Source organism: Fulvivirga sediminis, assembly GCF_016757215.1.
Classification (GTDB): Bacteria; Bacteroidota; Bacteroidia; order Cytophagales; family Cyclobacteriaceae; genus Fulvivirga; species Fulvivirga sediminis.
Map to the genome: position 1 here is coordinate 57672 of NZ_JAESIY010000003.1, position 115343 is coordinate 173014.

The window sequence follows — 115343 nt, forward strand, 5'->3', positions numbered from 1 at the left end:
GTTTATCACAGAATTTAATCAAAAGACTTACTTTGGCCCCAAGTTATGGAGTAAATGATTAACCATACCTCTATTAAAAGCATTAATAGATAGAACCTTATTGAAAATTTAAAAATTATTGAGCTAAAAAAATGATTGAAGAATTTAAAAATTTAAACTCAGAAGAAGCAGAGTTGATGTACAAGGCGCCATTGTTAGTATCTATATTGATAGCAGGCGCTGATGAGGAGATAGATAAAGCTGAGCTAAATGAAGCGGTTAGTCTTTCTAAATTAAAAAAGATACATGCCAGGGAAGAATTGGAGGAGTATTACAACGTGGTAGGCAGCGATTTTGAAGAGAAGGTGCAGAAGTTAATCCATCAATACCCGGAAAAAGCTGAGGATAGAAATAAAGAAATCATTAGTGAGTTAGAAAAAATCAATAATATTTTACCTAAGCTAGAGAGAAAGTTTGCGCTAGAGTTTTATGAAAGTATCAAAGATATGGCCAAGAAGATAGCCGAATCATCTGGTGGTATTTTAGGGTATATGGCTGTGGGGTATGAAGAGTCTAAGCTTATAAAGCTGCCTATGATCAAGGATCCATCGCAATATTAATCTATGGCAGGAGATAGAACGCTGATAGGCAGCGCCGTAGTTCCCATCCGCTTTGTGTTTTTTATGTGGCTGGTGTTTTCTGTGGAGTTTATGTTGGGGGTTCCGCTGAGTAATTTTGGTCTTCAACCCCGCACTATGATGGGGTTGATAGGTATATTCTCCGCTCCGCTACTGCACGGTGGTATAGTACACATTTTATCAAACACCTTTCCTATGTTGTTTTTAGGTATGGTGCTTTTTTACTCCTACCATCGTATTGCTAACAAAGTGTTTTTGAGATGCTATTTCTTTACTAACATACTGGTTTGGATTTTTGCCAGACCAGCAAATCATATAGGAGCCAGCGGACTGGTGTACGGACTGGCTTCTTTTCTGATCTTTTACGGTTTTTTTAGAAAGGATTTTAAATCTCTTTTTATATCACTTATAGTGCTGGTGCTATATGGATCTATATTTTATGGTGTGCTGCCATTAAATAACTATATATCCTGGGAGTCTCACCTGGCAGGGGCTGTGGTAGGCTTTTTTACCGCAAGGCAATATAAAAAAGTAAAGGTATAAAAAAAGCAGCTTCAATAAAGAAGCTGCTTTTTTTATGATTTTAAATCAGCGGATTAAGGCTGAACTTTTACAGCGATTGTGATTTTACCAGAGTAAGTACCTTCTATAGATTTAACTTTAATCAGTCCTTTATGACCATAGTCATCAACAAATGCTATTACATCATTGACAGATAATTCATTTATCGTTTGAGGGCTTGACGTGGAAACATTTAAGTTATTTAGGTCCGAAGAAACAGAAGGCGAATCAAAATCAACGCTATTTGCATCTGCAAAATAGAAGCGATTCAATTCTGTTTGATCAACTCCAGTAAGTGTTGAAATTGCTACAAGTGCGGTTTCAGGATTATCATCATGATCGAATAATGCAGGATAAGATGACGTAGACGCCAAACTTGAGAGCCCAGTTTTACCATAGTAATAGCCGAAATCCCAGAAGGCAGTATATTCAGTATCCTTTAATGCATATTTTTTTCCATCAAATACTGACATAAAAGTTTCTGATGTACCATCGTCTAATGGAGCGGCTAGTATTGTTGTAGAATACTCTTTTAATTGAGCCTGAGAATTAGTTCCCCCATAATTAAGCGTTAATTTAGCAGGTCCTACTACTTTTCTTTGATCTATATCTCTATAGTCACCGCGTCCGCTAGTAGCCCAGAAAGTGTAAACTACAGTACCCGTTCCGCTAGGAGGTACAGGTAAAGTGAACTCGTATGTAAATTCGTTACTTTCCTTACCTGTAACATCTATTGATCCATCACCTTTTGTATTTAAATCTTCAATATACTTTTTAAGCTCGAAAGGTTCGTCACCTTGTCCATTTACATTGCTAAGAATGTACAATCTTCTCATATTACCATCTGTAGAGGTAAAATGAACTCTTACTTTTTGGTCAGCAGCAGTAGCACTAACCTCTGCAGATTTATCTACATCTCCACCGCCTTCTTCAGCTTCTACCAATATAGTTTCTGCATCAATAGGGTCTACAGGAGTAATTTCATCGTTGTCGTCACAGCTTGTCATCATTACAGACGAGCCCATGCACGCAAAAAATAGTAGTTGATAAAGTCTCTTTTTCATATACTTTGTTTTAGTTAAAAATTGATTCACCAAAAGTACGCATAAACCGTACCAGATGTTATAATTATTTTATAATAAATCTGACATGAGGTTGATTTAAAAGTTGTTGAAATAAATAAAATTATTGTGGAATATCAGAAACACATCTTTAGCATTTAGCGGTTTATTTTGATTATACTATTTTTGTCGAAAATAATAAATATACCCGCATGGCATTAACAGCTGAAGGCATCCTTTCAGACCTTAAGAATAAAAAATATTCACCTGTTTATTTCTTTCAGGGTGAGGAGACTTATTATATAGACCTGCTTACAGATTATATAGAAGATAATGTGCTAACCGATACGGAGAAGGGGTTCAACCAGATTATTCTTTATGGGCGAGATGTGCAGATGAACGAAGTGCTCACTAACGCGCGCCGCTTCCCTATGATGGCCGAGCGCCAGGTGGTAATAGTGAAAGAGGCTCAGAATATATCAGATATTAATAAAGAATCTGGACAAAAACTGCTAATAGATTACATCAAAAATCCGGTGGGGTCTACTATTTTGGTGTTTGCCCATAAGAATAAAGCACTCGATAAGAGGAAAAGTCTGGGCAAACTCATAGAAAAACATGCTGTAGCCCTCACTACCAAAAAGCTATACGATAACCAGGTGCCTGCCTGGGTAGAAAAATATCTGAAATCTAAAGGCTTTAGTGCTACGCCCAAGGCTATACAAATGCTCTCGGACTCTATAGGTACTGATCTGGAAAGGTTAGCTAATGAGGTAGATAAAATCCTTATCAACTATAAAGAGAAGGTAGAGATTAATGAAAGTATAGTGCAGAAGTATGTAGGCATTAGTAAAGATTATAATGTATTCGAACTACAAAAGGCATTGATCGCTAAAGATGTGGTAAAGGCCAATCAGATTATCAACTACTTTGAGGCTAATGATAAGAAAAATCCTATTATACCTATTATAGCGGTGCTTTTTTCTTTCTACAGTAAGTTGCTCATGGTGGTGGGCTCTAAAGACAGGTCTGAGCGGCACTTGGCCTCTGTGCTCAAGGTGAACCCGTATTTTGTGAAAGACTATTTGCTAGCCGCCAGAAATTATTCGCCAGTGCAAGTCATCAACAATATTCACTATATAAAAGATGCCGATTTAAAATCAAAAGGAGTAGGTAATGCTTCTGCTTCTGATGGGCAGCTCTTAAAAGAATTGGTATTTAAACTTTTACACTGATGTAATGTTTAACCCTTTTTATCTAAAAATATTAAGGGTGTAAATAACTTTTTCTTTTCTATTCGTTAATTAAGTCAGAGTTACAGATTCTATAGAACATATATGCTATATAAATACAGTTTCGGTTTAATTTTGCTGCTATTGCTATCATTTTCTGGGCAGGCGCAAAATTCTTTATACCAAAAAGAAGAAAACGCTCTTTATAGAAAAGGCTTGGAGCTTTTAGATAAGTCTAACTATACGGCGGCCAGAGAGGTTTTTGAAGAATACATTGAGCAGTCAGATAATGATATTAAAAAAGCCAATGCAGAATACTACATTGCTTTTTGCGCTTTAAACCTCTACAACCCTGATGGAGAAAAGCTTATTTCTGATTTTATTCAAGAGAATGAACATAATCCGAGAGCGTCATCGGCCTATTATGATTTAGGTAATTTTTATTTTAGCCAGGGGAGTCATAAAAAGGCTATTGAATACCTGTCTAAGGTGAAACTGTCAGATCTATCATTAAAAGAGCGTGACGAGACACGCTTTAAATTAGGGTATTCTCACTTTGCCAGACAGGAGTTTGATGATGCACTTCGCTACTTTAACGCCATTAAAAATGGTGATAACCCTTATTCTGCAGCCTCCAGCTATTATGCAGGGTTTGTAGAATATGAAAAAGGAGACTATAACGAAGCCGTTACAGATTTAAGAAGAGCAGAAAAGAATGATTCTTATAAAGCCGTAGTGCCTGGTATGATTGCCAAGGTGTATTATAAGCAAAAAAAATATGAAGAGCTTATTCAATATAGTAGCAAGGTGCTGGCTAGTAGTAACGTTTCACAAACGGACTTCTATTTGCTAACAGCTGATGCTTATTTTAACCTCGAAAAATATGATAAGGCCTCAGAGTTTTATGATAAGTATACTGATAAGCTCAGAAATCCGCCAATAGATGTGAGATATAGGATAGGGTATGCTAATTATAGATTAGGGAACAATGAAGTGGCTATTACTAACTTAAAGCAATCAGCCTCAGAAAAGGATAGCATTGGTATTTATTCATCTTACTATTTAGGGATTTTATACTTAAAAGAAGGTAATAAGCTCTATGCGCTTACTGCTTTTGACAATACTCGTAAAAATCAGATTAACAAACAGCTTAGAGAGGAGGGAGCCTATCAGTACGGAAAGGTTAATTATGACCTTGAACGATCAGAGGAGGCTATTCATGCCTTTGAAGATTTTATACAAACGTACCCTAATAGTAAGCATTATGATGAGGTAAACGATTTGTTGTCAGCTTCTTATCTTAACTCTAATAATTACAACCTTGCCATTGACCATATTGAAAAAATGAATTTCATGAATGAGTCATTGAAAAAGGTATATCAAAAGGCTACCTTTTTTAAAGGGGCGGAGCTGTTTAATCAGGGAGATTATCCACAGGCGGTAAGTTATTTTGAGAAGTCGTTAAGGTATCCGCTTAATCAGGAGTTTAAAGCACAGGCTAACCTTTGGATGGCTGAGGCCTATTCTGTAGGTCAAAAATATGAAGAAGCTATACCTTATTACAGAGCCATTATTAATGATAGCTATGGGAAGAACTCTCAGTACGGATTGAAAGCTCGCTACGGATTAGGCTATGCTTATTATAATACTAAGAAATATAACGAGGCCTTACAGCAATTTAGCGCTTATGTAAATGTGCTGGAAAATAGCACTGATAAACAGTATTATGATGATGCCTTGCTTCGTGTAGCAGATTGTTATTATGTATCCAAGCGCTATAAAGATGCTCTTACTTACTATCAGCGGGCGGTGCGTTATAATAAGGCAGATAATGACTATGCGCACTTACAGGCAGGTATAGTGATGGGCCTTATGGATAATGTAGAAGGAGCCAAAGAGGAGTATGATTATGTGATTAAGAACTACCCACAGTCTAGGTATTATGATGATGCTATGTTTGAAAAAGGACAGCTGAGTTTTCAGAAAGGACAGTACAAAGAGGCCGTGCAGGATTTCACTAACCTAATAGCAAAGAAGCCTTCAAGTCCATTGGTACCTTATGCTTATATGAGAAGAGCTTCATCTAACTATAACTTGCAAGAATATGATAAGTCGATAGATGATTATGAGACTATTTTAGAGAAATATGTGTCTCATTCAGTGGCAAAGGAAGTGCTGCTTCCTTTGCAAGATGTACTCAATATGCAGAGTAGGGCCAGCGAATTTGATAAGTACCTGGCACTTTACAAGAGAGCCAATCCTGAAACCAAAGGGCTTGAAAATGTAGAATATGAAACAGCCAGAAACCAGTATTTTAATCAGGGGTATAAAAGAGCCATTGAGCTTTTTAGCGAATATGTAAAAAATTATCCTGATAATGCCAATGCAGTGGAGGCCAAATACTATATCGCTGAGTCTTACTACAGACTTAATGATTACGAAACGGCCTTGCAGGTATATAATAAGCTACTTTCTGATGGTGAATTTAATCAGATGAGCAGGGTAGTAGACCGTGTTGCGGAGATAGAATACAAGAGTGGCAGGTATGAAAATGCTGTTTATTTCTACTATAAACTGGTGGCTACAGCCAACACTAAAAAGGAACAGTATTACGGCTGGGCCGGACTCATGGAGTCTTACTATAACATGGGGGAATACGATTCTACCAGGCACTATGCTAACGTTATTTTGGAGCGAGGCAATGTAAATATCAGCTCTCAAAATAAAGCCTCTTTATACCTTGGTAAAGCTGCTTATGCTAAAGGAGACATAGAAACGGCTAAAGATGAGTTTATCAATACTCTCAACACTGCTAAAGATGGTAATGGAGCAGAGGCCCAATACCTCTTAGCTAAAATCTTTTATGAGACTAAAAACTATCAGCAATCTATAGAATCACTAATAGATCTTAACCAGAATTTTACAGCATATCAGGTTTGGGTGGGTAAGTCTTTCTTACTGTTAGCCGATAATTATATAGCGCTGAAAGATTATTTCCAGGCTAAGGGTACTTTAAATTCTATCATAGATAACTTTCCATTAGAAAGTGTTAAAGATCAGGCACGTGAAAAACTGAAGAAAGTAAAAGAGTTAGATGCTGAGGAAAAATCAAAATCCACAGAGCAAGCAGATAGTCTTACTATTGATATGAAAGATGTTGACAATCAGTAAAAAAAGGAATTCAAAAGCTAAAGTAGAGCAAGATCAAATGAATAAGATTCTTATATACGTTATTCTGTTTTTATGTCCTGTAGCATCAGTGTTTGCTCAGGATGGCTGGGGAGAAGAAGATGGCGAGATCGAAGATGTAGAAATTGAAATCGTAAAAGATTTACAAATCACCCTGCCTGCGGCTAACCGAAACTTTGAAAAAATACCGCCAGTGAGTAGCCCCGAGCAGCCTGCTAATCTGGAGTACTTTTTTAACAATATCAATTTTTCATTGCCAGATGTAGATGTGAAAATGCGTCCGTTACGCATTAAGTCGGAGCGATTAAACAAGCTCTATGGTAATTATGTAAAGGCTGGCTTTGGTAATTATGTTACGCCTTACTTAGAAGGTTATTTTAATAATAAGCGAAGCAAGCAATATAGTTACGGAGCACATTTCAACTATCTGAACTCCAAAAAAGGACCGGTTGACGGAGATAATTCAGGCTCAGGCAAGTTGGATATGGATGTTTTTGGTAAATATTTCACTAAAAATGCCACTTTTAGCGGAGAAGCTGGTTTCGATAGGAGAAAATATCATTTCTACGGTTATCCTGATGGGATAGAACTAGATACAGATACGCTTGATCAGCATTTTAATGATTTTTACCTTCAGGCGCAGGTAGAAAGCGCTAATGAGAAATCGCCTTTTCATTACACCTTTGGCGGTCGTTTCGATAGGTTGGGCGATAACTACGATGCAGTAGAAACCGAAGGTCAACTTTTTCTAAAAAGTAAATACGATTTAAGTGATGAGACTTTCATTAAGCTAGGAGCTTCTTTATCATCTTCTGGCCGTAAAGATGAGTTCATAGATAAACAAAGCCGCACATTGGTGAAGTTTAACCCTACGGTTGGCTTTAACCTGGAAGGTTTTAAAATAGAAGCTGGTTTTAATCTGGCCTATGAAAACGATAGCCTGGGAGATGGAAACACCATGCATTTTTATCCCATGGCCAAAGCCAGCTATCCTTTCACTGATGATATAATTGTATATGCTGGTATAAGAGGAGATATGGAGAAAAATACACTTCGCTCTATGTCGCAAATGAATCCATATCTGAATGCTAATGTTCCCATCTATCATTCCAATAAAGATTTCGACTTGTTCGGAGGGTTTAAAGGAAAGCTGGGTACAGCCATAGCCTTTGAGGCAGGTTTAAGTATAGCCAACTACAAGAATATGTACTTCTTTGTAAATGATTCTACAGACCAATCTAAATTTGATATTCTGTATGATGAAGGAAACACAGCAGTGGTTAATATTTTTGGTCAGATAGGCATTAATTCGTCAGAGAAACTAAGAGTAGCTGTTAGAGCTGATTATTGGGGATATGGAACCGATGGTATAGAAGAAGCATGGCATAAACCTAACTACAAGCTTTCTACGCTAGCCACCTATAATTTGTACGACAAATTCTTGTTTAATGCGGAGCTATATGCTTTCGGAGGTATTAAGGGAAGAAAAACCAATGGCGATGCCGTAAACCTTAGCCCCGCTCTGGATTTTAATCTTAAAACGGAGTATTTGGTTTCTGATCAGGTTTCAGTATTCCTTCAGTTTAATAACATATTTGGTAAGGAATACGAGCTATATTATAATTATCCGGCAAGATCTTTGCAATTCATGGCAGGATTAACCTATAATTTTTAAAAAAGACACAGACCTTAAAGAAAAAGGCCTCTTAGTAATAAGAGGTGAAAAGCATAAAATAAATTCTATTACGCAGATTAATTAAAATGAATAAGAATAGATATAACTCTTTGAGATTAAGTTCTTATTGTAGATAAAAGATTAAGTTTTGATATATTTAGCGTGAATTATGAGCAATTTCACAGTAAAAGGTTACAATTATTGAAAAATTATATATTGTAACCCTTAAGGTGTAATTTGTCACAGTCAAAAATTCAACTATTTTTGTGCGTATTTTTTAATAGAGAGCAAACTTAAAGATTCAACCAATGGCAAAGAAGAAAAAAGATGAAATAGACGAGAATGATGAATTGCATCAGGAAAATGATAATATAAATGACGCTGATGATAACTTTGGTTTGCCCGATGTAGAGTTTGAACCCCTCGATAGGTCAAAAGAAGATGATCCTTATCAGGAAGAAGAAGAGTTTCAGGAAGGAAAGGCACTTCAGGGAGAAGAAGAGTTTCAAGAAGAAGAGACAAATACTTATCAAGAGGAGAGCGAATACATTGAAGAGAAAGAAACAGTGTATTACGAGCCAGAGGCCAACGAGGAAGAGTCTTGGGAGAAAGAAGAGGAGAGTGCTTACGAACCCGGTAGTTATACTCCACCACACCAGGAGAGTTCTGTAGTGCCTAAAATATTAGGTGTGTTGGCAGTAGTTTTAGTGGCCGCAATTGCTGTTTGGTACTTCATGTTTTATCAACCACAGAAAGAGGCTGAAGAGGCAAGAATAGCTCACCAACAAGCTCAGCAAGCCATTAATGCTAAGGCAGAGCAGGAAAAAGCTGAAAAGGAAAGGTTAGCTCAAGAGCAGGCTGAAAGAGAAGCCGCAGCAGCAAAGGCCGCAGAAGATGCTAAACCTAAAATTGGAACTATAGAGACAATTTCATCAAGAACAGGACGTTATTATGTGGTAATTGCCAGTGCCTTAGATGGCGATTTGGCAATGGATCATGCTAAAAAATTAAGTAAACAAGGTCTGAACGCCACTATAATTGAGCCTTTCGGGAAAAGTAAATTTCACCGTATAGCTATCGAAAGCAAAAACGACTGGACAGAAGCTCAAAATGAAGCTAATGATCTGAAAGCTGAATATGGTGATGGCGTTTGGGTAATTAGATATTAATATGATTTTTGCACAAATTACTACAAGTCCTGATACTACCGCCAATATAGCATCAGGACCAGAATCCGTATCTGTACTAGACCTTCTCTTTCAGGGAGGGTTTATGATGGTGCCGATTTTACTATTGTCTATTATGGCGGTTTATATTTTTGTAGAAAGAATACTTACCATAACTAAAGCCGAAAAGACCCCTGATGGCTTTATGTCTAAAATTAGAGATTTGGTAGAGAAAGGTGACATCACCGCTGCCAAGATCTACTGTAAAGAATATGATTCACCTACTGGTCGTATGATTGAAAAAGGATTATCCCGAATAGGTAGTCCGTTGAAGAACATAGAGGTGAGCATAGAAAATGTAGGTAAGATAGAACTCTTTAAGCTGGAAAAGAACCTTTCTCTGATGGCTACTATTTCAGGATCAGCCCCTATGCTCGGGTTTTTAGGTACTGTAATAGGTATGATTCAGGCTTTTATAGCTATTGCTCAGGAAGAAGGTTCTGTAAGTCCTAAGTTGCTCTCAGAAGGTATTTACACAGCTATGGTTACTACAGCCGCGGGTCTTTTTGTAGGTATTTTAGCCTATTTGGGATATAACTATCTTGTGGCTAAAGTGCAAAAGGTAGTGCATAAGATGGAATATAATTCCGTTGATTTCATAGACCTATTGCAAGAACCTCGTTAACTAAAGCATTATGGCTCTTAAATCGAAACATCAGGTAGAACCCATGTTCAGTATGTCATCTATGACAGATATAATATTTCTTCTGCTCATATTTTTCATGCTTACATCATCATTTATCACTCCTTCTGGTTTGCCGGTAAATTTACCTTCAAGCAAGGCAGCTAATGTGGAGATGCAAAAGGTTTCTATTACTATTACTAAGGACTTGGATTATTTTGTCAATGATAAAAAAGTAAGTCAAAGTATGGTAGAAGTGGAACTAAAAAGACAGTTAGTGGGTAATGAAGGCGTAGTGGTTTTACATATTGACGAAACGGTTCCAACTAAAAATCTTGTAGAAGTGGCAGGTATAGCCACAGCTTTGAAGGCTAAGGTGTCCATCGCAACAAGACCAAATTAAAAAGCATATGGAAGCAGGAGAGGATAATAAAAATAAACGAGCAGGGCTTATAGTAGCGGCATTGTCACATGCAGTGGTGCTATTGATTTGTCTGTTTATTTTGGCATGGAAAGCACCCGATCCACCGCTTCCTGAATATGGTATTATGGTTAATTTTGGTACTAGCGAGGTGGGCTCAGGAGATGTACAGCCTACTCAGCCCGTAAGTACCTCCGAGGAAATTGAAGAGTCTGCCCCCGAGCCTACACCTGAAACTGCTGAAGAGGTAGTGGAGGAAGTGAGTGAATCTGAGCCGGTAGAAACCATTGAGCCGGAAACGGCAGAGCCGGTTAGTGCTACTCCAGTAACTCCAGAGCCTAGCCCAGATGTACAGCCTGTAGAAAAAGAGACCCCTAAGAAGCCGGAGGTAAAGAAAGAGGAAAAAAAGGAAGAGCCTAAAAAAGAGACTACCCCAAAACCCGTAACCAAACCAGCCAATGGTGCTGATGGTAAAGACGGAGATAATAAAACACCTCAAGATGCTAACCAGGGTAATAGTAATAATAAAGACGGTGATCAAGGTAAGGAAGAAGGCTCTTTAGATTCCAGAGCTCTGGTAGGTAGTACGTGGAATGGAGGCGGATCATCATTATCTATGACGGGCTGGATGTGGGATTTTATACCTAAACCTACTGATAAGTCTGATGAAAATGGAAGAATAGTTTTTCAAGTGAAAATAGATGACCGCGGAGAAATTCTTCAAGTAAAAACACTGGAAAGAAGCGTGAGCCCGGCGGTAGAAAAAATCTATAAGGCCGAAGTAGAGAAACTTACTTTTAGTAAAACGGCAGATAATACTAATACTGCTCCAGTATCAACAGGTACTATCACATTCAACATTAAGTCTAAGTAAGGCTTTAAAACTCTGCTTTTATTTGTGACATTTGTCAATCGATTATCAATTGATATATGTCATCGCTATTAACACCATTCAATACATACCAGGAGGTGCTGGATTACTTATACGTCCAGCTGCCTATGTTTCAAAAGGTTGGGGCTTCGGCCTATAAAAAGGACCTTGATAATACCCTCAAGCTATTAGCAGCTCTGGGTAATCCGGAAAAGAAATTCAAAACCATACACGTAGCAGGCACTAACGGAAAAGGGAGCTCTTCGCATTATTTGTCTGCCATATTACAGACAGCTGGTTATAAAACCGGGCTTTATACCTCTCCTCATTTAAAAAATTTCACTGAGAGAATAAAGCTCAATGGAGTTGAAATGCCTGAAAGTGAGGTGTTAGATTTTATGAATAGAGCTGTACCCTTATTGGCAGAAATAAAGCCTTCTTTCTTTGAGTTTACCGTAGCCATGGCCTTTGATTATTTTGCCCGGCAGGAAGTGGATATTGCGGTAATAGAAGTAGGAATGGGAGGTAGGCTAGATTCCACCAATGTTATACGGCCAGAGGCATCTTTAATAACCAATATAAGCTTTGATCACCAGCAATGGCTGGGAAGCACTTTGGCAGAGATAGCGACTGAGAAGGCCGGAATTATTAAGAAAGAAACCCCTGTGGTTATAAGTGAAAAGCAAGAATCAATAGCTCAGGTGTTTGCAGATAAAGCTGCTTTGTTGAACGCTCCTCTTTTTATGGCAACAGAGCATTACTCTGCTTCTTTTGACGGTGATGATGTAATGGTGCAGGCTCTTGGTGAGGTTTCAGTAATTCATAAATTCCATTTGCCTCAGGCCGGCTTGTACCAAACTAAAAATATTCCTGGGGTTCTTACTGTGATTGATGCTTTAAAAAGAAAAGGTTTTTCTATTTCTGATGATCAGGTAAAGGTAGGTATAGAACAAATGAAAGCGCTTACCGGCTTAAAGGGCAGGTGGCAGATTTTAAGCCAAGATCCTTTGATTATTTGCGATGTAGGGCATAACGAAGCAGGTGTAAGTTTTATAGTAGATCAACTTAGTCGTCAGCAATATGATAAGTTGCATATTGTATGGGGAACTGTTAATGATAAAGACATTTCTAAGGTGCTTGAATTATTACCTAAAGAGGCCAATTATTATTTTTGTAAAGCCGACATACCAAGAGCTCTCGATGCAGATAAACTAGCGCAACAGGCGGCTAAGCAAGGCTTGATAGGTCAGATAATACCTGAGGTAAGAGCCACAATAATTGAAGCCAGAAGAAATGCAGCTAAAAATGACCTGATTTTTATAGGAGGGAGTACCTTTGTAGTAGCAGAAATAGATAATTTATAATGGCAAGAGGTAAATTGGCCCGTTTTGCAGCTAATGCAGAAAGAAAGAATGTTATAGAACCAGGAAAACCTATTCTTGATGAGATCAAAGGGCATTGGCATGAGCGGTATTTTGAAAATGAAAATGATATAACTCTGGAGCTGGCATGTGGTAGGGGAGAGTACACCATAGGTCTATCTCGATTGTTTCCTGAAAAGAATTTTATAGGTATAGATTTAAAAGGAGATAGAATTTGGAAAGGGAGTGGGATAGCTTTAGAGGAAGGCCTTGATAATGTTGGTTTTTTGAGAGTTCATATTTTGGAATTAGAAAAGTATTTTGAGCCACAAGAGGTATCAGATATCTGGATCACTTTTCCAGATCCGAGACCAAGAGATAGGGATGAAAAAAGAAGGATTACTCACGGTCGCTATCTTGATATTTACAAAGGCATACTGAAGCACAACGGAAATGTTTTCTTTAAAACAGATAATACGGGCTTGTTTGAATATACACTGGAGGTGCTGAAAGAGCGAAATGACATTAAAGATCTAGTGTATACTTTTGATCTATATCACTCGGATCTGAAGGAAGAATGTTATGATATCCGAACCAGGTATGAGAAGAAATTTAGCGAGGAAGGTCATGACATTAAGTACCTTCGTTTTAAGTTTAGCCAGTAATCTAAAAAATACAGTGAAAGGATTTTTATAAACTAATGGTTTGTGTTATTGAGAAACCATTACTATTCCTTAACTTTGCATTACTCACAAGGTCGACATGTTTTTTAAACCTAACATTAAAAACAATACCGAGTGAAGCCTTCTTTCTAGGCCAGGCCTCATCCGTTTTACGGACCTCGCTTTTATAGCAGGTTAACAGTGGAAGGCCGAAATTGTAGGGCAGCTCAAATCCTGTCTTATCGGGGGTTTAAATAAACCACGATCCTTGTGAGTTTTTTTATTTTCTTACTGATGATTTTCTAATTATCAGATCTGTTTTTAGAACTACAGTCTCGGGTTCTACTATTTCACCTTCTTTTGCTTCAATTTCTTTTATTAATAATTTGGCGGCCTCTTGTCCCATTTTAAAACCTGGCTGATCTACCGTAGTGAGAGCGGGTTCAGTGAGAGAAGTGAAACGCCAGTTGCTAAAGCCTACTACACCGATGTCCTCGGGTATTTTTAGGCCTTTTTCTTTGATAACCAACATAGCTCCCACAGCAGCGATGTCGTTATTAGCAAAGATGGCATCTGGAGGTAAGCTTAGACTAAGTAGTTGCTCTGTAAGTTCTTTGGCTACTTTTTCATCTTTAGCCTCTTTTTCTTCAAGTATCAGCGTTTCATCTATTTTTAATCCATGATCCGTTAGCGCTTTCTTATACCCATCCATTCTTTCTTTAGACAGAATTAAACTTGAAGGTCCCGAAATATGGGCGATCCTTTTATAGCCCTGATCAATGAGGTGTTTAGTGCTTTGGTATCCGGCATCAAAATCATCAATAATCACCTGGCTACAGTTGATAGCTTTACAGATTCTATCATAAAATACCATAGGAATGCCACGGTTAACCAAAGATTGAAAGTGATCATAGTTCTCAGTTTCTCGAGATACAGATACCAGAATACCATCAACTCTATTATTGAAAAGTGCCTTAGTATCCATCACTTCTCTCTCATAAGATTCATTGCTTTGAGAGACTATTACGCTATAGCCAGCTGCATAGGCTACATCTTCGATACCATTAATTACCGTAGAAAAGAAAAAATGAACTAGCTCTGGTATAATCACACCAATAGTATTAGATTTTTTCTGTCTTAAGCTTAAAGCAATTGAATTAGGTTGATAATTTAACTCTTCGGCTAATTCAGTTACGGCCTTTTTTGTTTCAGGGCTGATGTCAGGGTGGTCTTTGAGTGCTCTGGAAACAGTGGATGCACTTACCCCTAGTTGTTTGGCTATGTCTTTTATCGTTACCTGAGAACCTTTCATAAATATTATAGATGGACTTATTAGGCTTTAAATATAGTTAAAAGATAGCTCTTTTCTTTTTTATGTAGCTTTTGTTATCAATCGGGATTTGAACTGTTAAAATAATACAATTTTATTAATCAGTTAGAAGTAAGTATGTTATAAGAGTATTATGAGAGTAATGCATCAATTGTAAATTGGCGCAAACGTTTGCGAATACGTTTACGTAAATTTTTATGCTTTAGTGGCTTGGAATGAGCTACTAATAGCGTATTTTTTCTAGAAATTAGAAGCGGATAAACTTCTTGTTTACAGAATATGAGTAATGAAAAATCTTGACGTGTAGTATAATGCAAACGTTTGAAGTAACCTTTGTAATATCTGAAAGCGTAAGATCTAGCCGTAGATTTCATATTCTTAGAATTATTATATAACAGATCAAACACTTATGAAACAAAAACTACTATTGTATTTCTTTGCCTTTATAGTCAGTATGTCAGCTTACGCACAGCAGACTATAACAGGAAAAGTAACAGATGATGAGGATGGAGGTGAACTTCCAGGGGTTAATATCTTAGAAAAGGGCACAGCCAATGGTACGGTAACAGATATTAGTGGAAATTTCACATTGAAGGTAAGCGAAAATGCCACCTTAATTCTCTCATATGTTGGCTATGCTACTCAGGAGGTATCTGTAAATGGAAGAACCAACCTGGAAATCAAAATGTCTACGGATGTAACTGAACTTACAGAAGTAGTAGTGGTAGGTTACGGAACGCAGAAGAAAGAAGATGCTACCGGTGCGGTGGCAGCGGTAAGTTCTAAAGATTTTAATAAAGGCGTAATGGCCTCTCCGCAAGACTTAATTAAAGGGCGGATTTCTGGTGTTCAGATTACTAACGCTGGAGGTGCTCCTGGTTCACAATCTACAATAAGAATAAGAGGCGGATCTTCTTTAACAGCTAGTAATGATCCTTTAATTGTAGTGGACGGAGTACCTCTCTCTAATGAGGATATTTCTGGAGTGAGAAATCCCTTGAGTTTAATAAACCCAAATGATATCGCCTCAGTATCTGTATTGAAAGATGCCTCTGCCACCGCTATATATGGAGCCAGAGCATCTAATGGAGTTCTTATTATTACTACAAAGAGAGGTAGAGAAGGTAGAGGTATGAATATTAATTATTCAGGAAATGTATCTCTCTATACTATACCAAAAACCATTGATGTATATTCAGGTGATGAGTATAGAGCTTTGGTACAGTCACGTGTAGAATCTGGTAGAACACCTGCCAGTGCCCTTGACTTGCTTGGAGATGCTAACACTGACTGGCAGGATGAGATTTTTGACACAGCCATAGGTACTGAGCATAATGTATCCGTTACGGGGGCTGCTAAAAATCTGCCATACAGAGCTTCAGTAGGCTATACTAATCAAGATGGTATACTTAAAACTACGAATTTTGAACGTACCACAGTTTCTGTAGGCGTAGATCCCTCTTTACTAGATGATCATCTAAAGGTTAATCTGAACTTAAAAGGAGCGCTGACAAAAAATAGATTTGCTGAAGAAGGTGCCATTGGCTCTGCAATTACTTTTGATCCAAGTCAATCTCCCTATGATCCTACTTCACAGTATGGTGGTTATTTTTACTGGAGATCACCAGAAGACGGAAGTAGAATAGCTTTAGCACCTTCTAACCCATTAGCACTAATTGAGCAAAGAAATGACCAGGCTGATGTAAATAGGTATATATTGAACGGGCAAGTGGAGTACAAATTTCACTTTTTGCCTGAACTAAGCGCCCATGTAAATGTAGCCTTAGATAAATCTGATACTGATGGAGGTGTAACTATACCGGAAACCGCCAGTTTTGATGTAAATCAAACATTAGGAGATGGAAGGAGAAGCTCTTACACAGGAGAAACTAAGAATGAGTTACTAGAATACTATATGAAGTATAAGAAAGAATTACCTTCTATTAGCAGTAATATTGAAGTTTTAGGTGGTTACTCATGGCAACATTTCTATAGAGAGAGCTCTAATTTTGCTAAGGCTTATTTAGATGAAACGGTAAAAGATTCGCTAAGAATAGATAAGTCGGAGAATTTTTTGATTTCTTTCTACGGTCGATTGAACTATACTTTTAAAGATAAGTATCTGTTTACAGCTACAGTAAGGAGAGATGGTTCTTCAAGATTTGCTAAGGACAATCAGTTTGGTACATTTATCTCTGGAGCTTTGGCCTGGAAAATAAAAGAGGAGTCTTTCCTTAAAGATGTAGATGTGCTTTCGGATCTTAAGCTAAGAATAGGCTACGGAGAGACGGGCCAGGAGAATGTCGGGCCTTCTTATCCGGCTATTCCTACCGTAACTATTAGTAACGGTTTAGCGAGATACCAATTTGGTAATACTTTCTATAATACCATTAGGTATAATGGATATGATGCTAATTTGAAATGGGAAGAAACGGTGACCTACAATGCAGGTATTGATTTTGGTTTTCTGGATGGAAGGATAAGTGGTAGCCTGGACTATTACTTTAGAAAAACGAATGATTTACTTAATGAAATTCCTATTCCTATAGGCACCAACTTTACCAATGAGATCCTTACCAATGTGGGCAATCTTGAAAATCAGGGATTCGAGCTAGGTTTAAATGCGGTTGTTATCAACAAAGAACCTTTTCGTTGGGATTTTGGCTTTAACTTGACTCGAAACGTGAATAAAATCACCAAGCTTATCTCAGTAGATGATCCTAATTATATAGGAGATTTCACCGGAGGTATTGGAGGTGCAAAGGGTAATAATATCCAAATACATAGAGAAGGGCAGCCTGCCAGTTCTTTCTTTGTTTATGAGCAGGTATATGATAATCAAGGTAAGCCTATTGAGGGAGCCTATGTAGATCAGAATGAAGATGGAGTGATTAATGATAAAGACAGAATCATTAGGGAAAACCCTGCTCCCAAGGTATATATGGGCTTTTCTTCTAACTTTTCTTACAAAAAATTCACTTTAGGCTTTAATGCCCGAATGAACCTGGGGAACTATGTATATAATAATATAGCTTCTCAGTATGCTACTTATACTAATATCTACAGCACTCAAGGCTTTTTAAACAACGTTTCTCCAGAAGTGACTAGGTCCGGGTTTAATCAACCTCGATACTTTTCCAGCTTTTATATAGAAAATGCCTCTTTCTTTAGAATGGACAATGTGACATTAGGTTATGATGTGGGTAGAGTAGTTTCGGATAAAATAAGAATGAACCTGAACTTCACAGTTCAAAACGTTTTTGTTATCACAGATTACGAAGGTCTCGATCCTGAAATTTCTAATGGTATTGATAATAACATTTACCCAAGGCCCAGAACCTTCCTGTTGGGGGTAAATATTAATTTTCAAAAATGATAACTGAGCTAAAAATGAAAAAGATATATATTACTATAATAGCTATCTGTGCAATGCTGGCAAGCGCCTGTACAGATGATTTGAATGTTTCTCCCATTGATCCGGATGTTCAAACACCAGGTAACGTTTTAACTGACCTTGAAGGTTATAAGCAGCTGCTGGCTAAGTTGTATGGTGGCTTGGCGTTAACAGGTCAAATAGGGCCGGCCAGTCCAGACAGTCAAGGTGACATAGTAGGAATAGATGAAGGGTTTTCTTCTTATCTAAGAGGATACTTTCTGCATCAGGAAATGACTACAGATGAAGCTGTGATAGGTTGGAATGACCAAACCATTAAAGATTTTCATGACCTTGATTATGGTGCTAGTGACCTTTTCGTTAGAGGGATGTATTCAAGGATATTTTATCAAATCACGTTGGCTAATCAGTTTTTAAGAGAAACAGCTGATGTTGGAAATCTGCCTGAAGCTGACCAGCAGCAGATAGTAGCCTTTAGAGCAGAAGCCCGATTTTTAAGAGCACTTAGTTATTGGCATGCCATGGATATGTTTTATGAAGTTCCTTTTGTTACAGAAGAAAATAAAATTGGCGCTTTTTTGCCTGAACAGGCTACAAGTGAAGAGGTTTTCAAATATATAGAATCAGAGCTTTTGGCCATAAATGATGACCTGGCTGACCCAAGGCAAAATGAATATGCCAGGGCAGACAAGGCTGCAGCATGGGCCCTTTTAGCTAAATTGTACTTGAATGCGAACCTTTATATTGGTGAAGGTAGGTATACGGAATGTATAACCTATTGTAACAAAATAATAAATGCAGGCTATTCGCTTGATCCTGATTACTCTCATATGTTTTTGGCTGATAATGAGAATTCACCTGAGTTTATATTTCAGATTGCCTTTGACGGTGCCAATACCCAGTCTTACGGAGGTACAACCTTTATAATACGTGGTGCGGTAGGTGGTTCTATGTCTGCAGCGAATTTTGGAATAGAAGGAGGCTGGAGCGGTATGAGAACTACCAGTGGTTTGGTGAATAAATTTGATGATATCACTGGCAATACTGATTCCAGAGCTATGTTTTATACAAATGGGCAGTCATTAGAAATTAATAAGATATCTGAATTTACTGACGGATATGCCATCACTAAGTTTAAAAATGTAACTAGTACGGGCGCGCAAGGTTCTAATGCTCAATTTACAGATACTGATTTTCCTGTATTTAGATTAGCTGATATTTACCTTACTTATGCTGAGGCGGTATTAAGAGGGGGTACCGGAGGTAGTGCTGCCACGGCTCTGCAATATATGAATGACTTAAGAGAAAGAGCTTATGGTGATGCTTCAGGTAATATTAGTCAAGGTGAACTCAATTTAGATTATATTATAGACGAAAGGGCCAGAGAGTTATATTGGGAATGCCATAGACGTACTGATCTGGTTCGGTTTGGTCTTTTAACCACAGACAATTACTTATGGCCATGGAAAGGTGGTATAAAATCAGGAAAATCGGTAGATGGCAAGTATAACTATTTTCCTTTGCCTTCATCAGATGTGGCAGCTAACCCTAATTTAAAACAGCCTTTTAATTATTAATTGAAAAGATCAAGACATGAAAAAAATCATATATATACTTTCAATAGTTTTTATAGGCATTTTAATGGCCTGTGAGGATGATGCTGAAAAAGTAGTGATCTCCTCAGATCCTGTAAAACCTGTGGTCTTATCGCCAGAGGATGAATCTTTAATATTTACCCGAGAGGATAGTGCTAAGTTTGCTTTTAAATGGTCTAAAGCAGAGTTAGGGTATAACGCAGTTGTAGAATATGGCATACAAGTATCGCTTGATGAAGATTTTGCTAAAAAAGAATTGATTTTATCAACTACAGAGGTTACAGAAGGAGAGGTGCTAGAGACTGCTTTAAATAATACTTTACATAAATTAGGTGCGGAGGATGATGTGCCTGTTAGTGTATATACACGCGTTTTTGCGAGCATAAGTGAATATGCAGATTCGGTTTTTTCTGCTTCCAAGGTTTATACTGTAACACCTTATGCCACAGTTTTTCCTCCTATTTACATGATAGGAGGGGCCTTGAAGGGCTGGGACCTAAACTTAGCGGTAGAAGTGCCTGCTACTAACAATGGTAAAGCATACCATGTAATAGCAGAATTTAAAAATGGAGAAACTTTTAGGTTTTTCACTCAACCAGATTGGGGTGCAGACCAATATAAATGGGCCTATTTTGATGGAGGCACTGTAGCTGGAAATTTCGAAGCAGCAATGGATGATGATGATAATTTTAGATTTATCGGAACCTCCGGTTATTATATAATAAAAGTGAATTTAAATGATAAAACCATTAGCATGGAGGAAGCTGATGAGCCTACCTTGTATGGTATTGGCGAAGCTTTACAAGGATGGGTGTTAGAATCGGCTGTTCAATTAACTTGGGTAAAAGATAGCCTCTTCCAAGTGACTACTACCATGAATGCAGATAAAGCTTTTAGGTTTTTCGATAAGGCAGATTGGAGTACAGGAAAATATAACTACCTCTATTTCGAGGATGGAGAAGTAGATCCCTTGTTAGAAAATGCTGCTGATGGAGATTCCAACCTGTTATTTGTAGGTAGCACAGGTTCATATGAAATGACAGTGGATTTGAAAGCCCGTACCGTGGGAATAAAATAGTCTTTCTTATATGCCAGAGGTTGTGTCAGAAGTCTCTCTTGATACAACCTCTTTTTTAATCACCTCTTACTAATCACCTTATGATTTCTATTACTCATTGTAGAACAAGGATTTGCTATGCCTTTTGCGCAATATTTATTTTCTATAAAGCATCAGCTCAGGTTACTACTTCACCTGCCATTCCAATAGCTAGCCAACCGGTGACGATAACAGTGGATGTTTCAGCTACAGGACTGGAAGGGTATGCAAATGATGTCTGGATCTGGGCCTGGATAGAACAGGGGGCAGCTGATCTGAATGCTCCTACTAATATTAACCCTGCTACGTCCGCTCAAGACGCAGCCAAGATGATTCGCTCTCAATCAGACCCGGATATTTATACCATTACTTTGACCCCAACAGAGTTTTTTGGCGTGTCAGAAGACCAAATAGAAGAAATTGGCCTTCTATTAAAAGGGAGAGATTGGAGTAATGGGCAAACTCCTGATTATTCTTTTACAGTGAGTCAGGCCGGGTTTTCTGTGTCATTTGTTCACCCTAGTCGGTTTCCTATATTTCTAAATCAAGGTCAGACCTTATCCATAGAAGGTGCCGCTTCAGAATTGGCAGAACTGTCTTTATGGTTAAACGGAAGTCAACTGTCCAGCAATAACGGAACCTCTATCAATTATGAACTAACTGCTGGTAGCCCAGGTCAATATCAAATACAGTTGATTGGTAATAATGGAGAAGAAGAAAAGAAGCAGGATTTCTCATTCTTAGTAAGACAATCTACTATTCAGGCAGAGCTCCCTGCTTTTATCATTCCAGGTATTAATTATGATCAAAATGATGCTTCAGTAGCTACTTTGTGCTTACAGGCTCCCAATAAGGAGTCTGTCTATATTATAGGCGATTTTAATGATTGGGAGCCCAATCCTGACTATCAAATGTATCAAGATGGAGATTATTTCTGGCTGCAGGTATCAGGTCTCAATGCAGGACAGGAGTATGCTTTTCAGTATTTAGTTGATGAGACCATCCAAATAGCAGACCCTTATGCTGATAAAATATTAGATCCGCAAAATGACCCTTATATCTCAGAAGAAACCTACCCTGGCCTTAAAGCGTATCCCGAATCCAATTTGGCCAATGGCATTGTAGCAGTGATGGAAACAGGGCAGCTAGCCTATAGCTGGGAGGTGACGGATTTTGAAAAGCCTGCTAATGAAGATTTAGTTATTTATGAATTACTCATACGTGATTTTGATGAAAGACATGACTATCAAGGAATTTTAAATCATTTAGATTATCTAAAAGGTCTTGGAATTAATGCTATTGAACTGATGCCCATAATGGAGATTGATGGTAATTTAAGCTGGGGGTATAATCCTTTCTTTTTCTTCGCGCCAGATAAATACTATGGGTCTAAAAACGAATTGAAACATTTTGTTGACGAGTGTCATAAAAATGGAATAGCGGTTATACTTGATATGGTGCTCAACCATACTCATGAAAAAAATCCACTAGCTGCCTTGTATTGGGATGACCAAAACTATCGCCCGGCAGCAGATAATCCATGGCTTAACCAGGAGGCGACTCATCCATTTAATGTTTTTTACGACTTTAATCACGAATCAGACTATACAAAGGCCTTTGTGGATACGGTGAATCATTATTGGATAAATGAATACAAGATTGATGGCTACCGCTTTGATCTTACTAAAGGATTTACACAGAACTATAATACTGATGTAGACGAATGGAGCAGCTACGATCAATCGAGAATAGATATACTGACCAGAATGACTGATGCTATTTGGGAAAGTGATCCTTCTACCTATGTGATTTTTGAGCATTTGGCTGAAAATAGTGAAGAGACTGTATTAGCGGATTATGGCATTATGCTATGGGGAAATATGAATTATAATTATTCCCAAAATACAATGGGATACGCGGACGGTTCAGGTATCAGCTGGGCATACTATGGAACCAGAAATTGGAAAGACTCTAACTTGATTTCCTATATGGAAAGTCATGACGAGGAAAGAGTGATGTTTAAAAACAAGCAATACGGCAACACTACTGCAGATTATACCACTCGAGAATTATCAGAGGCCATTGATAGAACTGTTGCGGCGGCAGCTTTTTATTACCTTATTCCGGGACCTAAGATGCTGTGGCAGTTTGGTGAACTAGGGTATGATATAAGTATTGATGAGAATGGCAGAACAGGAGAGAAGCCATTACCTTGGTCGGAAGCTCCCAATGGCCTTGACTATGATGTCGATCCTATGAGGATTGAGCTATATGAGGCTTTTTCAGAATTGATTTCTCTTAAAAATGATTATGGTATATTCAGAACTTCTCAGGTTGATTTTATGAATGATAACACGCTCCAAAAAGAACTTTTGCTAACCAATGAGACTGATACGGATGCTCCTGCTTCTGCAGCTGAAATGGATGTATATGTTATGGGTAACTTCGGGTTATCATCCGCAGCTATCCGCGGACATTTTACGCATACTGGCAGCTGGTATGATTACTTTTCCGGCCAGGAGTTGGTAGTAAAAAGTGCTGATCAAAGTGTTAATCTGTCTGCCGGTGAGTTTAGAATTTATACTGACTATAGAATTAGTGAGGAGCCAATTACGTCTTTAAATCCTTTTCATGATAACCGGATAAAAGTGTTTCCTAATCCTGTAACGCAATATCTGGAAGTTCAAAACCAAGCTGTTGACTATGACTATTCCATAGTTGACATTAATGGGAGAGAGGTGCTGAAGGGGCATTCTAATCCCGGTAATTTACGGTTGAGTGTACAAGGTATTCCATCTGGATGGTATTTGCTAAAAATTACAGGCCAATCGAGTACAAAGACCATGAGGTTTATAAAACAATAAACATATAAAAGTCGTCTTTAAAGGCGACTTTTATTTTTGATCTAAGGGTAGTTTCTTTAAATTAAATCAATGAAGCATAACTATCTATATAAAAGTGTCTGTTACCTTCTTCTTTTAAATTTACTGCTAGCTTGTAGTAAGCCAAGGCAGGAATATGAAAGAAATAAGGATTTTGATTTTTATGAATCAGCACTGTTTAAAGATGTGCAGCTGTCTGGTATTTTTAATGACTCTAAAACTTTTGTAGACTGTGTAGCGGATGAGCCACTAGACATATTAGCCTCAAAGTATAAGAAGGCAGTATCTAATGATACATTTGATCTTTCCCAATTTGTTCATCAGCACTTTAAGCAACCCCAAGCAGGGGCTGTAAGCTATCAATCAGATACGGCCAAAAGCATGGATGCTCATATTAATGAATTGTGGCCTATTCTTACACGCCAACCTGATAGCACACAAGAAAACTCATCATTAATACCCCTTCCAAATGCCTACGTAGTCCCCGGAGGGCGGTTCAGAGAAGTATATTACTGGGATAGCTATTTTACTATGGAAGGATTGGTGCGCAGTTCGGAGCATGATTTGGCCAAAGCCATGGTAGACAATTTTTCTTTTTTAATTGATAGCATTGGTTTCATTCCTAATGGAAATAGAGATTATTATTTAGGCAGGTCTCAGCCGCCATTTTATGCTTTAATGGTGGATCTGATAGCTGATAATAATCCAGGATTGTGGAGACATTACTTGCCTTATTTAATCAAAGAATATGATTTCTGGATGAAGGGAGTAGAAAGCATTTCTGATAGTAATAAAGTAACTAAACGAGTGGTGATGCTTGATGATTCAACCACTTTGAATCGCTATTGGGATCATTATACCTCTCCCAGACCCGAATCTTACAAGGAAGATTATGAGCTGATACAGGAGAATAACCTTGATTCGGCTAAAGCTTACCGACATTTGAGGGCTGGGGCAGAGTCTGGATGGGATTATAGCAGCCGGTGGTTGGCAGATGATCGGCAGCTAAGCACTATTCATACCACTGACATTATTCCTGTAGATCTTAATGCTTTGCTCTACCATTTAGAAATGACCATAGCTAAGGCCTATGATCAATCAGGAAGGGAGGAGAATGCCAAAGCTTTCCGCCTTAAGGCAGCAGCCAGAAAGCGAGCTATTAATGCATATTTATGGAATGAGCAGATCGGATTTTACATGGATTTTGATTATATCAAGGGCAAGTCTACCCGAGTGAAATCAATGGCATCAGCTTATCCTTTGTTTTTTAACATAGCCAATACATATCAAGCAGAATCAGTAACAGCTATTTTGCTAAAGGATTTTTTAAAAGCAGGAGGATTTGTTACAACGCTAAACAATACCGGTCAGCAGTGGGATGCCCCCAACGGCTGGGCTCCGTTACAATGGATTGCCGTGAAGGGTTTGATTAACTATGATTTTGATAAAGAAGCCATCGATGCTGCAGAGAAATGGCTCACCAGAAACAGACAGGTGTATAAAGCTACGGGTAAAATGATGGAGAAGTATAATGTGGAGGATACTACCTTGCAGACCGGAGGAGGTGAATATGCCCTTCAGGATGGCTTCGGATGGACTAACGGAGTAGTGCTAGCACTAGAAAGTTTACTTGTAGAGCAAGAAGCAGAGTAATAATAGGAGATTTTGTGATGTTGTTATATAAACGTTTCTTTGTTTTTTAAATTACGATTATGCCACTTGTTGCCTCTGAGTACAAACCTCCATTTTATCTGAAAAATCCTCATTTAGCTACGGTGATACCCAGCACATTTCGTAAGATTAAGGGCGTGCAATATCAACGAGAGAGGATAACTACTTCAGATGATGATTTTCTTGATTTGGATTGGTTGAAAAAAGGCTCGGATCAGTTAATCATAATATCTCATGGCCTAGAGGGAAGTGCTACCAGGCCTTATGTGATGGGCATGGCCAAGTATTTTTTTCAAAATGGATGGGATGCCTTAGGCTGGAACTGTAGAAGTTGTAGTGGCGAAATGAATAAAAAAGCTCGCTTTTACCACCATGGTGCTACTGAAGATTTACAAGAGGTGATTCAATATGCCAGAGAAACTTATGGTTATAGAAAAATAGCCTTGGTAGGCTTTAGTATGGGTGGTAGTTTAACCTTGAAATATGTTGGCGAAATGGCGAATCATATATTTCCCGAAATTAAAGCAGCCGTAGCTTTTTCCGTTCCTGTAGACTTAGCTTCTAGTGTAAATAAATTGGCTGAAAAGAGTAATGATTTTTATAGGAAGAGATTCTTGAAAAAGCTTGAAGAAAAAATAAAGATAAAGTCGGCCAATTTCCCTGAACTTATCAAATATCAGGATTTTGAGGATATAAAATACTTTCCTGATTTTGATAACCTCTATACTGCTCCGCTTCACGGGTTTAAAGATGCCGCTGATTTCTATCATCAAGCTAGTGCATCAGAATATATGTATAAAAGTAAGGTACCTATTTTAATAGTTAATGCAAAAAACGACCCCTTCTTGGGAGATGGTTGCTTCCCTTATGCTGATTGCGAAAAGGCTGAGCAGGTATATCTTGAAACACCGCAGTATGGCGGGCATGTGGGCTTTTCACTGGCAGGGTCTGAGTTTAATTACATGGAAAAAAGAACCCTGAAGTTTGTGAATGAAATGAGCTAAGAGTTGAGGTCAGTAATAGCTAGTTGAATGTCTTTCATTTTTTGCTCTCGTTCAAAATCAAAAATTCTTTCTTCTGCCGTTACATGATTAAATAGAATTAGTGATTTCGTGTATAGGTTCATAGCTTTTTGGTCTTGGCCTATTATCCTTTTAATTTCGGCTGCCTCATAGGCTACTTCTGCCAAAATATTGTATTCTACAAGCTTTAGATCCGATGTTTCCATCAGTTTGTTGATGAGTCCTTCATTATCTAAATGCTCTACATCTTCTAACCTAAGGCCAGATTCACCCACTATGTGTTCGTCTAAAACACGAAGCGCATCATGGTGCTTACCTTCGCTTTTTAATCCCAGTACTTTAGCTATTAGTAGATGTAGCTTCTGGATTTCTTTTAATATGTAGTCTTTTCTAATCATTTTAGAGAAGTTTTTTTACTCGGCCTACGCTTCCATCCTCTAACCTTACTTTGATGCCATGAGGATGATGACTTGACTTTGTAAGTAAATCTTTTACTACTCCTTCAGTGAGGTGCCCCGTTCTTTGGTCTTCTTTTAGCACTATGGCTACCTCTATGCCAGGCTTTATATTCTTGCGTTCTGTTCCATCCATAATCAAATGTATAAAATAAACCTCGTTGAAAAGATATGAAATGGAATTAGTTTATTCAATTAGCTAAAATATACTGTCAATATTCTTATCATTAAAGGTATGAAATACTCTATTCGATATTTTTTGTTTTCGATGACGCTGATTCTGTCATGCTCAACTCCTAAGGAAAAAGAAGAGAAGGTAGATGCTTCAGAGCCATTGCCCTTACAACAAACATTGTTAGGGGAGTGGAGAAATTTGACATTGGAAGTAACCATATCAGATGCAGACAGTGATTCCTATCTTCATGTGCCGGAAGGGAAATGGGAAGAAGTGTTTCAGGTTAAACCAGTCCGTACCACCTTTAATAGCGATAGTACCTATACTTCAGAGTATAGAAGCTTAGAAGATTCGGTAATTATGGTGAATACTGGTATATGGTATATTGAAGATGATAGCCTCGTCTACATTAATAGAGGTCAAAAATTTAAATATCAGGTTCTCTTAGAAGATGATGAAGCTATATTTAAAGGATATGTCGATTGGGATGGAGACGGAGAAGTAGATGATTTTTATAACGGAAAACAAAAAAAGCAATAATCAATCATGTTGAAATTTTTCAAAGCCATCATTTTTATTATGCTGATGGTACTGCTCGTATTCGGAGTCTCGTATTTATGGAAAGCCTTACCAATTATAAGTGGTTACGGGGCTAAAAATTTATGTAGTTGCGTTTATGTTGCAAACCGATTGCCTGAGTCAGTAATAGATAAGGAGTTAGGGAATTTTCCTTTTACATTAGGCTCTTTTGAGGTAGATACTTCTGATTCGTCTGCATATGGTAGTGTGTGGGGCTTTGCCAAAATAAAGGCCATATACAGAAAAGGAATAGGCTGTACACTTGTCTCTGAGATTTCGGAGGAAGAAGTAAGAGGACAAGATATTCATGTCCCAAAACATAAGGTTTTACAAGATAGTGTGCTTTGGCCTTTGGGTAACGCGGCGGTTTATAAAGATTCAAGTATGGATTTGAAAGCTGTGAATCAGGTTTTAGATGAGGCCTTTGAAGAAACAGATCCTGAAAAACCAAAAAATACCAGGGCGCTGGTAGTAGTGCATCATGGTAAGATTGTAGCAGAGAAATATGCTTCTGGCTTTCAGATCAATACACCACAGTTGGGCTGGTCTATGACGAAAAGTGTTACAAATGCATTAGTGGGCTTATTAGTTAAAGATGGAAAGTTAAATATTCATGATCCTGCACCTTTAGCCAGTTGGGCGGGGAGTGATCCTCGTAGAAAAATTACTCTTGATCATTTATTGCGGATGAGCAGTGGGCTAGAGTGGGAAGAGGTATATACAGGCCCCAGCACCGCTACTAATATGCTCTTTAGCAAAGGGAATATGGGGGAATATGCATCTTCTTTTCCTCTGGTAAAGCAGCCTGATGAAGAATGGTATTATAGTAGCGGAACCTCTAATATCATTTCTATGATAGTGAGAGATGCTACAGGAAAAGATTATTATAATTTTGTTCATAATCGCCTTTTGAATAAGATAGGTATGACTAGCGCGGTTATCGAGCCAGATGCTTCCGGTACATTTGTGGGCTCATCATATATGTATGCGACTCCTCGAGATTGGGCTAAGTTTGGCCTTCTATATTTGAATGATGGAGTATGGGGAGAAGAGCGGATTTTACCTGATGGCTGGGTAGAATATTCATCTACCGTAACTCCAACGGCCAAAGAAGGAAACTATGGAGCTCACTTCTGGACTAATGCCGACCCTGAAGGAAGACCAGGTGAGCGATATTATCCAAGTGCTCCTACTGATATGTATAGCATGAATGGTTTTGAAGGTCAACGAGTATTTATATTACCATCTCAAGATATGGTAATAGTGAGAATGGGACAAAATAAGAGGGGAAACTTTGATTTTGATGCGCTCTTAAAAGGGGTTTTAGCAGCTATAAATGAGTAACTAACATATTGCAAAGCATATAATAAAAGAGGGGATCAAACTATCAGTTTGATCCCCTCTTTTATTTTTAATTGATCCTCAATACTTAGGTACAGAAGGATCTATTTCGTCAGACCAGGCTAAAATTCCACCTTTAAGGTTGTACAAATTATCTAAGCCATATTTGTTTTCCCAAAATCTTATGGCTTGTCCGCTGCGGGCTCCGCTACGGCAGTGTACCACCACTTTCTTATCACGAGCTATTTTATCTCCAGCCTCAGGCTGGTCATTTCTGGGTATTAACTCCCCATTAATATTAGCTACTTCAAATTCATGAGGTTCTCTTACGTCAAGAAGTTGAAAATCTTCTCCTGAGTCCATCATTTCTTTAAGTTCCTGAACCGTTATCTCTTTCATTGCTTTTCTTTTTTATTACTTACAATGCTGTATACAGCTATTGTGTTTATCTTATAAGTGAAATTATCCTTTTTATATTATAAAAGCATAATTTTTCATCTAAAACCTTTTGATTACCAGATCAGAGACTGTATCTCCAATGGAAAGGGAAGAGGTAGCTGCCGGAGAAGGAGCGTTACATACGTTAACGGCATGCTCATTTTCCAGAATGAGAAAATCATCTATTAGACCTCCATCTTTGTCGCAGGCCTGAGCACGAACACCCGCACCACCTGGAATAAGATCATCTTCTTCAATTTCTGGCATAAGCTTTTGCAGTGCTTTAGTAAAGGCCGCTTTAGAAAAAGATCTGTACATCTCTCCAAAACCAGTTTTCCAGTATTTTTTAGCCACTTTTTGGAAGCCAGGCCAGAGTAGCGACTCTGAAAGCTCCTTCAAGCTAATATCTTTTTTAGTATATCCTTCGCGGCTGAAGGCTAGTACAGCATTAGGGCCGGCCTCTACTCCGCCTTTTATCATTCGGGTAAAGTGCACTCCTAGGAATGGAAAATTAGGATCAGGAACAGGGTAAATTAAATTCTTAACTAAATGTTGCTTGTTCGGGTTGAGCTCATAATACTCTCCTCTAAAAGGTATTATACGTACATTTAACTTTTGCTGAGTAAATTCGGCCACTTTATCAGAATAAAGGCCCGCACAGTTTACAACCAGTGTAGTGCTATGACTGCCTTTATTGGTTACAATAGTGGTTTCGTGTCCCTTTACTAGAATATCATCTACCTTTTCACCTAACCGAATCTCACCACCTAGCTCTTTGACCTTTTCGGCATACTTTTCTGATACCTGCTTGTAATCGATAATTCCGGTTTGCGGTACAAAAATTCCAGCTACTCCATTTACATGAGGTTCATGTTCGCGCAGCTCTTCTTTTTTTAGTAACTTCAGGCCTGTCAGCCCATTTTGTTGCCCTCTATCATATAGGTTGTTCATCAAAGACACTTCTTCTTCAGAAGTAGCCACTACTATTTTACCACAGAGGTCATATGGTATATTTTCTGTTTCGCAAAATTCCAGAAGTTGATTATATCCATTAATACAGTTGGTGGCTTTTAAACTGCCAGGCTTGTAATACAAGCCTGAATGGATCACGCCACTGTTGTGGCCTGTCTGGTGGTGAGCTATGTCTTCCTCTTTGTCAAGTATCAATAACTTGAAATTTGGATTTTTATTTTTCAGCTTAAGGGCGGTGGCTAAGCCTACTATGCCAGCCCCAATGATAACAATATCGTACTTCAACTGTTAAATGATCTGGTGAATGCACGAATATAGGACTTGTTTTTTAAACAGATAAACTTATTAACCAAACCTCCCTATTTTCGTGTAAGAATAAAGTTATGCGAAACATTAAATCAAGCAGGATAGCAACTGTGTTATTATGTCTGGGTATTTTACTTTGTACCTCATCTTGTGAGGATGACCCATTGCTAAAAACGCCTTTTGTAATAGTAAGAAGTGCGGCTGATATCCTTCCAGTAAGCGAGAAATGGGTAAGACCAGTCATTTATTTCAATGAATTTAGCTTCGACCAGCTCTCTTTGAAGAAAAAAAAGAAAAAGTTTATTGAAATGATATTGCCATCTGTACTTCAGGTAAAGCATAATATATCAATAGACAGAAAAAGGATAGGTGATATCATGTGGAGTCAGCAAAATAATAAGCAAGTACAGGAATCAGACAGCTTATTTCTGGCGGACTATATCGACCGTTTTAATGCAAAAGATGCTAAGGACCTATATAATAGATTGGCTACGCACCCTACCAGTATTGTCCTGGCTCAGGCTGCGGTAGAAAGTGGTTGGGGAACTTCTCGCTTTTTTGTAGAGGGAAATAATATATTCGGAATTTGGTCTTATAGCTCTGAAGAAGAAAGAATGCAAGCGTTGCACAATAGGGGAGACCAATCAATTTATGTAAGAAGTTATAAAGATATTAATGGCTCCATTGAGGATTATTTCTATATGCTAGCCAGGTCTTCTGCTTATAAAGAGTTTCGTAAGGAAAGAGTGAAACCGAAAGAACCTACTAAGTTGACATATTTCCTTAAAAATTATTCTGAATTGAGATATACCTATGTTTCAAGGCTTAATTTGTTGATCAATAAAAATAATTTAACTCAATATGATTCTTTGACATTAGATCCATCTTACTATCATGACGGAGAGAAAATACTTCCCTATTAAAAATCACATTTATCAACTGATACTATTTTTAATAGTAGTGGCAGGTTGTGCCGGTCCGTCGGGTAAGCAGGTGGAAGCTCAAGGTATAGCTAATGGTCGAAAATCTATAACTTGTTTTGTATATCATAGATTTGGAGATGAGAAATATCCTTCTACCAATGTAGATGTCTCTACGTTTGAGAAGCACATACAATACCTGAAAGATGAGGAATTTGAAATTTTAACCCTTTCGAACGCCATTGAGTATTTGAAATATAGCTCAAAAGAAAGAAAGATAGCTGTTATTACTGTAGATGATGGGTATAAGTCATTCCAAACAGGTGCTATGCCCATATTGAAAAAGCATGGCGTTTCGGCAACTCTGTTTGTTAATACAGAGACCGTAGGAGGAAGTAGCTATATGACCTGGGAAGGAATAAAGGAAGTTATGGATCAGGGTATAGAAATCGGTAATCATAGTCACTCTCATGGCTATTTTCTGAATTATGAGGAGACCATAAGGTATAAACATTTTCAATCAGACGTGGCCCAAGCTCAAAAACTGTTCAAACAGCACTTGTCTTTAACTCCCACAGTTTTTGCATATCCTTACGGTGAGTATGATAAGGAGATGGAATCTATTATTAAAGAAATGGGATTTATAGGAGCGGTGGCTCAAAATTCGGGTGTCATGAATTCTTCCTCTGACTTCTATGCCATACCAAGATTTCCTATGGCCAGTAGCTACGCTTCTTTGAATGGATTTAAGGAAAAAGCAAAGATGCAAACTCTTTTTGTTCAATCGGAGGTGCCAGATAAGCATTTGCTGAAAAATGGTAATCCTCCAGAGCTAAAAGTAGCTTTTAAAAGTGAAGATTTGCAGATCAACAACCTTCAATGTTTTATACAAGGAGGTGAGTGTGATATGAAAGTTGTCAAAACAGATTCGATTGTTGAAATTTCTGTAAAAAGCAAGGAGATTTTAAAGCGCAGAAGAACACTATATACGCTCACAGTTCCTTCTAAAGATGGGGCATGGCATTGGTTCAGCCATTTGTGGGTTATGCCTTCAATAAAGGAGTAGTTATTCCTTTTTGAAGTCTAGTGCTACTGAGTTTAAACAGTATCTGAGTCCCGTGGGCTCAGGTCCATCAGGAAATACGTGTCCAAGGTGCCCTCCACATCGGCTGCAAACCACCTCTTCCCTTACTATTCCCAAGCTTTGGTCTTTAATAATCCCAATTTTTTCTTCATCAATAGGTTGATAGAAACTTGGCCAACCCGTACCCGATTCATATTTAGTATCACTACTAAATAACTTTTGGTGGCAGCCAGCACAGTAATATACACCATCTTCCTTTTTGTCCCAGTATTTGCCAGAAAAGGCTCTTTCAGTTCCTTTTTTTCTAAGAACATCATATTCTTCTTCAGATAACTGGCTCTTCCACTCTGAAGGAGATTTTTCTATTTCATATTTCACTGTTGCTTTCTTGTCGGATTCTTTCATATTTGTACATGAACAAAATAAGATAATAATTAAGATTAGCGAAAAATCAGGAAATTTCATTTATTTACTTTTTCTTTAAAAGGTTTATACCAGTAATAAAGTTCTTACAATAAGAATAAAAGTAAAGGTCAAAAATATTACCTCAGATAAAATGGGTTACTTTACTTCTACAAACTGGATAAGAAATTAGGTTGCTATTTTTAACTATTTTTTTGAAATTCAATTAATACCAGCTTAATTTAAACCATGTATAGTGAAGGCTTAATATTATCCATCTCATGAAAAGGCTTTTTTTTCTGTTTTCTCTTCTGTTGATAAATTTTGTAGGCTTGGCCCAAAATTATCAGCTGCATGCCGTTTACATTTATAGCTTTATAAGGTATGTACAATGGCCCTCTTCTAGTGAGGAAGGAGATTTTGTGATAGGAATTGTGGGTGATTCTCCAATTATAGACGAATTAGAAAGAATGGCTGCTGCCAAAAAAGCAGGAACCAGAGATATACAAGTGAAGAAATATACTAATTTGAACGGTCTAGATAAGGCAGATATCGTTTTTATATCTAAAAATTACACTGATGATATCTCTGGTATATTGAACAAAGTTGGTTCTGCTAATACACTATTAATTACCGAAAAGGAAGGTTTAGGTGTGCAGGGTAGCAACATCAATTTTGTAAATAAAAACGGAAAACTTGCATTTGAATTGAATAGATCTGCAATGGATAGGGCTGATTTGAAAGTTTCTTCAGAACTTACGAGGCTAGCTATTTTGATCTAATTTTTTTATTTTTTAATTATATGTCATCTCAACCTTATGGGAAAAATAAAATTTAAAATAGGCAATAAGATTTTTGGAGGCTTCTTAGTGCTTATTGTCTTTTTTATCGTTAATGCATCAATCATCTTTATTAACGGTAATAAGATTGACTCGGTAGTAAATACGTCTTCAGAAATTATAAGACCTTCTAAAGAAGCTATCAATGACTTTATCCTTTTAGTGACCAGGTCAAAAATGTTAATCACTAACTGGGTTTATCTACAAAGTAATACTGATGATAAAGAAGCTTTAAAAAATCTTCACGAATTTGAATACCCACAGCTTAAGGATAAGATTAATAACCTAAAGGTTGAATGGGAAGTTGATAGCCAAAAGGCTTTAATTGATTCTGCGTTCTTAAAGTTTGAAAAGCTTATGACCGTAGAAAAAGACATTATGTCTCAGCTGGTTACATTCGAGAATTATGAAGATCCTTTGACTAAACTATTAGCGGAAGATGCTGTAGATAGTCAGGTTATTCCGTTAACAGCATCAATTACAGCAGACCTTGATAAGGTGGCAGTAACACAGCAAAATGTGACTGAAGATTCTGATGTTGAACTTAAAGAAGCTGCCAGCCAACTAAGGACCATTACTGTTATAACAGGATTAATAATAGTTTCTCTAAGTTTAATTATAGCCTTTATTATGGCCAGGAATATTACCCGACCTATTAACTATATCAAGGATATTTTGGTGAAGTTGGGTAAAGGTGAGCTTGTAGATGAAAGAAACAGGAAATTCAGCAATGATGAGATTGGTGAAATGGCTACGGCTATGGATAATCTGGTGACTGGTTTAAGGTCTACCACCTTCTTTGCAGAAAATATAGGTAAAGGTAATTATGACTCTGAATTTAATCCTTTAAGTGAGCATGATACATTGGGTAATGCTCTTATCGAGATGAGAAATAACCTTTATAGAGTGGCTGAAGAAGATAAGAAAAGAAGCTGGTCTACTGGAGGTTTGGCTAAATTCGGAGATATTCTTAGAAAGAATAATGATAACATAGAGAAACTTTCTGATGATATTATTAGTAACCTGGTAAAATATCTAGGAGCTAATCAGGGAGGTTTATACATTATTGAAGAGGATAATAGTGAAGATGAGCCATATATGGTACTTACGGCTTGTTATGCTTGGGATAAGAAAAAATATGTCGATCAAAAGGTATTTAAGGGCGAAGGCCTTGCCGGTCAGGTTTGGTTAGAAAGAGATAGTATTTATTTAACAGAAGTTCCTGATAATTACATCAAAATCACCTCTGGTTTAGGAGATGCTAATCCTAGAAGTGTACTGATAGTGCCTTTAAAAGTAAATGATGAAATATATGGTGTAGTAGAAGTGGCATCATTCAAAAACTTTGAAGATTACGAAAAGGAATTTGTAGAGAAAATAGCAGAAAGCATTGCGTCTACCGTATCATCTGTGAAAATAAATGCAAAAACACAGAAGCTATTAGAAGAATCTCAAGAAATGACCGAGCAGATGCGTTCTCAGGAAGAGGAGATGCGTCAGAATATGGAAGAGCTACAAGCTACTCAGGAAGAAATGCAGCGTAGCCAGTTTGAGGCTGAGAGTACAATGGATGCCATTAACCGATCTGTTTCTACTGTTGAGTTTGATGAGGAGGGTAAAATCCTTAATGCTAATAGAAACTTCCTGGAATTGATGGGGTATACACGTGACGAAATATTGGGAGAACACCATAGAATATTAGTATCTAAGGATGACAAGAGCTCAGAAGAGTATAAGATGTTCTGGAGAGACCTTTCAGCGGGAGTGCCTAAGGAAGGAGAATTTAAAAGACTTACTAAGTCTGGAGAGGTTAAATTCTTAAAAGAGAATTATGCAGCTACAAGACATAGAGATGGTTCTGTTTCTAAGATTATGCTGTTTGCCTACGATGTATCTGATTACAAATTGGAAGGAGTTTAATTTTAAAGGAATATGTGACAACAAAAAAGTCAGCTCTTTAAGAACTGACTTTTTTGTTTGCGGTGAAAAAAAACGAGGCAGTCTAAAACTACTTTTTAGACTGCCTCGTTTTTTAGGTCAAGAAATCAAGTATTTTATTCTTATTTAGTTAAATCCTTTATAATAGACTGTAATTCTTGGGCATTTTTTGCAATATGTTTAGCCCCTATTTCTGAAAGTGCCTCTGCGTGGCCTGGTAATATGTGGCTGGCACCTACGAAGCCTATTACTGTCATACCTGCTTTCACGGCAGCGTTAACACCAGCTTTACTATCTTCAACCACCAGGCAATTTGAAGGATCTATACCTAGAGTTTCAGAGGCATGTAAATACACATCTGGAGCTGGCTTAGGGTTAGGCACCATTTCTGCAGAAAAATATCTTTGATCAAAAACGTCATTAAGCCCAACGTGATTGATTGCTTTTTCTACCTGCCATAGCGCACTATTTGAAACCACTGATTTAGGCAATGGAAGCGTTTTTACAACTTCCGGCATATCCGCTACCGGTCTTAACTGATTATATATTTCAATTTCACATTCATGCATTATTTCTTGAATGTTTATTCCCTCCCTATTTTCTGAAGGAATAGTGTTTAGAATGACTGATATCAGTTTTCCTGTATATTCCCTTATGTACTGATCTAAAGATACCTCGCGGCCATATTTATTCAATACTTTAGACACTACCTCTGCTGCCACTATTTCGGTGTCTACAAGAACGCCGTCACAATCAAATATTAAATGCTTAAACATGAAGTTGTAATTTTAAAACTAGAAGCTGCAATGATAAATGATTATGTCAACGATAAAGAAATTATTTTCATTAAATTGCGTAAAATCATAAAGTGTAATTTTGACTTTAAAAGAGGAGTTAAAAAGTGATCTTAAATTGGAATAAATTTGAAGTTTAAAGAGTTGGGCCTTGATGACCGTCTTTTAGAGGGTATTTCGGCCATAGGATTTGAAGATGCCACTCCTGTTCAGGAGCAGGCTATTCCCAAAATCATTTCAGGAAAGGATATAATCGCGTCTGCTCAGACCGGAACCGGTAAAACAGCAGCATTTTTGCTTCCTGTGATCCATCAGATATTACAGGCGGATGACGATCAGAGTAATATAAAGGCTTTGATTATTGTGCCTACCAGAGAGCTGGCAGTGCAGATCGATCAGCAAATGGAGGGATTATCATATTTTACCTCTGTAAGCTCTATTGCCGTTTACGGTGGGGGAGATGGTCAGTCTTTTAGCAGGGAGAAGTCAGCCTTGTCACAAGGGGCAGATGTAATTATAGGTACGCCTGGCCGGCTCATAGCTCACCTTAACTTGGGGTATGTGCAGGTTAGTAATTTGAAATGCCTTGTTTTAGATGAAGCAGACAGGATGTTAGACATGGGTTTTCATGATGATTTAATGAAGATCATATCTTATTTGCCTAAGCAGAGACAGAATCTTATGTTTTCTGCTACCATGCCTCCTAAGATTAGAGATTTGGCTAGAAAAATACTTCAGGAGCCTGATGAGATTAATATTGCTATTTCTAAACCTGCGGAGAGGGTAGCTCAAGCGGCTTTTATATTATATGATAATCAAAAGATACCATTAGCTAAGTATTTACTTAAGGCTAAGAAGTTGCAAAGTGTTATCATATTCTGTAGTACAAAAAATAGCGCTAAGCAATTGTCAAAAGAGCTTAAAAAGCTTGAGTTTTCGGTTGAAGACATTCATTCAGACCTTGAACAAGGAGAGCGGGAGCAGGTGCTTAGAGATTTTAAAAATAAGAAACTCAGTATTCTGGTAGCTACCGATATTTTAAGTAGAGGTATTGATGTGGAAGATATCGAGCTAGTAGTGAATTATGATGTGCCTAATGATGGTGAAGACTATATTCATAGAATAGGGAGGACCGCCCGAGCAGCATCTAAAGGGGTCGCCTTCACATTTGTGAATGAAAAAGAACAGAATAAATTCTATGCGATAGAGAAACTTTTAGAAACCCCCGTGCCTAAAGGAAAACTTCCTGCTAGTATTGGAGAAGGTCCTGAATATAAACCACGAACCGGTAGCCGAAGCAACGGTAGAAAAAAATATAATTCTAGAAAAAAACGTAAATAATAAAGTAGTGTGAAAAAAATCTATTCACACTACCATTCTTCTTGCTGTAACATTTAAAACCTATTGTAATAGGTGTTTACGCTGCTTACCAGTTGATCATAAATAGGCCTGGTGAATTCTATGAATAAATCTTGTGGGGGAGGAGGGATTACCTCCTCATTATTGCATATTTTTATTTGATCTTCTGTTAAGGCTCTTTCATCTCCATTATAGCTACCCCATTTCGAAACCCACACAAATTCTCCATTAAACTTATTATGAACTAATATAGCATTAGTGTGAGCATCATAAACTTGCATACTGAATAAGCCTTTTGAGATTACTTCCTTCTTCCAGGTGGTCATCTTAGCCTTGACCGTGTTAAAAACATCTACTGACGAGCCATCGTCAAGCTTAGCGGTTCCTACTTTGACACTATCTTTGCTAAATGTTTCTGTATTTTTAAAGATATGTGTTTCTCCTACAGTGAAATCGTCAAATTGTAATCGCAGATATTGATCTACATATGGCAAGTTTTCGCGTTCGGCTTCTTGTGGATTGTAGAATCTTACAAACAAGTTTGATCGGTAATGAGTATGCAAGTACTCTTCAATTTTGTCTTGAAAAAAACGAGCACTGAGGTTATATCTGGTAGGTACTGGTATTTGTTCTACTACCACTTTCAGAGTAGCTTTAAAGAGGGCTTCTTCTATTTTATTCTCCACGTCTTTATAGCCAGCAACAAATGACTGTACATCTCTGAAATTGTAGTAAGCTTGTTTGGCCCCTTCCCGAGTATCTTTTTCAAGTGCATTTAGTCCTTCTCTGTAGCTTTCCTCCGCGGCCATCTCTTGAATTTTAGGCAACTCATTGTAATAGTTCTTTGGGGAATGGATGATCTTTAGAGCACCTGGAGACCTTCTGATCTCTTCATACATGTTATTGATTAGTTGGTATTTTTGAAGTACCGATTTGTATTTATACTTACTGTTGCCAGAAAGAGTATTTTGCACATCCTGCTCTATTGTACGAATAGCCAGGGGGTAGCCCGCTCGCAATGTTTCTTTTGATTTCTTATGATCAGGTTTCTGTCTTAATCTGTTTACGGCTTTAAGCACAGCTTGATAGTAATCACCTTGTTCAAGCGCTTTTTTACCAGAGGAACAATTAAGTATTAAAAAGCTGATAATCAGCAGTGAGGAGAATAGATAAACTTTCTTCATATGATGATTGTTTCTTTCTCTTATAATTTAACACAATTAGTGCCAAAGTCCTGCGCTTGAATGCAAACTTCTGTTTATGAGTGAGTTATGGTATGTTTTGCTTCTCTTCATTTACAAACAGGCATAATACACCTGCTAATATTAAAGAGCAGCCTCCCAAAATGAGAGCGAAAATGAATTCACTATCAAAGAAGGTCGTTATTAAAAAACCTAAAAGACTGGCCGCAATAATTTGAGGGATTACAATAAAAAAGTTGAAAATCCCCATGTAGTACCCCATTTTCTTTGCTGGTAATGATGACGAAAGCATCGAATAAGGCACTGATAAAATACTTGCCCATGCAAAACCAACACCAGCCATAGATACTAATAACATGTAATGGTTGGTAGTGAAATAAAAGGATATCAGACCAAGTCCACCGCAGCACAAAGCTATTAGGTGAGTATGTCTTCGAGACAATGCTTTGGATATATAGGGGATAATAAGTGCCAATATTGCGGCTACGCCATTATACCATGAAAAAAGGAAAGAGACCCAATCTGCACCTTCATTATAGGCCGCACTGGTAGGATCAGAAGAGTTAAATATATGACTCGTTACCGCTGAGTTAGTGTAGATCCACATAGTGAAAAGACCAAACCAAGAGAAAAACTGAACATAGGCCAACTGTACCATGGTTTTGGGCATATGCTGAAAGTCTTGTACAATTTGAATAAAGCCATTAGTAGGACTGTTATTAATCATGAGTAGGCCTGCAACTACATAGGCGATGGCAAAGAAGCCAATAACTCCGCATAATACATAAAGCTGAGGGTTAAGGTTAGCCATATAAAACCAAGAGCACAGAGCAATAGTGATGAATAAAAGGCTTAAGCCTATTTTTACATAATTAGCCGGTGCAGTAGTATTATTATTGATCAATTCAGCATCTACTTGATCAGTTGTATTCGCATCTTCAGGTGGATATTCTTTAGTGGTAAACACGGTCCACATCACGGCGCTAATAAAGGCGAAAGCTCCTATGTAGAATGACCACTTAACCGAGTCGGGAATTTGGCCTTCTTCTGCCTGATTAGAGACACCTAACCAGTGACTAAAGACCCAAGGTAGAATAGAAGCAACTACGGCACCTATTCCAATAAAAAAACTTTGCATAGCAAAACCTTGTGTTCTTTGTTCATCAGGAAGCATATCACCAACAAACGCGCGGAAAGGCTCCATGCTGATGTTAATAGAGCCATCCATGATCCACAGTGTGCCTATGGCTACCCATAGAGCAGGAGAGTTAGGCATAATGCAAAGTGCTGCTGTGGCTAGTAACGCTCCTATGGTGAAGTAAGGCCTGCGTCTACCCCAGGTAGGGTGCCAGGTACGGTCACTATAATAACCTATGATGGGCTGAACTACAAGACCTGTAACCGGGGCTGCCAACCAATAAAAGGCCAGGTTTTCTGTATCAGCACCCAAGGTTTCAAAAATTCTACTCGTATTGGCATTTTGTAATGCAAAACCAAATTGAATGCCTAAAAAGCCAAAACTCATATTCCATATTTGCCAAAAACTAAGTTTAGGTTTCTTTGAAGTAATAGATACACCTTTCATCATTATTCAGCAATTAAAATATGAAACTGAAATGGTTTGAGCTGAAGATTGCCCTCAGCTTCGAGTGTCATCTTATCGTTTGTTATGTAATCTTTATAATTACCGGCTATGCTACCAGGGGTGGTTATGCTTTGCTTTTGATCACTGAAGTTGATGATAGATACCACTTTATTGTTACCTTTGGTTCTGGAGAATGATACAACATGGTCATTGTTATCTTTAACTATAACAGGCATTGCTCCATATTCACCGCTCCATAAAGCGGGGTTGTCTTTACGTATCTGCACTAGTTTTTTGTAAAAGGGCTTTAATTTCTTAGGATCAGACCAGTCAATCGAGTCTTTATCAAAAAAGGCTAATCTCTTATCCATACCTACTTCCTGGCCGCTATAGATCATAGGAATACCATAAGCAGTAAATACAAATGCGGCAAATGCCTTATGGCCATCTCCATATCTTTCGAACACAGTACCTGACCAAGCATTTTCATCATGATTAGTAGTTAAGGTTAATCTGTAGGCTTTTTTGCCATATTCGGCCAAATCTTTTTGAACGAAAGTATTTAAGGCTTCTGCAGGCTCTTCTCCTTTAGCTACGGCCTCCGTAAGGTGCAGTAAGCCCCAGCTATAAGTTGCCTGAAACTCAAGGTGCATTCTGGGTTGATCCCATTCCGCTAACCAGAAAAGGTCTTTTAACGGGTTGAGCCTAGCTGTTGCTTCTTCCCAGAAATATAAGGGTATTTCATGGCCGGCGTGGTCGCATCTAAAGCCATCAATATCCACTTCCTTAATCCAATACTCCATTTCATCAATCATGGCTTTTCTGGTATCTGAATTAGTATGATCCAGTAGGGCTATGTCTGTCCAGTCAGCTTCATAAGTGATGTTACCCAAGCTGTCTTTTGCGTAGTATTCAGGATGAGATGTGATCCACGGATTATCCCAAGAGGTATGATTAGGAACCCAGTCTAGAATTACTACAAAATCCATATCATGGGCTTTTTTTACCAGGTCTTTAAAGTCATCCATGGTGCCAAATTCAGGATTGATGGTTCTGTAATCTTTGATGGAGTAATAACTGCCCAGAGCCCCTTTTCTGTTTTTTTCGCCTATAGGCTGAATGGGCATGAACCAGAGCATCTCTACGCCAAGGTCCTTTAGCTCTTTCAGGTGGTCTGCAAATGCATTGAAAGTGCCTTCAGGTGTAAATTGCCGCACATTCACTTCATAGATTGTCATATCTTTAGCCCTCTCGGGGAATGTAACTGCAGTGGCGTTTTTTGTTGATAGTTGAGAATCGGGAGATTGATTAGAGGTGTCTTTATGGCAAGCACCTAAAAAGAGTGTAAGTAGTGTGATTATATATAATGATTGTTTCATGAGGTAATATTTATTTAGACCATTGAATATTGATGGCCTCTGTAGTATTCGTGAATTCTATGCTTTTGAGTGCTTTAATTTCCGGTACAGTGTTTGGCTCTGTGTAAATAGGGTCAAAGTTAGAAACTGGCTTAATGAAGCTATATTGTTCTTCTTTTAACTCCATTCTATTTCCATTAACCTGAAAGGATTGATCTGGAAACCCATGAAGGAAAAGCTTTATGGTAGTAAATTGAGATGGATATATTCCGTTCTGTTCTGCAATTTTCAGTTCCTGATTTTCTGGCGAAAACTGAATAGTTCTTCTGCAAAAGTTCTCGTCTTGATAATTATAAGTTTCTCCATCGTCTTCATAATATTCAAATGAATTGAAAGATTTGCCATAGTAAACATGTAGTTCCAATGTGTTGCCTAAAGTATTAGTGTTATATTGTACTGATTGGGCCATTGGTATTATAGAGGAGGCTTTAACGTATAGTGGTAATATGTCTATCGGACATTCTATTATTTTCTCTTGTGCACCCTTAACCTGTTCGTCAGAGAAGAAGTGATACCAATGACCTTCAGGGAAATACACTTTGGTGAAATCTTTAGTGCTTTCTACTGGGGCTACCAAGATCGCAGGCCCAAATAAATATTGATTATGGTAGTTCTCTTCATAGATTTTTGAATCATGAGTATAGTCTATGGCCAGACTACGTGACAATGGCAGACCGCTTTGAGTAGCTTCATAAAAAAGGCTGTAGATGTATGGAAGAAGTCTGTAACGTAGTTGGATGTAATTTCTTGAAATTTCCTCTACTTCTTCTCCAAAAGCCCATGGTTCAGCATCCCGGGTATTAATGTTACTATGGCCTCTAAAAAAAGGAGAGAAGGCTCCAATTTGTATCCATCGGGCGAATAATTTTTCGCTGGCATTACCTACAAAACCACCAACATCATAGCCAGCGAAAGGTATGCCCGTTAGGCCCATGCTGTTCACAAGACGGGCTCCTAGCAGCATGTGCTCGTCACTGGCCGTGTTGTCTCCCGTCCATACGGCGGCGTAGCGTTGTATGCCTGAGAAGCCGGCGCGAGTGAGTACGAAAGGCCTTTTATTATTGAGCAGTGATTTGGAACCCTCAAAAGTACTTTTGGCCATGAGAAAGCCATATATATTTCTTCCTTTTCTGGCTGTGGCCTCTTCTCCTTCAAAGTGGAAGCGGATAAGGTCTGGTAGTTTTTGTCCCCAGGTGGCTATCTCATTCATGTCATTCCAAAAGCCATCTATTTCTAAGTCAGTATAAGCAGCAAACTGCTCTTTCCACCAGGTTCTGGTTTCTTCTTTAGTGAAATCTGGGAAATGGCACCAGCCTGGCCAAACCTGTCCTTCATATAATGAACCATCAGGATATTTTAAGAATAAGTTTTTGTCTTTAGCCTCTTCATATGATGGATAGCCTTCTTCTATTTTAATGCCAGGATCACACATTACTACTACATGAAAGCCCATATCTCTGAGCTTTTGTAGGATTTGCTGAGGGTTAGAAAACTTCTCTTTGTCCCAACTGAATATTTTGTAGTTATCCATGTAATGGATGTCTAAAACTATTACATCAGCTGGAATTTCTCTATCACGGAAATTTTGTGCTACATTAAGCACTTCTTTGTCTGGATAGTAGCTATACCTGCATTGCTGGTAGCCGATGCTCCAAAGTGGAGGAAGTTCCATGCGACCGGTAAGGTGCGAGTAAGAGCTGATAATATCTTTTACTTCCGCATGGTGGATGAAGTAGTAGTCCATGTCACCACTATCGGCTGAAAAGCTAGAGAACCTCCTGTTAGAAGCTCCGAAATTGAAATGAGTCTTGTGTGAATTGTCTAGAAAGATGCCATAACTCAGCTGGTTATGTATTCCCATATAAAACGGAGTGGAGCAATACAACGGGTCTGCATCTACAGGGTAGCCAAAGAAGTCTGTGTTCCAATGCTGATAGCCATGACCACGACGATCTAGAGGCCCTGTTTTTTCGCCTAAGCCTATGAATCTTTCCCCTTCCTGTAGTTTTTTGTAGGTAGTAACTTGCTCTCCGATCCAGGAGGCGCCAAAAGTATCATCTTCATTGATGGTTTGACCATCGGTAGTAAGGAATGTAAACCTGGTGCTAGCTTTGTCAATTTCTAGAACCAATGCTGACGTACTAATTATGACTCGTTCATCATTTTCCTCTACATGAAAATTCACCTCAATGGGATGTGCTATCACAGAATATGGGTTAGTGTCTTGTTTCTCCTCAGAGGAAATATGTATTCTGAAAATGTGATTCGTATATACAGTTATTTGGAAAGAAGCATGTGTAGTGGTGCCCTCAATACCATTCGCATGCTTATGGTAATTGAGTAATTTTCCCATGCCATGATCACTCGATTTTTTCCGAGTGGTTATTGATGAATGCATATAGTAGTAGCGTTTAATTAGACCTTTGTAAAGGTGTTTTTCATGATTATATGTGATCTAATGTAGTGTAAAAACATCGATTAAAGTGAGTATGGATAGTAAAAAGTTACGTAAACGTTTGCGCTTTCGGTTGCAGAGAGAAGTTGTGAAAATGATAAAATAAGAAAAGCCCCTAACTAGGGGCTTTTCTTATTAAGAGTATTGATAAAGGTAAGTTAGTTTACCCAGTTAAAAAGTTAAATTTAATTGGGCTATTGAAGGCAAAAGGTGAGCTAGCATTTTTCAAGGGAATAGCTAGTGGTTTGAAAACCCATAAAGCTAAAAATTAGTTTATCCTTTGGAGTGTTGAGCTTTATCTTGAATGAGCCATCGATTGAAGATACTGATCCTTGATTAGTACCTTCAATTATTATGTTGGTACCAGCGAGCGGTTTGCCTTCTTTGTTCATAACGGTACCATATACAGTGAGGCCATCATGTTTAATGTCTAGTTTTATTTGGCTTTCTCCACTGTTCGACACTTCGTCTATGTTTATGCTTGATTGGTTATTGTCATTATCATCCAGTGCGAAAGTGATTGGCAAAATCAACTTTTGTTTTACTTTTACACCTCTTTCCAAGGCAGGCTTCCAGGTGATTTCCAGACTTGCTGCGTTCAATGCTCGCATGGCTTCATGGTCGCAGCCAGCGCCTATCCCTTTTACTACTTTAGTATCAGAAAGAAGCCCGTTTTCGTTTATGATAAATTGAACAAATACCTTTCCGGCAATTCCTTTTTTTCTTGCTTGTAATGGATATTTAATAATTTGACTTATTTTTTCATAGAGGTTTTCATACCCACCTTCTGGCATAGCGGGCTCTTCTACAATGGAGAAGACTTCGTCATCTGGTAAATTGGTAGCTTTAGCTATTTTTTTTAGCTGTCCATTTTGATTGACAATTACACCTATCATGCCTCTGTCTTCGTATTTTTTAATATATCCAATAGATTCAGGGTCAAGATTTTTGAATTTAATCATTGATTCTTCATTGTCAGCGTCGGTTTCCATGTAGGTGAAATTGGCTTCTGGGTATTCTTGTTGTAGTCGTGCTAATTCGCTCTGAAGTTCTTTAGGCACTTCGCGTTGATGTGCTGTAGACATAGCTTCTGTTGCTTCGCTAGCTGAGTCATCGTTACAACTGATACTAATAAAAAGTATGGTAACAATGGGAATAAGGGTTATCCATTTCCATGTTTTGAATTTACTTACTGGGGTGTTCATCATTTTTATTCGATTTAAAGTGAATGATTTGTTAAAGTGATGTGCCAGCCCCAGGCTCATTTGGTTCAGAGTGATTTTAGCGAGTAGATGACTATAATACTCTTTCGATGTTTTTTGTATTATGTGTTCATCAGCGAGATATTCGTGAGTATATTTTAACCTTAGTTTAAATACCCAAACTATTGGGTTAACCCAGAACATAGTCTTTATAAGTTCATAAAATACAATATCCCAGCTATGCTTTTGACGAATGTGCACCAGCTCATGATCTATAACTTTTTGCTTTTCATCATCGCTGAGTTTGATGCTGTTATCATAAAAGAGTAGTTTGAAAAAGGAGAAAGTAGGCAGTTGGCCATCAGTAAGAATAAAGGTAAAATGATCTTGTTTAAAAGCCTTTTTCGTTTTGCTTAGCCATAATATCTGGCAGATTTGAAAGAAGAATATTGTGATTAGAACAACACTTACTAACAAGTATAGTGTTGCCAGAATATGCAGCCAGTTATACGAATTTAGGATGTATAATAGTGAGCGTTTACCTGCAGAACCAAATATGGTAAGTTCAGGTAGTATAAATGTACTCTGAATGCTTTTTATGACTCCGGATCCGTTGGTACTTTGCTCGGTCATAAAACTACCTAAATTGATTAATGGTAAGGTAACCGATAAAAAGCCTGACCCAATGAGGAAGAACCTTATGAATCTATGATGATTATCCTTTTGAAGGCATAAGAAGTAGAAGGTGCCTAGTATCACTAAGCAAATGTTAGCTTCTACAAAATAGTTGATTATGTTATTCATCTTTATCTTCTTTAAGGTCATCCTTTACGTGCTTCATTAGCTCATCCATGTCATTAATATCCAGATCATTTTCCTTGGCAAAAAAGGATACTAGCTTTTCAAATGAGCCATTAAAATACCCTGAGAGAAAATTGTTAAAGTAAAATTTACTGTATTTGCTTTTTTCAATTATAGGGTAATACTCATAGGTTTTACCATAGGCTTTATGCTGCACAAAACCTTTTTGTTCTAATATTCTGATTATGGTGGATACAGTATTGTAGGCAGGCTTTGGGGCTGGCATTTTTTCTATAATATCTTTTACAAATGCTGTTTTTAGCTGCCATAAAATGTGCATCACCTGTTCTTCTGCTTTTGTTAGTTCTTTCATTTGTTTATCTTATTCGCGAATATGAAACTCAATATAGAACTAAAAACTTAGTTTTGCAACTATAAGTTTAGTTGATGAGAAGATAATTATTCTTATAATGTCTTAAAGCAATGTAAATTACTGGTATTGTGTGAAGCAGTAAGAGATGATGTTCGCGCCCATTTTAAGAGCTTCTTGCCTTTTTTCTTCCGGGTCGTTGTAGATAGCTTGGTCTTCCCATCCATTACCTAGGTCACATTCATAGCTATAGAAGCATACCAACCGACCTTTATACACTAAGCCGAACCCTTGAGACGGTTTGCCATCATGTTCATGTACTTTCGGAAGGCCATTAGGAAAATCATACTTTTGATGGTAGATGGGATGATCGAAGGGGAGTTCTACAAATTCTAACTCAGGAAATACCTTTTTCATTTCCAGCCTTATAAATTGATCAAGGCCATAGTTATCATCTATGTGCAAAAATCCTCCTGCTTCAAGGTATTTTCGGAGATTTTGTGCGTCACTATCTGAAAAAACTACATTTCCATGCCCTGTCATGTAGAGGTAAGGGTAGAGGAAAATATCCGGGCTGCCTACTTCCACATGCTCATCTTCAGCATGTAAATTGGTGTTAAGGTTTTTGTTGCAAAAATTGATTAGGTTAGGCAGGGCGGTTTTGTTACCATACCAATCACCACCTCCGTTATATTTCAGTTTAGCTATTTTTACCTTGCTCTGTGCTTGCAGAGTACCGGATAACATAATAAGCAACGCAAATGTGATGATCTTTTTCATAGGCATATCTTACTGTAAAGAAAAATAATCTTTTGTAGACTCTAAAAGTTTTCAAGGGTTTATTGTCTTTGCATATAGTTGGTCGTAGCCAAACAATCTACTAATTTTGAGTTAAAATAATGGTTTTGGATTCTACCAGCATTATAATAAATATCAGAAAACTAGTTCGCCATGTTAATCTTGAATCAAAAAAGATACAGAAAAATTATGGCATAAGCATTCCTCAGTTGCTCACTTTAAAGTATTTGCAGTTTCAGGAAGGAAATAAGGCTTCTCATGGCCAAATCACAAAGTATCTTAATTTGAACAACAGTACGGTTACCGGTATAGTGAATAGGCTTACCCTCAAAGGACTATTGAGTAAGGAGCAGGACCATAAGGATAAGAGGAAGGTATATGCCTTACTTACGCAGCAAGGCAAGAAGATGCTTAGCCGAACACCTCAGCTTATGCACGATGAACTGAGTGCTAAACTTTCTAAGCTTACTCCCCAAAAGCTAGAGCAGATAGAACAGGCATTTCAATTAGTGATTGAAGTAATGGGAATTGATGATGTTGATTCAAATCCATTGTTTGAAGTCGATGATGAAGAAAAATAAAAGATATTATATGATATAAGGCTGATTGAATGCTTAAAAAATGGTATTTATCATCTCATATCTATACTTTTGCTGTAAATTAGTTTCTGTAGAAAATAATTTCCATATGCATGCAATTGATCTTATCATTTTTGCCGTATACATGCTACTTATGCTTGGCGTGGGCTTTTTCTTCCTAAAGAAAAATAAAAATACAGATGATTATTACGTAGGAGGTAGAACCATGAGTCCATGGCATGTGGGTTTATCGGTGGTGGCTACAGATGTGGGTGGAGGTTTTTCTATTGGATTAGGAGGCTTAGGTTTCACTATGGGAGTGTCAGGGTCATGGATGCTATTTACAGGACTGATAGGAGCCTGGTTGGCTGCAGTGGTACTCATACCTAAGGTAAGCAAACTGTCGCAAGATTTAAACCTGCTTACTTTTCCACAGATTTTTGGTCACCATTATAATAAGCATGTGGCTTTACTGGCAGGTATAATTTCTGCTATTGGTTACTTAGGCTTTACTAGTTCACAAATATTGGCAGGTGCTAAGTTGGCCTCAGCCTCGTTTATAGAGCTAGATATGAACACGGCCCTAATCATTATGGGAGTGATAGCAATAGTATACACGGTAATGGGGGGGATGAAAGCGGTTATTTATACCGATACCATTCAGTGGATTATTCTAATGTCCGGCCTTGTTTTTATTGGGCTCCCTTTGGGGTATTCGGCTATTGGAGGTTATGACGCTATAGAGCAGACTCTTTCAGCAGATTATTTATCAATGACTAACCTTAGCTGGCAAACATTTGTTAATTGGGGTATAACCATAATTCCTATTTGGTTTGTAGGTATGACGTTGTATCAGAGAATATATAGCTGCAAGAGTGAGAAGGATGCTAAAAAAGCTTGGTTCATTGCCGGTATATTCGAGTGGCCCATAATGGCTTTTATGGGGGTTCTACTAGGGCTTTTTGCTCGTGTGGGTGCAGAACAAGGTATGTTTGAGCACTTGGGCTATGAAGGACTCGGCTCGTTGGATGCTGAAATGGGATTACCACTTTTGCTGAGAACGGTGCTGCCTGTAGGACTTATGGGCTTAATGATGTCTGCGTACTTCTCAGCCATTATGTCTACTGCAGATAGCTGCCTTATGGCTGCTTCAGGTAATTTACTTACTGATGTTTTTGGTAAATATTTTCATGTGAATAAAAGTGATAAAAGTATACTAAGAACATCTCAAGTACTTACACTAATTGTAGGAGTAGCAGCGCTGATTTTGGCCACTTACATGAAAAATGTATTGGAACTTATGCTGTATTCCTATGCGTTTATGGTTTCAGGCTTGTTCGTGCCGATTTTAGGAGCCCTGTTTATTAAAAACAGCAGTTCCCTGGCGGCTTTTTTGGCTATGCTTACAGGGGGTGTAGTCACCTTGGTGCTCATCCTTACTTCTACAGAGCTACCTTTAGGGCTTGATGCTAATATTTATGGAATAGCGGCTTCAGCTTTTGTATTTGTTACAGTAAATACATTTAGACAAAAACAGAAAGTAGAATTAAATTAAACTAATGAATAAAGTACAAGTTAATATAAAAAAAGACACGCAATATATGATTCAGTATAATATCCTCAGACCTGCTAACACCGTAGGACTTATTCAAAGAGAAGAGGTAGCTAATTTTTTGTTTAAACATTTGGATCAGTATGGAGATCCTAAAGAAGATATTTCAAAAGCAATTGATTACGCTTTGAATACGGGTGTTACCCCTGGAGGTTATGTAGTTACTGCTCGTAAAGATGGTAAGGTGATAGGAGCGGTAGTAGTAAATAGAACCGGAATGAAAGGATATATACCGGAAAATATTTTGGTTTATATAGCTATGGATCGTGATTATAGAGGGCAAGGTATTGGTAAGGAATTAATGAATAAAGCTATTTCCCATGCAGAAGGAGACATAGCCCTGCATGTTGAGCCTGATAACCCGGCCAAGATTTTATATGAGAAACTAGGTTTTACAAATAAATATTTAGAAATGAGGCTAAAAAAATAAGCCTCTAGTTTATATAATGATTTTAAAAGATTCATTCCTGCAAGAACTGCAGCAGTTAAGGCATGAACTTCATCAACACCCTGAAGTTTCTGGAGAGGAGCAGCATACAGCAGAAAGAATAACATCTTTCATTAAAAATTATGATCCTGATGAAGTAATTGATCATATAGGAGGGTATGGTTTAGCATTTGTTTTTAATGGCAGTGCAGCTGGGCCTACGCTTACTTTTAGAGCGGAGCTAGATGCGCTACCTATTCATGAAATAAATGAAGTTCCACATCGCTCTTTGTATGAAAATAAGGGGCATAAGTGTGGCCATGATGGCCATATGATTATGGTGGCAGCTTTGGCCAAGCTGCTGCATGATAACCGACCTGCAAAGGGTAGGGTTATCTTGCTTTTTCAGCCAGCCGAAGAAACGGGGCAGGGTGCCAGGTGGATGCTTAATGATCCGAAGTATAATCTAATTGAACCTGATTTCATTTTCGCATTACATAACCTTCCGGGGTATCCCGAAAATCAAATCATTCTAAAAGAAGGTACTTTTGCCGCTGCATCTAAGGGGCTAATTATAGAGCTAATCGGGAAAACATCTCACGCTGCGGAACCTCAAAATGGCAATAGCCCTTTGCGAGCCATGTCTGAGTTACAGTTATTTCTAAATGAACTCACTTTGCACACAGAGAATTTGCAGAATTTCTGTCTGGCTACGGTGGTACATTCGCGTTTAGGAGAAAGAGCTTTTGGTACTACTCCTGGTAAAGCAGAGGTAATGACTACCATAAGGGCGTATGAAGATAGTGATTTAGCTAAAATGGAAGCTACTGCTGTAGCTTTTGCTAATGAGTTAGGAAAAATGTATGGGCTCAAAGTAAATATTTCTGATACTGAAAGCTTTAGTTCTACACTTAATGATAAGAAAGCTGTGGATATGATTACAGAGGCTTCGGTGTTGGTAAGCAATGATATGGTTACTAAAGAAGAGCCTTTCCGTTGGAGTGAAGATTTTGGTTTATTTACTCAGTCTTGCAAAGGAGCTTTATTCGGCTTAGGAGCGGGTGTTAATACTCCAGATTTGCATAATCCTGACTATGATTTTCCTGATGAAATAACCGCTACTGGAGTTGCGGTATTTTATAACATTATTAATAACCTTTTAAATAAGGCCGATGCATGATACTTCATTTATCATGTTGGATTACGACGCTCTGTCGGCCAATATTGATTTTATTAAAAGCCATCTCAGGCCAGGAGTAAAGCTTTCCTCTGTAATAAAAGGAAATGCTTATGGACACGGTATTAGAGAGATGGTGCCTCTGCTGCAAAAATGCGGAGTGGATCATTTCTCTGTTTTTAGTGCTGTAGAGGCTCAAGCCGTTCATAAAATTACAGGTGCTGATTGTACTATCATGATCATGGGGCATATACATGATCATGATATTGAATGGGCCATTAAAAATAAAATAGAGTTTTTTGTTTTTGATTATGAAAGAGGTGCCGTAGCTATAGATATAGCTAAAAAAATAAAACAAACAGCGCGTATTCATGTTGAATTGGAGACAGGCTTCAATAGAACAGGCTTTAATAAAAAGGATCTTTTAAAGTTTATTAAGCTCATTAAGACTAATAAAGAGTATTTGCAAATTAGTGGCGTTTGTACTCACTATGCAGGTGCAGAAAGCGTTGCTAACTTTGTAAGGGTAAAAAAACAAATTAATAAGTATAATAAACTTTGTAAATTACTCTCAGATAATGGATTGGAAACAGGTTTAAGACATACTGCCTGTTCTGCAGCAGCCATGGCGTACCCCAAAACACAAATGGATATGGTACGAATCGGAATATTACAATATGGATTTTGGCCTAGTAAAGAGATATTGATTGATCATTTGAGTAAATCAAAAAATGCAGACAAACAAGATCCGTTAAAAAGAGTAATCACCTGGAGTAGCAGTGTTATGAGCTTAAAAGATGTAAAAACAGGAGATTTTATTGGTTACGGCACTAGTTTTTTGGCTCATCATGACATGCGTGTAGCTATAGTGCCAGTAGGTTATGCTCATGGTTATGGAAGAGCGTTGAGTAATCACGGCAGAGTTTTAGTGAAAGGAAACAGGGTGGGAGTAGTTGGAATGGTAAATATGAATATGATGATGATTGATATTACTGGAATACCCGAAGTAGAGAGAGGAACACCTGTTATTTTAATTGGAGAAGAAGATAATGTTACTATATCAGTGGCTTCTTTTGGTGAAATGAGTAATCAATTGAATTATGAGCTATTAACTCGTTTGCCATTAGATATACCACGATTAATAAAATAAAAATGGCTTTTTTAGAATTATATAAAGATCGATTAAAACATAATTACACCTATTTAGAGAAGCTTTTTAAACAAAGACATATCGAATGGGGTGTAGTTACTAAGTTACTGTGCGGCAATGAAGATTATATAAGAGAGGTGATCGACCTAGGAGTGAAAGAGGTGCATGACTCTCGCATCAGTAATCTGGAAGTAGTAAAAAGAATAGATCCAAACGTACAGACAGTATACATTAAACCACCAGCTAAAAGAAGTATTTCACAGGTGGTTAAATTTGCAGATGTAAGCTTTAATTCTAGTTTTTCTACGATTAAGTTGCTTTCGGAAGAAGCTGCTCGGCAGAATAAAATGCACAAGATCATCATAATGATAGAAATGGGGGATCTGAGAGAGGGAGTGTTGGGTGAAAATGTAATAGAGTTTTATGCTAAAGTGTTCGAGCTTCCTAATATTAATATTACAGGTATAGGTACTAACCTGAATTGCTTACATGGCGTTATGCCTTCACAAGACAAGTTAATACAACTCAGCCTTTACAAGCAATTAATTGAAGCCAAATTTAATAGAGAAATACCGTGGGTTTCTGGAGGTACGTCTGTAACTATTCCTTTATTGCTTAAAGAAATGAGGCCTATGGGTGTCAATCATTTTAGGGTTGGAGAGATTTTGTACTTTGGGCTTAACCTTTTTACTATGAAAACAGTGGAGGGCATGAAAGATGATGTCTTTAAGCTCTACGCTGAGATTATAGAATTGTATGAAAAACCTAAAGTTCCTATCGGGGAGTTAGCAGAGAATCCATCTGGCGAATTATTGGAGATTAATGAAGATGATTATGGAAAAACATCTTACAGAGCAATAATAGATATTGGCCTGTTAGATATTTCTCCTGAATATTTAATCCCCGACGACCCTAAGTTAGAGGTCACCGGAGCAAGTAGTGATATGCTGGTTATAGATCTCGGACAAACTACCGGAAATTATCAGGTAGGAGATTTACTTTCATTTAAACTCCGTTATATGGGAGCTCTGAGTATACTTAATTCCGATTATATAGATAAGAAAATCATTTAGCTTTTTCTTTATCTGAAATATTCTCTTTGTTCCCCTTAAAACTTAGTTTAATCGCGCTAAATTTAATTATTGATACAAATACAACGCCTCCTATTATATTGCCTATGGTAGTGAAAAATTGGAAGTGAAGGTAATCCATCATGGAGAGTTTGTCAGAGACAAGCACTCCAGCTAGTACTTCTATAGACCCGACAATTGAGTGGTGCAAGCCCCCTACACCTATTAAGGCCGTAACTAGGATGACCATGATTACTCGGCTAATAGTTTCTTGAGATGACGTAACCAACCATGAGAGTTGTCCCATAAGCCATCCTGCCAAGATGCTGCTGCCTAGTATAATTACCCAATCATATTTAGTAAGCTTGTGAGCAAGATGATAAAAGGCTTCTTGAGAAATAATGCCCATATCAGGCCCTAGGTAGGCAAGTATGAATGCCATAATATATCCGCCTAATAAATTGCCTAGATAAATCACACCCCAAAGCTTTAACAAGCTCCTTAAGTTAGTGGCTCCCTGTAATACAGGAATAACTGCCAGCGTGGTATGTTCAGTAAATAATTCTGACCTCCCTATTACCACGAAAATGAATCCAATAGGGTATGAGATAGACAGAATAAGGTGCATTGCATCTTCTGACACATGATCATGAAGCAAGGTATACATTATTCCAGCCAGGAAAAGAGTAAAGCCTACCTCCAGGCCAGCAGCAAAGGCAGAAACGAATAGGCCCAGTGGAGAACGTTTATGCTCTGCCATTCCTGTATCGATTTGCTCCTGAAAAATGTGATAGATGCTCTTAGGCTCATTACTCACATCTTCAACCTTCTGAGGTTTTGGTTTAAAAAAGTTGAAAATTCCCATATATAATTACTTAAGACAATATAATCTCTTTAAGTGATAAATTGTTTTACAAGGGGTGTGTAAATTTTTCTACACAAAGTCTTTTTCTATACTCAATATAGGTTTGTCAGTGTAGTTTAAAATGCTTTATTACTCTTTAAAATTCTGTTAGAATTGGTTTTAAGTACTGTATGGAAGGATAATGCTTATTTTATGTCAATATTAAGTCCTTTAGTATGGTTCTTGTCTCTTTAAAGTCAAAAAAACATTAATAGTTATGAGCGTAAAGACAGAAGAAAAAAGAGATAATAATTCTACTGAGAAGAAAAGCAGACTTTGGGCTTACAAGAAGTTAGGGTTTTCAAAGCCTGAAACTGCAGAAATAGTTAATACATTAAACCAACTTTTGGCTAACTATCATGTTCATTACCAGAAATTAAGAAATTACCACTGGAATGTGAAAGGGCCTGACTTTTTTGATATTCATGAAAAGTTTGAAGAGCAATATAATCAGGCCAAGCTCAACATTGATGATATAGCTGAGAGAATAAGAGTATTTGGATATACACCTATGAGTACTTTAAAGGAGTACTTGGAAAATAGTGAGATAAAAGAAACAGGCTCTGACATGGATGGAATGTCTATGGTAAGAGAAATACTTAGTGATTTTGAAATACTATTAAGCTATATGGTTAACGTGGCTGATGCAGCTATTGATGTGGGTGATGTAGGTACTGAAAACATGATCAATGCATTTGTAGAAGAAATGGAGAAAAGCCATTGGATGTTCACAGCATTTGCATCAAAAGATTAAAAGAGTTAGCTTAGACAGTAGACAATTATAAACAAAGGCTACGTGTTCGTAGCCTTTAACTTTTAATCAATGGATGCTAGAGGAAAAGAAATATTAGTACCAGTTGATTTCACCATGGCTGCAAAATACGGAATTGATACTGCAGTCAGATTGGCTAACCGACTGCATACCAAAATTCATCTTGTTAATTTTATTCCCCCACCTGATGACAAGATAAAGGAAAATATACATGTTGAAGATGTGTTGAGCTCATCAATTAACCTGTTGAAAGAAAATCAGGGCAAGCTGACAGAGTTGGTACACGCTGTAGGCTCTTTAAATAATAATGTTTTTTCTGAGATTAAAATAGATCGCTTTGCTTCTGGCATAAAGAAACAGCTTAAAAATAAAAATATTGGGCTCATTGTTATGGGGCTTAATGGTCATTTAAGCATAGGCGATACCCTCTGCCAAAATAAACGAGCCAATGATATCATTAGACTAGGCTGTCCCGTAATGGTTTGTAATGAGCACGTTGATGCACTGATAGAGGCAGAAAGTATTCTGGTTTCAATGGATGAAGATTCATATCTCAATGATAACTTCGATAAGTTTGTTAGCCTCACGAAAAATATTTTTTCGAAATGGCATTTTATTCATGTTAATCATCGAAATGATAAAAAACTCTGGAACAGAGATGATTTAAAAAATTTTATTGATAAACACGAAATGTCATCAGCATCCTATGAGGTCGTAGATAGCGATGATAAGGAAGCTACAATTATAGAATATGCAGAAAAGACAAATGCTGAATGTGTAGCGGTGAATAGACACGGCAAAACATCCAGCTTTAAAGATTGTCAGGTAGAGAAATTGGTCGGAGAAATTAGATTCCCTGTTTTTATTTATTAAGCACAGATAAGTTCAAAATTAAATTGGGATCAGGGCAATTGTCAAGGTAGAAATCTTTTTCGGAAGGTTTCGCTACTCCAGGATAGTCTCCTTGCATGTCTTGCATATTTTTAATGATCTGAAAATGTAGGTGAGGAGGCCAATGTACATTTTCTTCAAAATCTCCTAAAGTGGCTATCTGTTCGCCTTTTTTAATCTCTTTACCAACAAAAATATTTTCTAATGAGCTTTTACTCAGGTGGCCATAGAGCAAATAAAAAGTATAGTTCTCTAATTCATGTTCTACAATAATAGTAGGGCCATAATCACCAGTAGTCGCATTATTAGCAAAGCTATGGATTTTTCCTGCTAAGGGAGAGTGAATGGCTGTGCCAGCTGCATCCCAAATGTCAATTCCCAAGTGGATGGATCGTGCTTCCTGATCAGGTCTATCAAATACATTATTGTTTCTGTAAATAACCCTATCTTCTCCATAACCACCCAGCGCTGTTCTGTAATGGTTAGCATTTAGTTGCTCTTGAATGTAAGCGTCAAGTAGCTTCGGACTCTTGAGCTGAGCTACCTCTCTGTTGCTATCACTCAAATCAATCAGCCACACGTTCTCTTGGTTAACATCGTAAGGCATTACAGCCGAAAAGTCTTTATTGTGTTTAGATAAGATTGATTCTAAATTTTTCATCTCGTATTACTTAGCCAATGGGTTCAAATTAAACAAACAAAGAGCAGAAATGGCAGGTTTGAGCCATTAAGTTTGAAAGATCAACAGGATTAAAAGTGGATTTTAGTAAAACCTTCCTTAAGCACAATTGGGAGGCCATACTCTTATGGGATAGTGTTTTCTTACTCTCAGGGTATGGGGTGATCCGTACATTAAAGTTTGTGAAGTATTTGTCGTTAATTGTAATTATAGAAGATTATCATTCATCAGAGTCATCATTTAGTCAATAGTTTTCTGGGTACTCAGGGTATTCCCTTAATCTCTTTAGGGGAATCAACCACTATTAAAATACGAAATTACACCGATTGAATGAGTGCCCTCAAAAGATACCTTTGTAATACATCAATGGAATAAAAATCCACTTTTTGGAACAAAATAGGTATAACAATGGCACTCGAAAAAAAGGAACAAAAAGAAGAAATTGCTATTAAAAAAAATAGTAATGGTAAAGTTACTTCTGGTAAGCCTGCTAAAAGCTCTACTGAAAATGTAGATTTTTTGCAGGTACTGGAGGGCGCAGCTCTTCCTGTAGTAATGACGAACACAAAAGATGAGATTATATATTTCAACGAGTCGGCGGAAGAGCTTTTTGGCTACGAGAGAGAGGAAGTAATAGGAAATCCTACTTCTATGCTTGTACCTCCCCAAGAAGAAGAAATTGAAGCGCCTGAGCTAGAAAACGGTGTGTCCATGGAATCAAAAGTCCTAACCAAAGAGGGAAAGATATTAGACGTATGGTTTACTCGTAGTGAAAGTATCAATAACAACGAGAAAATTTTCACTGCTTTTATTCAAGATATTAGTAAGCGAAAAGAGTTAGAAGAACAGTTTCAGGATCAGTTAGAAGAATCGAAAGCTCAGGAGGAGGAGATGAGGCAGAACATGGAAGAACTTGCTGCCACACAGGAGGAGATGCAGAGAAGGCAATTGGAAATGGAGCATCTAAAATCAAGTGTTGATGCAGGTTGGGCTTCTATCGAATTTGAACCAGATGGAACCATTATAACAGCCAATCAGAATTTTTTAGACGTCTTAGGTTATAGTACTCCGGAAGAAATCGCAGGTAAACATCACCGTATTTTTTGCGAGAAGGAGTATGCTGAGTCGTATGAATATAAACAGCTTTGGAATCAGTTGGCGGCTGGTAAAATCCAATCAGGAGAGTTTAAAAGAATAACCTCTATGGGAAATCCTGTATGGATCAATGCTTCTTATACACCAGTAAGAGATGTGGAGGGACGGGTGGTTAAGGTGATTAAAATAGCTTCTGATATTACTGACATGGTGGAGGCTAGAACGCAAGGTGAAAATATTAAAAAAGCAGTAGATGCAGGTTGGGCATATATTGAATTTGAGCCAGCTGGTACTGTAGTCGGTTGTAATCAAAATTTTCTAAAAACCTTTGGGTATAAGGATCAGTCAGAAATAGAAGGTGAGCATCATCGTATATTTTGTGATTCCAAATATACCGCTTCGCATGAGTACACTCAATTTTGGAAAGACCTTGCCAATGGTATAAATAAAAATGGTGAGTACGCCAGGATTAGGAAGGATGGGAAGCTGATATGGTTACAAGCAGCATATACTCCCGTAAGGAATGCTAAGGGAGAAATAGAAAAGGTGATAAAAATAGCTGCAGATATTTCTGAAGTGAAACTACCTGTGTTAGAAGTGAGCAAAATAATTGGTGAAATGGCACAGGGAGATCTAACCAAAAAGTTTGATTTTGATTCTGATGGTTATGTGAAAGAAATGGGTGATGCTCTTAATGTGGCAATAGAAAATTTAAATGCATTATTAGGAACCATTGATGAGAGTGCCAGGCAGGTGGCTAGTGCAGCAGATAATATGAAGGGTAGAACTGACGGGATGAAAAATAATACTGCTGAAATGGCCTCTGCCATCTCTCAAATGGCAAAAGGAGCTCAAGATCAGGCTCAAAGAACGGATGAGTCATCCAAGCTTGCAGAGCAGGTATTGGAATCAGCAATGAGTATGGAGACAAAATCTGAAATTATTAATAAAGCTGCGGAGAAAGGGGTGAGTAGTTGTGAAGAAGGTCTGAAAATGATTAAGAACTTGGTGAATAATATGAGTGGTATCAATGATTCTGCTTCTCTTACCTCTCAATCTATTCAAATACTAACAGGAAGAGCTGAAGAAATTGGTAGAACCTTGAATGTAATTACCGACATAGCAGCTCAAACTAATCTATTAGCACTTAATGCTGCAATAGAAGCTGCCAGGGCCGGAGACGCCGGTAGGGGCTTTGCTGTAGTGGCAGAAGAAATAAGGAAGCTAGCCGAAGATTCTAGAAAATCGGCTGTGGATATTGAGAAGATTATAGGAGATGTACAGAAAGATACTCAATCAGCCTCTAAGGCCATTGATATCATGACATCAAGTGTTAAAGATGGAACTGGAGCTACGAAAGAAGCAGAGAAGATTTTTGAAGAAATATCTACATCATCTGCAGAAACATTGGAGTTGAGCAAGTTCATAAAAGAGGCGAGTTCATCTCAGAAATCTTCTGTAGATATAGTAGCTAAAAATATTGAGCAAATAGTGGTAGTGGCAGAAGAAACTGCTGCTGGCACCGAAGAAATAGCCACATCATCAGCCTCTCTTAATGGTGCCATGGAAGATGTCTCTGCCTCCAGCAGCCAGCTTACACAAATATCTCTTGAGTTAAAACAACGCGTTAACAAATTCAAACTGAAAAATCATGCAGAGTTTACAAGAAGATAAGTCCATGAAAAAAAAGGCTCAGCCTAAAGAAAAGGAGGGTGAGCAGAAGGGTAGAGCAATGCAAATAGTAGTGTTTAAGCAGGGGGACGAGGAGTTTGCTATGCATATAGACCAGATTAAGGAAGTAGTTATTACGCCCAGCATTGCCAGAATGCCTCAAACCCCGGATTTTGTATTAGGAGTAGCCAATATAAGAGGCAACATTATCGCCATTTTGGATCTGGAAAAGAAATTCGGTTTTCAAAAGGATGAACAAAGAACTCTTGGAGGAAAGAATTTCACTTTGGTAATAGAAAGTGAAGAGTTTAAAATGGGAGTTTTAGTAAAAGAAGTGCCAAATACACTAACTGTATATGAAAGTGAGATAGAGGAAAGTTTGAATGTGATTCATGATTCTTCTATGGAGCAAAACTATATCAAAGGCATTGTTAAAAAAGAAGGTCGACTCATCATCATGATCGATACTCTGAAAATAGTTACGGAATCAGAAATGAATGCTGTAGCTCAAGCTGTTGTATCAAATTAAATTAAATCAATATGTCCAAGAATGTATTAATCGTTGATGATTCGCTCTATATGCGAAAAATCATTAAAGATGCTATGGAAGCCAATGGCTATAATGTGATAGGCCAAGCTGCAAATGGAGAGGAGGCTATAGACATGGCTTTTGATCTTATGCCTGATCTAATTACTCTGGATAATATTTTACCTGATATGATAGGTACTGATATTCTTAAGGTGTATAAAGAAGAGGGCCTTAAATCTAAAGTGATAATGATTAGTGCCGTGGGGCAGGAGTCTGTAGTTAATGAAGGCATATCTTTGGGTGCGGTTGATTATTTAGTGAAACCATTTACTAATGAACAGCTCATTGCAGCTATAGCAAAAACTTAGGCTCTATGATTAAGGCACTGATCGTAGAAGATTCTGGATTTATGCGAATACGCATTTCTGATGTTTTGCGTTCAGCCGGAATAGTTCAAGTGATAGGAACAGCTAAAAATGGAGACGAAGGGCTAAAAGCTATAAAACTTAAAAAACCAGATGTGGTCATAACAGACATGGTTATGCCGGAATACGATGGTTTGTATTTGGTGAAAAAAGCCATGAAGGAGAGTCCTGTACCCATTATTTTATTGAGTTCACTTGAAAGAAAAAGCACTCAGGTATTTGAAGCCTTGGCTCTGGGAGCTTTTGAGTTTTTAGATAAGCCAAAGAGTGAAAGGGGGCTTGGTTTTAATAAACCTCTAATAGATTTGGTGAAAGCTGCTGTGGGAGTAGATGTAGAAACCTTAAAAAAGTCGGCCCCTACTCGTAATAATTTAGAGCATACCTTTAATGATCTTCTTAATTACGAAATAGTGGCAGTAGGAGCATCTACAGGAGGGCCGGGAGCAATAGAAATATTTTTGAAAGGTCTACCAGCTAATTTTCCTGTACCTATAGTGATAGCTCAGCACATGCCTCAAAGGTTTATAGAATCATTTGCCCTTAGGTTAAACGCATTAACTAATCTTAATGTGAAAGTAGCAGAAGTAGGAGAGAGACTCCAGCCTAATTATATCTACCTGTGTTCGGGTGAATTTAACACCGAAATAGTTAGAAGCCAGGAAACTGAACAAACTCTCTTTGCTAAAAAGAAAAGCAAATTTAAAGAGTTTAATGACCCTTCAGTGGATTGTCTTTTTCTTTCAGTAGCAGAGGTATATAAGAACAAGGCTATAGCAGTCATTATGACAGGAATGGGCAAAGATGGTATGGAAGGCATCTGTAAAATTAAGGAACAGGGAGGTCTTTCTATTGCACAAAATGAAAAGAGCTGTGTGGTATATGGAATGCCAAAAGCAGTGGTAGAAGCCAAAGCTGCTGATTATGTAGTACATATAGATGAAATACCAGGATTTGTAACCAGCTGTTTTAGTTAACCAATCAAGATTATGAAATCAAATGATGAAGAATACAGAGAGATTTTTTTAGCTGAGGCTCTGGAGAATTTTGAGGAGATTAATAAAGTATTGACTCAGCTTGAAAAGAAGCCAACAGACACAGCTTATATTAATACTCTGTTTAGAATTACTCATACCATGAAAGGAAATGCCACAGCTATGGGTTTTGAAGGGATTAGTTCTCTTACTCATGTAATGGAGGATCTTTTTGGAGAGGTGAGAAACAAGAAAATAGAGTTAGATAGTGAAATATTTGCTGCTCTTTTTAAAGCAGTAGATGTGCTGGAGGCATTAATAGGTGCTATAAAAACCGGACAAAAAGTTCAGTTTAGAGGTATTCAAACAAAGCTCAAAGTAATTATAGAAAGAGCAACTACAGACACGCCGAGTGGAGTAGCATCAGAAAAAGAAGAAGATAGTGATAGTCTGAAGCCTGAATCATCCAAAGACACAAACAGCAAGAAAAAAGAAAAAGCTACTTCAAAAGATAAGAAAAATAATAAGCCTAAACAGGAAGAAAAAGAGTCTTTAAAGGTAATTGAGGAGATTCTAGATGATGCTGAAGCAGAGGAAGAAGAAGTTGATTTACCTTTATCTGATTCAAAAATTGTGGTTTCTGACTTGGTGCATGTGCCTGTGCGAAAGCTTGATAATTTATTAAATCTGGTCGGTGAACTAATTATAGAACGGGATAGGATTCTGGCTTCTTATAGTACCAATGCTCACTCTAGCGAATTTTCAAGGTTAAATAGAATATCTTCTGATTTGCAGTATTCAGTGATGGATGTTCGGTTGGTGCAGGTAGGTTTTTTATTTAATAAGTTTCATAGGGTAGTGAGAGATGCGGCCAATCTTGAAAGTAAAAAGGTGAGGCTTGAGCTCTCAGGGGTAGATACGGAAATAGATCGAAATATATTACAGATAATAAGTGATTCATTAATTCATCTGATTAGAAATTCGGTAAGTCACGGAATTGAACCTCCGGAAGAACGTGAAGCTCATAATAAGGCAGAAGAAGGAGTTATTTCTCTAAGTGCTTTTAATGACAGTGATGGTGTGGTAATAGAAATTAAAGATGATGGCAAAGGTATAGATATAGAAAAAGTCAAAAAGAAAGCCATAGAAAATGGGCTTGTTACGCAAGAGCTACTTTCTCTAATGAGCATGGATGAAGTGCTTCTTATGATATTTGAACCGGGTTTTTCTACCAGAGAACAGGTGTCTGCTCTAAGTGGTAGGGGTGTAGGTATGGACGTTGTAAAGAAGGCCACAGATTCCATTGGTGGCAATATTAAAGTAACTACTCAGGAGAATGAAGGAACAACAATCCGTTTGAAGCTACCTGCTTCCATGGCAGTAAAAGGCACTCTCTTATGCATGCTTGAGGATCAAACATATGCAATACCGCTTTCCTATACAGAAGCAGTGGTGTCACTATATAAAAAGGATCTCCATAAGTTGAGTAATGGGCTGGTGAGCACGTACTTGGGTAAAACAATTTCCGTAGTATTTCTGAAGGATTTGTTTGATCTAAGCAATGGCAAAAATCTCCATAAGAGGATATTACAATCTGGGTTCGATCATCTACATGCTGAGGCACAATTACATGTGGTTATTGTTTCTCATAATGGAAGAATTATAGGCTTGGTAGTTGATAAGCTCTTACAGCAAAAAGAGATAGTAGAAAAACCTCTTTTTAAACCGTTGGATAATATTAAAATACTTAGTGGGGTAACTATTTTGGGTAATGGTAAGGTATGCCCTGTACTTAATATCGCCTCCATAAATAATATGATTTTCACAGCTACTCTAGCTAATCAAAAAGTTTATTAAAATGAAATTAGATGCACATACAAAAGCTATAGCCATAGGTTTATTGGATAAAGGGTATAGAAATGCAGCCAATTCCTTCTCTACTCTTACGAATGAGGGTATATCCATTAAGCCTACCAGAATAGAAATTCTTAATAATAATTGGAAAGCCCTCCAAAATCTAAAGTCGGATAAGGAGCTTATTTTGCTAACCACATCCATTATGGGCGAAATGGCAGGTAAGAGCTACTTACTCTTCAATAAATTCGAGTCAGAAGAAATACACAAGGCTTGTATGCCTCATAAGGAAAATGAGGCAGCAAGGATAATGGAAACAGAAGCAATATTGATGGAGTTGGATAATATTCTATCAGCAGCTGTAATTACGGAATTTTCTAACTATCTTGATATAGCTATCTATGGAGATGTGCCCAGGCTTTCAAGAACGGGACAGGAAGATCTTAAGGATTTACTGGCCAATGATTTGTCTAATATAGAATCAGAAGAATGTTTCATAGTTGCAGATACCGAATTTATTTCTGAAAATAATTCCAAGTTGAGACCTCAGTTTATATGGAAACTAACCTCTGATTTTCTTGATAGGATTGGAAATGTCGGTTCTAAACAAAAAGATTTAGTCTAATGGAATTTAGGAAGGAATACTTAAGCACTTTTTCAGTTGTATTTTGTACAGTATTAGCAGAGATTTTTATAGGAAATCCAATAATCACATCAGCATTGGTATTATTAGGGGGAGCCTTATGTATTTTTTCTAAATATAAGTCCAGTCAAAAAATTCAAAACCTGCAGTTAGAAGCTCAATTACTCGTAAAGGGTATGTCTGAAGCATCTCAGGTTATAAGTAACTTAGGTAAAGACGGGGAGAGAAAATTTGAAATACTTGATACGGATACTGAGCTGTGTCACACTATATTAAGTGTCGATGCTGACATGAAGAAGTTTAATGAAGCTGAGCATAAGCGCAACTGGGGTATAGAGGGATTGGCTAAGTTTAGTGAACTTCTACGATCTCATGAAAAAAATATCCATGAATTATCTGAGGGTATTATTAGCAACTTGGTCAGATACGTTGCAGCTAATCAGGGAGGAATTTTTATTCATCAGCAAGAAGGTGATGATGAATATCTAAAGCTGACAGCATCTTATGCCTATGATAAAGTAAGAATTAGAGAGAAAAGAATAGAAATCGGACAGGGGCAAGTTGGTCAATGTTACTTGGAAAAGGAAACGGTTTGCTTATTGGATGTGCCTCAAGGTTATGTAAGTATAACTTCTGGTATAGGAGAGGCCACTCCAGAAAATGTAATATTAATACCTATGAAACTTAATGAAAAGGTTTATGGGGTTATAGAGTTGGCCTCCTTCCAAGTGTTTTTAGATTATGAAATTAGATTTTTAGAGCAACTTGCTGAAAACATAGCTTCAATGTTTGCGTCTATGCGTAATAATGAAAAGACCAGCCATTTGTTGGAAGAAGCTCAGGGACTGGCTACAGAATTGCAATCTAGAGAAGAGGAAATGCGTCAGAATGTGGAGCAACTCAGTGCTACCCAGGAAGAAATGCAAAGAAAACAATCAGAATTAGACGGAATAATAGGTGCTATAAACAATGCCATGGGTGTGGTGGAGTTAAATACTGAAGGTGAAATTATCTATGCTAATAATATGATTAGTAATGCCTTGGGTTATTCTGAGGATGAAATGAGAAACTTAAGTTATGAGGATCTGATAGGTCATACTGATCCGGATGGAGCTTTATTGAAGAAGATCCAACATGTGCAGTTAGAAGCAAGTCATTATGAGCTAAAGTCTCGCACAGGCCAATGTAAATGGTTAACTATTTCTTTTTCTCCTATTAAAGATTATATGGGCAGTACAAGAAAGATTTTAGCTTTAACTCGAGATATAACAGCACGTAAGCTTCAAGAGATAGAGTTTGAAAAACTTTCCTTAGTGGCAGATAATACCCATAATGCAGTTATTATATCTGATAAACATGGGCGTATTGAATATGTGAACAAGGGCTTTACGGAAATGACAGGGTATGATGAGCAAGAAGTACGTGGCAAAAAGCCCGGTGACTTTTTACAGGGAAAAGATACAGACCAGCAAACGGTGCACCGCGTAAGCGAAGCTTTAGCTAGAAATGAAGCAGTATATGAAGAGATTCTTAATTATACCAAGCATGGGGAAAGTTATTGGATTTCCATGACAATAAATCCGGTTTTTAATGATGAGGGGCAACTACAAAGGTATATTTCTATTCAGGCAGACATAACAGAGACAAAAATGCGTGCAGTTGACTATAGTTCTAAATTGGAGGCTATCAGTAAATCAAATGCTATTGTTGAGTTTGATCTGAATGGTGAAATACTCGATGTCAACGATAATTTCCTTGAAATTTTTGGATACGATAGGTCTGAAGTAGTAGGGCGGCACCATTCAATTTTCATGGCAGAAGAGGATAAGAATTCTTCTGCCTATATTGATTTTTGGAAAGACTTGCGGAAGGGAGAGGTTTTTAATGGTGAGTTTGTTCGCGTTAAAAAGGATGGGGAGCAGGTTTGGTTAAAAGGTATATATAACCCAATTTACGATTTTACAGGTAAGCCATATAAAGTCATAAAATTTGTTACTGATGTAACTCATCAAAAAATATTGAAATTTGAAAAGAGAAAGCAGGAGGTAGAATTAGAGAATCAGATGCAAGCTATAAACAAAACCATCGCTTCAGCCGAATTTGATTTAGATGGCTACCTAAAGAGAACTAATGAGATATTTGATGGTATCACAGGTATTGAATTAACCGCCACTAGTAAAGTACATTATTCTGATATTATACCACCTAATGAGCTCCTTAAGCCACAAACTAAGCTCATGTGGAATAATCTAAAGGAGGGAAAGTTTTTTAGTGGAGAATTCAAATTGAAGGATCCTAAAGGTAAGGAATTATGGCTTGTAGGCACTTTTAATCCTATTAATGATATAGAAGGAAATCCTTATAAAGTGATGATGTATGCGCAGTTTACTACTCAGGAAAAAGAAAAGCAAAAAGAGTTAAACGGTGTGGTGGGAGCAATGAAGAATACAGCGCCCATAATGGAGCTTCACCCTGATGGAACTTATAAAAACGGTAATGCTCTGTTTATGGACTTCTTCGGTTATAACCGCATAGAGTTAAGAAGGAAGCCATTTGCTGATTTCCTTTCGGATCATTCACCGCAAGTTATGAGAGATGTTTTGACGAGGCTAAAGAAAGAGGCATTTATAGAAGTGGAGTTGAAATATGTCAATTCGGACGGAGAAACGAAGGTCTTTAAAAGTACTTTTAGCAGCATTTATGATTTAGAAGATAAGCTCTCTAAGATAGTTGTGATAATGATTGAACGTGTTGTAGTATCTAAACCTAACCACCATGAGCGTTACTAAGGCTGAGTTGGATTCTTTCACAAATGTGCTTTTTCAAAAATACGGAATTGACTTCACCTGCTATGAGCATCAATCGCTTTCTAGAAGAGTAAATAGGGTCTTACATAATTTTAAAGTGGATAATATCCATGAATTGTGGGTAATGATGCTTCGTAATAGAAACTTGATTTTCACCTTTATGGATCAGATAAGTGTAGGGCTGACTTCTATGTTCAGAGATCCTAAAACTTGGGTTCAACTGAAGAAAGTATTATCTGATTATAAATCTGATGGAGTTATAAACGTTTGGAATGCTGGATGCTCTACAGGCGAAGAGGTATATACTCTAACTATAATGCTCGATGAGATTGGCTTGCTCAACAGAGTGAATATTCTTGCTACGGATATGAATCAATCAGCTATGGAAGAGGCTAAGAAAGGGGTTTATCATAAGGTGAAAATGATAGATTATGAAAAGCACTATAGGGAATTTAATAAATTTGGCACCTTTTCTAAATACTATACTACTGATGAGAATCACATCATAATGAAAGACTACCTCTTGAAAAATGTGAAGTTTAAATATCACAATTTAACAACTGATCAGTTTCAAGGGCAATTTGACTTTATATTTAATAGAAATGTCCTAATCTATTTTGATCAGAGGATGAAAGATAAACTTATCAGTCAATTTTATCAATGCCTTAAGCCCAATGGATATTATATCATGGGTTTTTACGATTCCATACTTTCTGAAGAGCAAAAATCTAAATTTATCAATACCTTATCTGCCTTTAGGTTATTTCAAAAACCAGAAAAGGTATTGGCTTGATTATCTATTTTCAGAACAGCATATGCCCGCTTATGCGCAACGGCCAATTCTTTAAGTGATAATGCATAAAGATTGTCAAATAAATCAGTTTCATTATCACATAAATGAGACTGCGTGAGCATAGTTATTATGCTTCTAATGTATTCAATTTTCATAAAAATTAAGATTAAAAAATGCACCCAATGATTCTTGTCTTCAAAAGCATGCATGTATGTTATTTAGTAAAAATAAACATTTTTATCTTAATTTTTATTGATGTATGTCAAAATAATTAAAGCAGGGAGTAATGTAAGATCAATTACCAAGGCGAAAATCAATGTAAGACTAATGAGTAATCCTGTATAAAAAGTGCCTCCGAATGATGATAGTACTAGTATTAGGAAGCCCGCTGACAATATGATACTGGTTATAATTATGGCTTTTCCGGTAGATAGGTAAGTCCTTTTAAGTGCGTACAAAATTGATTTTCCTTTGGCAAGTTCTATTTTTAATTTACTGGTAAAATGGATGGTGTCATCTACAGCAATGCCAAAAGCAATGGTGAAAATAATTGAAGTACTGAGCTTTAGCGTTATTCCAAAAAATCCCATAATACCTGCTACTAGAAATAGTGGAACGATATTAGGAATGAGTGTAATCAAAACCATTTTAAAGGACTTGAAAAGGATTCCTGCGATTAGTGCTACCGCCAAGAACGCTATGCTTAGCCCATAAAACATGTTTTCAGCCAAATATTCATTGTTTTTATCTATAAGATTAGAAGTGCCGGTTACAGTAAAATTAACAAGTGAAGTATCAGTATTATGTAATATGAACTGCTTAAGTAGTTCTGTCCTTTTAAGAGATATATCACTGCCTATGTCGCCTACTCTCATTGAGATCCGTCCTATCTTTTCATCTTTGCCGATGAGCCGTGTGTAAGACTCATTTGTTCGAAGTCTCTTTAAAAAAGGCTGTACTTTTTCCCAGTTTTTTGTGTTATTAGGTAAGCGGTATTCTTGAGAAACTCCACCATTGATAGCCTGATTGGTGGCTTTTACTAAGGTGGAGGGGGAAACAATATTTCCAGCGTAGAACTCTTCTTTTAAGTATTTTTCTACGTTGTCTATTTCATTTATTATTTCAGGAGAAAGCACATTTTTTCCAGGTGCCAGTACGGTAGCCGTTAACTCAAAGGGCCGGGAACCTCCAAAATTTTTATCGAAAAAGGTGAAGTCTTGTTTTAGAGGGTCGTCAGTAGGTAAGTCTTCTATTAGGTAGGTGTTGATCTTAATTTGTGAAATACCAATTAAGGATACCATGATCAACACAACATTGATCAATACTATCTGCTTCTTTTTTCTTAAGACAACCCTAAAACCCTTTGAAAGCCAGCTAATCCATCTTTCTTTTACATAGCCAAGTGTCGATATTTTTGGTTTCGGCACTAGTATTAAACATGCGGGAAGTAGAGTGAAAGAAATGATATAGGCAATAAATACTCCGGTAGCTGTATAAACACCAAACTCCTTAATCGGCTGTATGCTGGCTGTTAGCAAAGTGATAAAACCTATGCCAGTGGTAAGAGAGGTGAGAAATGTGGCTATGCCCACTTCCTTTACCGTTATTTTTATTGCCTGTATTTTAGTATTGCCTAACCTTAATTGTTCTATGTATTTAGTGATGATATGAACAACATCAGACATGGCTACTACAAACATTATAGTAGGGAGTAACACCATAAGTATATCCAAAGGCTTATCTGTCATTCCCATAATTCCTAATATCCATATGGTGGATAAGAATACTACAAGAAGAGGTATAATAACTGCCCACCAGCTCCGAAAAGTAATAGTTAGAAATAAGATTACTAAAATTACCGATGCAGATAAAAAGATGGATAATTCTTTCTGTATAGTATTGATAAATATGCCTTGAGCATAGATTTTGCCTGCTAAATGATAATCATATAAATCTAATTCATCAATTAAGTCTTCCGTGGAAGTAACTAGCTGGTCAGCCTCATCTTTTTCAGTAATAGCTTGGTGCTGTATTAGAATTATAGTGGCTGTAGCCTTGTCATTAATGAGGGCTTCCTTTAAGTCAGTGTTCTGAAAAATTCTGACGCTATCTGTATTTAATCTTGAGGGATCTTTAATGTGTAGAATAGGTATTTTGAAAACACCAGCTTTGCTTATTACTGGTTGATAAAAGTTGGTTATAGAAGATACCTTTTCAATTTTATCATTTTGCTCTAGCTTTACCGTAAGCTCGTTGACCTTATTTAGAAAACTACTATCAAAAATAGAGGGGTGGTGAGATAGTCCAACGAGGAGATAGTCATTGTCATTACCGAAAATCTCTTCAAATTTCTGATAATATTCTAGGTCAGGGTCATCAGTAGGGAAGAAGCTCTCAAAGACATAGTTAAATTTGAGATCTTTTAGATGATAACCAAAAATGCAGGTAAGCCCGGTGATTAAAATGAATACCAGGTAAAGGTACTTATTTCGCATACCTCAAAAATATAAGTTGCAGCAAGCTTTTAGCTCATAATATGATAATTTTATTTTTTTGATTTAATTAATAATATCATATTGAATTTTTCAATGAGCATTTCCTTATCGGGGATGTCTACACCTTCAATCCAGCGCGCTACTTCTGCTATCTCTCGCTCAGTGTAAGGTACTCGTTCAATTTTGCCATTATAATAATCCTTAACAGCTTCTATTATTTTTTGACGTTTCGGACTGAAAAAATGCTTTATCATAGTAGTTTAGGTTGATGTTAGCCGTATGAAAAAATTAAAACCACTATAATTGAATGCAGTTTATCTAAATAAAATCATATAATCAACTATAGTCCTTATTTTTAGATTGAAACTACTTGCATTGATTTACAGTACCTTAAAACCAAGCCCACGAAATAGCATGTCATATCTTCTTAATTGTTATCTTTAAAGTTTAATTGATTTAATAGTGAAATTTTAGATAGTAAGAGCTTAAAGGTATGAAGCAGTATTTAGATTTGATGCAGGATATTTTAGAGAATGGAGCACAGAAGGGAGACAGAACAGGTACAGGTACTTTAAGTGTATTTGGTAGGCAGATGAGATTTAACCTTGCAGAAGGTTTTCCATTACTAACCACCAAAAAGCTTCATATAAGGTCAATTATTCATGAATTGTTATGGTTTCTGAGTGGTGATACTAATATTAAGTATTTGAATGATAATGGAGTAAGTATTTGGAATGAATGGGCAGATGAGAATGGAGATCTAGGACCAGTGTATGGTTCGCAGTGGAGAAGCTGGCCGGCTCCCGATGGTGGCAGGGTGGATCAGATATCTCAGGTTATAGAACAGATAAAGAATAATCCTAATAGCAGAAGACATATAGTAAGTGCCTGGAATCCGGCAGAGGTAGATGAAATGGCTTTACCTCCATGTCATGCCTTATTTCAATTCTATGTGGCTGATGGAGCACTATCATGTCAGTTATATCAAAGAAGTGCTGATTTCTTCTTAGGAGTACCTTTTAATATAGCTTCTTATGCACTTTTGGTGCATATGTTTGCGCAGCAATGCGGTCTCACTCCGGGGGAGTTTGTTTGGACAGGAGGAGATGTGCACTTATACTCTAATCATCTGGACCAAGCTAAACTACAACTGGGCAGGAAGCCGAAAGGCTTGCCTAAGCTTGTAATTGGCCGGAAACCTGATTCTATTTTTGATTATAAGTACGAAGATTTTACAATCGAAAACTATGAAGCAGAGGCATCTATAAAAGCTCCAATAGCCGTATAGATTTATTCTTCTATTTTTCTTATAAAACTTTCATAAATAGCTGAGTGCGGGAATTTAAAATTCTCAACCTTAGCTATTTTTTTTACCGACAGGCTGTTGGTAATAAATGCAAACTCCGCATTGTATAAGCTTTCTATACCTTCTTCCACCTCTAATATTGGGTAATTCAATGCTTTTAATTTAATTATAAACTCTTTTCTTCTTACCCCCGCTACGCAGCCAGTATTTAGAGAAGGAGTATAGAAACTTCCAGATTGATACCAGAATATGTTTGAAGTAATACATTCACTAATATTTCCGTTAACGTTGGTGATAATTAATTCGTCTAGTTGTCTTTCATCCTTTTCTTGAGAAGCAATAATATAAGGCAAGCTATTTAACTTTTTAAATGGAGCCATTTTCCAAAAATGGTTTTTTACTTCACTACTCAACCCTACTGATATTTCTTCTTTTATATTGTGTATAGAATAGGGCTTTACGAAGATAAGCGTGTGGGCAGAAGTGTTATCAGACGAATATCCTGCTTGGTTAGCTTCTTGCCGCCAAACCATAATTTTAATTCTCAGGTCTTGATGCTGGACTTGGTTTCTATGGATTAATTTTTCAATGGCACTTTTACAAACAATTATATTTGAAATAAAATCAGGAAGCTTTATTCGCATGGCATCGCATCCTTGTTTCAATCTCTCCAGATGCATCGCAATACGATGAATGGTGTTATTTGAGTACAATATGGTTTCAAATAGACCATCTCCAAATTGTATTGCCCTGTCAGACATATTTAAAGAAATTTTATTGTCTACCCATTTATTGTTGAAGAGTGCGATCATGTTTTGAATATATCAGGTTCCATGTATTTTTGGAGTCCATTCGCTGATTCTTTTAATAGTTCATCATCCGAAATGGAATCTTATAATGGTTATAAACCATTCATACTTTTAAATAATATAGCAGTAAAATTATCATTAATATTGAAATTAAGAATATGGCAGAGAAGAGTAGTGTATTTGATATGATCGGCCCTGTAATGATCGGCCCATCCAGTTCTCATACTGCAGGGGTAGTTCGTATAGCCAGAGCGGCCATTAGGGTATTAGGAGGGAAACCTGAAAAATCAGTAATTACTTTTTATAATTCTTTTGCCAGAACTTATGAGGGCCATGGGAGTGATAAGGCTATCATAGCAGGTCTTATGGATTTTAAAACTGATGATCCAAGAATAAAGGAAGCATTGGAGATAGCGGAAAAGGAAAAGATGGATTATACCTTTAAATCCGTAGGAAATGCCTCTGTATATCATCCGAATACCATAAAGCTGATATTAGAGAAAGAGGGTAGAAGAGTTGAGGTAATAGGAGAAAGTAAGGGCGGAGGAGTAATTAATATTGCTGAGTTCGATGGTTTTAATGCTAATTTCTCAGCGAACCTTCATACGTTGATTCTAAAAGCTGATGATGTGAGAGGAAGCATTGCTTATATAGCCAATATTCTTTCACATGATGATTGTAACATTGCTACTATGTCTGTATCCCGAAAGGGTAAAAACGCTCAGGCATGTCTTGTAATAGAGATGGATAGTGGTCTTAAAGATGTTACACTGGCTTATATAAGAAGCTTAAAATGGGTGAAAGAGGTGATATATATACCTGATATTGATTTATAAAAATAATACATATGAGAGCAACAGGATTGCTGATTTTATTGGTGCTGATTAGTGTCGGTACGTATGCACAAGATACATTAAAGGTGAATAGGTGGACTCTGCAAGAATGCATTGATCATGCTATGGATCATAACCTAAATATTCGAAGATCTTTATTGGATTTACAATCTCAGGAAGTAGAAATGAGCCAGTCTAAATGGGCTAGATATCCTGATTTAAATGGTAACGCGTCTTATGGATATAGCTGGGGTAGGTCTATTGACCCTACCACGAACTTATTCGTTGAAAATCAGAGAATAGCCTCTGGAAATGCTGGTTTGAGTAGTTCTATTCTTCTATTCAATGGTTTTCGCCTTCAAAATACCGTAAAACAAAATCAATATTCATTAGATGCGGCAGAGGAGACCTTTCAAACCACCAAAAATGATGTAGTACTCGGGCTTTCTAGCTATTATATAAATGTTTTGTTTACAAGAGAATTATTAGAAAATGCTAGGAAGCAGTTAAATAGTACTAATCAGCAGGTAGAAAGAACAGAAAAACAGGTGGAGGTTGGGGCTCTTCCTAAATCTAATTTACTGGACTTGATGGCTCAGAAAGCCACTAATGAACTGAATGTGGTAAATGCAGAGAACAATTATACCAGTGCCAAAATACAACTAAAACAGCTGTTGCAGTTGCCTCCGGAAGAGCAAATAGATATTGTAGTTCCAGAAATTGATACAGCTTCTATTGAGCCAGTGATGGATGCTTCTCCTATTCAAATATACGAAGCCGCTTTGAACGGCTGGCCTAGTGTGAGAAGTGCGGAATTAAATGTCAAAAGTTCGGAATATGCTGTAAAAGCTTCAAGAGGGTATCTTTATCCTTCATTAACTTTAACCGGAGGTCTTACCACAAGATATTCAGATGTATCAGATCAGCCGAGGTTTGTTCCTGATGGAGGTGATCCCATTGTTTTGGATCCAAATCCTGTAATAGGGTACGTGCAAGGAACCAATACACCGGTTATTTCAGAACAGCCACGTACTCAAACATCCGGAACCTATTATGATGGCTATCCCTTTGGAGATCAGATAGATGATAACCTGAGCAAATACGTAAACTTAAGTCTAAACATACCCATATTCAATGGGTTTTCAGCCAGGGCTTCTATACAGAGAGCGGAGATCAACCGAAGTAGAGCTGAGATTAACAGCAAAGATGCTAAATATCAATTATGGCAAAATATAGAGCAGGCCTACATAGATGTGGTGGCCGCAGCTAAATCATACAAAGTTTCTCAAGTTCAAGTGGAAGCCAGAACAGAATCATTTCGTGTTTTAAAGCAGCGTTATGACAATGGAGCTGCCAATTTTACAGACTATAAAGTAGGAGAAAATGATCTTTTTCAAGCAAAATCTGATTTGCTAAGAGCTAAATATGATTATGTCTTTAAACTCAAAGTGTTAGACTTTTATCAGGGTAAAAAAATAGAATTTTAAATCACAATGGCAAAGAATCAAAAATCAAATAAGTGGTTATACTGGTTAATTGGAGGGCTTATCCTACTCGTAGTTTTTCTGGTTGCAGCTAAGTCTGCGGGTATAATAGGCAATTCTGGAGAGATAGAAGTAGAACTGGCTAAGGCTAAAAAAGTTTCTATAATCGAAAAAGTAAGTGCATCTGGTATGGTGCAGCCCGTGGTAGAAGTGAAGCTGAGTCCGGAGGTTTCTGGAGAGTTAATAGAATTGAATATTGAGGAAGGGGACTCTGTAAGTGAAGGTGAGGTTTTGGCTAAAATCAGACCTGATAACTTTGAGGCTTCAGTGGAGCAATCTTTAGCTTCGTTAAACCAGCAAAGAGCCAATGTAGCTTCTTCAGAGGCCTCTTTGTCAAGAGCGGAGGCCACTTTGCAAACAGCGGAATTAGAATATAAACGGCAGAAAAAACTATATGATCAAGAAGTGATTTCTGATGCAGATTGGCAACAAGCAGAACAAAGCTATGCCGTAGCTAAGAATGATTATAAATCGGCACAGAAGTCATTGGAAGCAGCGAGATATATTGTAAAGAGTAGTCAGGCATCTTTAAGTCAGGCTCAGGAAAACTTAAGAAGAACCACGGTAACAGCACCTATGAGTGGCACTATATCTAAGCTTAACGTAGAGGCGGGTGAAACCGTTCTTGGTACACAGCAATTTCAAGGAACTGAAATCATGAGAATTGCTGACCTCAATAAAATGGAAGTGCGTGTAGATGTGAATGAGAATGATATCATAAGAGTATCTTTAGGAGACACTGCCATTATAGATGTAGATGCCTACTCTCATCTCGATAAGGATTTTAAAGGATTGGTTACCTCCATAGCCAATACTGCTAATGAGAAAACTACTTCAGATGCTGTTACAGAATTTGAAGTAAGGATTAGAATATTGAATTCATCTTATGAAGATTTAGTGAAGGAAGGCAACCGTTTTCCTTTCCGTCCTGGCATGACGGCCAGTGTTGATATTATTACCAGCAGTAAATCTGGAGTGCTGGCGGTGCCACTTTCATCAGTAACCACACGTGATGCAGAAAAAGCAAAAACAGATGATGGTGAGGATGGTGAAAAGGCCACTGATAGAGGCAAGTCCAAAGGAGGGAAAGATGATATAAAGGAGGTGGTATTTGTTAATGAAGGCGGAATTGCGAAAATGCGAGAAGTGAAGACGGGTATCAGCGATTATGAAAATATCGAGATTGTAGAAGGAATAAAGGATGGCGAAGAAATAATTAGTGGTCCATTTTTAGCGGTATCTAAACGTTTGGAAGATGGGAAGCCAATAGCTGTAGATGAGGAGACGGATGCAAGTGGAGATGAAAAACCTTAATATAAACTGAATTATTACCCTTATTGAAGAAAGAGTTCTGCTGAAAAGTGGAACTCTTTTTTGTTATTGGATAAAAAGTTAGAAAGATGGCTGGCAAATATTACTTTTGTAAGATTGATATAAACGTATAATTCATTTTGGGAAATCCAGTACTGATCTCAGGCGTTATAATTACGTACAACGAGGAAAGGAATATAGAGGCTTGCATTCGGTCTATTAAAGATGTAGTAGATGAAATAGTTGTTGTAGATTCATACAGCACCGATAAAACGCCTGAAATTTGCAAAAAGTTAGGAGTAGTATTTCTACAGCAACCTTTTGAGGGCCATATCGAACAAAAAAACTATGCTATGCAGCAGGCCGCTCATGATCATATCTTAGCGCTCGATGCTGATGAAAGGCTGTCTCCAGAGCTAAGTAGCTTCATTAAACAGGTGAAATTCAATTGGCAATATGATGCATATCGCTTCAATCGGTCAAATAATTATTGCGGAGCCTGGTTAAAAAGATCTTGGTATCCTGATGCCAAACTTAGGTTGTGGGATAGAAATAAGGGGCATTGGGGAGGAACTAATCCTCACGACAAAGTGGTCATGGATGAGACTACTACCATTAAGCATGTTAAGCATGATATTCTTCATTATGCTTATGCAAATTTGGAAGAGCATTACGATCAGGTGAAAAAGTTTGCTATTATTGCGGCTAATGCGAAATATAGAAAAGGTAAAAAAGTCTATTTTTTTATTCATGTTATACTGAATCCATGGTATAAGTTCTTTAGAAAATATGTACTGAGATTGGGATTTTTAGATGGATATTATGGTTTTATATTTAGTGGACTAACTGCTTACCTTAATTTTATGAAGTATTTGAGGTTGTGGGAGTTAAATAGAAATGAAAAAAGAAAATGATGCAGGATAAAAAAATATCAGTTATCATGGCTACCTATAATATGCCCGAATGGCTGGAAAAGGTGCTTTGGGGTTATGAAAATCAAACTTTCAAAAATTTTGAAGTAATAATTGCTGATGATGGAAGTGGAGAAGAGACGCAGCAGATTATAGAAAGATTCAAAAAAGAGTCGCCTTTAGATATTGTACACCTGTGGCATGAAGATGAAGGGTATAGGAGACAAACCATTTTAAATGTGGCTATACAAAAAGCCAAGTACGATTATGTACTCTTTACTGATGGAGATTGTATCCCTCGTGCCGATTTTGTGGAGACCCACGCTGTTTTTATGGAAAAAGGAAGATTTCTTTCAGGAGGGTACTGCAAACTTTCTATGGATGTGAGCAAGGCTATTACAGAAGAAGATATTAAGTCTCAAAAATGTTTTGATATAGAGTGGTTGAAAAGTCAGGGTTTTCATGGAACTTCTCAGTTTAGAAAGTTAGGAGCTCAAGGTAAATGGGCTAATTTCCTTGATTTCATTACCCCGGCTAATGCCTCTTTTAATAATTGTAATAGCTCTGCATACAAAGCGGACTTGCTCAGTGTAAACGGTTATGATGAGCGAATGAGATATGGTGGGCCGGATAGAGAAATTGGAGAAAGGCTAGAGAACTATGGAGTGAAAGGCAAACAAATAAGACACAGGGCTATTTGCTTGCATTTGGATCATTCTCGAGGATATAAAACAAAGGAATCCTTAGAGGCTAATTTGGCTATTAGAAGAAATACAAGAAAAAATAAAGTAACAAAAACCCCATTCGGAATAGAGAAGCAACAGTAAATGAAACTAAACATTTTAATTGTATTTGACAAGCCTATTCCTGTACTAAAGTATGGAGGAATACAGAGAATAGTTTGGTGGCTGGGTAAGGAATTAGTAAGTCAGGGGCATAATGTTACTTTTTTAGTGGGAGAAGGATCATCCTGTCCTTTTGCAGATGTAAAAGTTTACAATCGTGAGGTCAGCTTGGTAGACCAAATTCCAGAGGGTACTGATGTAGTGCACTCTTATATTCCTATACAAGAACCTTTGCCTGTTCCGTATCTTATCCATATGGAGTCGAACACAAAGGCGGCTTCTTATGATAAAAATACAGTTTTTGTTTCAGGTAATCATGCTAAGAGGCATCATGCGGAATGCTTCGTTTATAACGGCTTAGACCCTGACGACTATGGTAAACCTGATTTTTCTAAGAAGAAAAACCATTTACACTTTTTAGGTAAGGCAGCATGGCGTGTTAAGAATATTAAGGGAGCTATCCATGTGGCTCAAAAGGCTGGTCGGCACTTACATGTGTTGGGTGGTTCAAGGGTGAACTTTCACATGGGCTTTAGGTTTACTATCGACCCTAAAATGCACTTCTATGGTATGATAGGAGGGGAGGCTAAAAATAAAGTGATGAATGATTCTGGGGGGCTTCTTTTTCCTGTTATATGGCACGAACCTTTTGGTATAGCCATAACAGAAAGTATGTATTTTGGCTGTCCTGTATTTGCTACTCCTTATGGGGCTATTCCTGAAATTGTAGATGAAGAGAGTGGTTGTCTTTCTAATATATCAGCTGAGCTTATAGATCATATCAAAGAAAATAGAAGTTATGATCCACAGCGAATTCATGAACGAGTGATGGATGTTTTTACGGTGAAACAGATGACTGACTCCTTTTTGAAATTATACGAAAAGGTTATGAACGGAGAATCGTTGAATAAAGAGATTCCATATTATGATATGGATACTCATGAAAAATTCTTGCCTTTTGATTAGTCGTTTAGAGCTTTTGCAGCCACGCAAAAAACTCCATTAACCAAGCTACGCCTATATGTATGAGAACGCCGCCGAATATACTGCGGCTCTCTAAGGCGATTACTCCGAGAATATATCCACCAATAATAGAGCTGATGGCTTCTCCTTCAGGTTTACCAAAGTGATAGAAGCAGTACGTGACCACCATGGGGAGAACTACATTTCTACCGCAGATACTGCATAGTGCTAGTATCATAAAGCCCCTGAACATAAGCTCTATAGTAAGGAAATTCCAACCATAGGCCAGCTCATAAATAATAGCAGGTACCCATTTGGGTGATTGTAAGGCATAATAGGCCGAATTATTTTTGTAGAGAGGGTAGTGGTTGGCAAAGTTGTCAGTGAAAGAAGCCAGTGCAATTAAAGGGATCATCACGACCAGTATAAAAAGGTAAGGCTTGTGGTTAAAGCCTTTAACTGTTAGTCCATAGAAGCTTTTTTGCTGAGTGTCATAGTATTTATAAAAAAGAACTAAGGGGATAATGGTTGTGAAAATATTGACTAGATTTTTAGAAACTCTTGATGCCCAATACTGAAGTGCCACATCCATAAATTCCTTGATAAGTATGTTGTGGTAATGAAAGGCGGTATCAACAGCTAGTATAGTTAAAATGAGTAAGCTTTTTATCCAATATTCCTTATTCTTAAAAATGTGCCATTCATTTTTAAAATAGGCCATAATAATAGTGGCCGAATAATAGGCAAAGCAATAAAATAGAAAATAATAAAATAGTCTTATGCTCTTACCGTAATAACTGTCTAGAACTGAATCTTCAAAATCGAAGTAATAGTTTAAAGACATAGCTATAGCCAAGAAAGCAGCAATAGCCAGGTAGTATGATGCCTGAAAATCCTCTTTGAGGTGTATTTTCAGGTACTTTAATATTTGCTTCAAAATTTAAAACTTGGAGTGAAGTACTTCATAAACTCTATGCACCGGCAGGCCTGCCACGTTATAGTAGGAGCCTTGCATATTAACTATACCAATCATGCCTATCCACTCCTGTATGCCATAAGCTCCGGCTTTGTCATAGGGCTTGTAGTTATTTACATAAAATTCTATTTCTTCGTGGCGAAGCTCTTTAAATGTTATTTCTGTAATATCGGAAATGATGTGTTTTTGATCCTTATCAGCTATGCATACCCCAGAGCAAACGGTATGACTTTTACCAGACATAGACCTAAGCATATTACATGCTTCATCATAGTCTGCAGGCTTGCCTAAAACTTTTCCATCTACAATAACTACCGTATCAGCGGTAATGATTATTTCGTCTTTTATCTCAGGTAGAAAGGCGTTGGCTTTTTTTTCTGATAAAAAAGGAGCTACTTCTAAAGCAGGCAGGTCTGGATGATAAGTTTCCTCTACCTCTTTGGTGCGTACTTCGAACTGAAAGCCCATGGCCTCCATGAGCTGTTGTCTTCTTGGCGACTTAGAAGCAAGGATCAGGGATCGGTCGAAATTCTTCATTTTTAATAGAGCTAAATAAAAATCCACATATAACTTTTGGGTAGAAGTAGGTTGATTTTTGAGGCATAGTTTTACCACTGTAGCAAACCTTTTTCACATCATCCATAGAGATTTCATTAGTAATAATGGCCATTTGTGCTTTGCCTGTAATTACTTGAGTAAGGCAGTCTCCTATGCTTCTTTCAAAATTTATATTCTCCGATGAGCGCTGATCTTTTCCTTCTATTCCTAATACCTTATCTATGATAAAATAATGCATTATAGTTAGGTCTAGCTTTTTAACTTCATCGGGGAAGTCCCAAGGATTTTTGTCAAGAGCCTCAGGCTTGAGCCTTACTTTATATGCATTGTCCTTGAAAATTAATCCAAAAGCCCAAGGTTTGCCTAAAATCACTTCATGAATAGTATGGGCCTCTTCTACAGGTTTTATAGTGAAATCTTCCTCTAGCTTGCTAAGGATTACGGCTTCATCAAAATTAGGTAAGCCACTTATAACACGATGGGTAGGTAGAATTCTTAGGTCATCAGATTCTGTGTTTGTAAGGAACATCATATGGAAATTATAGCCTTCATCACCTGTATGTTGAGGGTTTTCCTTCATTTTATCTTTACGATATTGGAGCGAACCTTCATATCTATGGTGTCCATCAGCCAAAATCACCGGCTTTTCTTTGAGAACATGCATAAACCTTTTTATGACTTCTTTGTCATGAATTACACTCAACACATCTCTTACTCCCTGGTAATCTTCTGTTTCGTATAAGGGACTTTTCATACTTTCGTCCATATACTTCTCCAGTGCAAAGGTGCTGTCTGTATATAAGCCGTGTGTAGGGCTTACGTTGAGTTCAGTAGCTTTTAACAGATCAATTCTGTCATTGACAGCTTTGGGAATAGTGTTCTCGTGTCTTAAAATTACATTTTCATCCCAGTCATAAGCTTTTATATTGCAGATAAAGCCTTTGCGGCAATACTTTTTCTGGCTGCCCGGTAGAGAGAAGTGCTGGTAATAAACATAAATACCCGGAACAGGGTCTTGCTCTATTACTTTATTATCTTTCCATTCTGATAGCCTTTTGGCTGCAGAGTATGCCTGGTCGTTTTCACTGGGGACAGACAGGTGTACACTGTTATACAGGGTGTTATAGAGTTTTTTTCTTTGCTTTTCGGAGACTACATCAAATAATGGTGATGTTAAATTTTCTATTTCAGTACTGAGTTCAGAGCTATACCTCCAGGCTCTGAACGGTTGTATTTCGGCCATGCTTAAATTTACTGTTTTCTGGCTCTGCTTTTCCACTTAGTCATGGAAGAAGACAGGCCTTTTTTATTTTCTTGCTGGTTGCTTTTTGTATTGGTATCAATTAATAAACTGGCGAAAACGGCAGCTATTTCCTCTTCTGATTCATTAGATTCAGATGTTAGTACATCAGAAGAAAAGTATTTTTCGACAAATTTAGTGTCAAAATTACCAGATACAAAAGCATCGTGCTGAAGTACATATTTACAAAATTCCAACGTAGTTTCTATGCCTGAAATCTCATATTCGTTTATAGCCCTAATCATACGGCTGATAGCCTTGGTCCGATCTTCATCAAAAGTGATGAGTTTAGCGATCATAGGGTCATAGTGTATAGGTATCTGCATGCCTTCTTCAAAACCATCGTCTACTCTTATACCAGGCCCTTGTGGCCTTTTATAAAGCTTTAGTTTACCTATATCTGGTAAAAAATTATTTTTAGGATCTTCAGCATACACCCTTACTTCCAGGGCATGGCCGTTGATGCTTAAATCTTCTTGTTTGTATCGTAAAGGAGCTCCTTCAGCTACATATATCTGTTCTTTTACCAAGTCTAACCCGGTTATCTGTTCGGTTACGGGGTGCTCTACCTGTAAACGGGTATTCATTTCCAGAAAGTAAAAATTCAGCTGATCATCTACAATAAATTCTACGGTTCCAGCCCCATAATATTGGCATGATTTAGCCACATTAATAGCAGCTTGGCCCATTTTGTCTCTGATTTCAGCAGTGAGCACTGAAGAAGGAGCTTCTTCTATTACTTTTTGATGTCTTCGCTGAATCGAACATTCTCTTTCGAATAGGTGGATAACATTTCCTTGCTGATCTCCCAATATTTGAAATTCAATGTGTCGTGGAGAGGTCACAAATTTTTCTATAAAAACTGATCCATCTCCAAAAGCGGATTTCGCCTCGCTTACAGCTCTTTCCATCTGAGGTTGAAACTCTTCTTCTTTTTCTACTATCCGCATGCCTTTTCCGCCACCGCCTGCACTGGCTTTAATTAAAATAGGGTAACCTATTTCTTTGGCTATCTCTTTGGCTTCTTCAACATCATCTATGGCTTTTTCAGTACCAGGTACCAGAGGTACGTCAAATTGAGCTACAGCGGCCTTGGCGGCAAGTTTGCTACCCATAGTCTCTATGGCTTCAGGAGAAGGACCTATAAATATTATTCCTTCCTTTTGTACCCTTTTGGCAAATGCTGCATTCTCAGAAAGAAAGCCGTACCCAGGGTGAATAGCGTCTACTTTCAAACGTTTGCAAACTTCTATTAGTTTCTCTATGTTTAAGTAGGACTCAGAGGAAGGGGGAGGGCCAAGAAGTACGGCCTCATCAGCCTGACGTACATGAAGAGCCTGACGATCGGCTTCACTAAATACAGCTACGGTGGATATACCCATCTCCTGAGCAGAGCGTATTATTCGTAATGCTATTTCGCCTCGATTGGCAACAAGAATTTTATTGATTTTTGGCATAGAGGACGATTATTGGTTTAGTCACAATGCTAATTAAATATTTGCTATTTTCTAAATTAGGGTTTAATTAAAATAAACCTACACTTTTGAGAAGATGGGTATTAGTGTTAGATTTGTGTGTTTTTTTGAAAGAACAGAACGTTTTAGAACTAAAAACTAAGAGTAGTGGATCTATTTGATAAATTAAAAGTAGAACAAGGAGCACTAGGGCAGCATTCGCATCTCCCTAAAGATTATTTCATGTTTCCGAAACTGGAAGGGGAGATATCACCAAGAATGAAATTCAATGGTAAAGAAGTGCTGACCTGGAGTTTGAATAATTATTTGGGGTTGGCTAACCATCCCGAAGTAAGAAAAGTAGACGCGGAAGCGGCTGCTGAATGGGGATTAGGTTATCCGATGGGAGCCAGAATGATGTCTGGGAATACTGTACGCCATATTGAATTGGAAGAGAAGCTTGCTAAATTCGTTGATAAAGAAGCCGTAATGCTTTTGAATTTCGGATATCAAGGGGTGCTTTCAATCATAGATGCTGTCGTGGATCGAAAGGACGTGATTGTTTATGATGCTGAGTCTCATGCTTGTATTATTGATGGTGTAAGGCTGCATATGGGAAAAAGATATGTATTCCCGCATAACAACATTGAAAACCTTGAAAAACAGCTAGAGAGAGCTAAGAAAATCACTGACGAAACAGGAGGTGGTATATTAGTTATCACAGAAGGTGTATTCGGTATGTCTGGAAATCAGGGTAAACTGAAAGAAATCATTGCTCTTAAAGAAAAATACCAATTCCGTCTATTTATAGATGATGCTCATGGTTTTGGAACTATGGGTAAAACAGGTGCTGGTACTGGTGAAGAGCAAGGATGCCAGGACGGAATAGATCTTTACTTCTCTACTTTTGCTAAGTCTATGGCTAGTATTGGTGCTTTTGTAGGTGGAAATGAGTCTATCATCACTTACTTAAGGTATACTTTGAGGTCACAGATCTTTGCTAAGTCATTACCAATGCCATTGGTTATCGGAGCATTAAAAAGGTTAGAGCTTTTACAAACTCAGCCTGAGCTGAAAGACAACCTTTGGAAAGTGGTAAATGCACTTCAATCTGGCTTGAAAGAAAACAACTTTGATATAGGAACTACTAAATCTCCTGTAACCCCTGTATTATTTAAAGGAGGTTTGGGTGAGGCAGCTAACTTGGCTATGGACTTAAGAGAGAATTTTAATATTTTCTGTTCTATGGTTATTTATCCTGTTGTTCCTAAAGATGTTATCATGATTAGGCTTATTCCTACCGCTGCTCACACGCTAGAGGATGTTGAAGAGACTATCAACGCTTTTGCCTCAGTGAAAGACAAATTGGATAGAGGAGTTTACCAAAGGGAAGAAATTATATCAATAACCCGCTAAAAAATCAAAAATAAGTCTGTTTTTGGTTGAATTATAAACATTTTGAGTATATTGCCAGCTCAAAATCAATTGTAGAAAATTTTAAATAACCTTAAAAAAAATTATCAAGTATGGAAAAAAGATTTGAGCAACTGAAAGATTTAGTAATGTCATTAGAAGGAGACTTCGACAAATTCTATAATAAAGGAAATAATGCTGCAGGTACTAGAGTGAGAAAAGGAATGCAGGAGTTGAAAAATCTAGCTCAAGACATCAGAGTAGAAGTACAAGAGAAAAAGAATAACGAATAGTTCGAAATAAACTCAAATCAAAAAAAGGGTGACTATACTAGTCATCCTTTTTTTATTTTACAGCTATTCATTTTTGTGAAAGCGCCTATTAGTTCACTTTAGGGCCTTTTTAAATAAATACCCAATCAAAATGTGAAATTTCACATTGCTCTCCCAATCTTAAAATATCCACTTTAGCGCCTGAAAGAGTTGTTTCTTAGATGAACAAAGTTTTAAGCGTCATATACAATATAATAAGTGAAATCAAGAGGAGGTCTAAAAGGAACCTCAACGTTTTATTTGCTTTTGAGCTGCTTATAGCTTTGGTCATAGTGGTTATGACCCTTGGGGTAATAAGCATGTTTATATAGCTAATAAAAAGTATAAAGAATGAAATTTATGGTTAAGGGTGTTTCCCTTACTTTTTTTCTCATAATTGTTTTTTCCTTATCAAAAGCTCAGAAGAGCAATTTGGATGTGGTGGATGAAAATGCTACCCGAAAAACAAAGATCTTATATGAGAACCTTTTAAAATTATCTAAAAAAGGGGTGATGTTTGGTCACCAAGATGACCTGGCCTATGGTGTTGGCTGGTGGGATGAACCAGAAGATTCCGATGTAAAAAGGATAACAGGAACTTATCCTGCTGTATTTGGCTGGGATCTTGGCTTTATAGAAACAGGAAGACCTTTTAATATTGACACAGTAGATTTTAAATCTATGCATCGCTGGATTAAAAAGGCCTATAAAATGGGGTGTATCAACACCATTTCATGGCATGTAAATAATCCTGTTAATGGTAATAACAGCTGGGATAAGGAACAAGGATCTGTAAAGCAGATACTTCCAGGGGGTAAATATCACTTTACTTACGTAGAATACCTGGATAAGGTAGCGGACTTTGCTAAGAAATGTAAAGCAGGACCTTTTACTTCTATTCCTCTTATATTTCGTCCTTTTCATGAGCATAATGGAAATTGGTTTTGGTGGGGTAAAGGCATGAATTCTGAGGAAGATTATATTCAACTTTATCGTTTCACAGTAACCTACCTAAGGGATGAAAGAAAAGTCCATAACCTCTTATATGCCTTTTCTCCTGATAGAAGCAGGTTAGATATTGATAATATCAAGGAAGCATATTTATACGGTTATCCTGGAGATAGTTATGTAGATATTATAGGCCTTGATAATTATTGGGATGTAGGTCATAGTGCTAATACTGCTACCCCTCAAGTACAACAACAACAACAGTTTCTGAAAAGCCTTCAGGCAGTAAGTCAACTAGCTAAGGATAAGCGTAAGGTGGCAGCACTTACGGAAACGGGTTCATTTGGAGTAAAAGATGAAAAATGGTTTACAGACTATATTCTAAGACCTATTCAATCGGCGCCTAATCCGCCGGCTATAGCCTGGATGCTTGTATGGAGAAATCGTTTTAAAGAAGAAACTTTTACACCTTTCCAAGGACATCCGGCAGCAGAAGACTTTAAACAGTTTGAGCAGAGTAATTACACCTTCTTTGCTGATGATATTCAAAACCTTTATCAACTGAATAAACCGCTGCTAAAATGAAATTATCCACCTTAGACCTATTAATAATACTGGGGTACCTGCTCTCTACGATAGTTATTGGTCTTTATCTAAAAAAGCGTGCTTCAAAAAACATCAACGCCTATTTTTTAGGAGGTAACACTTTGCCATGGTACATGCTAGGCCTTTCTAATGCTTCCGGTATGTTTGATATCTCTGGTACTATGTGGATGGTGACCCTGATGTTTGTTTATGGCCTTAAAAGCATATGGATACCTTGGTTGTGGCCTGTCTTTAACCAGATATTCCTCATGATTTACCTTTCAGTATGGTTGAGAAGGTCCAATGTGCTTACCGGAGCAGAGTGGATAAAAACCCGGTTTGGAAATGGAAAGGGAGCGCACATGTCGCACATTATTGTGGTTGTTTTTGCCATTTTTAGTGCACTGGGGTTTTTAAGCTATGGATTTATAGGAATAGGGAAGTTTATTGAAATATTCCTTCCTTGGGATAGCGTAGCACCTTATATGCCTTTTGATCTTACTTCAGAGCAAGTTCCCAACTTCTATGGAATAGTGCTTACTTCGGTGGCTACTTTCTATGTGGTAATGGGAGGGCTCATGTCTGTGGTATGGACTGATGTGTTGCAATTCACCATTATGACTGTCTCTGCCATTGTGATAGGCATCATAGCCATGAACAAGGTAAGTCATGATACTCTGATGAGTGTGGTGCCAGAAGGATGGGATAGTCCTTTCTTTGGTTGGCAATTAGACCTGGATTGGACTCAGATTTTACCTTCAGTGAACAGTAAAATTGAGGGAGACGGCTTTTCGCTTTTCACCATATTCTTTATGATGATGTTATTTAAAGGGGTGTTTGCCAGTATGGCTGGTCCTGCTCCTAATTTTGATATGCAAAAAGTACTGGCTACAAAGAAACCATCTGACGCCGCTAAGATGAGTGGTTTTGTGTCTTTGGTGCTGTTGCTGCCCCGTTATTTTATGATTGCCGGCTTCACGGTTTTAGCCCTGGTTTTTTTTAAAGATGATTTTCTGGCTATGGGCAATCAGGTAGATTTTGAAAAAGTGCTGCCTATGGCCATTAGCGAATTTGTTCCGGTAGGGCTGATGGGGCTTCTGCTGGCAGGCCTGCTGGCTGCCTTTATGAGTACTTTTGCTTCTACAGTAAATGCGGCCCCAGCTTATCTGATTAACGATATATATTTGAAATATATTAACCCTTCGGCCTCTCGAAAGCAGCTGATGAATTATAGCTACCTGGTATCTTTTTTAGTGGTGGCTCTAAGTACGCTTATAGGCTTGTACATTGAAGATATCAATAGTGTACTGCAATGGATAGTGTCTGCCCTTTACGGCGGTTACATCGCCGCTAACGTGCTTAAATGGCACTGGTGGAGGTTTAATGGAGCAGGCTATTTCTGGGGGATGGCGGCAGGTATTATCGCTTCAATGGTTTTTCCTGTTGTTTTTCCATATACATTACCGTTATATTACTTTCCTCTTACTCTTTTAGTTTCTGTGGTTGGGTGTATAGTAGGTACTTTTAGCGCTCCTCCGGCAGAAGACAATGTGCTGATAGAGTTTTATAGAAGTGTAAGGCCTTGGGGCTTTTGGAGACCTGTACATCAAATGGTAGTAGCTAAGGATCCTGGCTTTGAGAAAAACCAACATTTTAAAAGAAATGCTCTTAATGTGGTAGTGGGTATTATTTGGCAGACATCTCTTACCATCATTCCTATATACATTATTTTAAGAGAAGAACTACCTCTGCTTATTAGTGTTATTATTTTATTTATCACTATGCTTATTCTGAAAAAGAACTGGTATGATAAACTGGACAAAGAAGATGAGATTTTAGAAGAGGAAATTGAAAAAGGAACCTTAGATATGCCGCAAGAAGAGACGGTAGTAGCTTAAAAACAACTGAACAACCATGTTGAAAACACATTCTAAAGATAATATTAAAGCTCTCATTGAGGAGCATGAATATCTGATTAGTACCATTAACTCACCTATAGGCTCAAACAATGGTGTTTATGAAAGGTATGAAAATCCTATTTTAACGGCAGAGCATGCTCCCGTGCATTGGCGTTATGATTTCGATGAGGAGAGTAACCTTCTATTACTGGAGCGGCAGGGAATCAATGCAGTTTTTAATGCAGGTGCTATTAGCTTAGGAGATAGTATTTTACTGGTGGCCAGAGTTGAAGGCGTAGACAGGAAATCTTTTTTTGCGGTGGCAGAGAGCAAAACAGGAATCGATGGTTTTCGATTTTGGGATTTTCCTATTTTGCTGCCGGAGACGGATGATCCGGATGTGAATGTGTATGATATGCGTCTAACCAAGCATGAAGACGGATGGATTTATGGCCTGTTTTGCACAGAAAGGAAAGATCCTACTGCTGGTCCCGGAGACTTTTCTTCTGCCATAGCCCAGTGTGGTATTGTACGCACCAAAGATTTGAAATCATGGGAAAGGCTGCCCGATCTCAAGACTTCTTCCAGTCAACAAAGAAACTGTGTGCTGCACCCTGAGTTTGTTGCAGGTAAATATGCTTTTTACACCAGGCCTATGGATGGATTTATAGATACAGGTTCTGGTGGAGGCATCGGCTGGGGTATGTGTGATGATATTGCTAACGCGATTATCAAGAGCGAAATTATAATTGAAGACAGACGCTACCATACCATCAATGAAGTGAAAAATGGACAAGGTCCTGCTCCAATAAAAACAGAGGAAGGATGGCTACATCTGGCACATGGAGTGAGAAATACTGCGGCAGGCCTTCGTTATGTACTTTATATGTTTATGACCTCATTAGAAGAGCCTACAAAAATCACTTACCGGCCAGCGGGTCACTTTATAGCGCCTCATGGAGTAGAGCGAGTGGGAGACGTTTCTAATGTGGTTTTCACTAATGGCTGGGTGCAGCGTGGCCAAGATATATTTATTTACTATGCTTCTTCTGATACCCGAATGCATGTAGCCACCAGTACAGTAGAAAGGTTGGTGGATTATTGTAAAAACACCCCGGAAGATGGACTCCGATCTGGTAAAAGCGTGGAAGTGAGGTCTGAGATGATATATAAGAATCTTAAATGGATGAAAAACAATGACTTTTAAAATGATGACTAAGAGAATAATATTACTGACTTATTGGCTATGTATGTTTTGTTATAGCTCTTTTAGTCAATCAGTAAGACTGCCTCACATTTTTGCGGATCATATGGTATTGCAGCGAGATATACCGCTGCGGATATGGGGGTGGAATACACCAGATCAGGAGGTGAACGTGAAAATTGACAGCATTCAGGCTACTACCATTTCTGATGCCAATGGCAAATGGGAATTATTGCTTCCTCCCCATTCAGCTGGTGGACCTTACGAGTTAGAAGTAACTTCTGAAGGAACAGTAATTTTTAGAGATGTGCTGTATGGAGATGTTTGGTTAGCTGGAGGGCAGTCTAATATGGAATGGAAAATAGGTTGGAAAATTGATAACTGGGAAGAGGAACTAAAAGATGCCAACTATCCTAATATCAGATATTATGAAGTGGCTAATGAGTTAGCGCCAGATCCTCAATCAGATATTTCTTCGGGTAAATGGGTGAAAGCTTCATCTGAAACTGCTAAAGAGTTTTCTGCGGTAGCCTGGTTTTTTGCCAAACATAATCATCAGGAGAAGAAGGTTCCTGTGGGTATTATTGATAGTAATTGGGGAGGTACTCCGGCGGAGGCCTGGGTAGATGCCCGTAAATTGTTAAGTATCCCTGGCTATAAAGAAGAAGCTGCTCATGTGTTAGATCCTCACATAGATTGGGAAGAGAAGGTAAGACAAAATGAAGCTAATCAAGAAGAAAAGTGGCGTATAATAAGTGATAAAGAAGGCGCTATTAAAACAGGGGCTCAACTGATTTCTTACAAAGATAATAAATGGGAGGAGGTAGACGTGCCTACTGATGATCCTCTATCAGATATAGCCTGGCTGAGAAAAGATTTTAAGTTGAAAAATACTCCTCAAAAAGCACAATTATACTTGGGAGACCTGGTGCAGGAGGCTATGGTTTTCGTTAACGGGAAATTAATAGCAGAAGAAGGCTGGCAAGATACTACGGCTATTTTGGAAATTGAATCAGGCTTATTGAAAAAAGGAAAAAATCTGGTAGCTATAAGAGTAGTTAATAGCTGGGACAATAAGGTGCGAATAGGTAAGCCCGGAAAAGTGTGGTTAAAGGCTGGTGATGAAAAAATTGACTTGGAAGGAAAATGGAAATATTCTAATGACATTGAGCCTAAAGTTCCTAATGTGGAGTTTTATCATTGGAAGCCAGGATTTTTATATAATGCTATGATCGCTCCGCTTACTGGCTATGGTCTTAAAGGGTTTATATGGTATCAGGGCGAAAACAATGCCGGTCAGCATGAATATTATGAAGGTGTATTTAAGGCCCTAATTACCGACTGGCGTGTGCATTGGAAACAAGAATATGTTCCTTTTCTATTCGTGCAGCTGGCTAATTATATGCAGAGGGTAGAGGTGCAGCCAGAAAGTGACTGGGCTTACTTGAGAGATGCACAGTCTGGAGCATTGGAGTTACCTAATACCGGTATGGCTACCATAATAGATATTGGAGTAGCAGAAGATATTCACCCTAGGAACAAGCAGGATGTAGGGAAAAGATTATGGCTGGCAGCTCGAAAAGTGGCTTATAATGAAGATATTGTTTATTCCGGCCCTGTGTATAGCAGCATGCAGGTTACAGGTAATAAGGCTGAGATCAGTTTTGTGAACACCGGGGCAGGGCTTATGGTAAAAGGCAGTAAGTTAGAAGGTTTTATTATTGCTGGTGCTGATGGAGAATTTCACAAAGCTCAAGCTGAGCTCAAAGGGAACAAAGTAATTGTGACCTCCGATCTAGTAAATGCCCCCAAAGCTGTCAGGTACGGATGGGCTGATAATCCTAAGGCTACTTTATACAATAAAGAAGGCTTGCCTGCAGTTCCTTTTAAAACTGATTGATAGATATGATGCAAGATGCCGACACACTGTTTTGGTTGAAAGAAGCAAAACCTGAGTTTGAAGCAGAAATGCACAGGTCTTTGAGCTTTTGGGTGCAGAGGATGAAGGATACTGTTAATGATGGTTTTTATGGTAGAATTGATGGTTTAAATCAACTCTACCCCAAGGCAGATAAATCGGTTATCCTAAATACTAGAATTTTATGGACCTTCTCTCATATAGCCCGATATACTTCAAATAAAACTTATCATGAAATGGCTAGAAGGGCCTATGATTATATCATTAATCATTTTATAGACAAAAATTTTGGAGGGGTATATTGGATGGTTGATTATAAAGGCCAGCCGCTGAATAGACGAAAGCAACTCTATGCACAAGCTTTTGCTATTTATGCTCTTTCAGAATACTATTTATGCTCAAAAGATGAAAAAAGCCTTGATTGGGCTAAGGATATTTTCAGGCATATAGAGCATTATAGCTTTGACGCACTTAAGAATGGTTATATGGAGGCCTGCACCGAGCAGTGGGGTGAGATAGATGACTTGCGGCTTAGTGAAAAGGATGCTAATGAGAAAAAAACCATGAATACTCATTTGCACGTACTGGAGGCTTACACTAACCTATATAGAGTTTGGCAGGATGAAGAGCTCGCAAGGCAGCTAAGAAACCTTTTGCTATTATTCTTTGAGAGGTTTATTAATTATAATGGTCATTTAGAATTGTTTTTTGATGAGAACTGGAATCTTAAATCTTCTGAAATATCATTTGGTCATGATATAGAGTGCAGTTGGCTTCTGTGTGAGGCGGCGGAGGTTTTGAATGACAAAATATTTATAGAAAAGGCCCGAGGCACTGCAGTGAAAATGGTGGATGCAGTAATGAAAGAGGGTGTGCATACGGATGGTGCTCTCATGAATAAGGTAGACAATAATGGAATTATGGATAGTGATAAGCACTGGTGGCCTCAAGCTGAAGCCCTGGTGGGCTTTATAAATGCCTGGGAAATAAACCCTGATCCAAAGTATATAGAAGCTCTAAAGAATAATTGGAAGTTTATCAAAAAAACTCTGCTTGACAAGGAGGATGGCGAGTGGCACTGGAGAAGCAATAAAATAGGCACCATTATTAAAAGTGAAGATAAGGCAGGGCCATGGAAATGCCCTTATCATAATAACAGGGCCATGATGGAGTTAATACGTCGCATAGAGCATTTAAAATAACATAAGTCAATCTGCATTGCATTTTTTCGTGCTTAGATTGTATATTAGGTTTTATGAAATCGTTTTCTACATTCCTTCTAAAGGTATTTCTTGTTTTACTGACTTTGGTGGTAAAAGGGCAGCCCTCCGCACTTTTAAATAAAGAAATTGTTTTTGATCAGCCGCATGAAAACTTAGGTCTATCACAGCGGTCTATCAATTGTATGATAGAAGATAAGAAAGGGTATCTCTGGATAGGCACCTGGGAAGGTCTCATGCTTTATGATGGTTATACCACCACTATCTTTCAAACTAAAGGAGTTACTGAAACTACCTTAAGTAGTAATAAAATCACGGCGCTCTATGAAGATCATGGCGGTAAGATATGGATCGGCACTTTAATAGGAGGTCTATATCAGTATGATCAGGCTACGGGTAACTTCACTCAATATCAATATGACCCTACTAATGATCATTCTATAAGTAACAATAACGTATGGAGTATTACTGAGTCTAAAGATGGAATTATCTGGGTTGGAACTCAACACGGCCTCAATGCTTTTGATCCAAATAAACAGGAGTTTAAGCGTTTTTATCATTCTGATGACCCTAAAAGTATTTCTTATGATTTCGTCACATCTCTGTTTATAGATGAATCTAATAACTTATGGGCTGGAACAGAAAAAGGGCTTAATAGGCTGAAATTAAACACAATAGGGGCTGGTTTTGATAAATATTATTATCGTCTAAATGAGGATGATGGCCCTGCTAATAATTATGTGTATAAGGTTACCAGTTATAAAAATAATGGAAAAGAGGTAATATGCTGGTCGACAAAAAAAGGCCTTAAATTATTAGATTCGGAAGGTATTCATAATTATCTATACCCTGAAAGTTCATTGCGGTTTAGCTTTGTACGCACCCTTTATACTTATAAAAAGAGTAGCCAGTTCATAATGTTGGGTTCAGAGGCAGGTATTAGTCTTTTTGATCCCAATACCCGGGAGTTTAAAAAATTTTATGGTAATTACAATGAGAGAGTTAACCTTAGTCATAATACAGTTACTTGTTTACTCATAGATCATACGGGAGTCCTTTGGGTAGGTACTAAAAAAGGGATTAATAAATTTGATACCTATAACAAGAATTTCGAGCTTTTTGAAACCAGCAGCTTTGATGATAGCCGAAGCATAATAACAGGAATAAAAGGTAATAGTGACGGGAAATACTGGGTGAGTACCATGGGAGGCGGATTATTCCTTTTCGATCCTGATAAGACAGAATCTTCCTCTATAAAGGATTTGTTTTTACATTATAAAATTGATTCTCAAGGGGGTAATGATTTTACTGATTTCATTCAAACCATTGATGTTAGTGAGCCTGGTGTAGTATGGATCGGCACCGCTGGTGATGGAGTTTACAAATGCTATATTAATGAAAATAGCCAGAAGGTAAACCACTATGAGCATTTTAGTAGTTCAACGAAACAAAATCAAATTTCTGATAATTATATCATGTCCATGGCGGGTGATAATCATGGAGGCATGTGGGTAGGTACCTGGAGCGGAGGACTCAATAAAATCAATGAAGATGGTACCGTAACACATTATGGGGAGCCGGTGCTATCTCAGGCGCCGTTAGTCGCCATGTATCAAGATGGTAAAACCTTGTGGGTAGGAACCAGAGGAAAGGGGCTGTTAGCTATGGAAAACCAGGGAGATAAGATAAATGTCACACAATACCGACAATCAAAAGCAGGGTTGAATAATGATTTTATAAATGTTATCTATAAAACTAAAAATGGCCGGTTATGGATTGGTAGTGAAGGAGGATTGAATGAATTTGATAAGAAGAGTGGCCAATGGAAAAACCATGAGATTAGTCGTAATGAAAATGAAGTAGTGGTAGGTCTGCTAGAAGATAATATGGGTAAGTTATGGCTTTCAGGTTGGAATGGTATATCTGTTTTCAATCCCAAGGATTCTACTGAGTCAGTTCATCATTATGATAGAAGAGACCGTATTCAAGGAGGCTTTTTTTATAATAATGTATGCTATAAAGATGCCAAAGGCAGGCTGTTTTTTGGAGGCAACAATGGTTTAAATATTATAAAGCCAGATGAGGTGAACGAAAACCCATTTTCGCCTAAGGTGGTGCTGACAGATTTTGATATTTATAACAAGGCAGTATTGCCAAACGAAGAGTTTAATGGTAGAGTCATTCTTGAAAATCAGCTCAATGAGACAGAGCAAATTAACCTGCATTATGATGAAAATGCCATTTCTTTTGAATTTGCTGCCCTCCATTTTTCTGCTCCGGAAAAAAATCAATATGCATATAGGCTAGTAGGATATGATAATAATTGGGAATATACAGGAGCGCAGCGCCGGTTTGCTAATTACACTAACCTGAAATATGGCAATTATGTGTTTGAGGTGAAGGCTACTAATAATGATGGGGTGTGGGGTCTTGATGCAAAAAGAATAGCCATTCATATTTCACCGCCCTGGTGGAAAACCTTTTGGGCGATGATGGCTTATTTTATGCTGGCTATGGCCATTTTATTGCTTTTCAGGCATCTTGTTATTGTGAGAACAAATTATATCAATGATATCAAAATGGAGCGGCTGAGGCGTGAAAGTGTTTTGAAAATGAACCAGTCTAAGCTGAAATTTTTTACTAATATATCACATGAGTTTAGAACTCCTCTTACACTAATACTTGGTCCGGTAGAAAAGCTCATAGCCTCAGGAACGGGTGGTAAATATGTTAAAGACGAACTGGATATTATCAATAAAAATGCGCAGCGCCTTTTACGTTTGGTTAATCAACTATTAGATTTTAGAAAGGCGGAATCTGGTAAGTTAAACCTTAAAGTGGCCGAAGGTAATATAGTGAAGTTTGTGAAAGAGATTAGGCTGATGTTTACAGGTTTAGCAGAGAAGTTAGGTGTGAAATTTGAGTTTTATAGCGATAGTGATAATATCAAATTGTGGTATGACCGCGATCAGTTTGAAAAAATATTATTTAACCTGCTATCAAATTCGTTTAAGCATGTGCCTAAGAATGGTGTCGTGAAGATTATACTTGAAGAGACAGATGATAAGGTTTTTATAAAAATTGAAGATAACGGCCGAGGCATTGCTCCTGAAAATATAGGTAAAATATTTAATCGTTTTTATTCCGAAGGCGAGGATAAGTCTGGTACTGGTATTGGTCTGGCTCTAACTCGCTCTTTAGTGAAGATGCATCATGGAGAAATAGCTGTTAATAGCGTTCAAAATCAAACTACTGTCTTTACGGTCACTCTTAACAAGGGGAATGCTCATTTTGCGGATGCTGATATTATTGAGAACTTTAAGGATAGTGAATATATTGGGCATTATCACTCAATGACTGATTTGGAAGCAGAGATTATGCCTGTGAGCCTGCCAGAGGGAAAGCCTGCTAATAATGACACACTTAAAAAGCTGCTGATCGTAGAAGATAACCTTGAGGTACGCAGACATATCAAATCGATATTTGCTGATAAATATCAGATTGTAGAGGCCGAGAACGGTCAGTTAGGACTGGCGTTGGCGGAGTCTGAGTTGCCGGATATCATAGTTAGTGATGTTATGATGCCTGAAATGGATGGTATTGCCTTATGCAAGGCTATTAAGAAAAATACGGCTACTTCTCACATTCCTATAGTGCTGCTTACGGCTCGTACTTCTTTAATCTATAAAGTGGAGGGCCTGGAAAGTGGAGCAGATGATTACATCACCAAACCCTTCAACTATCAGGTGCTACTGTTAAAAGTCAAAAATCTCATATCAACCAGAGAGCAGCTCAGAAAGCATTTCAATGATAGCCAAACCCTCAATATTGAGCCCAAGAAAGTCACTTTTAGCTCTGCTGATGAATTGTTTATAGAAAAGGCCTTAGAAAGTGTAGAGAAAAACATGTCTAATACCGCCTATTCCGTAGAGGATTTTGGTGAAGATGTAGGTATGAGCCGAATGCAGATTTATAGAAAACTAAAAGCCCTCACAGGGCAGTCGGCTAATGAATTCATTCGTACCATCCGTCTGAAGCGAGCCGCTCAGCTTATTGAGCGAAATGAGTTTACCATTGCGGAAGTAACCTATAGAGTAGGGTTTCAGGATTTACAATATTTCAGAAGCTGCTTTAAAAAATATTTTGGGGTTAATCCTTCAGAGTATGGCATAAGTGATGAAGAAGAGGAAACAGCCATAAGTGAGGAGCAGAAGTAAAATATATCCACTAAAAATGTGACATAGGCCATGGTTCAAAAAGTGTATAATGCCCCATATTAGAGGAAAAATACATCTTATGAATCAGCGAGCCAGTCTAACTACTCTTGTTCTATTTTTCATTTCATTCTATGGATTTAGTCAGCAGTTCGTTGCCGTAAAAGACGGGCTATTGTATCATCGGGGAGAACCCTATTATTTTATAGGTACTAACTATTGGTACGGCATGAACTTGGGTTCACCTGGTAAAGGCGGAGATAGGGAGCGATTGAAGCGCGAACTGGATCACTTGCAGCAAATAGGCATTAGCAATTTGAGAATTATTGGAGCGTCAGAAGGGCCTAATGATGCGCCATACAGAGTGGTGCCATCCTTACAGCCAGAAGCCGGGGAGTATGATGAAGAAGTATTTCAAGGTTTAGATTTCCTTTTGGTAGAGATGAAAAAAAGAGGTCTCACCGCGGCTGTAAGCCTTAATAATTTTTGGATATGGAGTGGAGGCATGGCTCAGTATATTGCATGGGCTAATGATTCAGCCATGGTGTATTCTCCTCCGGTAGAAAATACAAGCTGGAACCTTTTCCAGAAACACACCAGCTCTTTCTTTGCTGATAAAAAGGCTAATAAATTGTATAAACAGTTTATTAAAATAATCATTAACAGAACAAACACTATTAGTGGCGTGAAATATAAAGATGACCCTACCATTATGTCGTGGCAGCTTAGCAATGAGCCGAGAGGCTACACTAATGTTGAGGCTTATCGTAAGTGGGTAGATGAGACAGCGCATTTTATACAGAAAAAGGATAAAAACCACTTGGTAAGCATAGGTTCTGAAGGTAATACGGCCACCTACCATGCAGGTAATAATTTTTGGGAAGATCATCAAAGTAAATATATAGACTATGCAACCATGCATATCTGGGTAGAAAACTGGGCTTGGTATGATCCTTCTAAGGGTAGCGAAGATCTTGATTCTGCCATTTATAAAGCAAAGCGGTATTTACATGAACACTTGGCTTTAAGCCAAAAGATGAATAAACCATTAGTCTTAGAAGAATTTGGAGTGGCTCGTGATAATGGTTCTTTCGAGATATCGGCTACTACTGAAAATAGAAATAAGTTTTTTATAGCCATTTTTGAAGAGGTTTACGAAAATGCAGATAAAGGTCTTATGGGATGTAATTTCTGGTCGTACTCAGGAGAGGGCAGACCCAAAAAAGCAGCTGGCCTATGGCATGCCGGAGATCCTTTCACAGGAGACCCTCCTCATGAGCAGCAAGGGTGGTACTCTATTTATGACGTAGACAGCGGCACACTGGAGTTGATAAATAGATACGCTCAGATGTTCAAAAGTTTGCCTCAGTAGTCTTTCTATATTGATTCTGTGCAATAGTTTTTGTATATTATATGAAACGCTATTTCACGGATGTTACTGTTTTATTCAATATGTTTCTGTGTCCTCTCGGGCATGCAGGCTATTATTCCATTCAGAGAATCTGACTCATATGATATGAAGGTGGAATATAAGCTGAAGGAGAAGCCTGCTTCTTTGTACCAACAAAATAATGGAACACTGGAAAATAGTATATTGCCTCATTTAGAATTAGCTATTGATATCACCTCCATAGAGCCAGAAGAATTCAGGGTTAATGTAATGAGTGGTCAAGGGGGAGAAGTGATGAGTAAAAGGCTTAAAAAGCCCATCACGCTAACGCTAAGCCTGGGGTTCACCGATGATATTTTTGATGACCTTAAACCAGATACTTATCATATCTATTTTTCTGATAAAGACGGAGATATTTTATCACAACTGAAAGTACAGGTAAAAAAAGATAAAAGCTTACATTTTAATGATCGATTTGTTAGGAATTTATAATCTTAATTTTCAGACAATCAGTTGTTTATATGAGTGATTTTTAAGTTGGCCTCATTATTGTTTTTCATGTAGTATCATTATAAAGATTACTGACATGAGAAAACATTTACTTTTAATAATTCCCATAGTTCTTTTACTGGCTAGTTGTGATGTGGTAGTGGTGGAAGAACCTGTACCTGTAATAGTTAATACAAGAGATCAGTTTTTAGGTTACTATGAGGTGGATGAGTATAGTAGCACATTTGATGAATCTGTTTACTATAACATGCGCGTGGTTGTAGGTGAATATAGTGATGAGGTATTCCTTACTAACTTTTATGGAGCCAATATTGATGTTTTGGCCGAGATCAATGGAAATAGTATTTATATCCCCAACCAACGAGTAGATGGCTATTATATTCAGGGTAATGGTAGGATAAGTGGTAATAGGCTTGTAATCAATTTCAGCGTAGATGACTATTATGATCATCATGTTCCCACTAATTATTGTGAATTAGTAGGTTATAGGTAAGATATTTTATTTAATGAAGTGGCCTATTCAATAAATTTGGATAGGCTTTTTTTTATGTTCTTTTTTTGAGCAGATCTAATGAGCTTCTTTTGGTGACTTTAAATTCTTAGTCTATATTCACTCATTAAATACGCACACATTGTATTCTATAGCAGAATTAGTAAAAGCTTATTTCTGGTGTGATCTTACAGGTAGTCTTAAAGAATCTTTTGAAAGTATCCTGGTATAGCTTGTGTGCTGCATTGAAAATTAAAACGTAGTGTTTAGGAATGGTAGGTTTATTAAGAAAGTGCTTTTTAATATTTGTTATTACTCTTTGTCAGCTTGCTAATGCTCAAACAGGGAGCGAGAACGAGCCGATAAGGTATGTAGGAGGTCAGCATATTGATCCATTTAGGCATGAGGCAGGACTGAGGTATGCCATAGGGGTAGAGAACATCCAAACCTTAAGAGCTAACAGAACCAACCCCGACATGAGTGACGGATATGGTTGGACATACAATCATGCATCGAACCTGGCTTATTGGAATGGACAGTTTTACCAACAATACATCAGTGGTGAAGCAGATGAGCATATAGCTCCAGTGCAAACTATGCTGGTTACGTCGAAAAATGGTAAAGACTGGGGGTTTCCTCAAGTTGCATTTGCTCCTTATGAAGCTCCAAAGGATGTTGATATTCCTAAGGGTTCCACGGGGTATATGATGCACCAACGCATGGGTTTTTACGTGGCACCTAATGGCAGATTGCTAACAGTGGCCTTCTATGGACATACAGAAAACCCTTTCGGTGAAAATGGTATCGGTCGGGTAGCGCGGGAGATTTATAAGGATGGTAGCATGGGGCCTATTTATTTTATTCGATATGATAGCCAGACCAAATGGAATGAGACTAACACATCTTATCCTTTTTATAAAAAATCAAAAGATAAAGGATTTAGAGCAGCTTGCGCTGCGCTGTTATCTGATAAATTAATGACCTGGCAGTGGTTTGAAGAAGACAATGGCGCGGATGGCTTTTATGCACCTAATCATCTGGATAGATCTCATCAGGCATTTAACTGGTACGCCCGAAAAGATGGTAAAATAGTAGGGCTTTGGAAGAAGTCTTATGCGGCACTTTCTATTGATGGTGGCGTTAGCTTTACTGATCCTGTTAAAGCATCTACTTTTGTGATGTCTGGAGGTAAAGTTTGGGGGCAACAGACGGAAGATGGCAGGTATGCTATTTCTTATAACCCAATAGATCAGACCCAGTATCGATTTCCTTTGGCCATAACTACCAGCGATGATGGTATTATCTATGATAACCTGTTATTAGTGCAGGCAGAGGTGCCTCCAAGAAGGTTTACTGGCAGATGGAAAGATTTTGGTCCTTGCTACATGCGAGGCATATTGCCTGGCAATGGAAATGCCCCCGGTACGGATATGTGGATGACCTATAGCATGAACAAAGAAGATATGTGGGTTTGTCGTATTCCTACTCCAATTAAATATGAAGTGACTCAGGATGTAAAAGATGATTTCGAAAATATGACTGCCGAAGGCGCTGTTGTTGATTGGAATTTATATTCTCCGAAATGGGCTAAAGTGCAATTGATAAAAGAGACTCATGCTAATCAGTGTCTTCAATTAACAGACAGTGATCCTTATGACTATGCAAGGGCTATTCGAGTATTTCAGGAAGGAAAAAATGTGAATGCCAGCTTTAAGGTTAAAGTGGAGGAAGCAGATACCGCTATGTTTGAAATAGAAATAGTAGATAAATTTGGGAATAGACCAGTGCAGTTATCCTTCGATGGGGATGGATTTATCAAAGCATTTAATGGTGATAGAATGGTCTCTTTGATTCCATATAAAAAAAGCCAATGGTATTCATTAAGAGTGAATTATAATGCTGATGGCATTGGTAGCTATTCTGTCTATGTTGATGATAAATTGCTGGCAGAAAATCTACCTGCAGCCATGGCAGTAAAGTCAGTGGAGCGTATTTCATTCAGAACGGGCAGTTATAGAAATACACCTGACAGAAGCACCCCAAATGAAACGAATGACCCTCCCTTGCCAGGAGCAGATATAAGGCAAAAAGAATCAAAATATTTAATTGATGATGTGTTTATCTCTAGTCAGCGAGATTGAGCCAATCGGTTGATGTGATTGAGAATAATAAAGCCTTTCAAAATTAATTGAAAGGCTTTATTTTAAGTTTAAAGTGCTCTTTTATCTGTTTAAAGATGAAAAGGCTTTAAGTTTTATTTCGGTAAGCCTCCTTTTGGTGTCTTGAGGGAAGTCTCCTCTCATCATCCATTCGTAATAATTAGGCTCTGCTTTTAATACATCGGTTACAGGTCTATTTCTGTGCTTCCCAAAGTTAAAGCACGGTACACCGTCATTATTGAGTACTATCCTTCCTGCCAGGTCTACCATGTTAGTAGAGGTAAGCTGATGCAGGGTCTCCATGTTGTTTTCGATAACACCAAGCTTATTTCCCAGGTTATCTACCACTTCCTGTCCATCATATTTTTCTACCTGAGCTTCTAAAACGGCCAAGGTGGCTTTAGTATCAGCTTCGGCACTATGGGCATCAGTAAGCTCTTTTCCGCAATAAAATTTGTATGCCGCAGAAAGCGTTCTTTTCTCCATCATGTGGAAGATCTTTTGAGCATCTATGAGCTTTCTTTTGCTTACATCAAAGTCTATTCCAACACGCAAAAACTCTTCTACCAGTAGAGGTACATCAAATTTAAGTATGTTGAAGCCTGCCAGGTCAGAGCCTTCAAGAAACTGAGCAAAGCTTTTGGCTACACTCTTGAAAGTAGGCGCATCTTTTACATCTTCATCATAAATGCCATGGATAACGCTGGTCTCTGCTGGTATAGGTACAGTAGGATTAATTTTATTAGTCTTTACTATTGTTTCTCCATTCGGCATTACCTTCACTACCGATATTTCTATTATCCTATCCTTCACCACACTGGTTCCGGTAGTTTCAAGGTCGAAAAATGTTAATGGATTTTTTAGTTTAAGCTTCATGAAGCAAATTAATTTATCAGTTCTTTGGCTAAATCATCGTAATCTAACTGGTTAAAAGTACCAGAACTCATCATGAGCAGATTCTTGTCTTTCCAGTTCTGATCTCGCAGAAATGCCATTAGTTTGTTTATATCAGTAAATACTTTAAGATTTCTTTCGTCAAAGGCTTCTTTAATATCCTTTTTTGAAATAGGCTCAAGTTTTTTATGCTCTACAGTATCAGGGTTATAGTATACAATAGGTTTGTAAGAAAACTTCATGCTGCCTTTGTATTGCGCAAGGAAGCTTTTGTTTAAACTGCTGAAAGTGTGTAATTCAAGGCAGGCCACCAAGTCTCTGTCAGGGTATTGCTCCTTTAGCGCTAAAGTAGTTGCTCGTACTTTTGAAGGAGCGTGAGCAAAATCTTTATAGATGGCAGTGCTATCACCAGACTTCACCAGCTGCAGGCGATTTTGTGGCCCTTTAAATGATTGTATGGCCTCATAAAATTGATCTTCTGATATGCCTATCTTCTTTAAAACCTCCTTAGCTCCATTAATATTTTGAAGATTATGCTTGCCGAATACTTTTATAGGAGTGTTTTCTGAACCTCTTGTTAGATAAGTGGTGCCATGCTCTATGATAAAAGGATGTGTTTTGTATGATATTTCATGAACATCCTCTCTTCCTTTTGTACCTATTACCGTAGCTAAAGGATCTTCTTCACAGTATATTAATGTACCTCCCTTGGGTGAAGCATCAGCAAATTTATCAAACTGGCTCACATATATTTCTTCTGAAGGAAATACGTTAATATGATCCCAGGCTACTCCACTGATGAGGCCAATATGATGGTGATACTTTAGGAATTTTGGCGTATTGTCAATAGGAGAGGAGAGGTACTCATCTCCCTCAATAATAATGATAGGAGCATCAGTAAGCTGAACCATCGTTTCGAAACCTTCAATTTTAGCTCCAACGGCAAAGTCAAACTTTCTATTAAAATGCTTTAGTACATGTACTATCATTGATGTGATAGAGGTTTTGCCATGGCTTCCTGCTATCACTATTCTTTGTTTGTCTTGAGACTGCTCGTAAATATATTCAGGGAAAGAATAAATCTTTACGCCTAGTTCTTCTGCTTTCTTAAGTTCAGGATTATCCTTTCGAGCATGCATACCTATGATTACAGCATCCAGATCTTTGGTGATGAGGTCAGGATTCCAGCCTTGCTGATTAGGCAGCAGGTCATATTTCTTTAAACTACTCAAGGAAGGCTCGAAAATTTCATCATCAGAACCACTTATTTGGTACCCTTTTTTATGCAGTGCGATAGCAAGGTTGTGCATAATGCTGCCGCCTATAGCAATAAAATGAATGTTCTGCATATATCTGTTATGTAAATCCTTTGGTTAAGGCTCAAAATTAAGATAAAAATTATAAATGGCAGATAAAAATCGAGCTTTAAACTAATGTGAATATAAGTGTTGATAACTAAAATTTTTGTGAATATAAAATTGACTTTTCCACATATTAGGGTTTAAAATGTGGAAAGACCAAGGGATAAATGTGAATAAACTGTTTAGTGTGTAGACGCACACAGCCTATAGCTACTGAAGAACAAATGTTTTGTGTTAATGAAATGAAAAGTTTTATGCAACTAACATTGAATTGGTAGTCGTGAAATTTCTTTTTACGTTTGAGCTTGGAAAGAGAAAAATAGTCATCAAATCAGTAATCACTACATGGAAAATAAATCGTCTTTTAAGGTAGGGCACCTGTCCAATCGAGGGAATCGTGATGTAAACGAAGGACTGGGTAAACTGCCACCTCAGGCGATTGATCTGGAAGAAGCCGTGCTTGGAGCTCTTATGTTAGAAAAAGATGCTCTTACTACGGTTATAGATATTTTAAAGCCTGATAGTTTCTATAAAGACGCGCACAAAGAAATATATGCAGCCATAGTAGAGCTGTTTAATAATTCTGAGCCCGTAGATATGCGTACCGTGGCTAACCAGCTTAGAAAAAATGGTAAGGTGGAAGTGGCCGGAGGGTCTTATTACTTGGCTGAGCTAACCTCTAAGGTGAGTTCTGCTGCCAACGTAGAGTACCATGCCCGTGTAATCATTGAGATGTCAATTAAGCGTGAGTTGATTCGAGTATCATCTGAAATTCAGCATGATGCATATGAAGATACTACTGACGTATTCCAACTGTTAGATAAAACAGAGTCATCTCTTTTCGAAATTTCTGAGGCCAATATTCGTAAGAATTATGATAACATGCGTTCGTTAATGGCGCAGGCTATTCAGGAATTAGAGGAAAGGAAAAATCATAAAGATGGCCTTACCGGAGTGCCAAGTGGTTTCTCTGCTTTGGATAGGGTAACATCAGGTTGGCAAAGAACTGACCTTGTGATCATTGCGGCTCGTCCTGCCATGGGTAAGACGGCGTTTGTGGTGTCTGCCCTAAGAAATGCTGCGGTTGATTTTAATCACGCAGTGGCTATCTTCTCTCTGGAGATGTCTTCTGTGCAGCTGGTAAACAGGCTTATCTCTGCTGAGGCAGAGCTAGAGAGTGAGAAGATTAAGAAAGGAAATCTCGCTGATTATGAATGGCAACAGCTGATTCATAAGACGAATAGGCTGAGTAATGCACCTATTTTCATTGATGATACTCCTGCACTGTCTATTCTGGAGCTTAGAGCCAAGTGTAGGCGTCTTAAGGCGCAGAATGATATTCAGCTCATAGTAATTGACTACTTGCAGCTGATGAGTGGGGATTCAGGTAAAGGTGGCGGTAACCGTGAACAGGAGATCGCCTCTATTTCAAGGGCTTTGAAGCAGATCGCTAAAGAGCTCAACGTACCTGTGATAGCTCTTTCTCAGCTGAGTAGGGCCGTGGAAACTAGGGGTGGAGATAAGAGACCACAGCTTTCCGACCTTAGAGAATCTGGATCAATAGAGCAGGATGCGGATATGGTAATGTTCCTTTATCGCCCAGAGTACTATGGTATTACTGAAGATGAAAATGGAATGCCTACAGCGGGTACGGGTGAGGTAATCATTGCTAAGCACAGAAGTGGTTCTTTGGAGAATGTCAGTCTTAAGTTTATCGGTAAATACACCAAATTCTCTGATCTTGATCCGGGAGGCTTTGCTGGTGGTGAGTTTCCTGGCGGTGGGGGTATACCTGCTGAGTTTGATGATGGACCAGGCACGATCACTTTAGGAAGTAGACTTAATGAAGACAATGGAGGTAACTCTGGCGGGGGTGGAAGCTTCGGCTATAGTGGACCTGATGAAGAAGACGCTCCTTTTTAAAATAAAACTTACTCCTTTTTTATATAAAACGTTAAAACCCCGGAAGTTCTTTTCCGGGGTTTTGTTTTTCCAACCGTTCACCTGGCTTATACCTGCTCTAAAGCAGGTGCTCCAGACATGATCTCATCATTAGCATATGATTCATAGTTTCTGAAATTGCTAGCAAAATTTTCTGCAAGGATTTGAGCTTTTTCGTCATACTTAGTTTTATCAGCCCAAGTATTACGTGGGTTAAGAAGCTCCTCTGGCACTCCTGGGCAGCTGCTAGGGTAGTTAAGGCCAAATGTTGGCAACTCATTATACTCTACATTGTCCAGCTCTCCGTTTAGCGCAGCAGAAATCATTCTTCTGGTGTATTTCAGAGGTATTCTGTGTCCGGTACCATAGGCTCCACCAGTCCAGCCGGTGTTTATAAGCCAAATGTTCACCTCGTGTTCTTTTATTTTTTCTCCCAGTAACTCAGCATATTTAGTAGGGTGCAATGGCATAAATGGCGCTCCAAAACAGGCACTGAATACGCTGGTCGGCTCTGTAATACCGGCCTCTGTGCCAGCCACTTTTGCTGTGTAACCAGAGATGAAGTGATACATGGCCTGGCTTACTGTAAGCTTACTGATAGGAGGGAACACTCCATAGGCATCACAGGTAAGGAAGAATATGTTTTTCGGATGACTTCCTGTAGAAGGACAGCACGCACCAGAGATATAGTCAATTGGGTAAGACACACGAGTGTTTTCTGTTACTTCTTTGTTAGAAAAGTCTACAATGCTGGTTCCTGGTATGAAACGAGTGTTTTCCAGCAATGAACCGAATTTAATGGCGTCATAAATTTGTGGTTCAGACTCTCTGGTAAGGTCGATTACCTTAGCATAACAGCCTCCTTCAAAGTTAAAGACACCGTTTTCTGACCAGCCATGCTCGTCGTCACCGATCAGATGTCTGTCAGGGTCGGCAGAAAGGGTTGTTTTACCAGTTCCAGATAAGCCGAAGAATATAGCAGTATCTCCTTCTTCTCCTATATTAGCACTACAGTGCATAGAGAGTACGTTTTGTTGATCCGGTAAGAGGAAGTTTAGTACACTGAAGATGCCCTTTTTAGACTCTCCGGTATAGCCTGTGCCGCCTACAAGGATAATTTTTCTGGTAAAGTTAATGATGGCGAAGTTTGCAGCTCTGGTGCCATCTTCTGCAGGGTTAGCCATATATTCTGGTACCGCTACTATAGTGAAGTCTGGCTCAAAGTCTACTAGCTCTTCTTTTTCAGGTCTTATGAACATGTTGTAGCAGAAGAGGTTGTGCCATGCCTGAGTATCTATTACCCTTACTTTCAAACGGAAGTCAGGATCTGCTCCTGCGTAGGCATCTCTTACAAACAGTCTTTTATAGGCTAGGCTGCTTACAACTTTATCAAATAGTTTATTGAATTTTTCAGAATCGAAGGGAATGTTAATGTTTCCCCACCATACTTTGTCACGGGTAATGTCATCTTCTACGATATATCTGTCCTTAGGAGATCGTCCTGTAAACTTACCTGTGTCACACATGAGGGCTCCGGTGCTGGTGAGTACACCTTCTTGATTTTTTATGGCTTCAGACACCAACTCGGCAGGAGTGAGATTCCATAAAACACCTTTTGCATTTGCTAGGCCAAGAGATTTAAGGCCTTTAAAGATTGATTCGAGGTTAGAACGTTTCATCTGATTGAATGTTTAAAAGGTTAAGGACTTGTATGAGTTATAAAATCGAAGTGTTTCTTCAATTTTATGTCTTTTCAGTTTATGTTTTCTTATCTTGATTTTATCTGTTATTATCCTTGTTTGTTGATATGAAGGTCGTTATTTAAATCTACTTCTAACATGACCTGTATTATTCAAATTAGTGATTAATGTCAGTTTTTGCTAAAATTTAAATTGATATTGAAGTAGGAATAGGCTCTTTCTTGCAGTGCAATGTGTAAGGCCTTCGTTACTTTCAAAAATAGGACGACTTTGTAGGGCAAGTGTGAGCTTAGAGTGCTTCATGTCTGGATAATAATTAATACAGAAGTCATAATTAATAACGTCATCATCCAGAATATCATAATCAGCATATTGCATTGATATAGCGGGCTGGATCATTGATTTTGTTAGATGATAATTGAAGGCCAATTGTGCTGTAAAAATAGCTCCTGTGCCTGCAGCAGGATAGGCATTTCCACTACCGCTGTAGCTGCCCATTTCATTAGTGCCAGAGCAAATATTATTGGGAGCGATGTTACGTATGAAGTTTGTTCCTAAGTCAGAATGAATATAACCGCCATAAAAAATAGCATCTACTTTTGGGTGTATAGGCAGTTGGGAAAAAATATCAATACCATGCATATTCATGCTGTGAAATAGAGTGTCTTGCTGCTGCAAGCTCCAGGTAGCACTTGGCTGATAAAGATGGCCTACCCCTATGTTGAAAATATGTTTTCTACTGGTATAATATTGAGGAGCAAAAGATGAACTCTGCTTCTCCTTATCCAGAAACTGATATTTGATATACCATGAAGTTTGATAGTCAGAGTATTGACTTGCAAAGGTGGCCTGTTTGTCTTTTGGCGTTACGGGTTTACTGTCGTTATACGGCTTGGCTAATATTATCCGGTAATCTATTTTTCCCACCTGTCCGTAAGAAAAAAGGGAAGGCCTTCTCATCATATCATCATAGATGTTAATGGCAGGAAGTGTGCTGAAGTATATATCAGATGACAGTTGAGAGGCCGTGGCAGGGGCGGAGTATCGGCTTAAGCCTACCCAGGCACTTTTGCCCACACCCACTTTTAGCCAAGGCTTAAATTCATAAAAGCCATAGGCATCTAATATTTTAAAGGTTTTCTCTTTTTTTGCTGTGTTAATATTGTTTTGTCCTCCCTGTATCACAAAGCCAAAGTTATGGCTTAGTTTACCTTGGATTTTAAGTCTTAGTCGTCTTACAGAGAAGTCTGTAATGTTAGACTCCTCCTGTTCCTTTACTAATGATCCCGGGTTAAGGTCTGTATGTCTGAGCCAAAACTGGCCAGAGCCTGAGATCTTTAAGTATTGTTTCTGAGCACTATCTAAAGGGATAATAATCTGAGCCTTTAGAGCGGTAGCCAAGCAAATAAGTATTAAGAGAAGAGCAGAAATTTTCATGACTGTAGAGGGTATGTCCCCCACCAGTCATTATCACTGGTGAGGGTGGTTCAAAATCACATTCATGCTTTTAAATTAAACCGAGGGAGGTAGTGCAGTATAGCATCAGAAACACCAAAGCAGTACCTATCAGGCCCATAAATATTCCCATTCCTGCCAGATGCTTGGTTTCTATCAGTCCTGTACTAAAAGCTAGAGCATTAGGCGGTGTGCTGATAGGTAAAGACATACTGAGAGAAATGGCTAGGGTTGTGGAAAGTAGCAATACTTTTTCTCCACCAAATGCTTCTAGTCCTGGTACAGTAGTACCTATCACCGCTATAATAGGTATGAGTAGGTTAGCTGTGGCTGTGTGAGACATGAAGTTAGCAATAATTAGCCCGGTAATAGCAGCTAGCAAAAAGATGATAGCCAGAGACATATTTCCAAAGGGGATATTGTTGACTATCACAGCTGCCAGGCCAGTGGCATCTAGAGCTAAGCCCAGGGCAATGCCTCCTGATACCAGCCATAGCACATCCCAACTAATGTTTTTGAGATCGTCTTTATTGATAACCTGAAGGCATAAAAATACCGCCATAGGAATTAGTGCTATAATATAAGAGTTCATACCATGAAGGAAGTCGGTAAGCCAGAGGGCTACTGTAACCGCAAAAGTAGAATAGATTATGACAGAGGCTCTTTTGTCTTGCTTTTTGGTCTTGAATTTAAGCTCTATTTTTTTTGTAGTGGGTGGGTATAAATAAAGTATCAGTAGCCATCCGCAAAACATAAGAAACAGAGCGAAGGGTACACACATGAGCATCCATGTACTAAAAGATATAGCATTATCACCGATCAGGTATTTCATGGCTATAGCATTAGGCGGAGTGCCTATGGGAGTACCTATGCCACCAATGTTAGCTGCCAAAGGTACGCTGAGAACAAATCCTATGCGACCTTTGTCTTCTTTGTCTAGGCAGGCCAGTACAGGTACTAGTATGGACAGCATCATAGCTGTAGCGGCTGTGTTACTCATAAACATAGAGAACACCGCTGTAATACTCATGATGCCGAGCATAACCCATCTAGGTTGGCAACCAAAAGGTTTAATAAATGTACGAGCCATGGCTACATCTAAGTTATATTTAGATGCTGCAATAGCGAGGAAGAATCCTCCCAGAAATAGGATGATAATGGGCGAGGCAAACGTACCAATAATCTCTTTATAGTTTAGAATATTGCCAAAGCCACTGGCCTCCTGATTGAGGAAAGCCAGTGCAAGACCGCTATCAGAAAGTAAGACCAGCTCCAGTAAGATTACCACTATCGAAGTGGCAAAAATAGGTACAGGTTCCATAATCCAGAAAATAGCGGCAAAGGTAAATATAAAGATAGCTCTGTGTTGCGTCACCGTCAGGTTATCCAGGGGTATCCAGGAAGAGGGCATAGCCCACACCAATAACGGAATTGCTATGCACAATATCAGTTTAAGAGCAGAGATGTGGGCTACAAAATTAAAGGCAATGTTATTGAATCTACGATGTAAGAAATCAAATGATTGTCTAAAGTAAGCTTGCATGATAGTATGATTTTATTCGCTAGCATAAAATAAGCATAGGTATCTTCGTGTTTTCCGCAAGTTGATAAATCAGTTTGCCTTCAGAGTTAGATTTGTTTCTTCCATGATCTCTAGACAGCGTAATCAGTAAATCTATTTTCTGCTCTACTACATAATTGTTGATCGCATTTTCCATATCCTTATCGTTTATGGCTACGTATTCATGATCTATATTTTCTAGATAGTATTCCAGGATGTTTTCAGAGTTATCTACCAAAACGGGAGCTTTTTCTCTATTTACATGGAATACATATAGCTTAGAAGAGAATTTAAGAGCTAGCTGCATTACATCTTTCAGCACCTGAGATACTCTTATTTCTTTAAAATCATTGCCGTATGCAATACGTTTTAATCTATAATCAGTGTAAAAGTCAGGCACAGCTATAATAGGACAATCCAGGTCTTTCATTAGTTTGCTAGCAATAGATATGCTTTCTTTTCTATTCTCTGATTTAAGCCCCATTATAACAAGGCTAGAGCGGTGTTCATCGGCAGAGCGTAATAACTCATCAGCAGGATTGCCTATATATATATGAAATTCATAATGTGGTAGGCCTGTAAGTGTTTCCTCCCGGAAAGTGTTAAACTTATTCTCTATTTCTGCCTGAGAAAAAACCGTTTTTTCAGTTACATGGACAATTACCAGATTGATTGATTCTTTATCAAAAATATAACTGGCGTATTTCACTGCATTTTTACTGGAATCAGTAAAGTCAATGGGGATGAGAATGCTTTTTAGATTTTTCATTTTGGTTTTGTTTTTAGGTGAAAAATGTAAGGGAGGCATTGTTTCTTCCCTTAATGTTGTATGCAAGATAATTTTTAAGACATAGGAACCTAATGATAAGGGTAGGTGTAATTCATGACTTTTATCACTTATTTCTGCTATGAAGGTCATAATTTATTCAACCTTAGGTCATGAATATCTTCAATAATAAAAGAGACCTTTAGGTATGATTTAAATAAAACATTACTACCATGTTACTCGCAGATAAAACCTATGCACAAACCATTGATAAGTATACAGAAGATACTTTAAATAAAGTAGAAGCCGATGCTCGTCAGGCTCAGATGATAGCCGATTTGATGGCTATTAAAAAAAGCAAAGACGCTAAAATGAAATCTCAGAGAATTTTATTTTTTAGTATTGGTTTATTGGTGAGTATGTCTTTCGTGGTAGGGCTTTTCGAATGGAAGTCTTATGACGAAGGTGATCAATTAGCTGTAGCCCATGTAGATGCGCCGGTAGATGAGCTCTTGGAGATACCTCCTACCGAGCAAGCACCTCCTCCTCCTCCAAAACAGGTCCTTCAGCAGCCGAATATAGTAGAGGTGCCTGTAGAGGAGGAAATAGAAGAGGATATAGATCTGGATTTTGATATAGACATTACCACTGAAGAGGCCATTGAACAAATAGACTATGATAATATGCAGCTTACTCAGCCCGAAGAAGAAGAGGTGGAAGAGATATTTACTATAGTAGAAACCAGACCTGAACCAAAAATGGGCATGAATGAGTTTATGAAGTTTCTGTACGAAAACATAAAATATCCTAAGGGGGCGTTAGCCGCTCAGGTACAGGGTAAAGTATTTGTGCAGTTCATAGTTAATTCAGATGGTGCTTTAAGCGATTTTGAAGTGCTCAAAGGAATAGGTAAAGGTTGCGACGAAGAGGCGGTAAGAGTGCTTAAATCTGCAGCCCCCTGGAGCCCAGGTAAACAGAGAGGTAAACCAGTAAAAGTGAAAATGGTGCTTCCCATCAATTTTGTATATAAAGAAAGAAATTAATAAACCCAGAAACCATGAAAGCGGCCAATAACATACTCAAACATTTAGAACACTTTGAAGAAGAGAAGGGATATTTTACTGGAGATAAGGTAAAAGATCAATATTTTAAAATGCATGCCAAGAATGTTGAAATTCATGAAGTGATTTTAAAAATAAGCACTATTGAAACGGAAGAACTTAGAGAAATAGTGCCTGATTTGAGGAAGCTATCATCCTTCATCGTGAGCTCTCAAATAGATCAAGATCTGCAAAGTGGTAATCCTCAATTAGTCAATAAGTTAATGTCATATTATGAAGGTAAAGAGAAAGTGGCTTTCATGACGTTCTGTAGTACTTATTGCTGCTGGCATAATAGAGATGATTACCCTGTGTTTAATATCGAAGCGATCAGGATTTTGGGTAAACATTTTAAAAGGAGCTTTTCTGAATACTTGGAAGATTATGCTCTTTTTCAAACAGATATGAAAGGCCTTAAAGAAAAGCTGGGCTTAGATTCTTTGAATTTTCAGGAGCTGGAAAAATTCTTCTGGCTTTTTTCTGAAGACCTGGAAGAAGCTAAGGTGCAATCAGCATGAAAAAGGTTAGTGTCTTATTTCATAACAACATTTAGTATAAGGTTAATGGAAATCATTTCATTAACCTTTACTATTCCCATCATAGCAGTAGGGGGGGCTATTCCAAAATCCGTCATGTTAAAGTCTGCATTTAAATAAATTCGATATTGGTCTTCAGATATTTGCTTCACTATATATTTAAGCAGATACTTATTGGCTTGTCCGGCTATACTAATCACTGATTCGGCTACAGGTTCACAATCTCCGGCTTTAAGCCCTGCCAGGGTTAATAATTCAAACTCTATTTTAGGGTATGTTTCGGCCTTCAGGGCATTTTTGAGGTCATGTGTCATTTTTGCATTTCCACAGTCGAACTTCTCAACGGCCAGATGAAAACCTGTCTTTTCAAATATTAGCTGGTCTTCTTCCTGATTGTAACAGACATTAAGCTGATTATTGGAGAAAGCATTTTCCATTACACATCTAAATGAATTAATATTGGATGTTCCGGAAAGTGAAAAATGACTCTCAGGTTGGATAGTTACCCGTTGTATGGTTTGAGCTTTGGCAAAAAAGGGAGCCAAAGCCAAACCAATAGCAAAGCTCATTATTTTCATGGTATTTCGAATTTAAGGCAACGTAAAAAAGGCCAATTAGGAGAAAATCTCAAATGACAACCATCAGTATTAGCTTTGATTACGATCAGATAATACGATCTCTACCTTGCGAAATGCCATTTTTGGATCTGAACTAGCTTATCAGGGTCTTTAATTACTATTTTGCCAGATCGGGTTTCTACTATGTCTTCATCTTTCAGGTCTGATATTACCCGAATTACTGATTCTGTGGCTGTGCCTACCATATTGGCCAGATCATCTCTGGATACTGATAGTTCAAAGTTAGCCTTCTGTTCAGGGTTAAACTTTTCACTAATGGTAAGCAATGCTTCTGCGGTACGTTGTCTAACGGAATTATATGCCAGATGAAGTAGCTTTTCTTCTTTCTCTGATACTTTATTAGAAAGCAACTCTATGAATTTTCTAGACACCTCTCTATTGCTGTATACCAGGTCGAAAAACTCTTCTTTAGGAATTTGTATCACTTCTGATTCTTCCATGGTTTCGGCGCTATCAGGGTGTTCTATGTTTTCTAGAAGGGCCTCATAACCGAAAAACTCGCCTGCCGTGTATATGCTGGTAATCAGCTCTTTACCGTCTTCGTTAGTACGGATGCTTTTTACCTTTCCGCTGGCTACAAAATATACGTAATTTGCATATTCGCCTTCGCGATAAATATCATGCTTTTTCTTGTAATAGCGAGGCTTTTTGTTTTCATGTAAATGACTGAGGTCATGAAAATCTTTGACGTCTTTGATAAACTGATTAAGACCATCAGCACTACTGTTATATTCTTTTTTAAGTGCTTCAGTTTTCTTGAGCCTTATCTGTATAGCGTCTAGTAGCTCGGTATCTTCAAAAGGCTTAGTAAGGTAGTCATCTGCCCCCAGGTTCATACCCTTTCTAATGTCCGTTTTTTCAGCCTTAGCGGTAAGAAAAATAAAGGGAATATTAGCCGTTTGCTCTTTTTTAGCTAGGATGTGTAACACACCGTAACCATCTAATTCCGGCATCATAATATCACAGATGATAAGGTCAGGATGTTGGTCTACAGCTATTTGAACGCCTTCTTTTCCATTGGCGGCTTCAAGCGGCTCATAGCCATCTAGCTCCAGAATCTCTGCAATGTTTTCTCTTATTTCATTATTGTCTTCAATAATCAGAATTTTTCTCATAGTTCCACGTTAGTCAGACTCTTTTAACTATACAATTTTCGGCAAATCTATCGAAAAAGTAGTACCCTCATTTAATTTACTAGTGAAAGTGATCTCTCCTTCGAGCATATCTACATATTTTTTTACAATATTTAACCCTAAGCCAGTACCCTGTATATTGGTGGCATTTTTTGCTCTGAAAAACCGTTCAAACATGTGTTTTTGTTCGCCTTCTGGTATACCTATACCCTGATCTTTTACTTTAATACTGAGCAGGTTAGGATCTTCTTTAAGGGTAATGGTTATTTCAGTGTTCGCCTCAGAGTATTTGATAGCATTGCTGAGCAGGTTTATGAGTATGTTCTTTATAATTTTTTCATCGGTATGAAAAACAATATCCTCATTATCAGCATTAATGGTTATTTTATGACCCTCCTTGCAGATGTCTTCCATGTCATCAATGATATCTTTAAGCACTTCATTTAGCTTAATATCTTCTTTTTCAACACCTACTTTTCCTTCTTCTAGTTTAGACAAAGACAAAAAGTCATTTAAAATATTGGTAAGATTGCTAATGGCCGATTTTATTTTGTTGACGTGCTTCTGTCTTTTTTCTTCGGTTCCAGATTCTTTATATCTTTCTATGAGCGATGCGGAAGAAAGCATGGTGCTAAGCGGAGTTCTAAATTCATGCGAAGCCATAGAAACAAAACGAGATTTGAGTTCATTAAGCTCTCGCTCTCGGCTTAGTGCCAGCCTGGTA

The 115343-nt window shown here is 37.9% G+C and carries 96 protein-coding genes (1 of these 96 only partly in view); 63 read left to right on the top strand and 33 right to left on the bottom strand.

Annotation, left to right across the window (positions count from 1 at the left end; genetic code table 11):
- Nucleotides 1-131 precede the first annotated feature (131 nt).
- Nucleotides 132-599, top strand: a complete 468-nt coding sequence (locus JL102_RS06125) for a hypothetical protein (RefSeq protein ID WP_202243383.1) — start codon at nucleotides 132-134, stop codon at nucleotides 597-599.
- 3 nt (nucleotides 600-602) lie between these two features.
- Complete coding sequence (locus JL102_RS06130; RefSeq protein ID WP_237390442.1) at nucleotides 603-1160, top strand: rhomboid family intramembrane serine protease; 558 nt, start codon at nucleotides 603-605, stop codon at nucleotides 1158-1160.
- Nucleotides 1161-1213: 53 nt separating this feature from the next.
- Here the strand turns inward: JL102_RS06130 and JL102_RS06135 are convergent, their stop codons facing one another.
- The gene (locus JL102_RS06135) at nucleotides 1214-2242 is read right to left on the bottom strand and encodes a hypothetical protein (RefSeq protein ID WP_202243384.1); all 1029 of its coding nucleotides are present in this window, start codon (nucleotides 2240-2242) and stop codon (nucleotides 1214-1216) included.
- A 209-nt stretch (nucleotides 2243-2451) separates the two neighbouring features.
- On the opposite strand from JL102_RS06135, the gene holA reads away from it, so the two are divergent.
- The 9 genes from holA (at nucleotide 2452) to trmB (ending at nucleotide 13501) form a co-directional block, all read left to right on the top strand.
- On the top strand, nucleotides 2452-3474 hold the full coding sequence (gene holA / locus JL102_RS06140; protein ID WP_202243385.1) for a DNA polymerase III subunit delta: 1023 nt from the start codon (nucleotides 2452-2454) through the stop codon (nucleotides 3472-3474).
- Nucleotides 3475-3615: 141 nt separating this feature from the next.
- Nucleotides 3616-6642: a tetratricopeptide repeat protein gene (locus JL102_RS06145; protein WP_202243386.1), complete on the top strand. Its 3027-nt coding sequence runs from the start codon at nucleotides 3616-3618 to the stop codon at nucleotides 6640-6642.
- 37 nt (nucleotides 6643-6679) lie between these two features.
- Entirely contained in the window at nucleotides 6680-8335 is a 1656-nt protein-coding gene (locus JL102_RS06150) for a TonB-dependent receptor (RefSeq protein ID WP_202243387.1), read from the top strand.
- Nucleotides 8336-8643: 308 nt separating this feature from the next.
- Nucleotides 8644-9504 (top strand): SPOR domain-containing protein, encoded by an 861-nt coding sequence (locus tag JL102_RS06155; protein WP_202243388.1) that lies wholly within the window; start codon nucleotides 8644-8646, stop codon nucleotides 9502-9504.
- A 1-nt stretch (nucleotide 9505) separates the two neighbouring features.
- Nucleotides 9506-10186: a MotA/TolQ/ExbB proton channel family protein gene (locus tag JL102_RS06160; RefSeq protein ID WP_202243389.1), complete on the top strand. Its 681-nt coding sequence runs from the start codon at nucleotides 9506-9508 to the stop codon at nucleotides 10184-10186.
- A gap of 10 nt (nucleotides 10187-10196) precedes the next feature.
- Entirely contained in the window at nucleotides 10197-10586 is a 390-nt protein-coding gene (locus JL102_RS06165; protein ID WP_202243390.1) for an ExbD/TolR family protein, read from the top strand.
- Nucleotides 10587-10593: 7 nt separating this feature from the next.
- A complete protein-coding gene (locus tag JL102_RS06170; protein ID WP_202243391.1) occupies nucleotides 10594-11478 on the top strand; it encodes a hypothetical protein in 885 nt (294 codons plus the stop codon).
- A 56-nt stretch (nucleotides 11479-11534) separates the two neighbouring features.
- Nucleotides 11535-12839 carry a bifunctional folylpolyglutamate synthase/dihydrofolate synthase gene (locus tag JL102_RS06175; protein ID WP_202243392.1) on the top strand — a complete coding sequence of 435 codons (1305 nt, stop codon included), beginning with the start codon at nucleotides 11535-11537 and terminating at the stop codon, nucleotides 12837-12839.
- Nucleotides 12839-13501, top strand: a complete 663-nt coding sequence (trmB, locus tag JL102_RS06180; protein ID WP_202243393.1) for a tRNA (guanosine(46)-N7)-methyltransferase TrmB — start codon at nucleotides 12839-12841, stop codon at nucleotides 13499-13501. The genes JL102_RS06175 and trmB overlap by 1 nt, the downstream gene beginning before the upstream one ends.
- Before the next feature lie 277 nt (nucleotides 13502-13778).
- Here trmB and JL102_RS06185 read toward each other — a convergent pair whose 3' ends face one another.
- The gene (locus tag JL102_RS06185) at nucleotides 13779-14810 is read right to left on the bottom strand and encodes a LacI family DNA-binding transcriptional regulator (RefSeq protein ID WP_202243394.1); all 1032 of its coding nucleotides are present in this window, start codon (nucleotides 14808-14810) and stop codon (nucleotides 13779-13781) included.
- Between the two features lie 427 nt (nucleotides 14811-15237).
- On the opposite strand from JL102_RS06185, the gene JL102_RS06190 reads away from it, so the two are divergent.
- From JL102_RS06190 to JL102_RS06215, 6 genes are all read left to right on the top strand, one after another.
- Nucleotides 15238-18204 (top strand): SusC/RagA family TonB-linked outer membrane protein, encoded by a 2967-nt coding sequence (locus JL102_RS06190; protein ID WP_202243395.1) that lies wholly within the window; start codon nucleotides 15238-15240, stop codon nucleotides 18202-18204.
- Between the two features lie 14 nt (nucleotides 18205-18218).
- A complete protein-coding gene (locus tag JL102_RS06195) occupies nucleotides 18219-19799 on the top strand; it encodes a RagB/SusD family nutrient uptake outer membrane protein (protein ID WP_237390443.1) in 1581 nt (526 codons plus the stop codon).
- Between the two features lie 16 nt (nucleotides 19800-19815).
- Nucleotides 19816-20895, top strand: coding sequence for a SusE domain-containing protein (locus tag JL102_RS06200; protein WP_202243397.1), 1080 nt, complete (start codon nucleotides 19816-19818; stop codon nucleotides 20893-20895).
- 80 nt (nucleotides 20896-20975) lie between these two features.
- Nucleotides 20976-23777 carry an alpha-amylase family glycosyl hydrolase gene (locus JL102_RS06205; protein ID WP_202243398.1) on the top strand — a complete coding sequence of 934 codons (2802 nt, stop codon included), beginning with the start codon at nucleotides 20976-20978 and terminating at the stop codon, nucleotides 23775-23777.
- Nucleotides 23778-23846: 69 nt separating this feature from the next.
- On the top strand, nucleotides 23847-25448 hold the full coding sequence (gene treF, locus JL102_RS06210; RefSeq protein ID WP_202243399.1) for an alpha,alpha-trehalase TreF: 1602 nt from the start codon (nucleotides 23847-23849) through the stop codon (nucleotides 25446-25448).
- A 59-nt stretch (nucleotides 25449-25507) separates the two neighbouring features.
- Nucleotides 25508-26470 carry a YheT family hydrolase gene (locus JL102_RS06215; protein ID WP_202243400.1) on the top strand — a complete coding sequence of 321 codons (963 nt, stop codon included), beginning with the start codon at nucleotides 25508-25510 and terminating at the stop codon, nucleotides 26468-26470.
- Here the strand turns inward: JL102_RS06215 and JL102_RS06220 are convergent.
- On the bottom strand, nucleotides 26467-26886 hold the full coding sequence (locus JL102_RS06220) for a hypothetical protein (RefSeq protein ID WP_202243401.1): 420 nt from the start codon (nucleotides 26884-26886) through the stop codon (nucleotides 26467-26469). The two genes, JL102_RS06215 and JL102_RS06220, sit on opposite strands and share 4 nt — an antisense overlap.
- Before the next feature lies 1 nt (nucleotide 26887).
- Entirely contained in the window at nucleotides 26888-27079 is a 192-nt protein-coding gene (locus JL102_RS06225) for a YwbE family protein (protein ID WP_202243402.1), read from the bottom strand.
- A gap of 99 nt (nucleotides 27080-27178) precedes the next feature.
- On the opposite strand from JL102_RS06225, the gene JL102_RS06230 reads away from it, so the two are divergent.
- Together JL102_RS06230 and JL102_RS06235 are read left to right on the top strand one after the other, a co-directional pair.
- Nucleotides 27179-27658 (top strand): hypothetical protein, encoded by a 480-nt coding sequence (locus JL102_RS06230; protein WP_202243403.1) that lies wholly within the window; start codon nucleotides 27179-27181, stop codon nucleotides 27656-27658.
- 6 nt (nucleotides 27659-27664) lie between these two features.
- Entirely contained in the window at nucleotides 27665-29041 is a 1377-nt protein-coding gene (locus JL102_RS06235) for a serine hydrolase domain-containing protein (RefSeq protein ID WP_202243404.1), read from the top strand.
- A 78-nt stretch (nucleotides 29042-29119) separates the two neighbouring features.
- Here JL102_RS06235 and JL102_RS06240 read toward each other — a convergent pair whose 3' ends face one another.
- Nucleotides 29120-29437, bottom strand: a complete 318-nt coding sequence (locus JL102_RS06240; RefSeq protein ID WP_202243405.1) for a rhodanese-like domain-containing protein — start codon at nucleotides 29435-29437, stop codon at nucleotides 29120-29122.
- Between the two features lie 99 nt (nucleotides 29438-29536).
- Nucleotides 29537-30733, bottom strand: coding sequence for an L-2-hydroxyglutarate oxidase (gene lhgO, locus JL102_RS06245; protein WP_202243406.1), 1197 nt, complete (start codon nucleotides 30731-30733; stop codon nucleotides 29537-29539).
- A 98-nt stretch (nucleotides 30734-30831) separates the two neighbouring features.
- Here lhgO and JL102_RS06250 point away from each other — a divergent pair, with 98 nt between their 5' ends.
- Both JL102_RS06250 and JL102_RS06255 read left to right on the top strand, forming a co-directional pair.
- On the top strand, nucleotides 30832-31677 hold the full coding sequence (locus JL102_RS06250) for a glucosaminidase domain-containing protein (RefSeq protein WP_202243407.1): 846 nt from the start codon (nucleotides 30832-30834) through the stop codon (nucleotides 31675-31677).
- Entirely contained in the window at nucleotides 31649-32740 is a 1092-nt protein-coding gene (locus tag JL102_RS06255; protein ID WP_202243408.1) for a polysaccharide deacetylase family protein, read from the top strand. Before JL102_RS06250 ends, JL102_RS06255 begins: the two co-directional genes overlap by 29 nt.
- On the opposite strand, the gene msrB is transcribed toward JL102_RS06255, so the two are convergent.
- Nucleotides 32741-33163 (bottom strand): peptide-methionine (R)-S-oxide reductase MsrB, encoded by a 423-nt coding sequence (gene msrB / locus JL102_RS06260; protein ID WP_237390445.1) that lies wholly within the window; start codon nucleotides 33161-33163, stop codon nucleotides 32741-32743.
- A gap of 278 nt (nucleotides 33164-33441) precedes the next feature.
- Between msrB and JL102_RS06265 the strand changes: the two genes are divergently transcribed.
- Together JL102_RS06265 and JL102_RS23965 are read left to right on the top strand one after the other, a co-directional pair.
- A complete protein-coding gene (locus tag JL102_RS06265) occupies nucleotides 33442-33942 on the top strand; it encodes a YfiR family protein (protein WP_202243410.1) in 501 nt (166 codons plus the stop codon).
- 36 nt (nucleotides 33943-33978) lie between these two features.
- Nucleotides 33979-35919, top strand: coding sequence for a PAS domain S-box protein (locus JL102_RS23965; RefSeq protein WP_202243411.1), 1941 nt, complete (start codon nucleotides 33979-33981; stop codon nucleotides 35917-35919).
- Between the two features lie 140 nt (nucleotides 35920-36059).
- Here JL102_RS23965 and JL102_RS06275 read toward each other — a convergent pair whose 3' ends face one another.
- On the bottom strand, nucleotides 36060-36713 hold the full coding sequence (locus JL102_RS06275) for an HAD family hydrolase (protein ID WP_202243412.1): 654 nt from the start codon (nucleotides 36711-36713) through the stop codon (nucleotides 36060-36062).
- 147 nt (nucleotides 36714-36860) lie between these two features.
- Here JL102_RS06275 and JL102_RS06280 point away from each other — a divergent pair, with 147 nt between their 5' ends.
- Nucleotides 36861-38072 carry a DEAD/DEAH box helicase gene (locus JL102_RS06280; RefSeq protein ID WP_202243413.1) on the top strand — a complete coding sequence of 404 codons (1212 nt, stop codon included), beginning with the start codon at nucleotides 36861-36863 and terminating at the stop codon, nucleotides 38070-38072.
- A gap of 53 nt (nucleotides 38073-38125) precedes the next feature.
- Here the strand turns inward: JL102_RS06280 and JL102_RS06285 are convergent, their stop codons facing one another.
- From JL102_RS06285 to JL102_RS06315, 7 genes are all read right to left on the bottom strand, one after another.
- Nucleotides 38126-39274, bottom strand: a complete 1149-nt coding sequence (locus tag JL102_RS06285; protein ID WP_202243414.1) for a hypothetical protein — start codon at nucleotides 39272-39274, stop codon at nucleotides 38126-38128.
- 85 nt (nucleotides 39275-39359) lie between these two features.
- Nucleotides 39360-40877, bottom strand: a complete 1518-nt coding sequence (locus JL102_RS06290) for an MFS transporter (protein ID WP_202243751.1) — start codon at nucleotides 40875-40877, stop codon at nucleotides 39360-39362.
- Between the two features lie 2 nt (nucleotides 40878-40879).
- Nucleotides 40880-42256: an alpha-amylase family glycosyl hydrolase gene (locus JL102_RS06295; RefSeq protein ID WP_202243415.1), complete on the bottom strand. Its 1377-nt coding sequence runs from the start codon at nucleotides 42254-42256 to the stop codon at nucleotides 40880-40882.
- A 10-nt stretch (nucleotides 42257-42266) separates the two neighbouring features.
- Nucleotides 42267-44693 (bottom strand): glycoside hydrolase family 31 protein, encoded by a 2427-nt coding sequence (locus JL102_RS06300; RefSeq protein ID WP_202243416.1) that lies wholly within the window; start codon nucleotides 44691-44693, stop codon nucleotides 42267-42269.
- Nucleotides 44694-44965: 272 nt separating this feature from the next.
- Nucleotides 44966-46756, bottom strand: coding sequence for a TonB family protein (locus tag JL102_RS06305; protein WP_202243417.1), 1791 nt, complete (start codon nucleotides 46754-46756; stop codon nucleotides 44966-44968).
- A complete protein-coding gene (locus tag JL102_RS06310; protein WP_202243418.1) occupies nucleotides 46749-47126 on the bottom strand; it encodes a BlaI/MecI/CopY family transcriptional regulator in 378 nt (125 codons plus the stop codon). The genes JL102_RS06305 and JL102_RS06310 overlap by 8 nt, the downstream gene beginning before the upstream one ends.
- 117 nt (nucleotides 47127-47243) lie before the next feature.
- Nucleotides 47244-47903 carry a DUF4159 domain-containing protein gene (locus JL102_RS06315; protein ID WP_202243419.1) on the bottom strand — a complete coding sequence of 220 codons (660 nt, stop codon included), beginning with the start codon at nucleotides 47901-47903 and terminating at the stop codon, nucleotides 47244-47246.
- Between the two features lie 125 nt (nucleotides 47904-48028).
- Between JL102_RS06315 and JL102_RS06320 the strand changes: the two genes are divergently transcribed.
- The 6 genes from JL102_RS06320 to JL102_RS06345 all read left to right on the top strand — a co-directional run bounded on the left by JL102_RS06320 (nucleotide 48029) and on the right by JL102_RS06345 (nucleotide 53938).
- Nucleotides 48029-48502 carry a MarR family winged helix-turn-helix transcriptional regulator gene (locus JL102_RS06320; RefSeq protein ID WP_202243420.1) on the top strand — a complete coding sequence of 158 codons (474 nt, stop codon included), beginning with the start codon at nucleotides 48029-48031 and terminating at the stop codon, nucleotides 48500-48502.
- A gap of 106 nt (nucleotides 48503-48608) precedes the next feature.
- Nucleotides 48609-50054, top strand: coding sequence for a sodium:solute symporter family protein (locus JL102_RS06325; protein ID WP_202243421.1), 1446 nt, complete (start codon nucleotides 48609-48611; stop codon nucleotides 50052-50054).
- Nucleotides 50055-50100: 46 nt separating this feature from the next.
- Complete coding sequence (locus tag JL102_RS06330) at nucleotides 50101-50541, top strand: GNAT family N-acetyltransferase (protein ID WP_237390488.1); 441 nt, start codon at nucleotides 50101-50103, stop codon at nucleotides 50539-50541.
- 16 nt (nucleotides 50542-50557) lie between these two features.
- Nucleotides 50558-51718: an amidohydrolase gene (locus JL102_RS06335; protein WP_202243423.1), complete on the top strand. Its 1161-nt coding sequence runs from the start codon at nucleotides 50558-50560 to the stop codon at nucleotides 51716-51718.
- Nucleotides 51711-52865: an alanine racemase gene (gene alr / locus JL102_RS06340; protein WP_202243424.1), complete on the top strand. Its 1155-nt coding sequence runs from the start codon at nucleotides 51711-51713 to the stop codon at nucleotides 52863-52865. The genes JL102_RS06335 and alr overlap by 8 nt, the downstream gene beginning before the upstream one ends.
- A 2-nt stretch (nucleotides 52866-52867) precedes the next feature.
- Nucleotides 52868-53938 carry an alanine racemase gene (locus JL102_RS06345; protein ID WP_202243425.1) on the top strand — a complete coding sequence of 357 codons (1071 nt, stop codon included), beginning with the start codon at nucleotides 52868-52870 and terminating at the stop codon, nucleotides 53936-53938.
- On the opposite strand, the gene JL102_RS06350 is transcribed toward JL102_RS06345, so the two are convergent.
- Nucleotides 53931-54800, bottom strand: coding sequence for a formate/nitrite transporter family protein (locus JL102_RS06350; protein ID WP_202243426.1), 870 nt, complete (start codon nucleotides 54798-54800; stop codon nucleotides 53931-53933). The genes JL102_RS06345 and JL102_RS06350 overlap by 8 nt on opposite strands.
- Nucleotides 54801-55056: 256 nt before the next feature.
- Here JL102_RS06350 and JL102_RS06355 point away from each other — a divergent pair, with 256 nt between their 5' ends.
- Both JL102_RS06355 and JL102_RS06360 read left to right on the top strand, forming a co-directional pair.
- The gene (locus JL102_RS06355; protein ID WP_202243427.1) at nucleotides 55057-55593 is read left to right on the top strand and encodes a Dps family protein; all 537 of its coding nucleotides are present in this window, start codon (nucleotides 55057-55059) and stop codon (nucleotides 55591-55593) included.
- 69 nt (nucleotides 55594-55662) lie between these two features.
- Complete coding sequence (locus JL102_RS06360; RefSeq protein WP_202243428.1) at nucleotides 55663-56484, top strand: universal stress protein; 822 nt, start codon at nucleotides 55663-55665, stop codon at nucleotides 56482-56484.
- Here JL102_RS06360 and JL102_RS06365 read toward each other — a convergent pair.
- Entirely contained in the window at nucleotides 56474-57163 is a 690-nt protein-coding gene (locus JL102_RS06365; RefSeq protein ID WP_202243429.1) for a peptidoglycan DD-metalloendopeptidase family protein, read from the bottom strand. The two genes, JL102_RS06360 and JL102_RS06365, sit on opposite strands and share 11 nt — an antisense overlap.
- A 95-nt stretch (nucleotides 57164-57258) precedes the next feature.
- Here JL102_RS06365 and JL102_RS06370 point away from each other — a divergent pair, with 95 nt between their 5' ends.
- The 9 genes from JL102_RS06370 (at nucleotide 57259) to JL102_RS06410 (ending at nucleotide 67969) form a co-directional block, all read left to right on the top strand.
- Nucleotides 57259-57432 (top strand): hypothetical protein, encoded by a 174-nt coding sequence (locus tag JL102_RS06370; RefSeq protein ID WP_202243430.1) that lies wholly within the window; start codon nucleotides 57259-57261, stop codon nucleotides 57430-57432.
- 157 nt (nucleotides 57433-57589) lie between these two features.
- On the top strand, nucleotides 57590-59950 hold the full coding sequence (locus JL102_RS06375) for a methyl-accepting chemotaxis protein (RefSeq protein WP_202243431.1): 2361 nt from the start codon (nucleotides 57590-57592) through the stop codon (nucleotides 59948-59950).
- Nucleotides 59928-60476, top strand: coding sequence for a chemotaxis protein CheW (locus tag JL102_RS06380; RefSeq protein ID WP_202243432.1), 549 nt, complete (start codon nucleotides 59928-59930; stop codon nucleotides 60474-60476). Before JL102_RS06375 ends, JL102_RS06380 begins: the two co-directional genes overlap by 23 nt.
- 11 nt (nucleotides 60477-60487) lie before the next feature.
- Entirely contained in the window at nucleotides 60488-60844 is a 357-nt protein-coding gene (locus JL102_RS06385) for a response regulator (protein WP_202243433.1), read from the top strand.
- 5 nt (nucleotides 60845-60849) lie between these two features.
- Nucleotides 60850-61875: a chemotaxis protein CheB gene (gene cheB / locus JL102_RS06390; protein WP_202243434.1), complete on the top strand. Its 1026-nt coding sequence runs from the start codon at nucleotides 60850-60852 to the stop codon at nucleotides 61873-61875.
- Between the two features lie 12 nt (nucleotides 61876-61887).
- On the top strand, nucleotides 61888-63729 hold the full coding sequence (locus tag JL102_RS06395; protein ID WP_202243435.1) for a chemotaxis protein CheA: 1842 nt from the start codon (nucleotides 61888-61890) through the stop codon (nucleotides 63727-63729).
- Between the two features lies 1 nt (nucleotide 63730).
- A complete protein-coding gene (locus tag JL102_RS06400; protein WP_202243436.1) occupies nucleotides 63731-64351 on the top strand; it encodes a hypothetical protein in 621 nt (206 codons plus the stop codon).
- Entirely contained in the window at nucleotides 64351-67158 is a 2808-nt protein-coding gene (locus tag JL102_RS06405) for a PAS domain S-box protein (RefSeq protein ID WP_202243437.1), read from the top strand. The genes JL102_RS06400 and JL102_RS06405 overlap by 1 nt, the downstream gene beginning before the upstream one ends.
- Nucleotides 67145-67969, top strand: coding sequence for a CheR family methyltransferase (locus JL102_RS06410; protein ID WP_202243438.1), 825 nt, complete (start codon nucleotides 67145-67147; stop codon nucleotides 67967-67969). Before JL102_RS06405 ends, JL102_RS06410 begins: the two co-directional genes overlap by 14 nt.
- A 242-nt stretch (nucleotides 67970-68211) precedes the next feature.
- Here the strand turns inward: JL102_RS06410 and JL102_RS06415 are convergent, their stop codons facing one another.
- Both JL102_RS06415 and JL102_RS06420 read right to left on the bottom strand, forming a co-directional pair.
- On the bottom strand, nucleotides 68212-70464 hold the full coding sequence (locus JL102_RS06415; protein WP_202243439.1) for an efflux RND transporter permease subunit: 2253 nt from the start codon (nucleotides 70462-70464) through the stop codon (nucleotides 68212-68214).
- Between the two features lie 50 nt (nucleotides 70465-70514).
- Complete coding sequence (locus JL102_RS06420) at nucleotides 70515-70718, bottom strand: hypothetical protein (RefSeq protein ID WP_202243440.1); 204 nt, start codon at nucleotides 70716-70718, stop codon at nucleotides 70515-70517.
- A gap of 239 nt (nucleotides 70719-70957) precedes the next feature.
- On the opposite strand from JL102_RS06420, the gene thyA reads away from it, so the two are divergent.
- Nucleotides 70958-71752: a thymidylate synthase gene (gene thyA / locus JL102_RS06425; protein WP_202243441.1), complete on the top strand. Its 795-nt coding sequence runs from the start codon at nucleotides 70958-70960 to the stop codon at nucleotides 71750-71752.
- A gap of 2 nt (nucleotides 71753-71754) precedes the next feature.
- Here the strand turns inward: thyA and JL102_RS06430 are convergent, their stop codons facing one another.
- Nucleotides 71755-72582 carry an aminotransferase class IV gene (locus JL102_RS06430; RefSeq protein WP_202243442.1) on the bottom strand — a complete coding sequence of 276 codons (828 nt, stop codon included), beginning with the start codon at nucleotides 72580-72582 and terminating at the stop codon, nucleotides 71755-71757.
- 155 nt (nucleotides 72583-72737) lie between these two features.
- On the opposite strand from JL102_RS06430, the gene sdaAB reads away from it, so the two are divergent.
- From sdaAB to JL102_RS06460, 6 genes are all read left to right on the top strand, one after another.
- A complete protein-coding gene (sdaAB, locus tag JL102_RS06435) occupies nucleotides 72738-73415 on the top strand; it encodes an L-serine ammonia-lyase, iron-sulfur-dependent subunit beta (protein ID WP_202243443.1) in 678 nt (225 codons plus the stop codon).
- Between the two features lie 11 nt (nucleotides 73416-73426).
- On the top strand, nucleotides 73427-74899 hold the full coding sequence (locus tag JL102_RS06440) for a TolC family protein (protein ID WP_202243444.1): 1473 nt from the start codon (nucleotides 73427-73429) through the stop codon (nucleotides 74897-74899).
- A gap of 6 nt (nucleotides 74900-74905) precedes the next feature.
- Nucleotides 74906-76270, top strand: a complete 1365-nt coding sequence (locus tag JL102_RS06445) for an efflux RND transporter periplasmic adaptor subunit (protein WP_202243445.1) — start codon at nucleotides 74906-74908, stop codon at nucleotides 76268-76270.
- A gap of 137 nt (nucleotides 76271-76407) precedes the next feature.
- Nucleotides 76408-77181: a glycosyltransferase family 2 protein gene (locus JL102_RS06450; protein WP_202243446.1), complete on the top strand. Its 774-nt coding sequence runs from the start codon at nucleotides 76408-76410 to the stop codon at nucleotides 77179-77181.
- The gene (locus tag JL102_RS06455; RefSeq protein WP_202243447.1) at nucleotides 77178-78005 is read left to right on the top strand and encodes a glycosyltransferase family 2 protein; all 828 of its coding nucleotides are present in this window, start codon (nucleotides 77178-77180) and stop codon (nucleotides 78003-78005) included. Before JL102_RS06450 ends, JL102_RS06455 begins: the two co-directional genes overlap by 4 nt.
- The gene (locus JL102_RS06460) at nucleotides 78006-78989 is read left to right on the top strand and encodes a glycosyltransferase (RefSeq protein ID WP_202243448.1); all 984 of its coding nucleotides are present in this window, start codon (nucleotides 78006-78008) and stop codon (nucleotides 78987-78989) included.
- Between the two features lie 4 nt (nucleotides 78990-78993).
- Here the strand turns inward: JL102_RS06460 and JL102_RS06465 are convergent, their stop codons facing one another.
- The 4 genes from JL102_RS06465 to accC are packed head-to-tail and all read right to left on the bottom strand — an operon-like array spanning nucleotide 78994 to nucleotide 83277.
- Nucleotides 78994-79923, bottom strand: a complete 930-nt coding sequence (locus JL102_RS06465) for a CPBP family intramembrane glutamic endopeptidase (RefSeq protein ID WP_202243449.1) — start codon at nucleotides 79921-79923, stop codon at nucleotides 78994-78996.
- Between the two features lie 3 nt (nucleotides 79924-79926).
- The gene (locus JL102_RS06470) at nucleotides 79927-80499 is read right to left on the bottom strand and encodes a Maf family nucleotide pyrophosphatase (protein WP_202243450.1); all 573 of its coding nucleotides are present in this window, start codon (nucleotides 80497-80499) and stop codon (nucleotides 79927-79929) included.
- Nucleotides 80462-81763 carry a DUF1015 domain-containing protein gene (locus JL102_RS06475; RefSeq protein WP_202243451.1) on the bottom strand — a complete coding sequence of 434 codons (1302 nt, stop codon included), beginning with the start codon at nucleotides 81761-81763 and terminating at the stop codon, nucleotides 80462-80464. The genes JL102_RS06470 and JL102_RS06475 overlap by 38 nt, the downstream gene beginning before the upstream one ends.
- Nucleotides 81764-81771: 8 nt before the next feature.
- Nucleotides 81772-83277: an acetyl-CoA carboxylase biotin carboxylase subunit gene (gene accC, locus JL102_RS06480; protein WP_202243452.1), complete on the bottom strand. Its 1506-nt coding sequence runs from the start codon at nucleotides 83275-83277 to the stop codon at nucleotides 81772-81774.
- A gap of 165 nt (nucleotides 83278-83442) precedes the next feature.
- Here accC and JL102_RS06485 point away from each other — a divergent pair, with 165 nt between their 5' ends.
- The 12 genes from JL102_RS06485 (at nucleotide 83443) to JL102_RS06540 (ending at nucleotide 101516) form a co-directional block, all read left to right on the top strand.
- Nucleotides 83443-84690 carry an aminotransferase class I/II-fold pyridoxal phosphate-dependent enzyme gene (locus JL102_RS06485; RefSeq protein ID WP_202243453.1) on the top strand — a complete coding sequence of 416 codons (1248 nt, stop codon included), beginning with the start codon at nucleotides 83443-83445 and terminating at the stop codon, nucleotides 84688-84690.
- A gap of 110 nt (nucleotides 84691-84800) precedes the next feature.
- A complete protein-coding gene (locus tag JL102_RS06490; RefSeq protein ID WP_202243454.1) occupies nucleotides 84801-84980 on the top strand; it encodes a histone H1 in 180 nt (59 codons plus the stop codon).
- Between the two features lie 369 nt (nucleotides 84981-85349).
- Nucleotides 85350-86531, top strand: a complete 1182-nt coding sequence (locus tag JL102_RS06495; protein ID WP_202243455.1) for a glycoside hydrolase family 26 protein — start codon at nucleotides 85350-85352, stop codon at nucleotides 86529-86531.
- The gene (locus JL102_RS06500; RefSeq protein ID WP_202243456.1) at nucleotides 86528-88429 is read left to right on the top strand and encodes a sodium:solute symporter family protein; all 1902 of its coding nucleotides are present in this window, start codon (nucleotides 86528-86530) and stop codon (nucleotides 88427-88429) included. Before JL102_RS06495 ends, JL102_RS06500 begins: the two co-directional genes overlap by 4 nt.
- A 16-nt stretch (nucleotides 88430-88445) precedes the next feature.
- Nucleotides 88446-89636, top strand: coding sequence for a glycoside hydrolase family 130 protein (locus tag JL102_RS06505; protein ID WP_202243457.1), 1191 nt, complete (start codon nucleotides 88446-88448; stop codon nucleotides 89634-89636).
- 1 nt (nucleotide 89637) lies between these two features.
- Complete coding sequence (locus tag JL102_RS06510; RefSeq protein ID WP_202243458.1) at nucleotides 89638-91533, top strand: sialate O-acetylesterase; 1896 nt, start codon at nucleotides 89638-89640, stop codon at nucleotides 91531-91533.
- 5 nt (nucleotides 91534-91538) lie between these two features.
- A complete protein-coding gene (locus JL102_RS06515) occupies nucleotides 91539-92753 on the top strand; it encodes an AGE family epimerase/isomerase (protein WP_237390447.1) in 1215 nt (404 codons plus the stop codon).
- Between the two features lie 53 nt (nucleotides 92754-92806).
- Nucleotides 92807-96988 carry a two-component regulator propeller domain-containing protein gene (locus JL102_RS06520; RefSeq protein ID WP_202243459.1) on the top strand — a complete coding sequence of 1394 codons (4182 nt, stop codon included), beginning with the start codon at nucleotides 92807-92809 and terminating at the stop codon, nucleotides 96986-96988.
- A 49-nt stretch (nucleotides 96989-97037) separates the two neighbouring features.
- Nucleotides 97038-98357 (top strand): glycoside hydrolase 5 family protein, encoded by a 1320-nt coding sequence (locus JL102_RS06525; RefSeq protein ID WP_202243460.1) that lies wholly within the window; start codon nucleotides 97038-97040, stop codon nucleotides 98355-98357.
- A gap of 60 nt (nucleotides 98358-98417) precedes the next feature.
- The gene (locus JL102_RS06530; RefSeq protein WP_202243461.1) at nucleotides 98418-98867 is read left to right on the top strand and encodes a hypothetical protein; all 450 of its coding nucleotides are present in this window, start codon (nucleotides 98418-98420) and stop codon (nucleotides 98865-98867) included.
- Between the two features lie 94 nt (nucleotides 98868-98961).
- Nucleotides 98962-99378, top strand: a complete 417-nt coding sequence (locus JL102_RS06535; protein WP_202243462.1) for a hypothetical protein — start codon at nucleotides 98962-98964, stop codon at nucleotides 99376-99378.
- Nucleotides 99379-99647: 269 nt separating this feature from the next.
- Nucleotides 99648-101516, top strand: coding sequence for a hypothetical protein (locus JL102_RS06540; RefSeq protein ID WP_202243463.1), 1869 nt, complete (start codon nucleotides 99648-99650; stop codon nucleotides 101514-101516).
- A gap of 81 nt (nucleotides 101517-101597) precedes the next feature.
- On the opposite strand, the gene JL102_RS06545 is transcribed toward JL102_RS06540, so the two are convergent.
- A complete protein-coding gene (locus tag JL102_RS06545; RefSeq protein ID WP_202243464.1) occupies nucleotides 101598-102410 on the bottom strand; it encodes a 3'-5' exonuclease in 813 nt (270 codons plus the stop codon).
- A gap of 8 nt (nucleotides 102411-102418) precedes the next feature.
- The gene (locus JL102_RS06550; protein ID WP_202243465.1) at nucleotides 102419-103777 is read right to left on the bottom strand and encodes a UDP-N-acetylmuramate--L-alanine ligase; all 1359 of its coding nucleotides are present in this window, start codon (nucleotides 103775-103777) and stop codon (nucleotides 102419-102421) included.
- Nucleotides 103778-104134: 357 nt separating this feature from the next.
- Here JL102_RS06550 and dnaB point away from each other — a divergent pair, with 357 nt between their 5' ends.
- Nucleotides 104135-105712: a replicative DNA helicase gene (dnaB, locus tag JL102_RS06555; RefSeq protein ID WP_202243466.1), complete on the top strand. Its 1578-nt coding sequence runs from the start codon at nucleotides 104135-104137 to the stop codon at nucleotides 105710-105712.
- Between the two features lie 86 nt (nucleotides 105713-105798).
- Here dnaB and pckA read toward each other — a convergent pair whose 3' ends face one another.
- From pckA to JL102_RS06575, 4 genes are all read right to left on the bottom strand, one after another.
- Nucleotides 105799-107409: a phosphoenolpyruvate carboxykinase (ATP) gene (pckA, locus tag JL102_RS06560; RefSeq protein ID WP_202243467.1), complete on the bottom strand. Its 1611-nt coding sequence runs from the start codon at nucleotides 107407-107409 to the stop codon at nucleotides 105799-105801.
- Between the two features lie 201 nt (nucleotides 107410-107610).
- Nucleotides 107611-108867 (bottom strand): porin, encoded by a 1257-nt coding sequence (locus JL102_RS06565; RefSeq protein ID WP_202243468.1) that lies wholly within the window; start codon nucleotides 108865-108867, stop codon nucleotides 107611-107613.
- Nucleotides 108868-108937: 70 nt separating this feature from the next.
- Nucleotides 108938-110428, bottom strand: coding sequence for an SLC13 family permease (locus JL102_RS06570; RefSeq protein WP_202243469.1), 1491 nt, complete (start codon nucleotides 110426-110428; stop codon nucleotides 108938-108940).
- A gap of 19 nt (nucleotides 110429-110447) precedes the next feature.
- Entirely contained in the window at nucleotides 110448-111215 is a 768-nt protein-coding gene (locus JL102_RS06575) for a universal stress protein (protein ID WP_202243470.1), read from the bottom strand.
- 230 nt (nucleotides 111216-111445) lie between these two features.
- Between JL102_RS06575 and JL102_RS06580 the strand changes: the two genes are divergently transcribed.
- Together JL102_RS06580 and JL102_RS06585 are read left to right on the top strand one after the other, a co-directional pair.
- Nucleotides 111446-112255 carry an energy transducer TonB gene (locus JL102_RS06580; protein ID WP_237390449.1) on the top strand — a complete coding sequence of 270 codons (810 nt, stop codon included), beginning with the start codon at nucleotides 111446-111448 and terminating at the stop codon, nucleotides 112253-112255.
- A 14-nt stretch (nucleotides 112256-112269) separates the two neighbouring features.
- Nucleotides 112270-112830 (top strand): hypothetical protein, encoded by a 561-nt coding sequence (locus JL102_RS06585; protein WP_202243471.1) that lies wholly within the window; start codon nucleotides 112270-112272, stop codon nucleotides 112828-112830.
- A 14-nt stretch (nucleotides 112831-112844) separates the two neighbouring features.
- On the opposite strand, the gene JL102_RS06590 is transcribed toward JL102_RS06585, so the two are convergent.
- The 3 genes from JL102_RS06590 to JL102_RS23970 all read right to left on the bottom strand — a co-directional run.
- The gene (locus tag JL102_RS06590) at nucleotides 112845-113426 is read right to left on the bottom strand and encodes a YceI family protein (protein ID WP_202243472.1); all 582 of its coding nucleotides are present in this window, start codon (nucleotides 113424-113426) and stop codon (nucleotides 112845-112847) included.
- Between the two features lie 101 nt (nucleotides 113427-113527).
- Nucleotides 113528-114601: a response regulator gene (locus tag JL102_RS06595; protein ID WP_202243473.1), complete on the bottom strand. Its 1074-nt coding sequence runs from the start codon at nucleotides 114599-114601 to the stop codon at nucleotides 113528-113530.
- Nucleotides 114602-114628: 27 nt separating this feature from the next.
- Nucleotides 114629-115343: the 3' portion of a PAS domain-containing sensor histidine kinase gene (locus tag JL102_RS23970; RefSeq protein WP_202243474.1), read on the bottom strand. Its footprint extends 545 nt past the window's final position; the window shows 715 of its 1260 coding nt (coding positions 546-1260); its start codon lies beyond the right edge, outside the window; it ends in the stop codon at nucleotides 114629-114631.

What these genes read in the sequence shown, in the direction of transcription:
- JL102_RS06125 (WP_202243383.1), top strand. Translation starts at nt 132, where the DNA reads ATGATTGAAGAATTTAAAAATTTAAACTCAGAAGAAGCAGAGTTGATG.
- JL102_RS06130 (WP_237390442.1), top strand. Translation starts at nt 603, where the DNA reads ATGGCAGGAGATAGAACGCTGATAGGCAGCGCCGTAGTTCCCATCCGC.
- JL102_RS06135 (WP_202243384.1), bottom strand. Translation starts at nt 2,242, where the DNA reads ATGAAAAAGAGACTTTATCAACTACTATTTTTTGCGTGCATGGGCTCG.
- holA (WP_202243385.1), top strand. Translation starts at nt 2,452, where the DNA reads ATGGCATTAACAGCTGAAGGCATCCTTTCAGACCTTAAGAATAAAAAA.
- JL102_RS06150 (WP_202243387.1), top strand. Translation starts at nt 6,680, where the DNA reads ATGAATAAGATTCTTATATACGTTATTCTGTTTTTATGTCCTGTAGCA.
- JL102_RS06155 (WP_202243388.1), top strand. Translation starts at nt 8,644, where the DNA reads ATGGCAAAGAAGAAAAAAGATGAAATAGACGAGAATGATGAATTGCAT.
- JL102_RS06160 (WP_202243389.1), top strand. Translation starts at nt 9,506, where the DNA reads ATGATTTTTGCACAAATTACTACAAGTCCTGATACTACCGCCAATATA.
- JL102_RS06165 (WP_202243390.1), top strand. Translation starts at nt 10,197, where the DNA reads ATGGCTCTTAAATCGAAACATCAGGTAGAACCCATGTTCAGTATGTCA.
- JL102_RS06170 (WP_202243391.1), top strand. Translation starts at nt 10,594, where the DNA reads ATGGAAGCAGGAGAGGATAATAAAAATAAACGAGCAGGGCTTATAGTA.
- JL102_RS06175 (WP_202243392.1), top strand. Translation starts at nt 11,535, where the DNA reads ATGTCATCGCTATTAACACCATTCAATACATACCAGGAGGTGCTGGAT.
- trmB (WP_202243393.1), top strand. Translation starts at nt 12,839, where the DNA reads ATGGCAAGAGGTAAATTGGCCCGTTTTGCAGCTAATGCAGAAAGAAAG.
- JL102_RS06185 (WP_202243394.1), bottom strand. Translation starts at nt 14,810, where the DNA reads ATGAAAGGTTCTCAGGTAACGATAAAAGACATAGCCAAACAACTAGGG.
- JL102_RS06190 (WP_202243395.1), top strand. Translation starts at nt 15,238, where the DNA reads ATGAAACAAAAACTACTATTGTATTTCTTTGCCTTTATAGTCAGTATG.
- JL102_RS06195 (WP_237390443.1), top strand. Translation starts at nt 18,219, where the DNA reads ATGAAAAAGATATATATTACTATAATAGCTATCTGTGCAATGCTGGCA.
- JL102_RS06200 (WP_202243397.1), top strand. Translation starts at nt 19,816, where the DNA reads ATGAAAAAAATCATATATATACTTTCAATAGTTTTTATAGGCATTTTA.
- JL102_RS06205 (WP_202243398.1), top strand. Translation starts at nt 20,976, where the DNA reads ATGATTTCTATTACTCATTGTAGAACAAGGATTTGCTATGCCTTTTGC.
- treF (WP_202243399.1), top strand. Translation starts at nt 23,847, where the DNA reads ATGAAGCATAACTATCTATATAAAAGTGTCTGTTACCTTCTTCTTTTA.
- JL102_RS06215 (WP_202243400.1), top strand. Translation starts at nt 25,508, where the DNA reads ATGCCACTTGTTGCCTCTGAGTACAAACCTCCATTTTATCTGAAAAAT.
- JL102_RS06220 (WP_202243401.1), bottom strand. Translation starts at nt 26,886, where the DNA reads ATGATTAGAAAAGACTACATATTAAAAGAAATCCAGAAGCTACATCTA.
- JL102_RS06225 (WP_202243402.1), bottom strand. Translation starts at nt 27,079, where the DNA reads ATGGATGGAACAGAACGCAAGAATATAAAGCCTGGCATAGAGGTAGCC.
- JL102_RS06230 (WP_202243403.1), top strand. Translation starts at nt 27,179, where the DNA reads ATGAAATACTCTATTCGATATTTTTTGTTTTCGATGACGCTGATTCTG.
- JL102_RS06235 (WP_202243404.1), top strand. Translation starts at nt 27,665, where the DNA reads ATGTTGAAATTTTTCAAAGCCATCATTTTTATTATGCTGATGGTACTG.
- JL102_RS06240 (WP_202243405.1), bottom strand. Translation starts at nt 29,437, where the DNA reads ATGAAAGAGATAACGGTTCAGGAACTTAAAGAAATGATGGACTCAGGA.
- JL102_RS06250 (WP_202243407.1), top strand. Translation starts at nt 30,832, where the DNA reads ATGCGAAACATTAAATCAAGCAGGATAGCAACTGTGTTATTATGTCTG.
- JL102_RS06255 (WP_202243408.1), top strand. Translation starts at nt 31,649, where the DNA reads ATGACGGAGAGAAAATACTTCCCTATTAAAAATCACATTTATCAACTG.
- msrB (WP_237390445.1), bottom strand. Translation starts at nt 33,163, where the DNA reads ATGAAAGAATCCGACAAGAAAGCAACAGTGAAATATGAAATAGAAAAA.
- JL102_RS06265 (WP_202243410.1), top strand. Translation starts at nt 33,442, where the DNA reads ATGAAAAGGCTTTTTTTTCTGTTTTCTCTTCTGTTGATAAATTTTGTA.
- JL102_RS23965 (WP_202243411.1), top strand. Translation starts at nt 33,979, where the DNA reads ATGGGAAAAATAAAATTTAAAATAGGCAATAAGATTTTTGGAGGCTTC.
- JL102_RS06275 (WP_202243412.1), bottom strand. Translation starts at nt 36,713, where the DNA reads ATGTTTAAGCATTTAATATTTGATTGTGACGGCGTTCTTGTAGACACC.
- JL102_RS06285 (WP_202243414.1), bottom strand. Translation starts at nt 39,274, where the DNA reads ATGAAGAAAGTTTATCTATTCTCCTCACTGCTGATTATCAGCTTTTTA.
- JL102_RS06290 (WP_202243751.1), bottom strand. Translation starts at nt 40,877, where the DNA reads ATGAAAGGTGTATCTATTACTTCAAAGAAACCTAAACTTAGTTTTTGG.
- JL102_RS06295 (WP_202243415.1), bottom strand. Translation starts at nt 42,256, where the DNA reads ATGAAACAATCATTATATATAATCACACTACTTACACTCTTTTTAGGT.
- JL102_RS06300 (WP_202243416.1), bottom strand. Translation starts at nt 44,693, where the DNA reads ATGCATTCATCAATAACCACTCGGAAAAAATCGAGTGATCATGGCATG.
- JL102_RS06305 (WP_202243417.1), bottom strand. Translation starts at nt 46,756, where the DNA reads ATGAATAACATAATCAACTATTTTGTAGAAGCTAACATTTGCTTAGTG.
- JL102_RS06310 (WP_202243418.1), bottom strand. Translation starts at nt 47,126, where the DNA reads ATGAAAGAACTAACAAAAGCAGAAGAACAGGTGATGCACATTTTATGG.
- JL102_RS06315 (WP_202243419.1), bottom strand. Translation starts at nt 47,903, where the DNA reads ATGAAAAAGATCATCACATTTGCGTTGCTTATTATGTTATCCGGTACT.
- JL102_RS06325 (WP_202243421.1), top strand. Translation starts at nt 48,609, where the DNA reads ATGCATGCAATTGATCTTATCATTTTTGCCGTATACATGCTACTTATG.
- JL102_RS06330 (WP_237390488.1), top strand. Translation starts at nt 50,101, where the DNA reads ATGATTCAGTATAATATCCTCAGACCTGCTAACACCGTAGGACTTATT.
- JL102_RS06335 (WP_202243423.1), top strand. Translation starts at nt 50,558, where the DNA reads ATGATTTTAAAAGATTCATTCCTGCAAGAACTGCAGCAGTTAAGGCAT.
- alr (WP_202243424.1), top strand. Translation starts at nt 51,711, where the DNA reads ATGCATGATACTTCATTTATCATGTTGGATTACGACGCTCTGTCGGCC.
- JL102_RS06345 (WP_202243425.1), top strand. Translation starts at nt 52,868, where the DNA reads ATGGCTTTTTTAGAATTATATAAAGATCGATTAAAACATAATTACACC.
- JL102_RS06350 (WP_202243426.1), bottom strand. Translation starts at nt 54,800, where the DNA reads ATGGGAATTTTCAACTTTTTTAAACCAAAACCTCAGAAGGTTGAAGAT.
- JL102_RS06355 (WP_202243427.1), top strand. Translation starts at nt 55,057, where the DNA reads ATGAGCGTAAAGACAGAAGAAAAAAGAGATAATAATTCTACTGAGAAG.
- JL102_RS06360 (WP_202243428.1), top strand. Translation starts at nt 55,663, where the DNA reads ATGGATGCTAGAGGAAAAGAAATATTAGTACCAGTTGATTTCACCATG.
- JL102_RS06365 (WP_202243429.1), bottom strand. Translation starts at nt 57,163, where the DNA reads ATGAAAAATTTAGAATCAATCTTATCTAAACACAATAAAGACTTTTCG.
- JL102_RS06375 (WP_202243431.1), top strand. Translation starts at nt 57,590, where the DNA reads ATGGCACTCGAAAAAAAGGAACAAAAAGAAGAAATTGCTATTAAAAAA.
- JL102_RS06380 (WP_202243432.1), top strand. Translation starts at nt 59,928, where the DNA reads ATGCAGAGTTTACAAGAAGATAAGTCCATGAAAAAAAAGGCTCAGCCT.
- JL102_RS06385 (WP_202243433.1), top strand. Translation starts at nt 60,488, where the DNA reads ATGTCCAAGAATGTATTAATCGTTGATGATTCGCTCTATATGCGAAAA.
- cheB (WP_202243434.1), top strand. Translation starts at nt 60,850, where the DNA reads ATGATTAAGGCACTGATCGTAGAAGATTCTGGATTTATGCGAATACGC.
- JL102_RS06395 (WP_202243435.1), top strand. Translation starts at nt 61,888, where the DNA reads ATGAAATCAAATGATGAAGAATACAGAGAGATTTTTTTAGCTGAGGCT.
- JL102_RS06400 (WP_202243436.1), top strand. Translation starts at nt 63,731, where the DNA reads ATGAAATTAGATGCACATACAAAAGCTATAGCCATAGGTTTATTGGAT.
- JL102_RS06405 (WP_202243437.1), top strand. Translation starts at nt 64,351, where the DNA reads ATGGAATTTAGGAAGGAATACTTAAGCACTTTTTCAGTTGTATTTTGT.
- JL102_RS06410 (WP_202243438.1), top strand. Translation starts at nt 67,145, where the DNA reads ATGAGCGTTACTAAGGCTGAGTTGGATTCTTTCACAAATGTGCTTTTT.
- JL102_RS06415 (WP_202243439.1), bottom strand. Translation starts at nt 70,464, where the DNA reads ATGCGAAATAAGTACCTTTACCTGGTATTCATTTTAATCACCGGGCTT.
- JL102_RS06420 (WP_202243440.1), bottom strand. Translation starts at nt 70,718, where the DNA reads ATGATAAAGCATTTTTTCAGTCCGAAACGTCAAAAAATAATAGAAGCT.
- thyA (WP_202243441.1), top strand. Translation starts at nt 70,958, where the DNA reads ATGAAGCAGTATTTAGATTTGATGCAGGATATTTTAGAGAATGGAGCA.
- JL102_RS06430 (WP_202243442.1), bottom strand. Translation starts at nt 72,582, where the DNA reads ATGATCGCACTCTTCAACAATAAATGGGTAGACAATAAAATTTCTTTA.
- sdaAB (WP_202243443.1), top strand. Translation starts at nt 72,738, where the DNA reads ATGGCAGAGAAGAGTAGTGTATTTGATATGATCGGCCCTGTAATGATC.
- JL102_RS06440 (WP_202243444.1), top strand. Translation starts at nt 73,427, where the DNA reads ATGAGAGCAACAGGATTGCTGATTTTATTGGTGCTGATTAGTGTCGGT.
- JL102_RS06445 (WP_202243445.1), top strand. Translation starts at nt 74,906, where the DNA reads ATGGCAAAGAATCAAAAATCAAATAAGTGGTTATACTGGTTAATTGGA.
- JL102_RS06455 (WP_202243447.1), top strand. Translation starts at nt 77,178, where the DNA reads ATGATGCAGGATAAAAAAATATCAGTTATCATGGCTACCTATAATATG.
- JL102_RS06460 (WP_202243448.1), top strand. Translation starts at nt 78,006, where the DNA reads ATGAAACTAAACATTTTAATTGTATTTGACAAGCCTATTCCTGTACTA.
- JL102_RS06470 (WP_202243450.1), bottom strand. Translation starts at nt 80,499, where the DNA reads ATGAAGAATTTCGACCGATCCCTGATCCTTGCTTCTAAGTCGCCAAGA.
- JL102_RS06475 (WP_202243451.1), bottom strand. Translation starts at nt 81,763, where the DNA reads ATGGCCGAAATACAACCGTTCAGAGCCTGGAGGTATAGCTCTGAACTC.
- accC (WP_202243452.1), bottom strand. Translation starts at nt 83,277, where the DNA reads ATGCCAAAAATCAATAAAATTCTTGTTGCCAATCGAGGCGAAATAGCA.
- JL102_RS06490 (WP_202243454.1), top strand. Translation starts at nt 84,801, where the DNA reads ATGGAAAAAAGATTTGAGCAACTGAAAGATTTAGTAATGTCATTAGAA.
- JL102_RS06495 (WP_202243455.1), top strand. Translation starts at nt 85,350, where the DNA reads ATGAAATTTATGGTTAAGGGTGTTTCCCTTACTTTTTTTCTCATAATT.
- JL102_RS06500 (WP_202243456.1), top strand. Translation starts at nt 86,528, where the DNA reads ATGAAATTATCCACCTTAGACCTATTAATAATACTGGGGTACCTGCTC.
- JL102_RS06505 (WP_202243457.1), top strand. Translation starts at nt 88,446, where the DNA reads ATGTTGAAAACACATTCTAAAGATAATATTAAAGCTCTCATTGAGGAG.
- JL102_RS06510 (WP_202243458.1), top strand. Translation starts at nt 89,638, where the DNA reads ATGATGACTAAGAGAATAATATTACTGACTTATTGGCTATGTATGTTT.
- JL102_RS06515 (WP_237390447.1), top strand. Translation starts at nt 91,539, where the DNA reads ATGATGCAAGATGCCGACACACTGTTTTGGTTGAAAGAAGCAAAACCT.
- JL102_RS06520 (WP_202243459.1), top strand. Translation starts at nt 92,807, where the DNA reads ATGAAATCGTTTTCTACATTCCTTCTAAAGGTATTTCTTGTTTTACTG.
- JL102_RS06525 (WP_202243460.1), top strand. Translation starts at nt 97,038, where the DNA reads ATGCCCCATATTAGAGGAAAAATACATCTTATGAATCAGCGAGCCAGT.
- JL102_RS06530 (WP_202243461.1), top strand. Translation starts at nt 98,418, where the DNA reads ATGTTACTGTTTTATTCAATATGTTTCTGTGTCCTCTCGGGCATGCAG.
- JL102_RS06535 (WP_202243462.1), top strand. Translation starts at nt 98,962, where the DNA reads ATGAGAAAACATTTACTTTTAATAATTCCCATAGTTCTTTTACTGGCT.
- JL102_RS06540 (WP_202243463.1), top strand. Translation starts at nt 99,648, where the DNA reads ATGGTAGGTTTATTAAGAAAGTGCTTTTTAATATTTGTTATTACTCTT.
- JL102_RS06545 (WP_202243464.1), bottom strand. Translation starts at nt 102,410, where the DNA reads ATGAAGCTTAAACTAAAAAATCCATTAACATTTTTCGACCTTGAAACT.
- JL102_RS06550 (WP_202243465.1), bottom strand. Translation starts at nt 103,777, where the DNA reads ATGCAGAACATTCATTTTATTGCTATAGGCGGCAGCATTATGCACAAC.
- dnaB (WP_202243466.1), top strand. Translation starts at nt 104,135, where the DNA reads ATGGAAAATAAATCGTCTTTTAAGGTAGGGCACCTGTCCAATCGAGGG.
- pckA (WP_202243467.1), bottom strand. Translation starts at nt 107,409, where the DNA reads ATGAAACGTTCTAACCTCGAATCAATCTTTAAAGGCCTTAAATCTCTT.
- JL102_RS06565 (WP_202243468.1), bottom strand. Translation starts at nt 108,867, where the DNA reads ATGAAAATTTCTGCTCTTCTCTTAATACTTATTTGCTTGGCTACCGCT.
- JL102_RS06570 (WP_202243469.1), bottom strand. Translation starts at nt 110,428, where the DNA reads ATGCAAGCTTACTTTAGACAATCATTTGATTTCTTACATCGTAGATTC.
- JL102_RS06575 (WP_202243470.1), bottom strand. Translation starts at nt 111,215, where the DNA reads ATGAAAAATCTAAAAAGCATTCTCATCCCCATTGACTTTACTGATTCC.
- JL102_RS06580 (WP_237390449.1), top strand. Translation starts at nt 111,446, where the DNA reads ATGTTACTCGCAGATAAAACCTATGCACAAACCATTGATAAGTATACA.
- JL102_RS06585 (WP_202243471.1), top strand. Translation starts at nt 112,270, where the DNA reads ATGAAAGCGGCCAATAACATACTCAAACATTTAGAACACTTTGAAGAA.
- JL102_RS06590 (WP_202243472.1), bottom strand. Translation starts at nt 113,426, where the DNA reads ATGAAAATAATGAGCTTTGCTATTGGTTTGGCTTTGGCTCCCTTTTTT.
- JL102_RS06595 (WP_202243473.1), bottom strand. Translation starts at nt 114,601, where the DNA reads ATGAGAAAAATTCTGATTATTGAAGACAATAATGAAATAAGAGAAAAC.